General features: G+C 71.1%; 97 protein-coding genes, 1 tRNA gene and 1 pseudogene (1 of these 99 only partly in view). 60 read left to right on the plus strand and 39 right to left on the minus strand.

Translation table 11 applies throughout. From position 1 onward, the window contains the following. Positions 1–78: 78 nt before the first annotated feature. The gene (locus tag ACIP89_RS20760) at positions 79–2,322 is read right to left on the minus strand and encodes a transglycosylase domain-containing protein (protein WP_401924290.1); all 2,244 of its coding nucleotides are present in this window, start codon (positions 2,320–2,322) and stop codon (positions 79–81) included. Between the two features lie 397 nt (positions 2,323–2,719). Here ACIP89_RS20760 and ACIP89_RS20765 point away from each other — a divergent pair, with 397 nt between their 5' ends. Beyond that, positions 2,720–3,070 carry a WhiB family transcriptional regulator gene (locus ACIP89_RS20765; RefSeq protein ID WP_199884323.1) on the plus strand — a complete coding sequence of 117 codons (351 nt, stop codon included), beginning with the start codon at positions 2,720–2,722 and terminating at the stop codon, positions 3,068–3,070. A gap of 177 nt (positions 3,071–3,247) precedes the next feature. Here ACIP89_RS20765 and ACIP89_RS20770 read toward each other — a convergent pair whose 3' ends face one another. Both ACIP89_RS20770 and ACIP89_RS20775 read right to left on the minus strand, forming a co-directional pair. Further along, positions 3,248–4,717 (minus strand): ArsA family ATPase, encoded by a 1,470-nt coding sequence (locus ACIP89_RS20770; protein WP_401924287.1) that lies wholly within the window; start codon positions 4,715–4,717, stop codon positions 3,248–3,250. Further along, positions 4,714–5,703 (minus strand): ArsA family ATPase, encoded by a 990-nt coding sequence (locus tag ACIP89_RS20775; RefSeq protein ID WP_401924285.1) that lies wholly within the window; start codon positions 5,701–5,703, stop codon positions 4,714–4,716. Before ACIP89_RS20775 ends, ACIP89_RS20770 begins: the two co-directional genes overlap by 4 nt. 83 nt (positions 5,704–5,786) lie before the next feature. On the opposite strand from ACIP89_RS20775, the gene ACIP89_RS20780 reads away from it, so the two are divergent. From ACIP89_RS20780 to ACIP89_RS20795, 4 genes are all read left to right on the plus strand, one after another. Further along, positions 5,787–5,945 carry a DUF4177 domain-containing protein gene (locus ACIP89_RS20780; RefSeq protein ID WP_003991873.1) on the plus strand — a complete coding sequence of 53 codons (159 nt, stop codon included), beginning with the start codon at positions 5,787–5,789 and terminating at the stop codon, positions 5,943–5,945. Then, positions 5,945–6,415: a RidA family protein gene (locus ACIP89_RS20785; RefSeq protein ID WP_390087895.1), complete on the plus strand. Its 471-nt coding sequence runs from the start codon at positions 5,945–5,947 to the stop codon at positions 6,413–6,415. Before ACIP89_RS20780 ends, ACIP89_RS20785 begins: the two co-directional genes overlap by 1 nt. Before the next feature lie 368 nt (positions 6,416–6,783). After that, a complete protein-coding gene (locus tag ACIP89_RS20790) occupies positions 6,784–7,707 on the plus strand; it encodes an NUDIX hydrolase (RefSeq protein ID WP_401924282.1) in 924 nt (307 codons plus the stop codon). Next, positions 7,704–8,534 carry an MBL fold metallo-hydrolase gene (locus ACIP89_RS20795; RefSeq protein WP_401924280.1) on the plus strand — a complete coding sequence of 277 codons (831 nt, stop codon included), beginning with the start codon at positions 7,704–7,706 and terminating at the stop codon, positions 8,532–8,534. The genes ACIP89_RS20790 and ACIP89_RS20795 overlap by 4 nt, the downstream gene beginning before the upstream one ends. Before the next feature lie 79 nt (positions 8,535–8,613). On the opposite strand, the gene ACIP89_RS20800 is transcribed toward ACIP89_RS20795, so the two are convergent. Then, on the minus strand, positions 8,614–9,288 hold the full coding sequence (locus ACIP89_RS20800; protein ID WP_024490688.1) for a Crp/Fnr family transcriptional regulator: 675 nt from the start codon (positions 9,286–9,288) through the stop codon (positions 8,614–8,616). 355 nt (positions 9,289–9,643) lie between these two features. On the opposite strand from ACIP89_RS20800, the gene nth reads away from it, so the two are divergent. From nth to ACIP89_RS20815, 3 genes are all read left to right on the plus strand, one after another. Beyond that, positions 9,644–10,672, plus strand: coding sequence for an endonuclease III (gene nth / locus ACIP89_RS20805; RefSeq protein ID WP_402116069.1), 1,029 nt, complete (start codon positions 9,644–9,646; stop codon positions 10,670–10,672). 61 nt (positions 10,673–10,733) lie between these two features. Continuing rightward, positions 10,734–11,492 carry an NUDIX hydrolase gene (locus tag ACIP89_RS20810; RefSeq protein ID WP_401924274.1) on the plus strand — a complete coding sequence of 253 codons (759 nt, stop codon included), beginning with the start codon at positions 10,734–10,736 and terminating at the stop codon, positions 11,490–11,492. A 93-nt stretch (positions 11,493–11,585) separates the two neighbouring features. After that, positions 11,586–12,791 carry a MarP family serine protease gene (locus tag ACIP89_RS20815; protein WP_401924272.1) on the plus strand — a complete coding sequence of 402 codons (1,206 nt, stop codon included), beginning with the start codon at positions 11,586–11,588 and terminating at the stop codon, positions 12,789–12,791. Between the two features lie 230 nt (positions 12,792–13,021). On the opposite strand, the gene ACIP89_RS20820 is transcribed toward ACIP89_RS20815, so the two are convergent. From ACIP89_RS20820 to ACIP89_RS20845, 6 genes are all read right to left on the minus strand, one after another. Beyond that, positions 13,022–13,225 (minus strand): hypothetical protein, encoded by a 204-nt coding sequence (locus tag ACIP89_RS20820; protein ID WP_401924270.1) that lies wholly within the window; start codon positions 13,223–13,225, stop codon positions 13,022–13,024. A 105-nt stretch (positions 13,226–13,330) separates the two neighbouring features. After that, a complete protein-coding gene (locus ACIP89_RS20825; RefSeq protein WP_401926711.1) occupies positions 13,331–14,428 on the minus strand; it encodes an alpha/beta fold hydrolase in 1,098 nt (365 codons plus the stop codon). Continuing rightward, positions 14,425–14,955, minus strand: coding sequence for a phage holin family protein (locus ACIP89_RS20830; RefSeq protein WP_401924264.1), 531 nt, complete (start codon positions 14,953–14,955; stop codon positions 14,425–14,427). The genes ACIP89_RS20825 and ACIP89_RS20830 overlap by 4 nt, the downstream gene beginning before the upstream one ends. 39 nt (positions 14,956–14,994) lie before the next feature. Then, positions 14,995–16,398: a Na+/H+ antiporter NhaA gene (nhaA, locus tag ACIP89_RS20835; RefSeq protein ID WP_402116071.1), complete on the minus strand. Its 1,404-nt coding sequence runs from the start codon at positions 16,396–16,398 to the stop codon at positions 14,995–14,997. Between the two features lie 297 nt (positions 16,399–16,695). Continuing rightward, complete coding sequence (gene acs / locus ACIP89_RS20840; RefSeq protein ID WP_402116073.1) at positions 16,696–18,693, minus strand: acetate--CoA ligase; 1,998 nt, start codon at positions 18,691–18,693, stop codon at positions 16,696–16,698. A gap of 194 nt (positions 18,694–18,887) precedes the next feature. Beyond that, on the minus strand, positions 18,888–21,689 hold the full coding sequence (locus ACIP89_RS20845; RefSeq protein WP_402116075.1) for a SulP family inorganic anion transporter: 2,802 nt from the start codon (positions 21,687–21,689) through the stop codon (positions 18,888–18,890). A gap of 293 nt (positions 21,690–21,982) precedes the next feature. Between ACIP89_RS20845 and ACIP89_RS20850 the strand changes: the two genes are divergently transcribed. Continuing rightward, entirely contained in the window at positions 21,983–23,299 is a 1,317-nt protein-coding gene (locus ACIP89_RS20850) for a hypothetical protein (RefSeq protein WP_402116076.1), read from the plus strand. Between the two features lie 104 nt (positions 23,300–23,403). Here ACIP89_RS20850 and ACIP89_RS20855 read toward each other — a convergent pair whose 3' ends face one another. After that, positions 23,404–24,399: an ATP-binding protein gene (locus tag ACIP89_RS20855; protein WP_401924250.1), complete on the minus strand. Its 996-nt coding sequence runs from the start codon at positions 24,397–24,399 to the stop codon at positions 23,404–23,406. Between the two features lie 102 nt (positions 24,400–24,501). Here ACIP89_RS20855 and ACIP89_RS20860 point away from each other — a divergent pair, with 102 nt between their 5' ends. Then, on the plus strand, positions 24,502–25,326 hold the full coding sequence (locus tag ACIP89_RS20860) for an oxidoreductase (RefSeq protein ID WP_401933303.1): 825 nt from the start codon (positions 24,502–24,504) through the stop codon (positions 25,324–25,326). Positions 25,327–25,762: 436 nt separating this feature from the next. On the opposite strand, the gene ACIP89_RS20865 is transcribed toward ACIP89_RS20860, so the two are convergent. Beyond that, positions 25,763–26,602 (minus strand): HAD family hydrolase, encoded by an 840-nt coding sequence (locus ACIP89_RS20865; protein WP_401924245.1) that lies wholly within the window; start codon positions 26,600–26,602, stop codon positions 25,763–25,765. A 565-nt stretch (positions 26,603–27,167) separates the two neighbouring features. Here ACIP89_RS20865 and ssd point away from each other — a divergent pair. The 7 genes and pseudogenes from ssd to ACIP89_RS20900 form a co-directional block, all read left to right on the plus strand. Continuing rightward, on the plus strand, positions 27,168–28,226 hold the full coding sequence (gene ssd, locus ACIP89_RS20870) for a septum site-determining protein Ssd (RefSeq protein WP_401924243.1): 1,059 nt from the start codon (positions 27,168–27,170) through the stop codon (positions 28,224–28,226). Continuing rightward, a complete protein-coding gene (locus ACIP89_RS20875; protein WP_401933299.1) occupies positions 28,223–29,371 on the plus strand; it encodes a TadA family conjugal transfer-associated ATPase in 1,149 nt (382 codons plus the stop codon). The genes ssd and ACIP89_RS20875 overlap by 4 nt, the downstream gene beginning before the upstream one ends. Before the next feature lie 35 nt (positions 29,372–29,406). Further along, the gene (locus ACIP89_RS20880; RefSeq protein WP_402116163.1) at positions 29,407–30,264 is read left to right on the plus strand and encodes a type II secretion system F family protein; all 858 of its coding nucleotides are present in this window, start codon (positions 29,407–29,409) and stop codon (positions 30,262–30,264) included. After that, positions 30,261–31,100 carry a type II secretion system F family protein gene (locus ACIP89_RS20885; protein ID WP_402116078.1) on the plus strand — a complete coding sequence of 280 codons (840 nt, stop codon included), beginning with the start codon at positions 30,261–30,263 and terminating at the stop codon, positions 31,098–31,100. The genes ACIP89_RS20880 and ACIP89_RS20885 overlap by 4 nt, the downstream gene beginning before the upstream one ends. 67 nt (positions 31,101–31,167) lie before the next feature. Then, positions 31,168–31,368 (plus strand): DUF4244 domain-containing protein, encoded by a 201-nt coding sequence (locus ACIP89_RS20890; protein ID WP_401933293.1) that lies wholly within the window; start codon positions 31,168–31,170, stop codon positions 31,366–31,368. Positions 31,369–31,453: 85 nt separating this feature from the next. Continuing rightward, on the plus strand, positions 31,454–31,783 hold the full coding sequence (locus ACIP89_RS20895; protein WP_401924235.1) for a TadE family type IV pilus minor pilin: 330 nt from the start codon (positions 31,454–31,456) through the stop codon (positions 31,781–31,783). Between the two features lie 95 nt (positions 31,784–31,878). Continuing rightward, positions 31,879–32,121 (plus strand): annotated as a pseudogene (locus ACIP89_RS20900) (Rv3654c family TadE-like protein); the annotation flags it as partial. A 70-nt stretch (positions 32,122–32,191) separates the two neighbouring features. On the opposite strand, the gene ACIP89_RS20905 reads toward ACIP89_RS20900, so the two are convergent. Further along, the gene (locus ACIP89_RS20905) at positions 32,192–34,849 is read right to left on the minus strand and encodes a DEAD/DEAH box helicase (RefSeq protein ID WP_402116079.1); all 2,658 of its coding nucleotides are present in this window, start codon (positions 34,847–34,849) and stop codon (positions 32,192–32,194) included. A gap of 78 nt (positions 34,850–34,927) precedes the next feature. Between ACIP89_RS20905 and ACIP89_RS20910 the strand changes: the two genes are divergently transcribed. The 12 genes from ACIP89_RS20910 (at position 34,928) to ACIP89_RS20965 (ending at position 53,915) form a co-directional block, all read left to right on the plus strand. Continuing rightward, positions 34,928–35,281, plus strand: a complete 354-nt coding sequence (locus tag ACIP89_RS20910; protein WP_024493792.1) for an STAS domain-containing protein — start codon at positions 34,928–34,930, stop codon at positions 35,279–35,281. A 589-nt stretch (positions 35,282–35,870) separates the two neighbouring features. Next, on the plus strand, positions 35,871–36,344 hold the full coding sequence (locus ACIP89_RS20915) for an ATP-binding protein (RefSeq protein WP_401924229.1): 474 nt from the start codon (positions 35,871–35,873) through the stop codon (positions 36,342–36,344). 338 nt (positions 36,345–36,682) lie between these two features. Beyond that, positions 36,683–39,118, plus strand: coding sequence for a sodium-translocating pyrophosphatase (locus ACIP89_RS20920; RefSeq protein WP_402116081.1), 2,436 nt, complete (start codon positions 36,683–36,685; stop codon positions 39,116–39,118). A gap of 297 nt (positions 39,119–39,415) precedes the next feature. Then, positions 39,416–40,120: a small secreted protein gene (locus ACIP89_RS20925; protein WP_401933281.1), complete on the plus strand. Its 705-nt coding sequence runs from the start codon at positions 39,416–39,418 to the stop codon at positions 40,118–40,120. A gap of 135 nt (positions 40,121–40,255) precedes the next feature. Continuing rightward, positions 40,256–41,791: a methyltransferase gene (locus ACIP89_RS20930; protein WP_402116083.1), complete on the plus strand. Its 1,536-nt coding sequence runs from the start codon at positions 40,256–40,258 to the stop codon at positions 41,789–41,791. A 424-nt stretch (positions 41,792–42,215) separates the two neighbouring features. Next, on the plus strand, positions 42,216–42,995 hold the full coding sequence (locus tag ACIP89_RS20935) for an ABC transporter permease (protein WP_402116085.1): 780 nt from the start codon (positions 42,216–42,218) through the stop codon (positions 42,993–42,995). 151 nt (positions 42,996–43,146) lie between these two features. Then, entirely contained in the window at positions 43,147–43,344 is a 198-nt protein-coding gene (locus ACIP89_RS20940) for a hypothetical protein (RefSeq protein ID WP_401924219.1), read from the plus strand. A gap of 404 nt (positions 43,345–43,748) precedes the next feature. Next, entirely contained in the window at positions 43,749–46,670 is a 2,922-nt protein-coding gene (topA, locus tag ACIP89_RS20945; RefSeq protein ID WP_402116087.1) for a type I DNA topoisomerase, read from the plus strand. A 598-nt stretch (positions 46,671–47,268) separates the two neighbouring features. After that, positions 47,269–50,622, plus strand: a complete 3,354-nt coding sequence (gene tmk / locus ACIP89_RS20950; protein ID WP_402116089.1) for a dTMP kinase — start codon at positions 47,269–47,271, stop codon at positions 50,620–50,622. 249 nt (positions 50,623–50,871) lie between these two features. After that, positions 50,872–52,077: a DNA polymerase III subunit delta' gene (locus ACIP89_RS20955; RefSeq protein ID WP_401924213.1), complete on the plus strand. Its 1,206-nt coding sequence runs from the start codon at positions 50,872–50,874 to the stop codon at positions 52,075–52,077. A gap of 100 nt (positions 52,078–52,177) precedes the next feature. Further along, positions 52,178–53,722 carry an alpha/beta hydrolase gene (locus ACIP89_RS20960; RefSeq protein ID WP_402116091.1) on the plus strand — a complete coding sequence of 515 codons (1,545 nt, stop codon included), beginning with the start codon at positions 52,178–52,180 and terminating at the stop codon, positions 53,720–53,722. A gap of 119 nt (positions 53,723–53,841) precedes the next feature. Next, positions 53,842–53,915: transfer RNA gene (locus tag ACIP89_RS20965), tRNA-Thr, on the plus strand. Between the two features lie 130 nt (positions 53,916–54,045). Here the strand turns inward: ACIP89_RS20965 and ACIP89_RS20970 are convergent. The 5 genes from ACIP89_RS20970 to ACIP89_RS20990 form a co-directional block, all read right to left on the minus strand. Then, on the minus strand, positions 54,046–54,303 hold the full coding sequence (locus ACIP89_RS20970) for a hypothetical protein (protein WP_401924063.1): 258 nt from the start codon (positions 54,301–54,303) through the stop codon (positions 54,046–54,048). Positions 54,304–54,305: 2 nt separating this feature from the next. Continuing rightward, on the minus strand, positions 54,306–59,024 hold the full coding sequence (locus ACIP89_RS20975) for a putative T7SS-secreted protein (protein ID WP_402116092.1): 4,719 nt from the start codon (positions 59,022–59,024) through the stop codon (positions 54,306–54,308). A gap of 2 nt (positions 59,025–59,026) precedes the next feature. Beyond that, positions 59,027–59,683, minus strand: coding sequence for a hypothetical protein (locus tag ACIP89_RS20980; RefSeq protein ID WP_401924059.1), 657 nt, complete (start codon positions 59,681–59,683; stop codon positions 59,027–59,029). After that, positions 59,680–60,096, minus strand: coding sequence for an SseB family protein (locus ACIP89_RS20985; RefSeq protein ID WP_402116094.1), 417 nt, complete (start codon positions 60,094–60,096; stop codon positions 59,680–59,682). Before ACIP89_RS20985 ends, ACIP89_RS20980 begins: the two co-directional genes overlap by 4 nt. Positions 60,097–60,384: 288 nt before the next feature. Then, complete coding sequence (locus ACIP89_RS20990) at positions 60,385–61,011, minus strand: TetR/AcrR family transcriptional regulator C-terminal ligand-binding domain-containing protein (RefSeq protein ID WP_402116096.1); 627 nt, start codon at positions 61,009–61,011, stop codon at positions 60,385–60,387. A 145-nt stretch (positions 61,012–61,156) separates the two neighbouring features. Between ACIP89_RS20990 and ACIP89_RS20995 the strand changes: the two genes are divergently transcribed. The 3 genes from ACIP89_RS20995 to ACIP89_RS21005 all read left to right on the plus strand — a co-directional run bounded on the left by ACIP89_RS20995 (position 61,157) and on the right by ACIP89_RS21005 (position 63,211). After that, a complete protein-coding gene (locus ACIP89_RS20995; protein ID WP_402116097.1) occupies positions 61,157–61,906 on the plus strand; it encodes an SDR family oxidoreductase in 750 nt (249 codons plus the stop codon). Positions 61,907–62,229: 323 nt separating this feature from the next. After that, positions 62,230–62,631: a PadR family transcriptional regulator gene (locus ACIP89_RS21000; RefSeq protein ID WP_401924049.1), complete on the plus strand. Its 402-nt coding sequence runs from the start codon at positions 62,230–62,232 to the stop codon at positions 62,629–62,631. Beyond that, positions 62,618–63,211, plus strand: a complete 594-nt coding sequence (locus ACIP89_RS21005; protein ID WP_402116099.1) for an HAAS signaling domain-containing protein — start codon at positions 62,618–62,620, stop codon at positions 63,209–63,211. The genes ACIP89_RS21000 and ACIP89_RS21005 overlap by 14 nt, the downstream gene beginning before the upstream one ends. A gap of 737 nt (positions 63,212–63,948) precedes the next feature. Here the strand turns inward: ACIP89_RS21005 and ACIP89_RS21010 are convergent. Continuing rightward, entirely contained in the window at positions 63,949–64,542 is a 594-nt protein-coding gene (locus ACIP89_RS21010; RefSeq protein ID WP_402116101.1) for a TIGR03086 family metal-binding protein, read from the minus strand. Positions 64,543–64,604: 62 nt separating this feature from the next. Between ACIP89_RS21010 and ACIP89_RS21015 the strand changes: the two genes are divergently transcribed. Next, the gene (locus tag ACIP89_RS21015; RefSeq protein WP_402116103.1) at positions 64,605–65,624 is read left to right on the plus strand and encodes a helix-turn-helix transcriptional regulator; all 1,020 of its coding nucleotides are present in this window, start codon (positions 64,605–64,607) and stop codon (positions 65,622–65,624) included. An 83-nt stretch (positions 65,625–65,707) separates the two neighbouring features. Here ACIP89_RS21015 and ACIP89_RS21020 read toward each other — a convergent pair whose 3' ends face one another. Both ACIP89_RS21020 and ACIP89_RS21025 read right to left on the minus strand, forming a co-directional pair. After that, positions 65,708–66,241 carry an NUDIX hydrolase gene (locus ACIP89_RS21020; protein ID WP_402116105.1) on the minus strand — a complete coding sequence of 178 codons (534 nt, stop codon included), beginning with the start codon at positions 66,239–66,241 and terminating at the stop codon, positions 65,708–65,710. Continuing rightward, positions 66,238–66,681, minus strand: coding sequence for a MarR family winged helix-turn-helix transcriptional regulator (locus ACIP89_RS21025; protein ID WP_402116106.1), 444 nt, complete (start codon positions 66,679–66,681; stop codon positions 66,238–66,240). Before ACIP89_RS21025 ends, ACIP89_RS21020 begins: the two co-directional genes overlap by 4 nt. A 235-nt stretch (positions 66,682–66,916) precedes the next feature. On the opposite strand from ACIP89_RS21025, the gene eno reads away from it, so the two are divergent. Continuing rightward, a complete protein-coding gene (gene eno / locus ACIP89_RS21030; protein WP_402116108.1) occupies positions 66,917–68,266 on the plus strand; it encodes a phosphopyruvate hydratase in 1,350 nt (449 codons plus the stop codon). Here the strand turns inward: eno and ACIP89_RS21035 are convergent. Both ACIP89_RS21035 and ACIP89_RS21040 read right to left on the minus strand, forming a co-directional pair. Continuing rightward, positions 68,263–68,904, minus strand: a complete 642-nt coding sequence (locus ACIP89_RS21035; RefSeq protein WP_401933239.1) for a response regulator — start codon at positions 68,902–68,904, stop codon at positions 68,263–68,265. The two genes, eno and ACIP89_RS21035, sit on opposite strands and share 4 nt — an antisense overlap. Before the next feature lie 2 nt (positions 68,905–68,906). Then, positions 68,907–70,202, minus strand: a complete 1,296-nt coding sequence (locus ACIP89_RS21040; RefSeq protein ID WP_402116110.1) for a sensor histidine kinase — start codon at positions 70,200–70,202, stop codon at positions 68,907–68,909. A gap of 134 nt (positions 70,203–70,336) precedes the next feature. Here ACIP89_RS21040 and ACIP89_RS21045 point away from each other — a divergent pair, with 134 nt between their 5' ends. Continuing rightward, positions 70,337–71,071: an ABC transporter ATP-binding protein gene (locus tag ACIP89_RS21045; RefSeq protein ID WP_402116112.1), complete on the plus strand. Its 735-nt coding sequence runs from the start codon at positions 70,337–70,339 to the stop codon at positions 71,069–71,071. After that, the gene (locus tag ACIP89_RS21050) at positions 71,065–73,605 is read left to right on the plus strand and encodes an FtsX-like permease family protein (protein ID WP_402116113.1); all 2,541 of its coding nucleotides are present in this window, start codon (positions 71,065–71,067) and stop codon (positions 73,603–73,605) included. The genes ACIP89_RS21045 and ACIP89_RS21050 overlap by 7 nt, the downstream gene beginning before the upstream one ends. 71 nt (positions 73,606–73,676) lie before the next feature. Here the strand turns inward: ACIP89_RS21050 and ACIP89_RS21055 are convergent, their stop codons facing one another. Next, positions 73,677–74,357: a phosphotransferase gene (locus ACIP89_RS21055; RefSeq protein WP_401933230.1), complete on the minus strand. Its 681-nt coding sequence runs from the start codon at positions 74,355–74,357 to the stop codon at positions 73,677–73,679. Positions 74,358–74,543: 186 nt separating this feature from the next. Between ACIP89_RS21055 and ACIP89_RS21060 the strand changes: the two genes are divergently transcribed. The 3 genes from ACIP89_RS21060 (at position 74,544) to ACIP89_RS21070 (ending at position 77,111) form a co-directional block, all read left to right on the plus strand. Further along, positions 74,544–75,923, plus strand: coding sequence for an alpha-lytic protease prodomain-containing protein (locus tag ACIP89_RS21060; protein ID WP_402116114.1), 1,380 nt, complete (start codon positions 74,544–74,546; stop codon positions 75,921–75,923). A 75-nt stretch (positions 75,924–75,998) separates the two neighbouring features. After that, entirely contained in the window at positions 75,999–76,826 is an 828-nt protein-coding gene (locus tag ACIP89_RS21065) for a carbohydrate-binding protein (protein ID WP_401924014.1), read from the plus strand. A 126-nt stretch (positions 76,827–76,952) separates the two neighbouring features. After that, a complete protein-coding gene (locus ACIP89_RS21070) occupies positions 76,953–77,111 on the plus strand; it encodes a hypothetical protein (RefSeq protein ID WP_389218905.1) in 159 nt (52 codons plus the stop codon). 9 nt (positions 77,112–77,120) lie between these two features. On the opposite strand, the gene ACIP89_RS21075 is transcribed toward ACIP89_RS21070, so the two are convergent. Further along, the gene (locus ACIP89_RS21075; RefSeq protein ID WP_402116116.1) at positions 77,121–78,821 is read right to left on the minus strand and encodes a bifunctional 3'-5' exonuclease/DNA polymerase; all 1,701 of its coding nucleotides are present in this window, start codon (positions 78,819–78,821) and stop codon (positions 77,121–77,123) included. A 122-nt stretch (positions 78,822–78,943) separates the two neighbouring features. Between ACIP89_RS21075 and ACIP89_RS21080 the strand changes: the two genes are divergently transcribed. The 3 genes from ACIP89_RS21080 to ACIP89_RS21090 all read left to right on the plus strand — a co-directional run bounded on the left by ACIP89_RS21080 (position 78,944) and on the right by ACIP89_RS21090 (position 83,554). Next, positions 78,944–79,855: an NADP-dependent oxidoreductase gene (locus ACIP89_RS21080; RefSeq protein ID WP_401924009.1), complete on the plus strand. Its 912-nt coding sequence runs from the start codon at positions 78,944–78,946 to the stop codon at positions 79,853–79,855. 190 nt (positions 79,856–80,045) lie between these two features. Beyond that, positions 80,046–81,248 (plus strand): DUF2786 domain-containing protein, encoded by a 1,203-nt coding sequence (locus tag ACIP89_RS21085; protein ID WP_402116117.1) that lies wholly within the window; start codon positions 80,046–80,048, stop codon positions 81,246–81,248. 146 nt (positions 81,249–81,394) lie between these two features. Further along, positions 81,395–83,554, plus strand: a complete 2,160-nt coding sequence (locus ACIP89_RS21090) for an FUSC family protein (RefSeq protein ID WP_401924004.1) — start codon at positions 81,395–81,397, stop codon at positions 83,552–83,554. 47 nt (positions 83,555–83,601) lie between these two features. Here ACIP89_RS21090 and ACIP89_RS21095 read toward each other — a convergent pair whose 3' ends face one another. Continuing rightward, the gene (locus ACIP89_RS21095) at positions 83,602–84,099 is read right to left on the minus strand and encodes a hypothetical protein (RefSeq protein WP_402116118.1); all 498 of its coding nucleotides are present in this window, start codon (positions 84,097–84,099) and stop codon (positions 83,602–83,604) included. A 250-nt stretch (positions 84,100–84,349) separates the two neighbouring features. On the opposite strand from ACIP89_RS21095, the gene ACIP89_RS21100 reads away from it, so the two are divergent. Next, positions 84,350–84,592: a DUF397 domain-containing protein gene (locus ACIP89_RS21100; protein ID WP_073733643.1), complete on the plus strand. Its 243-nt coding sequence runs from the start codon at positions 84,350–84,352 to the stop codon at positions 84,590–84,592. 93 nt (positions 84,593–84,685) lie between these two features. Here ACIP89_RS21100 and ACIP89_RS21105 read toward each other — a convergent pair whose 3' ends face one another. Next, positions 84,686–85,210 (minus strand): ATP-binding protein, encoded by a 525-nt coding sequence (locus ACIP89_RS21105; RefSeq protein WP_401923999.1) that lies wholly within the window; start codon positions 85,208–85,210, stop codon positions 84,686–84,688. 310 nt (positions 85,211–85,520) lie between these two features. Here ACIP89_RS21105 and ACIP89_RS21110 point away from each other — a divergent pair, with 310 nt between their 5' ends. The 5 genes from ACIP89_RS21110 (at position 85,521) to ACIP89_RS21130 (ending at position 90,457) form a co-directional block, all read left to right on the plus strand. Then, positions 85,521–86,402, plus strand: coding sequence for a helix-turn-helix domain-containing protein (locus ACIP89_RS21110; protein WP_401923997.1), 882 nt, complete (start codon positions 85,521–85,523; stop codon positions 86,400–86,402). Between the two features lie 54 nt (positions 86,403–86,456). After that, positions 86,457–87,914: an aldehyde dehydrogenase family protein gene (locus ACIP89_RS21115; RefSeq protein ID WP_402116119.1), complete on the plus strand. Its 1,458-nt coding sequence runs from the start codon at positions 86,457–86,459 to the stop codon at positions 87,912–87,914. A gap of 94 nt (positions 87,915–88,008) precedes the next feature. Continuing rightward, positions 88,009–88,650 (plus strand): PadR family transcriptional regulator, encoded by a 642-nt coding sequence (locus ACIP89_RS21120; RefSeq protein ID WP_402116120.1) that lies wholly within the window; start codon positions 88,009–88,011, stop codon positions 88,648–88,650. Positions 88,651–88,727: 77 nt separating this feature from the next. Beyond that, entirely contained in the window at positions 88,728–89,675 is a 948-nt protein-coding gene (locus ACIP89_RS21125) for an ATP-binding cassette domain-containing protein (RefSeq protein WP_402116165.1), read from the plus strand. Then, on the plus strand, positions 89,672–90,457 hold the full coding sequence (locus tag ACIP89_RS21130) for an ABC transporter permease (RefSeq protein WP_401923993.1): 786 nt from the start codon (positions 89,672–89,674) through the stop codon (positions 90,455–90,457). Before ACIP89_RS21125 ends, ACIP89_RS21130 begins: the two co-directional genes overlap by 4 nt. 96 nt (positions 90,458–90,553) lie before the next feature. Here the strand turns inward: ACIP89_RS21130 and ACIP89_RS21135 are convergent, their stop codons facing one another. The 3 genes from ACIP89_RS21135 to ACIP89_RS21145 form a co-directional block, all read right to left on the minus strand. Further along, entirely contained in the window at positions 90,554–91,975 is a 1,422-nt protein-coding gene (locus tag ACIP89_RS21135; protein WP_401923991.1) for a glutamate decarboxylase, read from the minus strand. Positions 91,976–92,073: 98 nt separating this feature from the next. Continuing rightward, positions 92,074–93,348 (minus strand): ion channel protein, encoded by a 1,275-nt coding sequence (locus ACIP89_RS21140; protein WP_402116121.1) that lies wholly within the window; start codon positions 93,346–93,348, stop codon positions 92,074–92,076. Between the two features lie 250 nt (positions 93,349–93,598). Then, positions 93,599–93,964 carry a YbjQ family protein gene (locus tag ACIP89_RS21145; RefSeq protein ID WP_383784439.1) on the minus strand — a complete coding sequence of 122 codons (366 nt, stop codon included), beginning with the start codon at positions 93,962–93,964 and terminating at the stop codon, positions 93,599–93,601. Positions 93,965–94,113: 149 nt separating this feature from the next. On the opposite strand from ACIP89_RS21145, the gene ACIP89_RS21150 reads away from it, so the two are divergent. Then, positions 94,114–94,821 carry a DedA family protein gene (locus tag ACIP89_RS21150; protein WP_401933205.1) on the plus strand — a complete coding sequence of 236 codons (708 nt, stop codon included), beginning with the start codon at positions 94,114–94,116 and terminating at the stop codon, positions 94,819–94,821. Positions 94,822–94,890: 69 nt separating this feature from the next. On the opposite strand, the gene ACIP89_RS21155 is transcribed toward ACIP89_RS21150, so the two are convergent. Together ACIP89_RS21155 and ACIP89_RS21160 are read right to left on the minus strand one after the other, a co-directional pair. Then, positions 94,891–96,609 (minus strand): threonine/serine exporter ThrE family protein, encoded by a 1,719-nt coding sequence (locus ACIP89_RS21155; protein WP_402116123.1) that lies wholly within the window; start codon positions 96,607–96,609, stop codon positions 94,891–94,893. A gap of 201 nt (positions 96,610–96,810) precedes the next feature. Continuing rightward, positions 96,811–97,305, minus strand: coding sequence for an inorganic diphosphatase (locus ACIP89_RS21160; RefSeq protein ID WP_024491916.1), 495 nt, complete (start codon positions 97,303–97,305; stop codon positions 96,811–96,813). 86 nt (positions 97,306–97,391) lie between these two features. Here ACIP89_RS21160 and dacB point away from each other — a divergent pair, with 86 nt between their 5' ends. The 7 genes from dacB (at position 97,392) to ACIP89_RS21195 (ending at position 105,313) form a co-directional block, all read left to right on the plus strand. Beyond that, a complete protein-coding gene (gene dacB / locus ACIP89_RS21165) occupies positions 97,392–98,888 on the plus strand; it encodes a D-alanyl-D-alanine carboxypeptidase/D-alanyl-D-alanine-endopeptidase (protein ID WP_402116124.1) in 1,497 nt (498 codons plus the stop codon). 53 nt (positions 98,889–98,941) lie between these two features. Then, positions 98,942–100,075 (plus strand): zinc-dependent metalloprotease, encoded by a 1,134-nt coding sequence (locus ACIP89_RS21170; RefSeq protein ID WP_401923979.1) that lies wholly within the window; start codon positions 98,942–98,944, stop codon positions 100,073–100,075. 201 nt (positions 100,076–100,276) lie between these two features. After that, on the plus strand, positions 100,277–101,368 hold the full coding sequence (gene tilS, locus ACIP89_RS21175) for a tRNA lysidine(34) synthetase TilS (protein WP_401923976.1): 1,092 nt from the start codon (positions 100,277–100,279) through the stop codon (positions 101,366–101,368). Between the two features lie 97 nt (positions 101,369–101,465). Further along, positions 101,466–102,005, plus strand: a complete 540-nt coding sequence (gene hpt, locus ACIP89_RS21180) for a hypoxanthine phosphoribosyltransferase (RefSeq protein ID WP_037777945.1) — start codon at positions 101,466–101,468, stop codon at positions 102,003–102,005. A gap of 196 nt (positions 102,006–102,201) precedes the next feature. Continuing rightward, positions 102,202–104,229 carry an ATP-dependent zinc metalloprotease FtsH gene (gene ftsH, locus ACIP89_RS21185; protein WP_401923973.1) on the plus strand — a complete coding sequence of 676 codons (2,028 nt, stop codon included), beginning with the start codon at positions 102,202–102,204 and terminating at the stop codon, positions 104,227–104,229. Between the two features lie 148 nt (positions 104,230–104,377). Beyond that, on the plus strand, positions 104,378–104,983 hold the full coding sequence (folE, locus tag ACIP89_RS21190; protein ID WP_401933197.1) for a GTP cyclohydrolase I FolE: 606 nt from the start codon (positions 104,378–104,380) through the stop codon (positions 104,981–104,983). 192 nt (positions 104,984–105,175) lie between these two features. Beyond that, positions 105,176–105,313: a hypothetical protein gene (locus tag ACIP89_RS21195; RefSeq protein WP_401923968.1), complete on the plus strand. Its 138-nt coding sequence runs from the start codon at positions 105,176–105,178 to the stop codon at positions 105,311–105,313. Positions 105,314–105,350: 37 nt separating this feature from the next. On the opposite strand, the gene ACIP89_RS21200 is transcribed toward ACIP89_RS21195, so the two are convergent. The 6 genes from ACIP89_RS21200 to ACIP89_RS21225 form a co-directional block, all read right to left on the minus strand. Then, a complete protein-coding gene (locus tag ACIP89_RS21200; RefSeq protein ID WP_402116126.1) occupies positions 105,351–105,827 on the minus strand; it encodes a DUF3180 domain-containing protein in 477 nt (158 codons plus the stop codon). A 73-nt stretch (positions 105,828–105,900) separates the two neighbouring features. After that, complete coding sequence (folK, locus tag ACIP89_RS21205) at positions 105,901–106,512, minus strand: 2-amino-4-hydroxy-6-hydroxymethyldihydropteridine diphosphokinase (RefSeq protein ID WP_401923964.1); 612 nt, start codon at positions 106,510–106,512, stop codon at positions 105,901–105,903. Next, entirely contained in the window at positions 106,509–106,868 is a 360-nt protein-coding gene (gene folB, locus ACIP89_RS21210; RefSeq protein WP_024493348.1) for a dihydroneopterin aldolase, read from the minus strand. The genes folK and folB overlap by 4 nt, the downstream gene beginning before the upstream one ends. A gap of 211 nt (positions 106,869–107,079) precedes the next feature. Beyond that, positions 107,080–107,562 (minus strand): nuclear transport factor 2 family protein, encoded by a 483-nt coding sequence (locus ACIP89_RS21215; RefSeq protein ID WP_401923961.1) that lies wholly within the window; start codon positions 107,560–107,562, stop codon positions 107,080–107,082. Further along, positions 107,559–108,356: a dihydropteroate synthase gene (folP, locus tag ACIP89_RS21220; protein ID WP_401925146.1), complete on the minus strand. Its 798-nt coding sequence runs from the start codon at positions 108,354–108,356 to the stop codon at positions 107,559–107,561. The genes ACIP89_RS21215 and folP overlap by 4 nt, the downstream gene beginning before the upstream one ends. 158 nt (positions 108,357–108,514) lie before the next feature. Next, positions 108,515–110,356, minus strand: a complete 1,842-nt coding sequence (locus tag ACIP89_RS21225) for a phosphatidylglycerol lysyltransferase domain-containing protein (protein WP_401923958.1) — start codon at positions 110,354–110,356, stop codon at positions 108,515–108,517. Positions 110,357–110,495: 139 nt separating this feature from the next. Between ACIP89_RS21225 and ACIP89_RS21230 the strand changes: the two genes are divergently transcribed. Continuing rightward, positions 110,496–111,617, plus strand: coding sequence for an alpha/beta hydrolase (locus tag ACIP89_RS21230; RefSeq protein WP_402116127.1), 1,122 nt, complete (start codon positions 110,496–110,498; stop codon positions 111,615–111,617). Between the two features lie 15 nt (positions 111,618–111,632). Here ACIP89_RS21230 and ACIP89_RS21235 read toward each other — a convergent pair whose 3' ends face one another. Next, positions 111,633–112,835: a betaine/proline/choline family ABC transporter ATP-binding protein gene (locus ACIP89_RS21235; RefSeq protein ID WP_401923952.1), complete on the minus strand. Its 1,203-nt coding sequence runs from the start codon at positions 112,833–112,835 to the stop codon at positions 111,633–111,635. A 131-nt stretch (positions 112,836–112,966) separates the two neighbouring features. On the opposite strand from ACIP89_RS21235, the gene ACIP89_RS21240 reads away from it, so the two are divergent. From ACIP89_RS21240 to ACIP89_RS21250, 3 genes are all read left to right on the plus strand, one after another. Next, positions 112,967–113,680, plus strand: coding sequence for an ABC transporter permease (locus ACIP89_RS21240; RefSeq protein ID WP_401923950.1), 714 nt, complete (start codon positions 112,967–112,969; stop codon positions 113,678–113,680). 3 nt (positions 113,681–113,683) lie between these two features. Then, positions 113,684–114,358: an ABC transporter permease gene (locus ACIP89_RS21245; RefSeq protein ID WP_401923948.1), complete on the plus strand. Its 675-nt coding sequence runs from the start codon at positions 113,684–113,686 to the stop codon at positions 114,356–114,358. A 91-nt stretch (positions 114,359–114,449) separates the two neighbouring features. Beyond that, positions 114,450–115,343 carry the 5' portion of an ABC transporter substrate-binding protein gene (locus tag ACIP89_RS21250; RefSeq protein WP_401923945.1) on the plus strand. It continues 84 nt past the right edge of the window, so 894 of the gene's 978 nt are visible here — the first part of the coding sequence; it begins with the start codon at positions 114,450–114,452; its stop codon lies off the right edge, out of view.

Below are 115,343 nucleotides of genomic sequence, written 5' to 3' on the forward strand. Positions count from 1 at the left end.
CGTGTCCGGACATGAAGGTGGGGTGCCCCCGGCCGGGGGCACCCCACCTTCATGTCCGGACACGGCGACCGCGGCAGGTCAGGGACCTTGCGTGCCGTTGTTGCCCTGGCCGCGGCCGTGGCCGTTGTTGCCGCCGATCAGGTCCGGCGAAATGCTGATGCCGGGGAAGGGGGTGTCGCCGCCGGGCTTGTTGTCGCCGCCGCCCGGCTTCCCCTTGTCCTTGTCCTTCTTGCCCTTGTCCTCCTTCGGCTTCGACCGCGGTACGTCGACCGCGTTGAAGGCCGGGGTCTCGGAGGCGTTCAGTGAGCCGGTCATCGCGGTCTTCCAGATCGGACCGGGCAGACAGCCACCGCAGACGTCGTCGTAGTACTGACCGCCGATGGTGATGTTGCTCATCGGGATCTGCTGGGCACCGTCACTGCCGACCCACACCGCCGTGGACAGGTTCGGCGTGTAGCCGACGAACCAGGCGTTCTTGCGCTCGTCGGTGGTACCGGTCTTGCCCGCGTTGTCACGGTCGTCGAGTCCGGCCTGCTGACCGGTGCCGTCCGCCACGACGCCCTTGAGCATCTGGTTGATGGTGTCCGCGGTGTGCTCGCTCATGGCCTGCGTGCACTTCGACTTCGGTACGGCGAGCTGCTTTCCGTCCGGCTTGGTCACCGAGAGGATCGCGATCGGGGAGCAGTACTTGCCCCGGTTGGCGAAGGTGGCGTACACCGAGGCCATCGCCAGCGGCGTCGACTCCTGGCCGCCGAGGGTGGTGGAGGCGACCGGCTGCAGCGGCTTGTTGTTGCCGCGGATGTAGCCGACCTTTTCCGCCATCGAGAGGGTCTCGCAGAGGCCGGCCTTCTGCTCCAGCTTCGCGAAGTAGGTGTTGATCGACTTGCCCAGCGCGCTGGTCATGTCGAAGGTGCCCTTCTCCGTCTCCAGCTCGTTCGACACCTCCCAGGGGCGGTTGTCGGCAGGCCGGTTGTCGCAGGTGCGGAAGCTCTCGCCGGGCAGCGAGATCTGGTGGTCGGAGGTGAAGTCCTGTGCCGGACTGATCCCCTTCTCCAGGGCCGCCGCCGCGGTGATCGGCTTGAAGGTCGAACCCACCTGGAAGCCGGCGTAGCTGCCGCCCATCTTGTGGTCGACGTTGAGGTTCAGCACGGTCTGGTGCTTGGACTGGTCCAGTCCGTACGGGCGGGACTGGGCCATCGCGGTGATCTGGCCCGTGCCCGGCTTCACCTGCACGACCGCGTCGGCGATCTTGTCGTCCTTGTTGACCCGGGAGGTGGCGGCCTCGTTGGAGGCGGCCTGCGAGCGCGGGTCGAGCGTCGTCTTGATGGTGAGACCGCCGGTCGACCAGAGCTTGGCGCGGTCCTTCGCGGTCTTCCCGAAGGCGGGGTCGCCGGTGACGATCTGCCGTACGTAGTCGCAGAAGAAACCGGAGCCGCTGACCGCGGTGATGCACCCGTTCCGCGGCCGCTTGACCTTCAGCTTGATCGGCGTCGCCTGGGCCTTGGCGGCCTCGGCCTTCGAGATGTCCCCGACATCCGCCATCCGCTGGAGCACGGTGTTGCGACGCTTGGTCGCCTCCTCCGTGTCGTTCACGGGGTCGTAGCGGCTGGGCGACTGCACGATGCCGGCCAGCAGCGCCGCCTCCTCCATCTTCAGGTCCTTCGCCGACTTCGAGAAGTAGCGCTGCGAGGCCGCCTCGACCCCGTACGCCTGCTGCCCGAAGAAGGTGATGTTGAGGTAGTTCTCCAGGATCTTCTTCTTGCCGAGCTCTTCCTCGACCTGGATCGCGTACTTCAGCTCCTGGACCTTGCGGCCGAGCGTCTGCTGGGTGGCCTCTGCGACCTTGGCCGGGTCGTCGCCCGCCTCCTCGACGAAGACGTTCTTCACGTACTGCTGGGTGAGGGTCGACGCGCCCTGCGCGGTCCCGCCCGACTGAACGTTGCGGTTCATCGCGCGCAGGATGCCCTTGAGGTCGACCGCGCCGTGTTCGTAGAAGCGGGCGTCCTCGATCGCGATGATCGCCTTCTGCATGTACGGCGAGATGTCCTTCAGCGGCACCACCGTGCGGTCGCGCGAGTAGACCGTGGCGATCTGGCCGCCCTTGTTGTCCAGGATCGTGGTTCGCTGGCTCAGCGGCGGAGTCTTCAGATTGGCCGGGATCTCGTCGAACCCGTCGACCGTTCCCTTGGCGGCGAGACCCAGTGCTCCGGCGGCCGGCAGCGCGATGCCCGCCAGGACCACTCCGGAGAGTGCGGCGACACCGAGGAACTTGGCGGCCTGCTGGGTCGTGGTGAGACCCCCGCCCGAGCGCTTCTTTGGCATGGGGGCAGCCTACGTTCTCATTCGCCGGACACACGTATATGCCTTGGCCTAAGCTGCTCTCAACTGTCACAGCAGTCCGGTTTCGTATCAACCCCCCTGCATGACCCCGTGCGTGACCCGACCACGATTCAGGCGCTCCCGAAAACGCCTTGTGTGTCATCGAACGTCCGTTGTGTCGCAGATGGTCTGTCCCGATTCTCTCGGGATAGTCGTGGATGTCCTCACCTCACTCCCCTGGGTGATCTGCCGCATACGCATAGTCCGTTCGGGCCATTCAAGATTGGGCCCGAAGGGGGTGTTGTGCTGTCGCCACCTTCCGTAACGTCCTCAACTGGCAGCGGTGAATATGCCGCTGTCGCCGTGGGGGAGCCTCGATTCGGGAGAGGACGGCGCCGGGATGGGCTGGGTAACCGACTGGAGTGCGCAGGCAGCCTGCCGCACTACCGATCCGGATGAACTGTTCGTACAAGGGGCAGCGCAGAACAGGGCCAAGGCGGTGTGCACCGGATGTCCGGTGCGGACCGAGTGCCTGGCCGATGCGCTGGACAATCGCGTCGAGTTCGGCGTGTGGGGCGGAATGACCGAGCGGGAGCGCCGCGCACTGCTGCGCAGGCGCCCGACCGTCACGTCCTGGCGCCGGCTGCTGGAGACCGCACGCAGCGAGTACGAGCGGTCCACGGGCATCCTGCCCGTGGCGATCGGGCTGGAGGAAGACGAGCTGCACGAGACGCTCGCCGCCGTGGGGTAACCCGGACGGTGGGTGAGCGGTCCGGCCCCGTGGTGCGGACCACGTGGTGCGGGCGGGGTCCTGACGTGGACCTCGGATGACGTCTGCCGCGGATGACGTGCGCGTGCACTACGGATGACGTCTGCCGCGGACGGCGTGTGCTTCGGACGCCGACGCTCACGACGGATTACGCGGTGGCTAGGCAGCTCCGGCCGGAGCGGAACCGGTCGCGAGCCGGTCCCCGATGGCTCGCAGCCCTGCGAGGTCATGGACATCTCCGGGCAGCGCGGCCACCGCTGTCACGGCCACCTCGGGATGCCGCGCGGTGAAACGGTCGCGTGTGTGTTGTTCGCGTGCGACCACCTGCATCCTCTCGGCGTGCAGATGCAGCAGGCCGACGGTCAGCTGCTCGACGGAGACAGCCGGGGCGGCGGAGGTGTCCGCGTCCGTGTCTGCGCCATCTGTGTCTGTGCCATCTGTGTCTGCGCCGGCCTCTGGTGTGGCCTCTGGTACGTCTACGTCGGTGGGCTCGTGCTCAGGTCCGTGGTCGTGCCCCGAGGCATGCTCGGACAGGTCGGGGGTGGCGGCTCCAGCGGTGTCCGTGGTCTGGGCGGCCCGGGCCGAGGGGGAGTCGGCGGGCTCACGAAGTCCAGCCTTCCCGGCCCCCTGATCCACAATGCCGGCCGCATCAAGATTTTCTGCGGCGGCCAGCGCCTGCCCGGCCGAGAGCCGGGCGGCCTCACTGTCGTGCACCCGGTTGAGGACCAGCCCCGCCAGCGGCATGTCCTCCGCGGCCAGCCGTTCCACGAAGTACGCCGCCTCGCGGAGCGCGTCCCGCTCCGGCGTCGCGACGACGAGGAACGCCGTGCCGGGTGCCTGGAGCAGCTTGAACGTGGCATCGGCGCGGGTGCGGAACCCGCCGAACATGGTGTCCATCGCGGCGACGAACGTCTGTACGTCCCTCAGGAACTGGCCGCCGAGCAGCTTCCCGAGCGTCCCGGTCATCATCGACATGCCCACATTGAGGAACTTCATCCCGGCCCGGCCGCCCATTTTCGCCGGGGCCATCAGCAGCTTGATGAACTTCCCGTCCAGGAACGAGCCGAGCCGCTTCGGCGCGTCCAGGAAATCGAGCGCGGATCGCGACGGCGGGGTGTCGACGACGATCAGGTCCCACTCCTCGCGCGCCCGGAGCTGACCGAGCTTCTCCATCGCCATGTACTCCTGCGTGCCCGCGAATCCGGCCGACAGGGACTGGTAGAAGGGGTTCTCCAGAATCGCGCGGGCCCGCTCGCCGTCCGCGTGCGCCTCGACGATCTCGTCGAAGGTCCGCTTCATGTCGAGCATCATGGCGTGCAGTTCCCCGGAGCCCCGTGTCTCGATGCCCTTCACCCGGCGGGGGACGTTGTCCAGCGAGTCGATGCCCATCGACTGGGCGAGCCTGCGGGCCGGGTCGATGGTGAGGACGACGACCTTGCGGCCGCGCTCGGCCGCGCGTACGCCGAGCGCGGCGGCGGTCGTGGTCTTGCCGACTCCGCCCGAGCCGCAGCACACGATGATCCGGATGTCCGGGTCGTCGAGGAGGGCGTCCGTGTCCAGCGCGGGGGCGGTCGCCGCCGCGGCCCCGTCGCGGTCGCTGCTCACGTCGTGGTTCCTGTCCGATGTCATGAACCCACCTCCTGTCCCGCCGCCCCTTCGCCCACGCCTTGCTTACGGAGCTCCGTCGCCAGCTCGTACAGTCCGGCCGGGTCCACCCCCTCGCCGATCAGCGGGAGTTCGTAACCCGGAAGTCCGAGGTCTGCCAGTACGGCGCGCTGTTCACGCTCCAGCTCGACCCGCTGGGCGTGCTCGGCGGCCTGGGCGAGCAGCGGGCGCACGAGGGCCGCGGAGCCGGTCACGCCCGCCCGGGTGAGCGTCTTGGCGATCTCCTTGCGGCGGCCGCCCGCGGCGGTGCGCAGCGCGTCCTCGTCCAGCAGATGCGGGCGCACCATGTTCACGATGACCCGGCCCACCGGCAGTTCGGCCGCCCGGAGCTCGGCGATGCCGTCGGCGGTCTCCTGGACCGGCATCTCCTCCAGGAGGGTCACCAGATGGACCGCGGTCTCGGGGGACTTCAGTACCCTCATCACGGCCTGGGCCTGATTGTGTATCGGGCCTATCCGGGCCAGCCCCGCCACCTCGTCGTTCACGTTGAGGAAGCGGGTGATGCGGCCGGTGGGCGGGGCGTCCATGATCACGTAGTCGTAGACGAACCGGTTCTGCTTGTCCTTGCGGCGCACCGCCTCGCAGGCCTTGCCGGTCAGCAGGACGTCCCGGACGCCGGGCGCGATCGTGGTGGCGAAGTCGATCGCGCCGAGTTTCTTGAGCGCCCGGCCCGCGCTGCCGAGTTTGTAGAACATCTGGAGGTAGTCGAGGAGGGCGCGCTCGGCGTCGATCGCGAGGGCGTACACCTCCCCGCCGCCCGGTGCGACGGCGATCTTGCGCTCCTCGTAGGGGAGGGAGTCCGCCTCGAAGAGCTGGGCGATGCCCTGTCTGCCCTCGACCTCGACGAGGAGGGTGCGCCTGCCCTCGGTCGCGAGGGCGAGCGCGAGGGCGGCGGCGACCGTGGTCTTACCGGTACCGCCCTTGCCGCTGACGACCTGGAACCTGCTCACGTATTCGAGCCTAACCAGTCGTACCGCAGGCTACGCATGAGGCTGCGCGTCCCGTGGATTGCGCAGGCATTACAGTCGGGCCCATGACCAAGTGGGAATACGCGACCGTGCCCCTTCTCGTGCACGCGACCAAGCAGATTCTGGACACCTGGGGCGAGGACGGCTGGGAGCTGGTCCAGGTCGTTCCCGGCCCGAACAACCCCGAGCAGCTCGTGGCCTACCTGAAGCGGGAGAAGCAGTAGTGGCGGGCGTCGTCGAGGCGAAGCTCGCCGAGCTCGGACTGCCCCTGCCGGCCGTCGTGCCGCCGCTGGCCTCGTACCAGCCGGCCGTGCAGTCCGGGGTGTACGTGTACACCTCGGGCCAGCTGCCGATGGTGGACGGCAAGCTCGCCGTCACCGGCAAGGTCGGCGCGGAGGTCACGCCCGACGAGGCCAAGGAGCTGGCGAAGACCTGCGCCCTCAACGCGCTCGCCGCGGTGAAGTCGGTCGCGGGTGACCTGGACCGGATCGCGCGTGTCGTGAAGGTCGTCGGCTTCGTCGCCTCGGCCACCGACTTCACCGGCCAGCCCGCCGTGATCAACGGCGCGAGCGAGCTGCTCGGTGCCGTCCTCGGAGACAAGGGCGTGCACGCGCGCAGCGCCGTGGGCGTCGCGGTGCTGCCGCTGGACGCACCGGTCGAGGTGGAGATCCAGGTCGAACTGACCGGGGTCTGAGCCGGCCTCCCACCACCGGCTCCGCCGGTTCGGCCGGTTTCGCCGACTTCCTCCGATCCCGCCCGGTCACGACGACCGGGCGGGATCTTCTGTCTGCGGGAGCCGATCGTCTGTGTGCTGGGGTGGCCCGGCTGGGTGTGGGGGCGGTTCTGTCGCGCGCCGGGGTGGCCCGGCTGGGAGCGAGGGTGGTTCTGTCGCACGCCGGGGCGGACCGGCTGGGCGTGGGGACGGTTCTGTCGCACGCCGGGGCGGATCTTCTGTCTGCGGGAGCCGTTCGTCTGTGCGCCGGTGGCGATCATCTGTGTACGGGGGATGTACGGATCTCGGCCCCCCTCGAACATCCTCGCGGTTCCGGATAGCCTCCGGCCATGTCCAATGGTCAGTGGTACCCACCGGAATGGCCCGACCGGATCCGGGCCCTCGCCACCGGCGAACTGACGGCCGCCACCCCTCGGCGGGCCGCCACCGTGATGCTGCTCCGGGACGCCGTCGCCGGTTCCGGGGGCGGGCCCACTGTCCACATGCTGCGCCGGCGCACGTCGATGGCCTTTGCCGGAGGTGCGTACGCCTATCCGGGTGGCGGGGTCGACCCGCGCGACGACGACCGGCTCGTCGGCTGGGCCGGGCCCGCGCCGGAGAGCTGGGCGCGGCGGCTCGGGGTCGGCACGCCCGCCGAGGCGCAGGCGATCCTCTGCGCGGCGGTCCGCGAGACGTACGAGGAGGCGGGCGTCCTGCTCGCGGGCCCGACCGCGGACACCGTCGTCACGGACACCACCGGCGCGGACTGGGAGGCCGATCGCGAGGCCCTGGTCGCACGTGAGCTGTCGTTCGCGGAGTTCCTGGAGCGCCGCGGACTGGTCCTGCGCACGGATCTGCTCGGCGCGTGGGCGCGCTGGATCACTCCGGAGTTCGAACCGCGCCGCTACGACACCTGGTTCTTCGTCGCCGCGCTCCCGGCCGGCCAGCGCACCCGCAACGCCTCCACGGAGGCCGACCGCACGGTGTGGATCGGTCCGGGGGAGGCGTGCGACGGCTACGACCGCGGCGAGCTGCTGATGATGCCGCCGACGGTCTCGACACTGCGCGGGCTCAGGGCCCATGCCACCGCCGCACAGGCGCTGGAGGCGTCATCGGCCCAGGACCTCGCCCCCGTACTCGCACAGGCGCGCCTGGAGGGCGACGAGCTGGTGCTGAGCTGGCCGGGGCACGCGGAGTTCACCAAACACATCCCGGCGGCCGGCAGGGGCGGCAGCACGAGCGGGGCTGACGTCACGGGCGGTGGGGCGGCATGAGCGACGCGGCAGCACTGCCCGGACAGCCGCGCGGCGGAGTGCTCTCCGGCCCCGCCACCACTCGTGCGGTCAACGTCCTCGCGCCCAACGCGTCACCGATGACGCTGGACGGCACCAACACCTGGATCGTCGCCGAGCCCGACTCGGACCTCGCGGTGGTCATCGATCCGGGACCGCTGGACGACGTCCACCTGCGGGCCGTCATCGACACCGCCGAGCGCGCGGGCCGCCGGATCGGGCTCACGCTCCTCACCCACGGCCACCCCGACCACGCGGAGGGCGCGGCGCGGTTCGCGGAGCTGACCCGTACGAAGGTGCGCGCGCTGGACCCCGGGCTGCGGCTGGGGGACGAGGGCCTGGGCACGGGGGACGTGATCACGACCGGCGGGCTGGAGATGTATGTGGTGCCGACCCCGGGCCACACCGCGGACTCGCTCTCGTTCCACCTGCCCGCCGACCGCGCGGTGCTGACGGGGGACACGATCCTCGGCCGCGGGACGACGCTGGTGGCGCACCCCGACGGGCGTCTCGGGGACTACCTCGACTCGCTGCGGCGGCTGCGTTCGCTGACGGTGGACGACGGAGTGCACACCGTGCTGCCGGGACACGGGCCGGTGCTGGACGACGCGCAGGGCGCCGTCGAGTTCTACCTGGCGCACCGCGCGAACCGGCTGGCCCAGGTGGAGACGGCGGTGGAGGCCGGGTACCGGACATCGCCGGAGGTGGTGGCGCACGTGTACGCGGACGTGGACCCGTCGCTGTGGCCTGCGGCGGAGCTCTCGGTGCGGGCGCAGCTGGAGTACCTGCGGGAGCACGGACTGATCTGACGGGCCCTGCCCCCGTGACGTACGCGAGGGGCCCCGCCGGTGTCGGCGGGGCCCCTCGGGCGTTGCGTACGACGACGGGTCAGCGCGACCGCTTGGCCAGCCGCTCCACGTCGAGCAGGATCACCGCGCGGGCCTCCAGCCGCAGCCAGCCGCGGCCGGCGAAGTCGGCCAGGGCTTTGTTGACCGTCTCGCGGGAGGCGCCGACCAGCTGGGCCAGCTCCTCCTGCGTCAGGTCGTGCACGACGTGGATGCCCTCCTCGGACTGGACGCCGAAGCGGCGCGACAGGTCGAGGAGCGCACGGGCGACACGGCCCGGCACGTCGGAGAAGACCAGGTCGGACATCTGGTCGTTGGTCTTGCGCAGTCGCCGTGCGACAGCGCGCAGCAGGGCCGTGGCCACCTCGGGGCGCACGTTCAGCCAGGGCTGGAGGTCGCCGTGGCCGAGGCCGAGGAGCTTCACCTCGGTCAGCGCGGTCGCGGTGGCGGTGCGCGGGCCCGGGTCGAAGAGCGACAGCTCACCGATCAGCTCGCCGGGGCCGAGGACAGCCAGCATGTTCTCGCGGCCGTCGGGGGAGGTGCGGTGGAGCTTCACCTTGCCGTCGGTGACCACATAGAGGCGGTCGCCCGGGTCACCCTCGTGGAACAGCGCGTCGCCGCGCGCGAGGGTCACCTCACTCATCGAGGCGCGGAGCTCCGCGGCCTGCTCGTCATCGAGCGCCGCGAAAAGCGGGGCGCGCCGCAGAACGTCGTCCACGAGTTCTCTCCTTGTCGGCCTGTTCAGGGAACCGTGGTCCCCATCATGCCGGACGGTAAAACAGTGCGATCGATCACAAACCAGTTTGACGCACGTACGTGCCGAGACGTGCGGCAGGGGGCCGATTGGGGGTGGATCATCGGTGACCGGGGCGGATGTCAGTACCTGGCTCTAGGCTGGCCGGGTGTCCGGAACGCCGGTGGGAGCGCAGGCCAAGGGGGCTGATGGGGTGTCGGAAGGCCGCGATTCCGCTGTGGGCGAACAGGCCGCGAGTGGAGCGAAAAATGCGACAAAAAGCCCGGCTGGACGGATGAAACGGCAGGGAACGGCGGAACCGGTGAGGACGGCGAAACGGGTGGCATCAAAGAGCGGCACTGGCTCGACGACGGGGGCTGAGCTGGAGCCGGAGGCGAAGCTGAAACCGAAGTCGAAGGCCACCCCGGCGCCCGAGCCCAAGGGGAAGTCGAAGTCGAAGGCCACCCCGGCGCCCGAGCCCAAGTCGAAACCGAAGTCGAAGGCCACCCCGACATCCGAGCCCAAGGGGAAGCCGAAGCCGAAGGCCGCCACGACGGCCAAGCCCGAGCCCGAGCCGAAGGCCAAGCCGAAGTCGACGGCCAAGCCGGAATCGCACCTGGCCATGGTGCGCAGGGCCCGCCGGATCAACCGTGAGCTGGCCGAGCTCTATCCCTACGCCCACCCGGAGCTGGACTTCCGGAACGCCTTCGAGCTCCTCGTCGCCACGGTCCTCTCCGCGCAGACGACCGATCTGAGGGTCAACCAGACCACCCCCGCGCTCTTCGCCGCCTACCCCACTCCGGAGGACATGGCCGCGGCGGTCCCGGAGGAGATGGAAGAGATCATTCGGCCCACCGGCTTCTTCCGCGCCAAGACCAAGTCGCTGATGGGCCTCTCCGCCGCTCTCCGGGACAACTTCGACGGTGAGGTGCCCGGACGTCTGGAGGACCTCGTGACGTTGCCGGGAGTCGGCCGCAAGACCGCCAACGTCGTACTGGGGAACGCGTTCGGCGTACCGGGGATCACTGTCGACACCCACTTCGGACGGCTGGTGCGCCGCTGGAAGTGGACCGACCAGGAGGATCCGGTGAAGGTCGAGGCCGATGTCGCGGCGATCTTCCCCAAGAGCGAGTGGACGATGCTCTCGCACCGCGTCGTCTTCCACGGACGCCGCATCTGCCACGCCCGCAAGCCCGCCTGCGGCGCCTGCCCGATCGCCCCGCTCTGCCCTTCGTACGGAGAGGGCGAGACGGATCCCGAGAAGGCCCGGAAGCTCCTGAAGTACGAGATGGGGGGCCGCCCCGGGCAGCGGCTGAGCCCGCCGCCGGACTACCCGGGCGCACCCGCCCCCGCCCTGGGCGCCGGATGACCCGAGGCGCCGCTGCGGAACGAAATGCGTGACGACAGGCGTTGTGAGACGAGGGGTGCCCATGAGGACGCATGAACACAGCACGGACGCGTCGGCCGACGTGGCGGCGGCCGCCACGTCGGCCGCGCCCGCGCCCGGGGCCGGCCGAGAGGCCTCGATCACCGTCACCACCGAGGGCCTGCCCCGCTGGCTGGAGCCGGTCGCCAGCGCCGCGCGCACCGTCGAGCCGAGGCAGCTCAGCCGTTTCCTGCCGCCCGAGAGCGGTGCGGGTCGGCAGTCGGCCGTTCTCGTCCTGTTCGGTGAGGGCGCGCGGGGGCCCGAACTGCTCCTGATGGAGCGCGCGGGAAGCCTGCGCTCGCACCCGGGGCAGCCCTCCTTCCCCGGTGGCTCCCTGGACCCGGAGGACGGCGACCAGACGACGACGGGGCCGCTCAGGGCCGCGCTGCGGGAGGCCCAGGAGGAGACGGGCCTCGATCCGCACGGAGTGCAGCTGTTCGGCGTGCTGCCCCGGCTCTACATTCCGGTGAGCAGCTTCGTCGTGACGCCGGTCCTCGGCTGGTGGCGTGCGCCCAGCCCGGTGGGGGTCGTCGATCCGGGGGAGACCGCGCGGGTCTTCACCGTCCCCGTGGCAGATCTCACGGACCCGGCCAACCGGGCCACGGCCGTCCACCCGAGCGGTCACCAAGGCCCGGCGTTTCTGGTCGAATCCGCACTCGTATGGGGGTTCACGGCCGGCGTGATCGACCGGATTCTGCACTTCGCGGGCTGGGAACGCCCCTGGGACAGAGCCAAGCAGGTGCCGCTCGACTGGCGCGCATGACAGGCTGGCTCCCCGTGCTCCACTGCTCCGGGCCGCCCGCCCGGACCCGGAGAGACGTACGGGCCCGGTGACGAATCTGTGAGGCTATAGACGGTGAACGTGCTGGACATCCTGCTGCTGGCCGGCGCCGTGTGGTTCGCGGTCATCGGATACCGCCAGGGGTTCGTCGTCGGCATCCTGTCGGTGATCGGGTTCCTGGGCGGCGGTCTCGTCGCCGTCTATCTGCTGCCGGTCCTGTGGGACCAACTGACAGACGGCTCCGAGGTCTCGTCGACGGCCGCCGTGGTCGCGGTCGTCATCGTGATCGTGTGTGCTTCGGTGGGCCAGGCCTTCACCACCCACCTGGGAAACAAGCTCCGCCGGTACATCACGTGGTCGCCCGCGCGTGCCGTCGACGCGACGGGCGGCGCACTGGTCAACGTCGTGGCGATGCTCCTGGTGTCGTGGCTGATCGGCTCCGCGCTGGCCGGCACCTCGCTGCCGACCCTGGGCAAGGAGGTGCGCAGTTCCTCCGTGCTGCTCGGCATCTCCCGGGTGATGCCGCCGCAGGCCTCCACCTGGTTCACGGACTTCTCCTCGGTCCTCGCGCAGAACGGCTTCCCGCAGGTCTTCAGCCCGTTCGCCAATGAACCGATCACCGAGGTCAGGGCCCCCGACCCGGCGCTTGCGGGCAGCCCGGTCGCCGCCCGCGCCAAGAAGTCCATCGTCAAGGTCGTCGGTACCGCCCCGAGCTGCGGCAAGGTCCTCGAAGGCACCGGTTTCGTCTTCTCCGACCGCCGGGTGATGACCAACGCCCACGTCGTCGGCGGCGTCGAGGAGCCGACCGTCCAGATCGGCGGCCAGGGACGGCTGTACGACGCGAAGGTCGTCCTCTACGACTGGCGGCGCGACATCGCCGTACTCGACGTCCCGGACCTGGACGCGAAGCCGCTCGGCTTCACCGACACCGACCACGACGCCTCGACCGGCAACAGCGCGATCGTCGCGGGCTTCCCGGAGAACGGCGCGTACGACGTACGGTCCGCACGCGTCCGCGCCCGGATCGACGCCAACGGCCCGGACATCTACCACCGGGGCACTGTCCGCCGCGATGTGTACTCGCTCTTCACGACGGTCCGCCAGGGGAACTCCGGCGGACCGCTGCTGACCCCGGAAGGCAAGGTGTACGGAGTCGTCTTCGCGAAGTCGCTCGACGACCCGAACACCGGTTACGCGCTGACGGCCGACGAGATCCGCGATGACATCGAGCAGGGGCGAACCGCCAACCAGCAGGTCGACAGCCAGGCGTGCGCGCTCTAGGGCCTGTCCGGCCATGATCCGCCGGACAGGCCCAGTGCCCTTCCCGGCAAGCCTTGCCGGGAAGGGCACTGGGCCGTGTCCGCCGGAGGGGAAGGTTCGCGGGAGCCGGGTACGGGAAGCCCCGTCAGGCCCCGGCGTCGGGCGATGCGCTCAGAGCCCGCCGGTGGGGGACCGGCAGGTCGTCCGCGGCGGCCGCGAGGCCGGCCGGGGAGGACGGGGAGAGCGGGAAGTCATCCGCGCGGGTGGCGCAGCCGCGCCGAGACCCAGCGGGCCCTGCGGCGGAGGATGCGCGGAATGCCGAGCCGGGGATCATGCAGAACATGCATAGCGTGTACCCGGCCCTGGCGGCCGCCCCCCTCATGAGTGCCCGGACCCGCCGTGGCGGTCGAGCGGCGATTGCGTGCTGTGTCACTGAAGTCGTGCGTCCAGCCCATACCCGGACGTCTGCCCGTGGCCCATGGTCGGTAATCGCCTATCCGTCAGCCAATTGGCGTATGCGTCAGGCAAGTGGCTGTTCGGCGGACGGGTGTGCCCGTGGGTTAGCGGTCGGGCTCGGAATCCTTGAGCCAGCTGATGAGTTCGGCCGAGAATCCGGCCGGATCCTCCTCGTGGGGGAAGTGCCCCAGACCGTCGAAAAGTCGCCAACGGTACGGTGCCTCGACGTACTCGCCGGACCCCGCCGAACTCCGGGTGCGCACCGCCGGATCGAGTGAACCGTGCAGGTGCAGCGTGGGCACCCGCACCGGCCGTTTCATGCGCCGGTTGAACTGAATGCCGTCGGGACGGGCCAGCGAGCGCACCATCCAGCGGTACGGCTCGACCGAGCAGTGAGCCGTAGACGGGATGGACATGGCGCGCCGGTACACGTCCACCGTCGCGTCGTCGGGGAAGTCCGAGGTCCGCGGCCCCGCCCAGTCGTGGATCAGCCGCCCCACCAACGCGGCGTCGTCCGCCACGAGCTGACGCTCAGGCACCCAGGGCCGCTGGAAGCCCCAGATGTACGAGCCCGCGCGGGACTGCGCGAAGTCGGAGAGCATCGAGGAGCGCCACCGCCGCGGATGCGGCATCGAGGAGACCACCAGCCGGCGCACCAGCTTCGGCCGCATCACCGCCGCCGTCCAGGCGAGGTAGCCGCCCATGTCGTGGCCGACCAGCGCCGCATCGGGTTCGCCGAGCGAGCGGATCACGCCGGTGATGTCCAGCGCCAGGTTGGCCGGGTCGTAACCCCGCGGCGTACGGTCGCTGCCGCCCACTCCGCGCAGGTCCATCGCCACCGCCCGGAACCCCGCCTCCGCGAGTGCGGGCAACTGGTGGCGCCAGGTCCACCAGAACTGCGGGAAACCGTGCAGGAGCAGGACCAGCGGCCCTTCACCCATCTCGGCGATGTGGAAGCGGGCGCCGTTCGCCGCGACATCCCGGTGCGTCCAGGGGCCGTCCAGGCGGACGGGGCCACCGGACCCGGCCGCAGGGCCCAGCGGGCCGGTGAACGGCACCGATGCCCGGGGTGGCGGTGTGGCGGAAGGGTCTGCCGGGGGGCCGCCCGGCCCTGCGTGGCCCGTCAGGTCGTCCGGGCCTACTGGGCCGAATGCGTCGTCCGGGCCCAATGGGCCGAATGCGCTGGAATCGGGGACCGTCATGTAGATGAGCGTGCCACAGCCGGTGCCTTGTCCTGGACCGGACGGTTCTCGATGGCCTTGTCCGCAAGTGTGCTGCCGCCCGCCGGAAGGATCGCGTCCGCTGCGATGCCCGGACGGGGGTGCGGCTTGACGCTCTGGAGGACGGCGGCGGTCTGCTTGGCCGACGCGATGGACTTCTCCGGCGGCTTGACCTTCTTGAACTTGGCGTAGCCGAAGAGCGCGAGCAGGATCCCGAGCAGGATGAACGCGCCACCCACGATCAGGAACGACCAGGCGAGCCCTAGCCCCAGGTTGTGGATTCCGTACGCTGCCGCGAAGCTCAGCACCGGGATCGCGAAAAGAATCAGCACACCCGTGACGATGAACGCCACGCTGCCGATGACGCCACGCTTGACGTCCTGTCGCACCTCGGCCTTGGCCAGGGCAATCTCGTCGTGTACCAGCGCCGACAGTTCGGCCGTCGCCGAGGCGACCAGCTGGCCGAGACTGCGGTCGGCGCTGCCCGCGTAATTGCCGGGGTCGCTCATGCCTGACTCCCTCTCCTGTTCAACACATCCGATGTCAGATCATGCCGGACTGTCCGGCTTGTTGCTCGCTGCCCCCGCCAGTTGGGCAAGGCGGCGGTGCTCCGCAGCCTTCTTCTCGTGGATCGCGGCCATCCGCAGGTGGTACTCCGGATCATCCTGTTCATAGACGTCCGGTACCCCGGATTCGTCTTCGTCCAGCTCCTCCGCGTCCGTGAGTGCCCGGTATCTGCGTACCCGGAGTTTCAGCAGTACACCGGAGAGTACGGCGGCGATCAGGGAGCCGAGCAGAACCGACGCCTTGATCTCGTTGATCATGTCGTCGTCGGTGAAGGCCAGCTCGCCGATCAGCAGCGAGACGGTGAAGCCGATTCCGGCGAGCGAGGCGACCGCGAAGACATCGGCCCAGGCCAGCTCCTTGTTCAGCTCCGCCCTGGTGAACCGGGTGGCGAGCCACGTACCGCCGAAGATCCCGACCGTCTTGCCGACGACGAGCCCCAGCACGACACCGAGCGTCTCGGGCCGGGTGAACACGCCGGCCACCGCGCCGCCCGAGAGCGAGACCCCGGCGGAGAAGAGCGCGAACAGCGGTACGGCGAAGCCTGCCGACAGCGGGCGGATCAGATGCTCGATGCGCTCACCGGGGGAACGCTCCTCGCCTTCGCGCCTGGTGCAGCGCAGCATCAGGCCCATCGCGACACCGGCGATGGTGGCGTGGATTCCGCTGTTGTACATCAGCCCCCAGATGACCAGGGCGAGCGGCACGTAGACGTACCAGCCGCGGACGTTCAGACGCAGCAGCAGGTAGAAGACGGCCAGACCGACGAAGGCGCCGATGAGCGCGACGAAGTTGATGTCCGCGGTGAAGAACACCGCGATGATCAGGATCGCGAACAGGTCGTCGACGACGGCGAGCGTCAGCAGGAACGCACGGAGCGCGGACGGCAGCGAGGTGCCGATGACCGCGAGGACGGCGAGCGCGAAGGCGATGTCGGTGGCGGTGGGGACGGCCCAGCCGCTGGTGGAACCGGAGCCGAGCACCGTAACCAGTGTGTAGACGACCGCGGGCACGGCCATGCCGCAGAGCGCGGCGACGACCGGGAGGGCGGCGGCCTTCGGGTCACGCAGTTCACCCGCGACGAGTTCGCGTTTGAGCTCGACCCCCGCGACGAAGAAGAAGATCGCGAGCAGTCCGTCGGCCGCCCAGTGCGCCACGGACAGATGCAGACCGAGCACGCCCGGCCCGAAGTGGAAGTGGCTGACGGTCGTGTAGCTCGATCCGAAGGTGTTCGCCCAGATCAGCGCCGCCACCGCGGCGACCAGCAGGATGACCCCGCCGACGGTCTCGGTACGCAGCGCGTCGGTGAGGTAGTTCCGCTCCGGGAGCGACTGGCGTCCCAGGAAGGTGCGGCGGGGGGAGGGTGGTGCGGGAGTGGGCGCGGCCACGAGAGAGGACCTCCGGGTCGGTACGGCAGCGACGGCATGGCTGATGCACTTGCCGACCAGACTTCCCGGCACACCCTTTGGAGATTGTTCCTGTCATTTTGTTTGACCAGCTGCCACTGTACCCGGGGCGGGGTGTGCGGGGCCGTGAGCGGTGACTCTCACGGGGTGGTGATCTTCACCCTAAATGCCCGAAGGGCATCCGGCGCGCTGCTGGATGCCCTTCGGTGAGCTCGGTTCAGCTCAGCCCCTGGAGGAGACTTCAGCTCCTGGAGGAGGCTTCAGTCCTCGGAGGAGGCTTCAGTCCTCGGAGGAGGACGAGGGGAGCTGGGTCTGGATGAGGTCCATGACCGAGGAGTCGGTCAGGGTGGTGACGTCTCCCAGTTCCCTGTTCTCGGCGACGTCGCGGAGGAGGCGTCGCATGATCTTGCCGGAGCGGGTCTTGGGCAGTTCTGCGACCGGCAGGACGCGCTTGGGCTTGGCGATGGGCCCGAGGGTGGCGCCGACGTGGTTGCGCAGTTCCGCCACCAGTTCTTCGGAGGCGGTTGCGGTGCCGCGCAGGATGACGAACGCGACGATGGACTGGCCGGTCGTCTCGTCGGCGGCGCCGACCACGGCGGCCTCGGCGACGGCCGGGTGCGACACGAGGGCGGATTCGACCTCGGTGGTGGAGATGTTGTGCCCGGACACCAGCATGACGTCGTCGACGCGGCCGAGGAGCCAGATGTCGCCGTCCTCGTCCTTCTTGGCACCGTCGCCCGCGAAGTACCTGCCCTCGAAGCGTGACCAGTAGGTGTCGAGGAACCGCTGGTCGTCGCCCCAGATGGTGCGGAGCATGGAGGGCCACGGCTCGGTGAGGACGAGGTAGCCGCCCCCGCCGTCCGGCACCTCGCGGGCCTCGTCGTCCACGACGGTCGCGGCGATGCCCGGCAGCGCGCGCTGGGCGCTGCCCGGCTTGGTCGCGGTGACCCCGGGAAGCGGCGAGATCATCATCGCGCCGGTCTCGGTCTGCCACCAGGTGTCCACGATCGGGCAGGTGTCCGCACCGATGTGCTTGCGGTACCACATCCATGCCTCGGGGTTGATCGGCTCACCGACCGAACCCAGCACCCGCAGCGACGACAGGTCGAACTTGGCGGGGATGTCGTCACCCCACTTCATGAACGTCCGGATCGCGGTCGGCGCCGTGTAGAGGATGCTCACGCCGTACTTCTGGACGATCTCCCAGAAGCGCCCCTGGTGCGGGGTGTCGGGCGTGCCCTCGTACATGACCTGCGTCGCACCGTTGGCCAGCGGGCCGTAGACGATGTAGGAGTGTCCGGTGACCCAGCCGATGTCGGCGGTGCACCAGTAGACGTCGGTCTCCGGCTTGAGGTCGAAGACCGCGTGGTGGGTGTACGCCGCCTGCGTGAGGTACCCGCCGGAGGTGTGCAGGATGCCCTTCGGCTTCCCCGTGGTGCCCGAGGTGTAGAGGATGAACAGCGGCTGCTCGGCCTCGAAGGCTTCGGGGGTGTGCTCTGCGGACTGGCGGGCGGTGATCTCGTGCCACCAGACGTCGCGGCCCTCGTTCCAGGCGGTGTCCTGGCCGGTGCGGCGGACGACGAGGACGTGCTCGACGCTCTCGATCCGGGAGACGGCGTCGTCGACCGCGGGCTTGAGCGCGGAGGGCTTGCCACGCCGGAAGCCGCCGTCGGAGGTGATGACCACCTTCGCGTCCGCGTCCTGGATACGTGCCGCGATCGCGTCGGCGGAGAAGCCGCCGAAGACCACCGAGTGGGCGGCGCCGATGCGGGCGCACGCCAGCATCGCGATGGCGGCCTCGGGGATCATCGGCAGGTAGACGGCGACCCGGTCGCCCTTGCCGACGCCGAGCTCGGTCAGCGCGTTGGCGGCGCGGGAGACCTCGTCCTTCAGTTCCGCGTAGGTGATGGCGCGGCTGTCGCCGGGCTCGCCCTCGAAGTGGATGGCGACGCGGTCGCCGTTGCCCGCCTCGACGTGGCGGTCCACGCAGTTGTACGCGACGTTGAGCTTGCCGTCCGCGAACCACTTCGCGAAGGGCGGGTTGCTCCAGTCGAGCGTCTCGGTCGGCTCCGTGGCCCAGGTCAGGCGGCGGGCCTGCTCGGCCCAGAAGCCCAGCCGGTCCGCATCGGCCTGCTCGTACGCCTCGGCTGTGACGTTGGCGTTCGCGGCCAGATCGGCAGGCGGTGCGAACCGCCGCTCCTCTTTGAGCAGGTTGGCCAGGCTTTCGTTGCTCACGACATCTCCCATTCCCAGGGTGTCCGTTGTGTCCCGGGGCATAGCTCATCAGGCCAAAGGCCAGGTGACAAGTGTCTGCCGGGAATTGGTTTAGACCTGTGTTTCGTGTATGGAGGCACGATCCCGCCCCCGCGGCGGGGTGGAGCAGAATGCCGGGGTGCCGTGCGGTGGAGCAGGGTGCACAGCGCTGCGGAGGCGGGACCCACACGGTCTCACGGACCCGAGGTGTACCCGGTTCAGGCGCCGGTACGCGCCAACTCGGCCGGTTCATAGGGATCGTACGGGGCGGAGGGGCCGACCCGGTCGAATACCTCGTCGATCCCATGCCCCGCGCCGATTCCCTCGGTCAGCAGATACGACTGGGCCTCGGCGACGTGGAAGTACATGCCGTGCAGCTGGAGTGTGCCTTCCGCCAAGCGTCGGGCCACCGATCCATGGGCCCGCAGATGGTCCAGTTGCTGGACGACATTGGTGAGGCAGAGCTGTTCCACCTCATCGGCGGGCAGCCGGCCGGAGATCCGGGCCCAGGCGTGTCTTTTGGATGCCATCCGCTTCAGGCTGGGCACGCCGTGCCGCAGCCAGCGCCACAGGGGGGTGTTCGGGGTGTCGGGGCCCGCACCGAGCAGCGCGTTCATCGCACCGCAGCCGGAGTGCCCGCAGACGGTGATGGAATCCACCCCCAGCACATCCACCGCGTACTCGATCGCCGCGCCCACCGAGTCGTCACCTCTCTCGGAATGCGGCGGCGGCACCAGATTTCCGATGTTCCGTACGGTGAACAGGTCACCCGGACCACTTGCCGTGATCATGCTCGTCACCAGGCGGGAGTCCGCGCAGGTGATGAACAGCTGCGAGGGGCGCTGGCCCTCCCTGGCCAGCCTTGCCAGCTCCTCACGAACCAGGGGGGCGGTATCGCGCTGGAACGCGCTGAGGCCGCTGACCAGCCGCTGCCCACCGGTCCGGCGTGCTGGGGCGGCGTCGTGATCGGGTGTGTAGTCGGTCGAACCGCCGGTCGAGCCGCCGGTCGAAAGGGCGGGCGGCTGGGTGGGCGGCTGGGTGGCTGCGTGCTGGGTGCCTGTGTGCTCGGTGCCTGTGTGAGGCTGCCCGCTGGGGGCGGCACCGGTGATGGTCGTGCAGCCGGTGCTGTCCGTGGCGTCTGTCCTGTCTGTACCGCCGGTGCCGCTGGTGCCGCCGGTGCTGTCCGTGCCGTCCGACGTGGGCGGGGTGGGAATGGGGCCCGAGTGGAGCGGTGCCGGGCTGTCCGTCGCACCTGGGGCGGGGGTGAGGGCCGGGTCGGTGATCGTGCCGGCGGGTTCAGTCGGTCCGGCGGACGCGGAGAGTCCGGCGGGATCGGACCGGTCGTGGCAGTGGTGGTTGCGCCACGGTGTCCAGGGGCGGCAGCAGGAGTGCGCTGCGGAGGGGGGCTCGGCGATCCGGCCGCCGGACCTGCCGGCGAAGACGACCCGGCCACCGTGGGCGGCGTGGGCATTGCTCCAGTCCTGGATCATCTCGTACGCGGCGTGATCGATGAAGAAGCCGTCCAGCTCGACGAGCACGTCCGCGTCCTGGGGCAGTTGCCCCAGGGTCCGGTTGAGCCGCGGCACCGCGAGGAACGTCAACTGTCCCCGTACGACGACCAGATGCTGGCCGCCCTGTTCGGTCACGGTGATCCTGGTCCGCGCCAGCCGGTGCAGGGCGACCGCCACCGCCGCCGCGATCCCGATGGCCACGCCCTTGAGGACGCCGAAGAGCAGTACCCCGCTGATCGTCGCCCCGTACACCAGGAATTCGCGGTGCCTGTGGACGTTACGGATGTGCGCGAAGTTCACCATCTGGATGCCGACCACCATCACGAGCGCGCCGAGGGCGGCCAGCGGGATCCACTCCAGCGCGGTCACCAGCAGACCGGTGGCGAGCAGCACCCAGACACCGTGCAGCACGGTGGAGGCGCGACTGGTTGCCCCGGCCCGTACATTCGCCGAACTGCGCACCGCGCCGCCGGAGACCGCCAGGCCGCCCAGCAGCCCCGACACAGCGTTGGCGATACCTTGTGCGCGTAGTTCCCGGTCGAAATCGGAGCGCTTCACGGGGGGTGAGGCCGGTGGGCCCGATCCGGGCCCGGGAAGATCGGCCGACCGCTCGCTGTTTCGGTCCGCGGCCAGTTTGTCCACGGCGATGGCGGCGAGAAGAGATTCCAGGCTCGCCACCAGCATCATCGTGAACACGGCTGTGGCCAGACCGAGTACAGGCCCCTGTGGCATTTCGGGAAGGGCATGCGAGCGCCAGGACGGCAGATCGACCCGTGCGATCGACGGTGCCGCGAAGGCCGCCACAGCGGTGGCGACGGCCACGGACACCAGAGCCGCCGGAACCCGGCGCATGATGCGGCCTGGCCGCCCCGGAATCCGGGGCCACAGCACCAGAATCACCACGGTCAGACCACCGATGAGCGGTGCGGCCGGGACCACTTGTTCCAATCGTGCCGGCAGTGTGAGTGCGTTGGAGACGGCCGAGCTCTCCGGTGAACCGCCCAGCACGATGTGCAGCTGAGCGAGCGCGATGGCCACGCCGATACCGGCGAGTGTGCCGTGCACGATGGCCGGGCTGACGGCGAGCGCACTGCGGGCGGCACGCAGCGAACCCAGCAGGATCTGCAGCAGACCCGCGCCGATGGTGATCGCGCAGGTGGTGCGCCAGCCGTAGACCTGGATCAACTCGGCGGTCACCACGGTCAGTCCGGCGGACGGCCCGGAGACCTGGAGCGGGGTGCCCCCGAGCAGACCGGCGACGATTCCGCCGACCGCGGCGGAGATGAGGCCGGCTTCCAGCGGGGCATCCATGGCGACGGCCAGGCCGAGCGACATGGGGATGGCGAGAAGGAAGACAGTGATCGATGCGGACACGTCGGTGCCCGCGATGCGGAATCGTCCGCCGCGATGCGGCGGTGGCGGGCTGTGAGGTCGCTTGATCCCCGATGACCGGGGAGATCGCGAGCTGCGGGATGAGTGGTCATGACGAGTGGGGACGCAGGCAGGCATGTTTCCCGTCTCCTCCGGGGCAGCGCGGTCGCGGAACGTGGGACGCGGCCGTGGGTCACGGCGTGCAGCGGCGGGATATCTCAACTCTCGGTAAACAGATCGTAATGGAGAGTAAAGATCTGTGTCCATGCTTGAAGGTAAATGGTCTATCTAATCACCCATTCCAGTGAATAGGCAGCTTTTCATTCGGCCTGTCGCACGGATTTATGTGCGAATCGTGCGAGTTTGACCGCGCCATGTCGGCACTTCAGCGCAATCAAACCTGCACGGAAGAGAAGGAAGAGGGTGGGCGGATGATGGCCGCCACGAAGAGGATCGCTCTGGGCGCCATGGCCGTTGCGCTGGTCGCGGCAGTGGCCGGCTGCTCCGGGGCTACCCACGGTTCGGGCGCGTCCGGGCCCGGTGCGGAAAAAAGCCCCGCCGGTGGTGGTTCGAACGGTGTGGCCGGGACGGAGAAGAAGGCAGCGCCTAAGGCCCCCAAGAGCGTGTTCCGGCTCATCGGCGACGGTTCCACCTCCTTCACCGGCGCCCAGCCGAAGCAGCCCGCCGTACAGCGGCTGGCCCCCGGTCAGAAGCCCCCGCAGTTCGTGGTGTTCTCGTGGGACGGCGCCGGGGAGGACAGCCAGCAGCTCTTCTCGCACTTCCGGGATGTGGGCAAGAAGTACGACGCGACCATGTCGTACTTCCTCAGCGGTGTGTACCTGCTGCCGGAGGCGAAGCGGAAGCTCTACGACCCGCCCAAGCACAACGCCGGCAGCTCCGACATCGGCTTCAACGACACCAAGGGAATCCGGGACACCCTCACTCAGGTCCGCGGTGCCTGGCTGGACGGCAACGAGATCGGCACCCACTTCAACGGTCACTTCTGCGGCAAGGACGGTGGCGTCGGCACCTGGTCCGTTGCCGAGTGGAAGAGTGAGATCAACCAGGCGAAGTCCTTCGTGAAGGGCTGGAAGTCGAACGATCCTGAGCTCAAGGGCATGAAGCCGCTGCCCTTCGACTACGACAAGGAGCTCATCGGCGGTCGCACTCCCTGTCTGGAGGGACAGAAGAACATGGTGGCGGCCGCCCGCTCGATGGGCTTCCGCTACGACTCCAGCGGTGTCAACGACCAGGTCTGGCCGAAGAAGAAGAGCGGCATCTGGGATCTCTCGATGCAGCTCGTTCCGGTGCCGGGGCGCGAGTTCGAGACCCTGTCGATGGACTACAACTTCATGTTCAACCAGTCCGGTACGACGCAGGGCGACCCGGACCAGCACGAGTACTGGGGAAACCAGATGCGGGACGGTCTGCTCCAGGCCTTCGACCGCTCGTACGACGGAAACCGTGCCCCGCTGATCATCGGCAACCACTTCGAATCCTGGAACGGTGGCACGTACATGCGAGCCGTCGAGGAGACGATCGAGACCGTCTGCACCAAGGAAGGCGTGCGCTGCGTCTCCTTCAAGCAGCTGGCGGACTGGCTGGACGCACAGGATCCGGCGACGCTCGCGAAGCTCGGAACGCTGAAGGTCGGCGAGGCGCCCGCGAAGAGCTGGACGTCCTTCCTCGGCGGGGTCGCGAGCCCGGTCAAGGGCAAGGCCGCCGCGAAGGCGCCCGCGGGGCACTGACGAACAGGGCCTGCCAGGGCCGGACGGACCGGAATCCGCCCGTCCGGCACCGGCAGGCCATTTCTGGGGGTGCCCGTACCGGTATCGGTCAGGGCGCCGTCCGATCAGGCAGGCTGGGCCGACCCGGCCCGGACATGGTGTTCGGCGAGCACGAATGAGGGGTCCACCTGGGCGGCCAGGTCAGCCCCCGTCTTCTCGTTGCCCCAGCTCTCCGCGTTCTTCAGATGGAAGTGCACCATCTGCCGTGTGTAGCGCTCCCAGTCGCGTTGTCCGTACGAGTCCTCCGCGGCGTTCTGCAGGGCCTGCAGGGCCATCCGGTTGTCCGCCTCCAGCAGCTCGAACCGGGCGGGGCGGCCCTTCTCCATGGAGCGCACCCAGTCGGAGTGGCCGACAGTGACCAGCAGATCGTCGCCGACCTCGGCTCGCAGGAACTCCAGATCGTCCTCGCCCTGCACCTTGTTGCCGACGACCTTCAGCGCGACCCCGAAATCACGCGCGTACTCCTTGTACTGCCGGTAGACCGAGACTCCCTTGCGCGTCGGCTCCGCGACCAGGAACGTCATGTCGAAGCGGGTGAACATCCCCGAGGCGAAGGAGTCCGAGCCGGCGGTCATGTCGACGACGACGTACTCCTCCGGTCCGTCGACGAGATGGTTGAGGCAGAGCTCGACCGCGCCGACCTTGGAGTGGTAACAGGCCACACCCAGATCCGATTCGGTGAATGGCCCGGTGGCCATCAGCCGGATGTCCCCGTCGTCGAGCCCGACCGTGCGGGCGCACGCGTCATAGACCGGGTTGTCCTCGTTCACCCGGAGCAGCCGCGAGCCCTCGCCGGGCGGCGTGGTCTTGATCATCGTCTCCACGGAAGCGATGCGGGGATTGCTGCCGCGCAGATACTCCTTGATCAGAGGCAGCTGCGCTCCCATGGCGGGCAGCGCTGCGGCCTCCTCCTCGTCGAGGCCGAGCGCGGCCCCGAGATGCTGGTTGATGTCGGCGTCCACCGCGACGACGTGGGCCTCATTGGCGGCAAGGTGGCGGATGAAGAGCGAGGACAGCGTGGTCTTGCCGCTGCCGCCCTTCCCTACGAAAGCGATCTTCATGTTCACCTAGGGTAGTGGTTCGATTGCTATCTGTTTTCACACTTCGTGAAGAAGGCCACTCCGGGGCGGCAGGTGTGCAGGGGGCGCGTAGCCTCGCTACTTATGAGTACGACTTCCTCGGACCCGCTCGCCACCTTGGGCACGCTGCCGGGCGTGACGGACGCGGTGGACTCCGTACGCAGGGCTGTCGACCGCGTTTACGGTCACCGCGTCATGCGGCGCCGCAGCAACGAGGTCACCTCGGAGGCGGCCCTGCGGGGCGCCCGCGGGTCGGCTGCGCTCTCCGGCGCCGACTGGAACCTGGAAGAGGTGCGACGGCGTACCGACTTCACCGGAGACAGCGAAGCGCGTGTGGTCGGAGCGGCTCTGCGGTTGACCGCCGAGGCGGGGCAGCTGCTCTCCATCTGGCGGCAGTCGCCGTTGCGTGTGCTGGCGAGGCTGCATCTGGTGGCGGCGGGCGGCGCGGCACCTGAGGACGCTGTCGGGCGGCCCCGGCTGGCGGGCGAGCCGGTGGACGAGCCGCTGATCGAAGCGCCGCTGCCCGATGCGGACGAGGTGGCGGGCCGGCTGGAAGGGCTCAGCGGGCTCATTCTTTCGGGGAGTGAGGCGCCCGCGCTCGTGACGGCCGCGGTCGTGCACGGTGAGCTGCTGGCGCTGCGCCCCTTCGGTTCGTACAACGGCCTGGTCGCGCGGACCGCCGAGCGGATCGTGCTGATCGGGAGCGGGCTCGACCCCAAGTCGATCTGTCCGGCAGAGGTCGGCCATGCCGAGCAGGGGCGGGCGGCCTACGTAGCGGCTTTCGAGGGGTACCTGTCCGGAACGCCGGAAGGAATGGCGGCCTGGATCGCGCACTGCGGGCGCGCGGCGGAACTCGGGGTCAGGGAGTCGACGGCGGTCTGCGAGGCGCTCCAGCGCGGCGCCGCGTAAGGAGTCGCGTGGGTGCGTGAGTGGCGGGGCGCTGGAGGCTCTCGACGGCTCCGACGCCTGGCAGCGCCCGGTGAAATGGGTTGCGGCGGTACCGTCCTCGGTACCGCCGCTGGCATGTCCACCCAGTTACCAAGCGTCCTCGATGTATGCCCATCAGGTCGGGTGCTTTGCCCGTCCCTGGTGCGGCTGGCCCGTAATCGACGGGTCGACGTCGCGTGGGTGCCCGGCTTTCATGCGCGGTCCGTGGGGCCTTGTCTGCGTTACGGGTCATCCTCACGGATGTCCTTGGTCTCGCGGGCCGTTGAGTCCTTTGTACTCCTGGGGCCGGGCGGGCGGTAGTGGTGGCGGTACTTCTTTACTTTTGGCTTCAATTACGGACGAGTTGGTTCAATTGGGCGTGCGGCTTCGGGGGCGAGCTGTTCGGGGGCGAGCTGTGTCACGCGGACGCCGCAGCGGTGCGCCGGCGGGCGGTGTACCAGACGACTCCGGCGGTGAGCGCGGCCGCGCCCACCGCGGCCGCCGCCAGGAGCGCGGGGCGCGGTGGCAGTGAGAAAGCGGGCAGTCGCTGCTTGAGCCGGACGGGGCGGTCGAAGACGAGAACCGGCCACTCGCGGAGGGTCGCCTCGCGGCGCAGGGCACGGTCGGGGTTCACCGCGTGCGGATGGCCGACCGACTCCAGCATCGGCACATCGGTCGCGGAGTCGCTGTAGGCGTAGCAGCGCGCTAGATCGTAGCCCTCGGACAGGGCGAGGGCCTTGATGGCCTCCGCCTTCGTCGGCCCGTACGCGTAGTACTCCACCTCGCCCGTGAAGCACCCGTCGTCACCGACGACCATGCGCGTGGCGACGACGCGGTCGGCGCCGAGCAGCTCACCGATCGGTTCGACGACTTCGGCGCCGGAGGTCGAGACGATCACCACGTCGCGCCCTGCGGTGTGGTGTTCCTCGATGAGCGTCGCCGCTTCGTCGTAGATGATCGGGTCGATCAGATCGTGCAGGGTCTCGGCGACAATTTCCTTCACCTGCTGGACGTTCCAGCCTTTGCAGAGCGCTGACAGATACTCGCGCATCCGCTCCATCTGGTCGTGATCTGCGCCCCCGGCAAGGAACACGAACTGTGCGTACGCAGTGCGCAGTACGGCACGGCGGTTGATCAGTCCGCCTTGGTAGAAGGACTTGCTGAAGGTCAGTGTCGAAGACTTCGCAATGACCGTCTTGTCCAGGTCAAAGAAGGCTGCTGTGCGCGGCAAGAAGCAGTTTTCCACAAGGCAGAGCATAGGGGGCCGCCATTCGGCGTAAACTCCGGCGCGTGGGTTTGCCTGAGAAGGTGCTCGGGTACACCATGGAAGTCACGGATCGTTCGCGACCGTGCTAACCCGGTCCGGCTCCTCCCCCCCCCGAGTCGGCCGTGGGGACGACCCCCGCTCTCCCCCCCGGCGGGGGTCGTCGCATGTCCGGACGCATTTCAGTCGCTCGGAATCTCGCATTTCTCCTCCTTCTCGGCCGTTGTGGCCGGCCATCGCGCTGAACTCACATCAGCATGCATGGTCACGGTGCGTGATGGAAGGGCTGCTCTCGGAAGTCGCCGGTTCGAGGGACGGGGATATTCACAACGGCAGAGTTGTCCACAGTTTTTGAGCAAGATCCACACGATTTCCTGAAGCGCTGCACCGTGATTCCACCCGCGAAGTCCACGGGTTCCGGAATCACCGTTCTCGGAACATGCCGAGATCGCCGCCAACCGCGGTGAAGGTGAGTGAAGAGAGGGGCGAGAGCGTGGCTGAATCCAGCGCACGGGATCGTTTGAAGACCGTCGGTCAGAGGCGCGGCGGACCGCTGATCGTGACCGAGGATGTGGATCTGCTCGACGATCTGCTGAGGCTGTGCGCGGCCGCCGGCGCGGAGCCCGAGGTCCACCACACCTTGCCGGAGCAGCGAGGGGGCTGGGAGCGGGCCCCCATGGTTCTCGTCGGTGACGACGCGGCGCAGCGCTGCCTCGGAGCGGCTCGCAGGCGGGGCGTGATGCTGGTCGGCCGCGACCGGGACGCGCCCGACGTCTGGCGCCGAGCCGTGGAGCTCGGGGCCGAGTACGTGCTGCGGCTGCCCGATTCGGAGAACTGGCTGGTCGACCAGATCGCCAACGCGACCGAAGGCGTCGGCAGGCCGGCGCTCACCGTCGGGGTGATCGGCGGCCGGGGCGGCGCCGGTGCGTCCACGCTGGCCTGCGCACTGGCGGTGGCCGCGGCCAGGAGCGGGCGGCGGACCATGCTGATCGACGCCGATCCGCTGGGCGGCGGCATCGACGTGCTGCTCGGCGGTGAACGGGCAGAAGGTATGAGGTGGCCTGATTTCGCCCATTCCAAGGGGCGGGTCGGCGGTGGGGCCCTGGAGGAGTCGCTGCCCGCGCTGCACGGGCTGCGGGTGCTCAGCTGGGGCCGCGACGACTGGGTGGTCATCCCGCCGCAGGCGATGCAGGCGGTCCTGGCCGCCGCACGGAGGCTCGGCGGAGTGGTGGTCATCGACCTGCCGCGCCGTGTCGATGAGGCGGTGGCCGAGGCTCTTGCGCAACTGGACCTCGGGCTCGTGGTGGTGCCCGGGGAGCTGCGTGCGGTCGCGGCGGCGAAGCGCGTGGCGTCGATGGCGGGGATGGTGCTCGACGACCTCCGGGTGGTGGCGCGCGGTCCGTACGCGTCCGGTCTCGACGAACAGTGGGTGGCGCACGCCATGAGGTTGCCGCTTGCCGGTGAACTCCCGCTGGAGAAAGGGCTGCTGGCTGAACAGGACGCGGGGGAGCCACCCGGCGGGAACGCCCGCGGACCACTTGCCAGGTTCTGTTCGGCCTTCTGGGACCGGGCGTTCGCCGGTGAGAGTGTCATGGGCCCTGCTGGAGGTGCCTCATGACCGAGGCCCTGCTCGACGCCGTACGGCAGCGGCTGGCGCGGAGCGGAGCGGCGCCGACCCCGGCCGGGGTCGCGGCCGCGTTGCGGGCGCAGGGGCGACTGCTCGGCGACGCCGAAGTGCTTCGTGCGGCGGATGAGTTGCGGGGTGAGCTGGTCGGGACCGGCGTCCTGGAGCCGCTCCTCGCGGATCCTGCGGTCACCGACGTCCTGGTGTCCGCGCCCGACCGGGTGTGGGTGGACCGGGGCCGCGGGCTCGAACTGACCGGGGTGACCTTCAGCGACGCGGCGGCGGTGCGGAGGCTCGCGCAGCGGCTCGCCGCCGTGGCCGGGCGGCGGCTGGACGATGCCCGGCCCTGGGTGGACGCGCGGCTTCCGGACGGGACCCGGATGCACGCCGTGCTGCCGCCGGTGTCGGTCGGGTCGACCTGTCTGTCGTTGCGGGTGGTCCGGCCCAAGGCCTTCTCGCTGAGCGAGCTGGTCGCGGCGGGGACGGTTCCCCCGGGCGGCGACCGGGTGTTGCGGGGGCTGGTGGAGGCCCGGGTCTCCTACCTCATCAGCGGGGGAACGGGGGCCGGAAAGACGACGCTCCTCGCGAGCCTGCTGGGCGTGGTGGGTGAGCGGGAGCGGATTGTGCTCGCCGAGGACTCCGCCGAGTTGCGTCCGGACCATCCGCACGTCGTTCGGCTGGAATCGCGTCCTGCCAACCAGGAGGGCGCCGGGCGGGTGACGCTCCGGGACCTGGTGCGACAGGCCCTGCGCATGCGGCCCGACCGGCTGGTGGTCGGGGAGGTGCGGGGTGCGGAAGTCACGGAGTTGCTGGCTGCGCTGAATACCGGCCATGAGGGCGGCTCAGGGACGCTTCACGCGAACGCGGCCGAGCATGTCCCGGCCCGGCTGGAGGCGCTGGGGACGGCGGCGGGGCTGGACCGGACAGCGCTCCACAGCCAGTTGGCGGCGGCGCTGTCCGTGGTGGTTCACCTCGTACGGGACCGGGCCGGGCGGCGGCGGATCGCCGAGATCCACGTGCTGGAGCGCGACGCGGCGGGGCTGGTGGTGACCGTTCCCGCACTGCGATGGGGCGCTGTCGGGTTCGAACGGGAGCGGGGCTGGGAGCGGCTGCGGTCCTTGATCGGGGGTGTGCGGTGACCAGTGGCACGGAGTTGGGGGTTCCGGAGGTGGGGATGTCGGAGGCGGTGCACGCGACGGCGCTCTGCGTGGGAGCGGCGGCCTGGCTGATGGTGGCAGACCGGGGCCAGGGGAGCCGGAGGGCAAGGGCGTTGCTGGCCGTTGGGGCTGTCGATTCGCCCCTTGCGGAGCGCTGGGGGAGCGGCTGGAGGCGGCTCCAGATGTGGCTGGGCGGGCGGCGCGAGTTGCTGTGCCTGCCGGTGGCTCTGGTTCTGGGGATCCTCGGTGAGTCGGTGCTGCCGCTGGCCGCTGGGGCGGTCGCGGTGCCGCTGGTGCGCCGATGGCTGCGGAGGAGGGAGTCACGCAAGGACCGGGAGCGCCGGGCCGACGGGGTGGTGACGCTGTGCGGTGCGGTGGTGGGGGAGCTGAGGGCCGGCCGTGAACCGGGGCAGGCGCTACTTGTCGCGGTCCGCGGAACGGGCGTGATGGGCGAGGCCGAGGCGGGGGTTTCGGCCGCGGCGCGGTTCGGAGGCGATGTCCCGGGAGCGCTGGGGCAGGCGGCGTGCGAACCGGGCCTGGACGGGCTCGTCGGAGTGGCCGCCTGCTGGCGGGTGGCGGTGGACGGCGGGGCCGGACTCGCGGCCGGTCTGGACCGGCTGGAGGGCTCGTTGCGGGCCGAGCGGCGTCGCAGGGAGGAACTGCGGGCGCAACTGGCCGGAGCCTGGTCGACGGTCGCGGTGCTGGCTGTGCTGCCCCTGCTGGGCATGGGGCTCGGAGCCGCGCTCGGCGCGGACCCGTTGAAGGTGCTGCTGCACAGTACGGCCGGGCTGGTGTGCCTGGTGCTGGGCGGTCTGCTGGAGGCGGCCGGTCTGCTCTGGTCCGGCCGGATCGTCAGGGCGGGAGAAGCGCTGTGAGCGCCGGGTTCGGTGGCGTCGTCCACCGGGTGTGGGTCGTCGCGGTGGCGGCCTGGTTGTGCACCCAGTTGGTGCTGGCCCTGATCCGTCGGCGGACCGGGCGGCGGGTACGGCGCAGGGGAGCGCTGATTCTGGCGGTGGATGAGCGGTGGCCGGTGCGCCCTCGCGTCGGGATCGGTGCTGTCGGCCGGATGCCTCGGTGGCTCGGCCGACGGGTGGCGGGTGCCACGGCCGGGCAGTGGGCGGTGGCGTTGGGGGTCGTGCCGGCGGGCTGGATTCTGGTGGGCGGCCTGTTGGGCTGGGCCGTCGGCCTGGCGGCGGGGTACGGCGCCTGGCGGTGGCAGCGGGCTCGGGCGGAAAAGGCGCTGTGTGCCCAGGAGACGGTGAGTGCCGCGGAGGTCGTGCGCGGCCTTCCCCTGGCCGCTGACCTGTTGGCGGCCTGCATCTCCGTCGGGGCCGGTCCGCGAGAGGCGGCAGAGGCGGTGGGCGAGTCGCTGGGCGGGCCGGTCGGTGAGCAACTTGCGCGTACGGCGGCGGAGATCCGGCTCGGTGGGGACCCCGCCGTCGCGTGGGGGAGGTTCGGGGAGATACCGGGTGCCGCCGCGCTGGCCCGCTGTCTGGAACGGGCGGCTGAGACCGGCGCACCGGCGGCGGAGCCGGTCTCCAGGCTGGCTGAAGCGATGCGGGCCGAGCGGTCGAGCGCGGCGGTGGCGCGTGCCCAGAGGGCCGGCGTCCTGATCACCGCGCCCGTCGGGCTCTGCTTCCTTCCCGCTTTTCTCCTGGTGGGGGTGGCGCCGGTGGTGATCGGTCTGGCGACAGGGCTACTGAATCACTGAAGCGCCAAAAGAGGCTAATGAGATCAATAGGGAAATTCAGGTAGAAAGCTATCTCGTGGGGGTTGAAATGAAGCAGAAGCTGATGGTTTGGGTGCGGAATCTGATGCGCGCGACCCGGACTGACAGGGGTATGACGACGTCCGAATACGCGGTGGGGACGATCGCCGCCTGTGCGTTCGCTGCGGTGCTCTACAAGGTGGTCACCAGCGCGCCGGTCATGGCGCAGTTGCAGTCACTGCTGAAGGACGCCCTTGATGCGAAGTTCTGAGAGCGGCGCGGCGGTGTTGGCGGGACCTCGGGAGCGGTCCGGGGAGCAATTCGGGCCGGTGGAGCCGTGGAGTGACAGGGGAGCGGTGACGGCGGAGGCCGCCATGGCGATTCCGGTGCTGGTGGTCTTCACCCTCGCTCTGGTGTGGGCCCTGATGGCGGCATCGGCTCAGATCCGGTGCGTGGACGCGGCAAGGGCCGGCGCGCGGGCGGCGGCCCGCTCAGAGCCGGAGGCGAGGGTACGGGAGGCCGCCCTCTCGGCGGCGCCGGACCGGGCGGGGGTCGAGGTGCGGCGGGACGGGGAGCTGTGGCGGGTCAGGGTGACCGCGCCGACCCCGGGCCCCGGGCGGCTGGCCGTCACGCTGGGGGCGGAGGCTGTGGCGTCGGCCGAGGACATGGTGGGGGTGGCGCCGTGAGGCGGGCGGGGCGCCGGTGGGTGCCGGGCGAGTGGCTGCGGGGGCTGTGCGAGCGCTACAGGCGCTGCGGGCGGCGGGACCGGGGGCTGGCCACAGTGTGGGCGGCGGTGGCCACGGTGACGCTGTGCACGGTGTTCGCCGTGGTGCTGGCGCTCGGTCAGGTGGTGGCGGCCCGGCACCGGGCCGGAGGCGCGGCCGACCTGGCGGCCCTGGCAGCCGCGGACCGGGCCCTGGACGGAGCGGCCGAGGCCTGCCGCGCCGCTCGGCAGGTTGCCGGAGCACAGGGGGCGGAAGTGGTGCGGTGCGCCGTGCGGGGGGAGATCGCGGATGTGGCGGCCCGGGTGCGTGTCGGGCCCTACGCACCGGAGGTCAGGTCCCGGGCAGGGCCGGCGACGGCGCCACCTGTGGCTACAGGCCCGTCGGCGGCTCCGGCGGCTCCACCGAGTCCGGCGGCTCCGGCAAATTCCGGGAGACCGGGGAGCCCGGTGGTTTCGGGGAGCTCTGGGGGTCCGACGAGGCCAGTGGTTCCGACAAGTCCGACAAGTCTGGCGGGGCCGACGAGTCCGGCGAGTCCGACGGTTCCGGGGAGGCCGGAGGGGCATGAGGCTCGGGCTGCTCGGTAGGTGCGGATCGGAGGAGCTCGGTGAGCAGGCGCACGGCGCCGCGCTTGTGCAGCGGTTCGTTGCCGTTGCCGCACTTCGGGGACTGGATGCAGGACGGGCAGCCCGCGTCGCACTCGCAGGAGGCGATGGCCTGCCGCGTGGCCGTCAGCCAGTCGTGCGCGGTGTGGAAGGCCCGTTCGGAGAACCCGGCGCCTCCTGGGTGGCCGTCGTAGACGAAGACCGTCGGCAGCAGGGTGTCCGGATGCAGCGGCACGGACACGCCGCCGATGTCCCAGCGGTCGCAGGTGGCGAAGAGCGGCAGCATCCCGATCGACGCGTGCTCGGCGGCGTGCAGCGCGCCGCCGAGGATCTCCGGGTTGATCCGGGCGGCGTCGAGCTGGTCCTGGGTGACCGTCCACCACACGGCGCGAGTACGCAGGGTGCGGGGCGGAAGGTCCAGTTTGGTCTCGCCCAGCACCTCTCCGCTGATCAGTCTGCGGCGCAGGAAGGAGACGACCTGGTTGGTGACCTCCACGGAGCCGTAGCAGAGGCGCCCGTCGCCCCACGGGATCTCGGTGTCGGTCTCCAGGACGGCGATGGCGGTGGTGTCGCGTGCGGTCGTCGAGTACGGCGGGTTCGCCTCCTCGACCAGTGCCGCCGAGTCGTCGAGGTCCAGCTTCCGGACCAGGTAGGTGCGGCCCTGGTGGAGGTGGACGGCGCCCTCGTGGACGGCGGCGTGGGCGGCGGACTCGTCGACGGTGCCCAGCAGTCGTCCGGTGCCCTCCTCGACGATCTGGACGGGGCGGCCGCCCTCGCCCCGGATGTCGGTGAGGTCCGCGGCCCGTTCGCGCCGGGTCCAGTGCCAGCCCGAGGACCGTTTGCGGAGCAGCTTCGCGGCTTCCAGCTGCGGCAGCAGGCCGGTGGCGGCGGGGCCGAAGAGTGCCAGATCGGCCTCGGTGAGGGGTAGCTCCGCGGCGGCGGCGCACAGGTGGGGGGCCAGGACGTACGGGTTGTCCGGATCGAGGACGGTCGACTCCACGGGCTGCTGGAACAGCGCTTCCGGGTGGTGGACGAGGAAGGTGTCCAGCGGATCGTCACGGGCCACCAGAATGGCGAGGGCGCCCTGGCCCGCCCGGCCCGCGCGGCCGGCCTGCTGCCACAGCGAAGCCCGCGTACCCGGGTAGCCCGCTATGACGACGGCGTCCAGGCCGGAGACGTCGATACCGAGTTCGAGGGCCGTCGTGGCGGCCAGGCCGAGCAGCTGACCGGAGTGCAGAGCACGTTCCAGGGCGCGGCGTTCCTCGGGGAGATATCCCCCGCGGTAGGCGGCGACGCGGGCGGGAAGGGAGCGGTCGACCTCCGCGAGGCGTTCCTTGGCGATGACGGAGATGAGCTCGGCGCCACGCCGGGAGCGTACGAAGGCGACCGAGCGCACACCCTGCACGGTCAGGTCGGTGAGCAGGTCCGCGGTCTCCGCCGTGGCGGTCCGGCGCACGGGAGCGCCCTTCTCGCCGTGCAGCTCGGTCAGGGGCGGCTCCCACAGGGCGAAGACCAGTTCGCCGCGCGGGGAGGCGTCATCGGCGACCTCGACGACCCGGAGGCCGGTGAGGCGCCCCGCTGAGGCCGAGGGCTCCGCCGCGGTGGCGGAGGCCAGCAGGAACACGGGATCGGCGCCGTAGCGGGCGCACAGGCGGCGTAGCCGGCGCACCACCTGGGCGACGTGCGAGCCGAAGACACCCCGGTAGGTGTGGCACTCGTCGATGACGACATAGCGCAGGGCGCGGAGGAAGGAGGACCAGCGGGGATGGGACGGGAGTATCCCGCGGTGCAGCATGTCCGGGTTGGTGAGGACGTAGTTGGCGTACTGGCGTACCCATTCGCGTTCCTCGACGGGGGTGTCGCCGTCGTAGACCGCGGGACGGATCCCGTTGCCCAGCGGAGCCGCGAGTTCCTTCACGGAGCGCCTCTGATCGGCGGCCAGAGCCTTGGTGGGGGCGAGGTAGAGAGCGGTCGCACCGCGGCCGTTGGGAGCCTCTGAGCCGTCCAGGAGGGCGCTGAGGACCGGGGCGAGGTAGGCCAGCGACTTGCCGGAGGCGGTACCGGTGGCGATGACGACCGACTCGCCGTCCAGCGCGTGCTCCGCCGCGGCCGCCTGATGGGCCCAGGGACGATCGATTCCGGCCCGCTGGATGGCGGAGATCACTTCTGGACGGATGCGATCGGGCCAGATGGCATGGGTTCCCGTACGCGGGGGCAGGTGCTCCGTATGAGTGATGCGCGCGGCCCGGCCCGCCCCTGCGGCGAGCCGGTCGAGGACCACGTCCGGAGAGGGGCGGAAGCCCTCGCTCTCGGGCGGTCGACTGGGGCGGTGATTCTTGGCCATCGGCACCGAGTGTGTCACTGGCGAGGCGGACAATGGCCCCAAGGCGTCGTGCATGGCAGCTGGTAAGTGATTGAATGCCATCGCGGCTGGCGATCCGTCCCCTGGCTCCGCCGGGGAGACCGAGGGGCGACCGCTCGATAGCAAGGTGCTGGAGGATCCGTGGACCTGTCCTTGTCGACTCGCAATGTGTCCGGCCCTGGTGGCGACCGTACGGTCGTCGAGGTCGGTGGCGAGATTGATGTGTATACCGCGCCCAAGCTGCGCGAGCAGTTGGTCGAGTTGGTGAATGACGGCAGCTACCACTTGGTTGTCGACATGGAAGGCGTCGACTTTCTCGACTCCACCGGCCTCGGCGTGCTCGTGGGCGGCTTGAAGCGCGTGCGGGCCCATGAGGGCTCGTTGCGCCTGGTCTGTAACCAGGAGCGCATTCTCAAGATTTTCAGGATCACCGGTCTCACCAAGGTGTTCCCGATTCACAACACGGTCGACGAGGCCGTCGAGGCGACCGACTGACGGTCGGCTCGCGGCCGGACCGGCTCCAGGGCCGGTCCGGGGTTGGCGGGCGCAGCCGTGGCGGGTGCCGCCGGAAGCTCCGGAGGAAGACCGCCGGGGCGATGGCGGCCGTCTGGGTGCCCTGTCGGCAGCCGATGATTCGGCTGTCCGGCATCGGTACCGACCACGTTCCGGCATCGGTACGAGGTCGGACCGTCACCCGTTCGGCGGTCGTCGGCTGATCTGTTTTGCCGGTCTGTCTGCCGGTCCGGTTGCTGATCGGTCGCTCACGCGATCGGACCAGCCGCCGGTCGGTGGATCAGTGCCGGTTGCCGGATCTGTCGTCGGCTGTCGGATCAGCCGTCAGCCGTCAGCCGTGAGCTGTTCGGGTCGGCCGGCAGTCGTTAGCCGTCAGCAGCCGTCAGCCGTTCGGATCGGCTGTCAGCTGTCAGGCCAGTGGCTGAACTCTGGCCGTCGAGATCTGTCGGGCGGTAGCCCGGTGGATGCCGGCAGCTGCGCCGGTCGGCGGTGAGCCGGAGAGAAGAAGCCAGGAGTGCCGGGCCATCCACCCGGTCCCTGGGTGGACACACGTACGTTCGAGGGGGATCGCATGGCCACCGTTGAACTCCGCTTCAGCGCCCAGCCCGAACACGTCAGAACGGCCCGCCTCGTGGCGGCTGCCGTGGCGCGCCGGGCCGGGGTCGACGAGGCCGTGCTCGACGAGGTCAGGCTCGCCGTGGGAGAGGCCTGCAGCCGCGCTGTCGGGCTGCACCGCAGCCACGGCATCACCGCTCCGGTCACGGTCGTCCTGATCGAGGAGGAGAAGTCCTTCTCCATCGAGGTCGGCGACGAAGTGCCGGGCCCGGGTAGCGACGGTTCCGTGTCCGGCATGTCCGGACGGGGCGGCGCCGTGTCCGGCGTGGGGCCGGATGAGCCGGAGCCCGATCCTGAGGGTGACGGCGAGGACGAGATGGGCCTCGCGGTCATCAGCGGCCTGGTCGACGACGTGGAAGTCAGATCCGGTGCGGACGGCGGAGTCATCCGGATGAGCTGGCCGAAGACCCCGGCGACCGTACTTCCGTGAGACTTCCCTGAAACTTCGCTGAGACTGGCGACCGTGAGGCCCTGAGTGGGGCGCGTCCTGGGGCGGTCCGGCCGGCCCGGTGGCGCGCGAGTTCGCCGTTGATCGCTTTTTCGAGGCCCTGCTGAGCAGGGCCTTTTTCTTTTCCCTTGACCGGTCCTGCTTGATCAGTGATCTACGAACAATGCGCCTGCCCCATTACTGCATTCGGTCCAGTCTGCGAAGGTGATCAATTGTCGTTCGGTGGATAAGGTCAATTACATTTACCGCGCACTGTTTTGATCGTGTTCCGCTACCTACAATCCGTCCACGTCTTGAGCGCTGAGCGTCAAGGAGGACGTATGGCGGGGTTCGGCACCACACCACTGGCAGAACTGACGCAGTTTTCCGCACTTTCCGACCCACCCACCACTCTCGCGGCGGCGGTGCTCACCGATGACAACCGTGTCATCGTGATCGTCGTCGCGGTCGTCGCCATCGCGGCACTGCTGGTCGCCCGGCTGCTGGCCCGCCAGGTGCTGGCGGCCGGTGAGGGCACCGACCGTATGAAGGAGATCGCGGCGGCAGTCCAGGAAGGCGCGAATGCCTATCTGGCCCGGCAGTTGCGAACCGTAGGCATCTTTGCCGTCGTCGTCTTCTTCCTGCTTCTTCTGCTTCCGGCCGACAACTGGTCGCAGCGCGCGGGGCGTTCGGTGTTCTTCCTGGTCGGTTCGCTTTTCTCGGCGGCCACCGGATACATCGGGATGCGGCTCGCCGTACGGAGCAATGTGCGGGTGGCCGCCGCCGCGCGTGAGGCGACTCCCGCGGAAGGCGAACCGGAAAAGGATCTCACCGCTGCTTCGCACAAAGCAATGAAGATCGCATTCCGTACCGGGGGTGTGGTCGGCATGATCACTGTGGGCCTCGGGCTCCTGGGCGCCTCCTGTGTGGTGCTCGGCTACGCCGCGGACGCGCCCAAGGTGCTGGAGGGCTTCGGGCTCGGAGCGGCGCTGATCGCGATGTTCATGAGGGTCGGCGGCGGCATCTTCACCAAGGCGGCCGACGTCGGCGCGGACCTGGTCGGCAAGGTGGAACAGGGCATTCCGGAGGACGATCCGCGCAACGCCGCCACCATCGCGGACAACGTGGGCGACAACGTCGGGGACTGCGCGGGTATGGCGGCCGACCTCTTCGAGTCGTACGCCGTAACACTGGTCGCCGCGCTCATCCTCGGCAAGGCGGCGTTCGGCGACGCGGGGCTGGCCTTCCCGCTCATCGTGCCGGCGATCGGCGTGATCACCGCGATGATTGGCGTCTTCGCGGTCGCGCCGCGCCGCAGCGACCGCAGCGGGATGACCGCCATCAACCGCGGGTTCTTCATCTCGGCGGTGATCTCGCTGGTCCTGGTGGCCGTGGCGGTCTTCGTCTATCTGCCGTCCACGTACGCGGAGCTGGACGGTGTCACCGATGAGTCCATCACCTCGCACGGCGGGGATCCGCGGGTGTTCGCGCTGGTCGCCGTTGCCATCGGCATCGTGCTGGCAGCGCTGATCCAGCAGCTCACGGGCTATTTCACCGAGACCAACCGGCGTCCGGTCAGGGACATCGGCAAATCCTCGCTGACCGGACCGGCCACCGTCGTACTCGCCGGTATCTCCATCGGTCTGGAGTCCGCCGTCTACACCGCGCTGCTGATCGGGCTCGGCGTCTACGGGGCGTTCCTGCTCGGCGGTACGTCGATCATGCTGGCGCTCTTCGCGGTGGCACTGGCCGGTACCGGCCTGCTCACCACCGTCGGGGTCATCGTCGCCATGGACACGTTCGGCCCGGTCTCCGACAACGCCCAGGGCATCGCGGAGATGTCCGGTGATGTCACCGGTGCCGGTGCCCAGGTCCTCACCGACCTGGACGCCGTCGGCAACACCACCAAGGCCATCACCAAGGGCATCGCCATCGCGACCGCCGTTCTGGCGGCGGCCGCGCTCTTCGGCTCCTACCGCGACGCGATCGCCACCGCGGTCGACGACGTCGGAGCCTCGGCCGGGGAGATGGGCCTGAGCCTGGACATCTCGCAGCCCAACAACCTGGTGGGCCTGATCCTGGGCGCCGCGGTCGTCTTCCTCTTCTCCGGCCTGGCCATCAACGCGGTGTCCCGGTCCGCCGGGGCCGTCGTCTACGAGGTGCGGCGGCAGTTCCGCGAACACCCCGGGATCATGGACTACACCGAGAAGCCGGAGTACGGGCGAGTCGTCGACATCTGCACCAAGGACGCGCTGCGCGAGCTGGCCACGCCCGGTCTGCTGGCGGTGCTGGCGCCGATCGCGGTCGGTTTCAGCTTGGGGGTCGGGGCGCTCGGCTCGTATCTCGCCGGGGCGATCGGCACCGGGACGCTGATGGCCGTCTTCCTCGCCAACTCCGGCGGTGCGTGGGACAACGCCAAGAAGCTCGTCGAGGACGGTCACCACGGTGGCAAGGGGAGCGACGCCCATGCCGCGACGGTCATCGGTGACACGGTCGGTGACCCGTTCAAGGACACGGCCGGCCCTGCGATCAACCCCTTGCTCAAGGTGATGAACCTGGTGGCGCTGCTCATCGCGCCCGCGGTGGTGAAGTTCAGCTACGGCGAGGACGCGAACGCCGGGGTGCGCGCGGTGGTCGCGGTGCTCGCCATCGTCGTCATCATCGGTGCGGTCTACGTCTCCAAGCGGCGCGGGATCGCCGTGGGGGACGACGGCGACTCCGGTGGCGAGGGCGGCGGCAGCTCGGCCCGGCCGACCGATCCGGCGGCCGTTCAGTGAGCCGGCCGCCGGAGGGCGGCCGCGTCAACGGTGCTGCGGGCGGTCGGAGCAGGTAGCCGACGCACGGTCAGGAAGCGGACGGGCGGGGCATACTGATGCTCCGCCCGTCCGCGGTTGACAGGGTGCTTGTTCGATCAGACGTTCCCGTGCGTCGGGGCCGAGTGGGTGAGTTGTATCTCCCTCATTCCGCTTGGTGCAAATGGCTGCAAAAGCTCACCCATCGGACTCCGGGCGCCCAAATGCCGGGCGTTCGACGTGTAAGTTCCGGGGCCGAGAGCCTTGGAAGGGACCAATCCGGTGAACAAGAAGCTTGCGGCCGCGCTGTCCGGCGGTGCGGTACTGGTACTTACGCTGTCGGGCTGCAGCGACGACAGCGACAACAAGGTGAACGACTGGGCCAAGAAGGTCTGTGACCAGGTCCAGCCCCAGCTGCAGAAGATCGCGAACGCCAACGCCTCCATCCAGCAGCAGACCGCCGACAACAGCAAGCCCGCCGATGTCCAGAAGACCGACTCGGCCGCCTTCCAGCAGATCTCCCAGGCTTACAAGGCGCTGGGCTCGGCGGTCGACTCGGCGGGACCGCCGCCGGTCGACGACGGCGAGACCACGCAGAAGGAAGCCGTGAAGGAGCTCAACGCCTCCTCCGTGGCCTACGCGGATCTGCAGAAGAAGGTCGATGACCTCAACACGAAGGATCAGGCGAAGTTCGCCGACGGCCTCAAGGGCATCGCTGACGAGCTGAACAAGATCAGCACCAACGGTGACCAGGCGCTGAAGAAGCTGCAGTCCGGCGAGGTCGGCAGCGCGATGGCCAAGCAGAAGGGCTGCCAGAAGCCGACGGCCCCCGCATCGCCGTCGGCCGGCACCTCGAAGTCGGCTTCGCCCTCGAAGGACTCGAAGAACTCCGAGGACGCGAAGGACGTGAAGGACTCGAAGGACGCGCAGGACTCGAAGGACGCTAAGGACGCGTCTTCTTCCGCCTCGTCCAGCGACAAGTCGTAACCGGACGGGCTCCCGGCACGGCCGCCCGCACCACCCGGACGAGCAGCTGTACGACCCCCGGCCGGGGGTCGTACGAGCGGCCCGTTGGCCCGATGGGCCAACGGGCCGCTGCCGTTGTCAGTGGGAGCCGTCACAATGGGTCACGTGAGTAAGACCAGCCTTCCCGCACCCGACCATGCGACCCGGCTTCGCGAAGCCCTGCTCGCCGCCGCCTTCACCGCCGACGGGCTCCTCGACCTGCTCGGCGCACCCGCCTACGCCGCGCTCGCGCGCAGCGAGACCGTCCCGGCGCTGCGTGCCACCCGGGGGGACGCGCCGCTCGACACGCTCGTGCGGCTCTTCCTCCTCCAGCGCCCGGTCCCCGCCGGGCGGGCGGCCGCCGTGCTGCCGCTGCCGGAATGCGTGGCGGACGGCTGGCTGACCGAGTCGGACGGCGAGGTGCGCGCGTCCGTCGACGTACGCCCCTACGGCGGACCGGACGGTCAGGACTGGTTCATCGTCTCCGACCTGGGCTGCGCCGTCGGCGGCGCGGGCGGCATCGGCTCGCACGAGGAGGGCGTCGTCCTCGGCATCGGCGGCGCCTCCACCACTCTCGCCGGCATCACCGTCCGCAGGCCCGTCGCCACCGCCCTCGACATCGGCACGGGCTCCGGCATCCAGGCACTGCACGCCTCGCAGCACGCCACCCGGGTCACCGCCACCGACCTCAATCCGCGCGCCCTCGGCTTCACCCGGCTCACCCTCGCCCTGTCCGGCGCGGCCCCGGCCGATCTGCGCGAGGGCTCCCTCTACGAACCGGTCGCCGGGGAGACGTACGACCTGATCGTCTCCAACCCGCCCTTCGTCATCTCGCCCGGCGCCCGGCTCACTTACCGCGACGGCGGCATGGCGGGTGACGACCTGTGCCGGACCCTGGTGCAGCAGACCGCTGAGCGGCTGAACGAGGGCGGGTACGCCCATTTCCTGGCCAACTGGCAGCACACGGAGGACGAGGAGTGGCAGGACCGGCTGCGCTCCTGGGTGCCGCACGGCTGTGACGCCTGGGTCGTTCAGCGCGAGGTCCAGGACGTCACGCAGTACGCGGAGCTGTGGCTGCGTGACAGCGGTGACCACCGCACGGAGCCGGCGGAGTACGCGGCACGCTACGACGCCTGGCTGGACGAGTTCGAGGCCAGTGGGACCAAGGGTGTCGGGTTCGGCTGGATCACGCTGCGGAAGTCCGCCGCGGCGGACGCCGGAGACGCGTCGATCGTGATCGAGGAGTGGCCGCACGCGGTGGAGCAGCCGCTCGGTCCGGCCATCGAGGCGCACTTCGCCCGTCAAGACTATCTGCGGAAGCAGGACGACGCGGCGCTGCTGACCGGCCACTTCACCCTGGCGGCCGAGGTGGTGCAGGAGCAGGTCGGGCTGCCGGGCGCGGAGGACCCCGAGCACGTGGTGCTCCGTCAGAACCGCGGTATGCGGCGAGCGACGAAGGTCGACGCGGTGGGAGCGGGGTTCGCCGGTGTGTGCGACGGATCGCTGCCGGCGGGCCGGATCCTTGACGCCATCGCCCAGCTGATGAACGAGGACCCGGTGCTGCTGCGCGACCGCACCCCGCAGGCCATCCGGCTGCTGGTCGAGGAGGGCTTCCTGGAGCCGGTGCCCTCGGCGGGGCGGACGGCCGGATGATCCGGATCGAGCTGGGCGAGCCCTCGCACGACGCGACGCGGATCGCGATCAGTCCGCTGTGGGACGCCTTCCGCGGCCTCCGTCTCGTGATGCCGCACCGCGCCTCTCCCGGCCGTACCGGAAATGGGCGGTGCGCGCCCGGGAGGCGCTGAGGGAGGCGCTGAGGGAGGGAGGACGGACCGGACGCACGCGCTGCTGCTGCCCATCTCCGGCTGCCCATCTCTGACACGGCCCGGGTGCTGGGGCACGACGCGGCGCGGCGTCAGGCCCCGTCGCCGTACGGCGCGGGGTCGGATACGTCTTCGACGGCGACCGGTGGCGGCGAGGGGCCAGCGCCGCACCATCGCTGATCTGCGGTCCGGCGGCACGACCGTACTGCCGACGACGCGCTACATGGCCGATCCCGATCCCGATCCCGATCTCGATGAATCGTGGAACGCGGAGCGGAGCCGCGCGCTCAGGTGCGCGCGGCGCTTCACGGAGCCTCGGTCGGACGGGGCGTCACGGTGCCCGGGTCGGACGGGGCGTCACACGTGAACCCACTCCGGGGCGTCGTCTCACACGGGATGACGGGCCTGCTGCTCACGGCCACGTTCGTGCTGCCGGGCGCTCTGCGCTGGACGACGCCCCTGACGTTCATCGGCACCTGCTGCTCGGTCCGCTGCCGCACATCTGCTGTTCTTCGTCTTCCTGGAGCGTCAGAGCCAGGCCGGAACCGGCTCCGCTCTGGTTCGGCCGCACGCTGTCCGTCGTCCTGAACAGCCTTCTCATCAGCGCCTCCACGCTCACCGCCGCCTGCCTGCTGCTCGGTCTGCGGATTCCGGTTGGCGCTATTGCCGGGCCGGCCGCCGGTCTGCTCGCCGCCGCGGTGGAGCACCGCGCCTTCGGTCTCGGGCTCGGGGCGCTGGGGCTGCGCTTCCGCGATGTCTTCCTGATCTCGAACGTGGCGACTTCCGCGCTCCTGCCGCTGACCGGTGTGAACGTCCCGAGGAAGGGTCTTCCGGAGTGGATGCGTGCCGTCGGAGCCGTACTACCGCTGACCAGCGCGGCAGGAGCGGCACGTCAGTTGTCCGCAGGCGCCGGTCCCGATGTGCGGGCTCTCGCTGCCGGGCTCGGGGCGCGGGTGCCGGATACGGGCTGCTCGCCGTCGCGCCGCCGGCGGTGTTCGAACGTGGGGGCAGGCGGCGGGCGACCCTCGATGTGAGCTGAGTACAGCCCGGTTCCGCTGTTCACCCGGGGTTCGCGTCGTCGACGCTCCGTGGTGCGAGCCTCGCCCGAAACGGCGCGGTACGACTGCGGGCACCTCCGCCCCCGGTCCGCCCCGGTCCGCGCCGGGGACAGAGAGGCGTACGGGTATGGAGAGCGGACCTGCGGTCTTCGCCGGAACGGCGTTCGCGCTGTTCGGTGCCGCGCTGCTGCTGTGGACGGGGGCGCGCGTACTGCATCGCGCGCCGGTGGCGTACCGGGTGAGCCCCCTTGCCTCGACCGTACTCGCCACTGTGTTCGGCGTAGTTTTCCTCGTCCTCGGGGTGTGGTGCTTCACACGCGTCTGAATGCGGACCCGCACGTGCGTCTGGACGCACTCTCGTGCGTTTCCCGACGTGTGTCCGAACCCGCCGCGAAACACTCACCGGGCGGAGCGGCCCCGGAGCCGCCCCGTCGTCGGCCCCTCGCCGGCCCGGAACACGCCCGGACCGCGCGCACCCCGCCGCCGGTACGCGCGGTGCGGCCACAGCGCCGCCGAAACCCGCAGGCAGCAGCCCCGCGCACGGCGGACTGAGCGGGCCGGGCGGCAGGAAAGGCGGAAGTCGGGTTACCGTTCGAGTGGCCGTTGCGGGCTTTTGCCGTTTGACACGGGGGCGGGTTGTACCGTCACACTCCGCAGCGACAGCACTGTCGGCAGCGCGATCGCGCTGCCCTGTTGCCCACCGAGCGTCGACCGGAGAGAAGAGCGAAGTTGTCCCCGACCAGCGAGACCGCACAGGGCGGCCGCCGACTCGTCATCGTCGAGTCGCCTGCCAAGGCGAAGACGATCAAGGGCTATCTCGGCCCCGGATACGTCGTCGAGGCGAGCGTCGGGCACATCCGCGACCTCCCGAACGGCGCGGCGGAGGTGCCGGACGAGTACACCGGCGAGGTGCGTCGGCTCGGCGTGGACGTCGAGAACGACTTCCAGCCCATCTACGTCGTCAATGCCGATAAGAAGGCCCAGGTCAGGAAGCTCAAGCAGCTGCTGGCCGAATCGGACGAACTCTTCCTCGCCACCGATGAGGACCGCGAGGGCGAAGCCATCGCGTGGCACCTGCAGGAAGTCCTCAAGCCCAAGGTCCCGGTCCACCGGATGGTCTTCCACGAGATCACCAAGGACGCGATCCGGGCCGCCGTCGCCAACCCGCGCGAGCTGAACCAGCGCATGGTCGACGCCCAGGAGACCCGCCGCATCCTCGACCGCCTCTACGGCTACGAGGTCTCGCCGGTCCTGTGGAAGAAGGTCATGCCGCGCCTGTCGGCGGGCCGTGTCCAGTCCGTCGCCACCCGCCTCGTCGTCGAGCGGGAGCGTGAGCGCATCGCCTTCCGCTCCGCCGAGTACTGGGATCTGACCGGTACGTTCGCCACCGGCCGCAGCGGTGACGCCACCGACCCCTCGACGCTCACCGCCCGCCTCAGCGCGGTCGACGGGCGTCGCATCGCCCAGGGCCGTGACTTCGGTCCGGACGGTCAGCTGAAGTCCGCCTCCGGCCAGACGCTGCACCTGGACGAGACGAACGCCCGCGCCCTGGCCGCCGCGCTCGCCGACTCCTCGTTCGCCGTCCGGTCCGTCGAGTCGAAGCCGTACCGCCGCTCCCCGTACGCCCCCTTCCGCACGACGACCCTCCAGCAGGAGGCGAGCCGGAAGCTGGGCTTCGGGGCCAAGGCCACCATGCAGGTCGCGCAGAAGCTGTACGAGAACGGCTTCATCACCTATATGCGTACCGACTCCACGACCCTCTCGGATACCGCGATCTCCGCGGCCCGTGCCCAGGTCACGCAGTTGTACGGCGCCAATTACCTGCCGGACAAGCCGCGCACGTACGCCGGCAAGGTCAAGAACGCGCAGGAGGCGCACGAGGCGATCCGCCCCTCCGGCGACCGCTTCCGCACCCCTGCCGAGACCGGCCTCACCGGCGACCAGTTCCGGCTCTACGAGCTGATCTGGAAGCGGACCGTCGCCTCCCAGATGAAGGACGCGGTCGGTAACTCCGTCACCGTCAAGATCGGCGGCCGGGCGAGCGACGGCCGCGACGCCGAGTTCTCCGCGTCCGGCAAGACGATCACCTTCCACGGATTCATGAAGGCGTATGTCGAAGGCGCCGACGACCCGAACGCCGAGCTGGACGACCGCGAGCGCCGGCTGCCGCAGGTCGCCGAGGGCGACGCGCTGTCCGCCGACGAGCTCTCGGTCGACGGCCACGCGACGAAGCCGCCGGCCCGGTACACCGAGGCCTCGCTGGTCAAGGAGCTGGAAGAGCGCGAGATCGGCCGCCCCTCGACGTACGCGTCGATCATCGGCACGATCCTCGACCGCGGGTACGTGTTCAAGAAGGGCACGGCGCTCGTCCCGTCGTTCCTCTCGTTCGCCGTGGTCAACCTGCTGGAGAAGCACTTCGGCCGGCTCGTCGACTACGACTTCACCGCCCGCATGGAGGACGACCTCGACCGCATCGCCCGCGGTGAGGCCCAGTCCGTGCCGTGGCTGAAGCGCTTCTACTTCGGTGCGCAGCCCGGTGACGACACGGCCGGTGCCGGAAAGGCGTCCGACGCGGGCAACGGCGACGGCGACCACCTCGGCGGGCTCAAGGAGCTCGTCACCGACCTCGGCGCGATCGACGCCCGGGAGATCTCCTCGTTCCCCGTCGGCAACGACATCAAGCTCCGGGTCGGCCGCTACGGCCCGTACATCGAGCGCGGCGAGAAGGACTCCGAGGGCCACCAGCGCGCGGACGTCCCCGAGGACCTGGCGCCCGACGAGCTGTCCGTCGAGTACGCGGAGGAGCTGCTGGCCAAGCCGAGCGGCGACTTCGAGCTCGGTGCGGACCCGGTCAGCGGGAACCAGATCATCGCCAAGGACGGGCGCTACGGGCCGTACGTCACCGAGGTGCTGCCCGAGGGCACACCGAAGACCGGCAAGAACGCGGTGAAGCCGCGGACGGCTTCGTTGTTCAAGTCGATGTCGCTGGACACGGTGACGCTGGCCGACGCGCTGAAGCTGATGTCGCTGCCGCGCGTCGTCGGTGAGGACGCGGAGGGCGTCGAGATCACCGCGCAGAACGGCCGCTACGGCCCGTACCTCAAGAAGGGCACGGACTCGCGGTCGCTGACCTCCGAGGACCAGCTCTTCGACATCACCCTCGAAGAGGCCCTGGCGATCTACGCCCAGCCCAAGCAGCGCGGCCGGGCCGCGGCCAAGCCGCCGCTGAAGGAACTGGGCACGGACCCGGTGAGCGGTGCTCCGGTCGTGGTGAAGGACGGGCGCTTCGGCGCGTACGTCACCGATGGTGAGACGAACGCGACGCTGCGGTCCGACGACAGCGTCGAGGAGATCACGCCGGAGCGCGGCTACGAGCTGCTCGCGGAGAAGCGGGCCAAGGGGCCGGCCAAGAAGAAGACGGCGAAGAAGGCACCGGCCAAGAAGTCGGCCGCGAAGAAGGCGCCGGCGAAGAAGGCGACTTCGACTGCGGCGAAGAAGACCGCGGCCAAGAAGACGACTTCGACTGCGGCGAAGAAGACCGCGGCCAAGAAGACGACTTCGACTGCGGCGAAGAAGACGACTGCGAAGAAGACGACTGCGGCGGCGAAGAAGTCCGCGTCTGCGTCTGCGTCGTCGTCGACGGACGAGTGACCTCGCGGAGTTTCTGAACGCCGGGCGGGCTGGAGATGTTTCTCCAGCCCGCCCGGCGTTGTTCTGCGGGTGAGGTGCAGGCCGCGGGGTGGTGTGCCTGCGGCGGGCCTTGTCCCCTCCCCGCCCCTTCCCGTAACCGGGGCTCCGCCCCGGACCCCGCTCCTCAAACGCCGGAGGGGCTGGAAGTGGGGCTGGGGCTGGGGCTGGGGCCGGGGCCGGGCAGGGGTGGAGAGCGGGGCGGAGGCGGTGGTGTGGCGGTGAGGGGGGCGGGGGTCTGGCGGTGAGGGGAGCGGGGGTCTGGCGGTGGGGGAAGTGGTGGGTGGGAAGTCGGGGCCGGTAGTGAGGGCCGGGCGGGAAGGCTGGAAGTCGGAGCGGGAAGTGAGGGCCGGGAGGGAAGGCTGGACGTCGGAGCGGGAAGTGAGGGCCGGGGGGGAAGGCTGGACGTCGGGGGTGAGGGCTGGAAGCCGGGGGAAGCGGGGGCTGGAAAGTGGGGGGAAGTTGTGGGGAAGGGCGGTGGAACGGGCTGGGGTGGGTGTCCGGTGGTCGTATGTTCGGACGCGGCCCCCGGTCACCGGTTCGCTCCCGATAGGCTGGGCGGATGACGCGAGCCGAGCAGCCAACGGTCGTGAGCCCCACCTCCGACACACTTGCCGCAGACTCACGCGAGCGCGCCGTACGAGCCCTGTTGCGCATCCCCCCGCTCAAGCGGTTGTGGAGCGCCCAGCTCGTCGGTGGTACCGGCGATGCACTCGCCCTTCTCGTGCTGGTGTTGCTGTCGCTGCAAGCGGCGGTCCTTGAGGGCTCATTCGGATCCGGATACCGCGGGGCGGCCTTTGCCGTCGCCGCCGTGTTCGGTGCCCGGATTATTTCCACCTTGCTCTTCGGAGCCGTACTCCTGGGGCCGTTGACGACCCTGACGGCGCCGGGCGGGCCGATCGACCGGCGGTGGCTGATGATCGGGGCGGACGGGCTGCGGCTCGCGCTGCTGGTCGTCGCGCCGCTGTGGATCGACTGGACGCCCGACCGGGCGCTCATGATGATCCTGATCACCGTCTTCGTCACCGGCATCGGCGAACGCCTGTGGCGCATCGCCAAGGAGAGCGCCGCTCCCGCCCTGCTGCCCGCCCCACCCATCGAGGGCGCCGCCGTGCGCCCGCTGCCGGACCACCTCGAACCGCTGCGCCGGCTCTTCCTGCGCACCGACTTCGCCGCCGTCCCCGCCGCCGCGGCCGTGCTGCTGGTGGCCACGCTGATCGGGAACCTGCTGGGCTCTGGCCTGGACTGGTTCTCCTTCCATCAGGCGGCCCTCGGCTCGTACGTCGCGGCCGGGCTGTTCTCCGCCTCCATCTCCATCGTGTACTTCCTGGAACTGCCCGGTACCCCCACGCCCCGGCCGCGCTCCCCGCTCGAAGGGCTGCGCCGGCCGTCCACCGGCCAGGGGCCGGACAAGGGCCGCACCGGCGCGATGCCGCTGATCGTCGGGACCTGCGCCGCCGTCGCCGGAGCCATCGCGGCCGCGGGCGCTGTCGCCGTACTGCACGCCACCGACCTGGGCGGCGGCCCCGTCACCCTCGCGCTGCTGGTCCTCGCCCTCACCGGCGGTACGGGCGCCGGTATCCGCACGGCCGGCAAGGTGCTGCCGGCGCTGTCGCGGCGACGGCTGCTCTCCCTGGCCACCGCCGTCACCGGCGTCGCGCTGCTGGCCATGGGCCTGGTCCCGGACACGGCGACCGTCGTCCTGATCGCCGTGCTCGCCGGATACGCGGCGGGCGTCGCCGCGAACACCGGCCATATCCTCGTCGACCAGGAGACCGAGGACTCCCGCCGGGTCCGGACCACCGAACACCTCCAGGCCGTCGTCCGGGTGCTGATCGCGCTCGGCGCGGTCGGCGGCCCGCTGGTCGCCGCCGCCATAGACACGCACCGGCTGACAGCCGGGGACTTCGTCTTCGCGCACGGTGGCGCGGCGTTCACCCTGATGCTGATCGGCGCCCTGCTGCTGCCGGTCGCCGCGATCGTCCTCGCGAAGACGGACGACCGGTCCGGAGTGCCGCTGCGCCGTGATCTGCGCGAGGCGCTGCGCGGCGGCGATCCGGCCGTCGCACCCGCCGCGACCGGCTTCTTCCTCGCCCTGGAGGGCGGCGACGGAGCCGGCAAGTCCACTCAGGTCGAGGCGCTCGCCGAGTGGATCCGGGCCAAGGGCCACGAGGTCGTCGTCACCCGGGAGCCCGGCGCCACCCCCGTCGGCAAGCGGCTGCGGTCGATCCTGCTGGACGTGTCCTCCGCCGGGCTCTCCAACCGCGCGGAGGCCCTGCTCTACGCCGCCGACCGCGCCGAGCACGTCGACTCCGTCGTGCGCCCGGCCCTCGATCGCGGCGCGATCGTCATCTCCGACCGCTACATCGACTCGTCGGTCGCCTACCAGGGCGCGGGCCGCGATCTCGCGCCGACCGAGATCGCCAGGATCTCGCGCTGGGCGACGAGCGGGCTCGTACCGCATCTGACGGTGCTCCTGGACGTCGATCCGGAGACCGCGCGTGAACGGTTCACCGAGGCGCCCGACCGGCTGGAGTCCGAGCCGCCCGAGTTCCACGCTCGGGTGCGGTCCGGCTTCCTGACGCTGGCCGCGGCCGACCCGACGCGCTACCTGGTGGTGGACGCCGGCCAGCAGCCGGAGTCGATCACCTCCGTCGTACGGCACCGGCTCGACCAGCTCCTTCCGCTCTCCGAGGCCGAGATCAAGGCCCTGGAGGAGGCGCGCAAGGCTGCCGAGGAGGAGGCCAGGCGCCTCGCCGAGGAAGAGGCCGCGCGCAAGGCGGAGGAGGAGCGCCTGGAGCGTGAGCGGCAGGAGCAGCTCGCCCGGCTCCGTGCCGAGGAGGAGGAGCGCAAGCGCCAGGAGCTGGAGGAAGCGCGCCGCCGCGAGGCTGAGCGCCAGGCCGAGGAGGCCCGGCAGCGCGCCGAGGAGGCCCGCCGGATCGCGGAGGAGGAGCGGGCCCGGCTGGAGGCCGAGGAAGCGGCCCGCGAGGCCGAGCAGGCGCGACTGCGCAAGCAGGCCGAGGAGGAGGCGCGGCTGCGCAAGGAGGCGGAGGCGCTGCGCCTTGAGAAGCAGCGCAAGGCCGAGGAGTCGCTGCTGAGGGCAGAGGCGGCACGCCGCCAGGCCGAGGCCGAGTCGGCCGCCGCGGCCGAGACCGCGCGTGCGGAGGCCGCCGCGGCGGAGGCGGAAGCCGCGGAGGCGGCTGCGCGGGCTTCCCGGGAGCGTCAGGAGTCCCAGGAGCGTCGGGAGTCCCAGGAACATCGGGAGTCCCAGGAACATCGGGAGTCCCGCTCGTCCCAGGGGTCCGGGTCGTCCCGGGCGTCCGGGTCGTCCGTGCCGGACAACGAGCTGACGGTGCCGACTCCGATCGTCAACCCGAACGAGGTCACCCAGCCGGTTCCCTCCCCGGTGGATCCGTCGTCCGGTTCCACCCGTTCCGGTTCCGGTTCCCGGTCGCGGTCCTCGTCCGACACCTGGCCCTCCGACGAGGCCGAGACGACGATGATCCCGAAGTTCACGGACCGGGACGAGTCCTCCGGTGGCCGGGACGCGGCGGGCTCGATGGACGAGACGACGGTGCTCCCGCCGGTACGGGACACGGGCCGCGGGTCCGCGCGGGACGCCGATCCGGCCGACCGGGTACCGAGGGGCTTTTTCCGGGACGAGCACCCGGAGGGCTCCGTACCGGAGCGCGAGAACGAGCGCACCCGCGAGCTCCCGCAGATCACCGACCCGAACGCGCCCCAGCAGCCGGCCCCGGACCAGCAGGAGCGCTCCGGCCGGGCGTCCCGGCCCCGCCCGGACTGGGCGGAGGAGACCCCGCTGGACGATCTGCCGACGCTGGCGGACGAACTGCTCGGCGACCACGACGACGAGGGCCCCGCCCCCCGGGGCCGTGGCCGGCGCCCGCGCCGCTGATCCGGTATGCGATCGGGTACCTGACCCGCCGGTACGTGACCCGCCGGTACGTGATCCGGTACTGATCCGGTCGTACGGGAGCCCCGGATGTCCGGGGCTCCCGTGCTTCCGGGGCTCCTCCGTCCCGGGCGTGTGGCGGGGTTGTCAGACCCGTCCCTCACAATGGGAAGCCGGATCGACGCCTGACGCGCACCGCGTCCGGCCGCCGACCAGCGAGAGCCACGACCACCACCGGAAGGGCGGTGCCCCATGTCCGTATGGGACGACCTGGTCGGCCAGGACCGGGTGCAGGAGCAGCTCGGCGCCGCCGCCAGGGACGCCGACGTACTGGTCACCGCCATCTCGGCGGGAGAGCCGGTGCCGCCCGGCTCGAAGATGACCCACGCGTGGCTGTTCACCGGCCCGCCCGGCTCCGGACGGTCCACCGCCGCCAGGGCCTTCGCGGCGGCTCTGCAATGCACCAGCCCGGACCGCGCACTGGGCGGGGCGCCGGGCTGCGGCTTCTGCGACGGCTGCCACACCAGCCTCATCGGTACGCACGCCGATGTCGACGTGATCCGCACCGACCTGCTCTCCATCGGCGTGAAGGAGACCCGGGAGCTGGTCCGCCGCGCCCAGCTCTCGCCGGCCGTCGGGCGCTGGCAGGTCATCGTCATGGAGGACGCCGACCGCCTCACAGAAGGCGCGGGCAACGTCCTGCTGAAGGCGATCGAGGAGCCCGCACCGCGCACCGTGTGGCTGCTCTGCGCGCCCTCGCTCGAAGACGTGCTGCCCACGATCCGGTCCCGCTGCCGCCACCTCACGCTGCGCACCCCCTCGGTCGACGCGGTCGCCGATGTCCTGATCCGGCGGGACGGCATCGACCCGGAGCGGGCCGCGTCCGCCGCCCGTGCCACACAGGGCCACATCGGCAGGGCCCGCCGCCTCGCCACGGACGAGCGGGCCCGGTCCCGCCGCGCGGCGGTCCTGAGGCTGCCGCTGCGCGTCGAGGACGTCGGCGGCTGCCTCAAGGCCGCGCAGGAGCTGATCGACACCGCCACCGACGACGCGAAGCAGGTCGCGGAGGACGTGGACGTCAAGGAGACGGAGGACATGAAGGCCGCGCTGGGCGCGTCCGCCGGAGGCCGGATGCCGCGCGGCACCGCCGGGGTGATGAAGGACCTGGAGGACAAGCAGAAGCGCCGCAGGACCCGTACCCAGCGCGACAGCCTCGATCTGGCGCTCACCGAGCTGACCGGCTTCTACCGCGATGTGCTCGCCCTCCAGCTGGGCTCGCGGATCGCCATCGCCAATGCCGACGCGCAGGACTCCCTCGACCGCGTCGTCCGCTCGTCCACGCCCGAGCGGACCCTGCGCCGGATCGAGGCGGTGACCGCCTGCCGCCGGGCGCTGGACCGCAACGTGGCCCCGCTGCTCGCGGTGGAGGCCATGACGATGGCGCTGCGGGCGGGCTGACCACTGCGGCCCAGCGGCTGACCTGGCAGCCGAGGCACGCCGAATCACCCGTATGAGGTGAGAATCGGGCGAGTCGTCACCCGGCGGCTACGCTCCGGACATGGACACCAGGCGCCCGCTCCGCACCCTCGCCATCGCACTCGGCACTGCCGGCCTCCTCATCTCCGGCTGCAGCAGCGGAAGTTCGACGACGGGCGCCTCGTCATCCGGACCTGCGGCCACCGCCTCTCCGGTCCCGGCTGCGCTGAAGGCGTACTACGCACAGCACCTGAGCTGGCGGGACTGCGGCGTCACCGGATTCCAGTGCACGACGATGAAGGCGCCGCTCGACTACGCGAAGCCGGACGCCGGTGAGATCAAGCTGGCGGTCTCCAGAAAGAAGGCCACCGGGCCCGGCAAGCGGATCGGCTCGCTACTGGTGAATCCGGGCGGGCCCGGCGGATCGGCCATCGAGTATCTCCAGGGCTACGCCGCGGTCGGCTACCCCGCCCAGGTGCGGGCCCGGTACGACATGGTGGCCATCGACCCACGCGGGGTGGCGCGCAGCGAACCCGTCACCTGCCTCACCGGTCCGCAGATGGACGCCTACACGCAGGTCGACCAGACGCCGGACGACGCCGGGGAGGTCACCGCGCTGAGCGGTGCGTTCAAGAAGTTCGCCACGGGCTGCGAGCAGCGCTCCGCGAAGGTCCTGCCACACGTCTCCACGGTGGAGACGGCGCGTGACATGGACGTCCTGCGGGCGCTGCTCGGCGACGACCGGCTGAACTACGTCGGGGCCTCGTACGGCACCTTCCTGGGTGCGACGTACGCCGAGCTCTTCCCGGCGCGGGCGGGCAGGCTCGTCCTCGACGGCGCGATGGACCCGTCGCTCCCCTCGGTCGAGATGAACCGCGACCAGACCGCGGGGTTCGAGACGGCGTTCCAGTCCTTCGCCGGTGACTGCGTGAAGAAGTCGGGCTGCCCGCTCGGCACCACGTCCGCCACCGACGCCGCGGACAGGCTGAAGCGGCTCTTCGCCGGTCTCGACGCCAAGCCGATCGCCACGGGTGACTCCCGCAGGCTCGGGGAGTCCCTGGCCACCACGGGGGTCATCGCCGCCATGTACGACGAGACGGCCTGGCCCCAGCTCCGTGACGCGCTCACGGCCGCCGGGAAGGGCGACGGCTCCGGCCTGCTCTCGCTGGCGGACAGCTACTACGAGCGCGAGCCCAACGGCACGTACGCGAACCTGATGTACGCCAACGCGGCCGTGAACTGCGTCGACCTCCCGCCCGCCTTCACCACCTCCAAGGCGGTCACCGAGTCGCTACCCACCTTCGAGAAGGCCTCCCCGGTCTTCGGCAAGGGCTTCGCCTGGGCCTCCCTGAACTGCGCCTACTGGCCGGTCCGCGCCACCGGCACCCCGCACCGCATCAAGGCGGAGGGCGCGGCCCCGATCGTGGTGGTCGGCACCACCCGGGACCCGGCGACCCCGTACAAGTGGGCGAAGTCGCTGGCCGGCCAGCTCAGCTCCGGGACCCTCCTCACCTACGAGGGCGACGGCCACACGGCGTACGGCCGCGGCAGCGACTGCATCGACACGGCGATCAACACCTACCTCCTGGAGGGCACCCCGCCGAGCGACGGCAAGACCTGCTCCTGACCCCGGCCACCACCCCGCTGACCTGCGCCTACGCCCCGGCATCAGGGCGGTACGGAGCACCCTCGGAAACTGTGTAGACTTGGGCCCGCTGCTGATCGCACCATGGTGTGGCAGCGCGTGCCGCCTTAGCTCAGTTGGCCAGAGCAACGCACTCGTAATGCGTAGGTCTCGGGTTCGAATCCCGAAGGCGGCTCGGATCAGCCCCAGGACTCACTCGCCGTGACCTGGGGCTTTTTCATGCGCACCGCACGCGCGAAGGGGCACTGTCGAGCTGTCCATCGAGCTGTCCGTGGGCCGGGTCCCGGTGCGGGGCTGCGGCGGGCTCACGCGCCGGTGCCCCGCAGGCGGCGGGCGATGTCGATGTCCCGTTGCAGTGCGCTGAACCGGGGCTGCTCCCGGCTCGCGTCGAGCACGACGACGTGCAGCCGGTCCCCGGGCTTGGGGGGCGCGCAGTTCTCGTCCCACCAGGAGGGGTGCTTCAGCTGGTCGATGAATCCGGTCTCGCCGTCGACCTCTACCCGCGAGCCGACCGGAGCGACCGCGGTCACGGTCACATCGAGTTCCTGATGATCCTGGAACATGATCAGGGTCCTCCGAATATCGAAATCCAACTACGTCTCTGTGTGAGCTCGGTGAACCGGTCCAGCTTCTCCACGGGAATCTCGAACTCCAGGCGCACCGCCCCGTTGGGGCCGTTCCGGTCGATGACCTTCGCGTGCTCGCCGAACTCTTCCAGGAACGACGGGTGCATCTCGTACTTCACCATTCCCTTGGCGAAGTTGACGCCCGTCGGCCCAGCGTACTCGGCCGCAACGGAGCGTTCGCCGAAGTAGATCTTCCCGTCCGAGATGATGCCTCCGCCGATGTCCACGCCCGGTTGGTGGTTGGCCGGATTCGGGCCGTGGTCGAGTTCGTACTGCGCGTGCGCGCCCTTGGGCGTCCGGTAGATCGGGATGTAGTCCGGGGCCAGTCCCAGGCGGTCCGTCCAGCGGAGCGGGTTGTCCACATAGGCGACGGGGTTGGGGGCCGGGGCGAGGCCGAGGGGGTCGGGGGAGGCGTAGCGGCCGGTTTCGGGGTCGTAGTGGCGGAAGAGGTTGTAGTGGAGGCCGCTCTCGGGGTCGTAGTACTGGCCGGGGAAGCGGAGGGGGGTGTAGGTGCCGCTGTTGCGGGACCAGGCGGTGGTGCCCCAGAGGGTGGAGCGGGAGCGCCAGGCGATGTCGCCGGACTCGTCGATGAGCTCGGTGGGGGTGCCGATGAGGTCGGTGGCGATGGCGAAGAAGCGGCGGTCGATCTCGGTCTGCCGGTCGTCGGCGCTGAGGATGCGTTCGGTCTGGACCAGGGGCACGGCGTCCTGGTGGTCCCAGGTGAGGGCGACCGCGTGCGGGGTGTCCGGGTGGTGGGTGGTCTGTTCGCAGAGGTTCAGGCCGTCCCAGGTGAACCGGGTCTCCTCGGCGACGCTCTCGCCGTCGGCCGAGAGGCGCTGTTTCGCGGTGCGGCGGCCGAGCGGGTCGTAGCGGTAGCGCCAGCGGGTCCCGTCGGGGGTGGTGACGGAGGTGAGGCGGTTCTCCGTGTTCCAGGTGTAGCGCCAGATGTCGGGTTTGCGGGAGAGGCGGGTCTTGCGCCGCTGGGTGATCCTGCCGAGGGCGTCGTGTTCGAAGCGGACGTCTCCGGCGCGGGTGATGGAGGTTCCGGCGTAGGCGCGGGAGCCGGTGGCCTCGCTGCTGGGGTGGCGGGAGGGCCAGGACGCCGAGGTCTGGTTGCCGGCGTCGTCGTAGGCGTAGCGCTCCGTCCAGTTCCTGGCGTGGACGGCGGTGACGCGGCCCGCCGGGTCGAGGTCGAAGGTGCGGGTGCCCGACTTCCGGTCGGCGACGGAGGTCAGGTGGCCGTCGGCGCGGTAGGAGTAGGTGCGGCTGTTGACGGAGCGGGCTCCGGCGGTGATGTGCTGCTCGGAGAGCCTTCCGGCCTCGTCCCAGGCCGACGTCATGGTGACCGTGTCGCCGAAGACGCGGGACAGTTCCCGGCCTGCGGCGTCGTGGGTGAAGTCGATCCGGTGCTCGCCGCTGCTCAGGTGCTGGGGGCGGCCACCGGCGCCGTAGGTGTACGAGGTGACGTGACCGGTGGGTGTGGTGCGGCGCGTGCGGCGGCCCAGGAGGTCGTAGGCGTAGTTCATGGCGCGGCCGTCGACCAGTTCGGTCCTGGTGAGTCCGCGCCGGTCGTACTGGTACCGGAGTTCGGTGTCCGGACCGGTCGCTTCCAGGAGGCGTCCGGCCCGGTCGTAGGTGTAGGTCGTCACCTGGCCGTCGACATCCTTGCCGATCACCTGGCCGAGCTGGTCGCGCTCGAAGGAGATGGTCCCGCCGAGGGCGTCGGTGCGGGTGGCGACCTGGCCGGCGGCGTCCAGCCGGTAGGTGAGGGTGCGGCCGTCGAAGTCGGTCTCGGAGACGACGTCGCCGGCGGCGTCGTACTCGTAGGCCCAGGAGAGGCCTTGGGGGCTGGTGACGCGGTTGAGGCGCAGTTCGTTGTCGTGCTCGAACTCGTAGCGGGCGCCGTCCGGTCCGGTGCGGGCGACCAGCAGGTCGAAGTGGGTGTACTCGGAGCGGGAGACGCCGCCGGACGCGTCCGTGTGGGTCAGCGGGTTGCCCTCGCCGTCGTACGTCCAAGACTCCGTGGCGCCGTCCGGACCGGTGCGCCGGGCGAGCTGCCCGTCGGCGTGCCACTCCAGGCGGGTGATGCCGCCCGCCGGATCGGTGGTGCGGACCGGTCTGCCGAGGGCGTCCCGCTCCGTGAGCATGACGGCGCCGGCCCGGTCGGTCACCTTCACCGGCAGGCCCGCGGCGTCGCACACCACATGGGCCGTGGCGCCGAGTGCGTCGGTGACCGAGGTGAGCCGGCCCTCGCGGTCGTAGGTGTAGCGGGTCGTGGCGCCGGCCGGGTCGGTGGCCGCCATGCGGTTGCCGCGTTCGTCGAACTCACTGACCGTGCGAGTGCCGTCCGCCCCGACAGCCTCCACCGGCAGACCGAACCGGCCGCGCACGGTGCTCAGTTCGCTCCCGTCGGGGCGGATCACGGAGATGAGCCGGCTGTCCTCGTCGTAGGCGAAGGCGGTGGTGCGGCCCAGGGGGTCGGTGCGGGTGAGGAGGTTGCCGCGTGGGTCGTAGGTGAAGCGGGTGGTGTGGCCGAGCGGGTCGGTGACGGCCAGGGGGCGGCAGCCGGAGCCGAAGACGTGGCGGGTGGTGTGGCCGTCGGCGGTGGTGAGTGCGGTGGTGCGGTGGCCCGTCTCCGGATCCGGATCGGTGTAGGCCAGGGTGATGCGGACGTGGCCGGCCTCGCCGCCCTCTGCGATGACGCGGTCCTGGTCGTCGTAGACGTAGTCGTAGCGGCTGTTGTTGGAGTCGATCCACGCGGTGACGCGGTGGCGGTCGTCGTGGAGGAAGGTGGTGGTGGCGCCGGACGGTTTACGGACGGTGGTGAGGTTGCCGTCCTGGTAGCCGTAGCTCATCAGCGGCAGGTCCGCGCCGTCCTCGCCCGCACCGGCCAGGGACAGGGCGGTGACCAGGCCGTTGGCGGTGGACAGGTTGACCTGGTGGCCCGCTGAGTGGGCCAGGGCCAGCGGCAGGCCGTCCTCGTCACGGTCGATGGTGACCCTGTGACCGTTGCGCTCGGTGATGTCCGACAGCCACGCCACACCGTCGCCGCCGGGTTCGCTGCCCGGCGGGGCGTCGAAGTCGAGGACGAGGCCGCTGTCCGGGTCGGTGATGGTGTAGTCACCGTTGCCGTCGCGGGCCAGCAGGGTGCGGGACGCGCCGGACTCCGGTGTGGTGGGCGCGCCGGGCACCGGGTGCGGGTAGTGGATCAGGAGGCCGTCGGCGGTGACGTGGAGGACGCCGATGGCGTCGACTTGCAGGCGTTCGTCGACGGTGGACGTCCAGGACGGGCCCAGGAAACGGCCGACGGCCAGACCGGACTCGGTGCGGCGGGTGAACACCAGCGGCAGGATGCCGGGGATCGTGACATCGGTCTGGGGGAGATACATCCGGCCCGTCGCCAGGTCGACCGGGTCGGTGCCCTCGCTGACGCGCTCCCCGTCCGGGCGGCGGTGGGTGCCTTCCGGTACGTCGTCCACGAGCCGGCGCAGCCGGGCGGCCTCTGCGGCCTCCTCGGCGACGCGGGCGCCCTTGACCGCGGCGCCGCCGCCTCCGGTGGCCACGGTCAGCGCGATGTCGGGGATCAGCCGGCCCAGGCCCTCGGCCGGGTCCTTCATGAAGTCCTTGGCCAGCTGGATGCCGGTGCCGGTCGGGTCGTTCGCGGCGACCACCAGACCCGCGGCCAGGCTGTTCAGGGACGTGACGTACTCGGCCGGATGCGTCAGGTTGTACGGGTCCATCGGGTTCAGGCCGCGAACGAAGTTGAGGGTGCCCGCGGTGGCCTTGATGATGCCGCCGTCCAGATGCATCCCCATGATCTGCGCCTCTTCGAACCCGTCACCGAACTGCTCGGAGTACGAAGGCTTCTTCGGCGCCATGTCACGGGCCGCGCCGATCGCCGTGCGGGCGGTCTGAGCAGCCGAGTTCCGCTGCTCACGCGCCTCGGCCAGGATGTCCTGCGCATCCTTCATCAGCTTCTTGCCCGGGTCCTCGAACGTCGAGGCGGGCCGGGGCGGCAGCTCGGCCGGATCACGCTTGTCCGACGGCTTGGCGTTGTAGCGGTCGACCGCCTTGTTGTAGTCGTCGACCTTCTTACGATGCGCGTCCGCAGCCGTCTCCGAGGCCTTGACGCCCTCTTTCCACTTGTCGATCGCGATCTGCGCCTGTCCCTGCGCCCAGGTGACCGTGGACGCGAACGAATCCAGAGCCCCGAGGGCTTTGCTGGTGGCGTCGGCCGCGGCGTACCACTTGGCGGGCTGGGTACCCACCGCCGTGCGCAGCGCGTCGGCCGTCTCGCCCTTGAGCTGACCGGAGTCGAGCCCCTTCAACCCGTCGCCGGTGCTGTCGAAGGCCGCCTGGAACGCCCGGAGCTTGGAGACGGTGGAGTCGAGCTTGCCCGTGCTGCCGTAGATCAGCTTGGTCTTGTCCTCGGTCTGCCCGAGGTCCATCTCGTCGACCTCGGCGCCCATCCGGTTGGCGACCGAACGCGACTGCTCGCGCACCCAGTCCGCCCCGGACTCCCAGCCGACGTCGTCCAGCCGGTCGGCCGTCCAGTTCCCGACGTCCTCGACCCGGTCACCGGCCCACTCGACGCCGTCCTCGATCGCGTCCTCGACCGAATCGGGCGTGATGTCACTGATGAAGTCGCCTATACCCACAGTCAGTTGTCCCCCGACTCGCCCTGCTGCTGCGCCTGCTGGGCGCGTTCCTCCGGCGACGGACCGAACGTGTCGTCCAGGCTCTGGTCGAACTGCTCGTCGGAGACGCCGAGCGCGTTGTTGAACAGGTCGGACTGCCGTCCGCCGTAGCCCTCGGTCAGGACGGTGCGGCCGGTGTCCTTCCAGGTCTGGCCCATGTCCTGGCCGGCCTTCTCGAACGACTCCGGGCTGAAGTCCGGGTCCAGGTAATCCGGCGTGAAGATGTCACCCCAGTCCTGCTTGGCGATCTCCTCCTCACTCGCGTGCGGATTCCCGCCGAACACGGCATTGGCACCCACCTTGAGGGTGCCCGCGATGTACTGATCGTTCTCCCACTGCGTACCCGCCGCCAGACCGAGCCGGTCCGCGAGCCCGCTGGCATCCCGCACCAGGGCACGCACCCCCCACTCCCAGCGCTCACAGAAGTCCTCGAAGTCGACCGACACCCCGTGATGCCCGGCCTCCATCCCCGTGATCGCCAACGACGAGAAACCCTTGCCCATCACCGAACCCGTCGCACCACCCAGATCACCCAGCTCGTCGATCGTCGCGTTCAGCCCCTTGGTGAACTTGGTGACCGACTCCTTGTCGAGATGCAGATCCGCCCCGTCGCCACTCACCGGCCCGCCCCCTCGACGCCCTCACCAGCATCCACGGCGACCGCCTCCGGAACGATCCCGACAACCGGCGGGAAGAACATCGACCCGTCCTCGGTCGCGATATCGACGGCGAGGCCCGCGGGCTCGCCAAGCGCGGGCACGATCTCATCGACGATGCGGGCACCCAGCAGCGCCGCGTAATCCATCGACTGGTCCCCCGGACCGTGGTGCAGGGCGAACCGGGCCAACGCGGTCTCATCGGTGAACCCGCAGATCCACCGCACCCCACCCATCCGCACCGACCACAGGCGTTCATCAGCCACCGGCACCAGAAGGAGCGAACGCCGCATCTCACCCACCAACGCCCGCGGGTCACCAACACCGCTTCTGCGCTCGGCGATGCGCTCGGCCAGCGCTTCCCTTGTGTGCTCCACGGGCCCTCCCCCTCGTAGGCGACTTGATGGCGCCGTAGCTCACGACGCGCGGCATGGCGGCGCCGGTTCTCACGACGCGCTGCTCGATGCCGATTGGCCTCGAAAATACTATCGGCGGAGAAACGTGCTGGCGGGATGGCTTGTTGCGGCCCTGCGGTGGCGACCGCCGGCCCCGATCGCCCGTCAGGTCGCCGGGTCCGATCGTCAGATTGCCGGGTCCGCTCGGCGGGTCGTTGGCTCCGATCGTCAGGTTGCCGATTCCGCTCGGCGGATCGTCGGCTCCGACGGTCAGGTCGCCGGGTCCGCCGGGTGCGGGGCGACGCCTTGGAGGAGGTTGGCGATCAGCCGGTCCGCGAAGTCTCTGCTCAGCGGTTGTGCGGGCATCAGCAGCCGGTGGTAGACGGCGCCCCAGAGCTGGTCGACGATCGTCTCCAGGTCGGCCTCCGCGCGGATCTGGCCCAACTGCTGTGCACGGGCGAGTCGTTCGACGGCGAGTGCGCGGCGCTGGATGACGTAGTGGGTCGAGAGCGCCTCCGCCAGGCCGGGATCGCCCTGGGCGGCTCCGATGATCCCGGCGATGACGGGACCGTTGCGGTCCAGGAGGTCGACGAAGCTGTGCAGTTGTGTGGTGAGGTCCCGTCCGATGTCGCCGGTGTCGGGGAAGGCGAGGGTCTCCTTGAAGGTGTCGAAGTAGGCGTCGAAGGCCAGGGCGCCGGGGGAGGGCCACCACTTGTAGAGGGTCATCTTGCTGACGCCCGCGCGGGCGGCGACCTTCGAGAAGGTCAGGGCGTGGACTCCCTCGGCGAGCAGTAGCTCGGCTGCCGCGGTCAGCGTCGCGCGGCGGACGTCCTCCGCCCGGCGGCGTCCGCGCCCCGGCTTGAGCGGATCGGTCCGCTCGGCCTCTGATCGCTCCACGTGTCTGCTCCTAGTCCGGCGTGGCCGACCCGGTGGGAGCGGCCCTGGGACGGATTATATGGACTCACTGGCCATATCTATATGGACGATGTGTCCATATGTGGTTAGTGTACTCACTGTCCACAAAGACGAGAGGGAGGTGGCTATGGCCACCGTTGAGGAGTCCGCCACCCGTGTGGCGATCGTGACCGGGGGATCCGGCGGTATCGGCGGCGCCGTCGCGGCCGCGCTGGCCGCGCGGGGCATGGCGGTCGTCGTGCACTACTCCGGAGGTCCGGAGCGTGCCGGAAGGGTGGTGGCTTCGATCCAGGAGGCCGGCGGCCGGGCCGTTGCCGCCTCCGGCGACATCGCGGACGAGGCGGAGATGGCGGCCCTGTTCGACACCGCGGAGGAGCGCTTCGGCGGGGTGGATGTGGTGGTCAACACCGCCGGGATCATGCTGCTCGCGCCGGTGGCCGAGATGGACCTCGATGCCTTCGACCGGATGCACCGGGTCAACGTGCGCGGCACGTTCGTCGTCTCGCAGTTCGCCGCCCGGCGGCTGCGCCCCGGCGGAGCGCTGATCAATTTCTCGACTTCGGTCACCAGGCTCCAGCAGCCCACGTACGCCGCCTACGCGGCGAGCAAGGGGGCGGTCGAGGCGATGACCCTGATCCTCGCCCGCGAACTGCGCGGCCGGGACGTCACCGTCAACGCCGTGGCCCCCGGGCCGACCGCGACCCCGCTCTTCCTGGAGGGCAAGAGCCCCGAGCTGGTCGAGCGGATCGCGGCCGCCTCCCCGCTGGACCGGCTCGGCACGGGCGAGGACATCGCGGGCACCGTCGCCTTCCTGGCCGGCCCCGACGGGCGGTGGGTCAACGGCCAGGTGCTGTTCGCCAACGGCGGTATCGCCTGACGGTCGGCCGGTGACGGTTAGCCGTTGGCCGCTGGTCCGGGCCCGGGGTCGGGGTCGGGGTCGCTGGTCACCGGGTTCCTGGCTCCCGGCTTCGGGCTCCAGGGCTCCCGGCCCACGCGCGAATCCGTTGTCTCCCAGCCGGGCTCCCCTCCTACCGGCTCTTCGCCCGACCTCCGCGGGCTGACCCGGCCGCTCATCCGGGCAGGAAGCCGCGCGACCCTCCTCGGCGGGTTCCACGGGGGTCCGGAAGGCGTGAAGGGCCGAAGGGGAGGGGTGGCCCGCAGGCTCCTCGGTGAGGTGCTTCGCCTGGTACATTGCCATGCATGGAACCAGGTGAGGCAAGGCGCCGGATCTCGGGCAAGGCCGAAAGCCAGCTGCTCAAGGGAGTGCTGGAGTACTGCGTTCTCGCCCTGATGCGGGACGAGCCGAAGTACGGCGTCGAACTGCTCCGGGAGCTTCAGGCGACCGGAGCCCTGGCGACCGGCCAGGGCACCGTGTATCCGCTGCTGTCGCGGTTGCGGCGGGACGAGCTGGTCATCACCACCTGGCGAGAGTCGACGTCCGGTCCGCCGCGACGCTATTACGAACTGTCCGGGTCCGGACGGGCCGCGCTCGCGGAGTTCACCGCGATCTGGCCCGGCTTCCGCGGCGCGGTCGACCGACTCCTCACGCCGGGCAAGGAGCTCGGCGCGCACCTGGAAGGGCACACTCTTGAAGACCGATGAAACGCTCGTGCGGGACTACCTCGCGGCGGTCGAACGCGAGACGTCGACTCTGCCGCCGACCGCCCGCCAGGAACTCATAGCCGACCTCGGCGAGCACATCGAGGTCGCGCTCGCCGAACGTCCCGGCAGTACCCGCGAGATCCTGGACGAGATGGGTGACCCCCGCGCGATCGCCGCGACGGCGTTCCAGGAGCTGGGCGAAGGTGCTGGCGCGGGCGCGAAGCCCCGGAAGCCGGGGAGGCGCCGTTCTCCGGTGTGGCTGCCCCTGGTTCTCATGCTGGTCGGCACCGTCCTGCCCTACCTGGCCCCGGGCATCGTCCTGGTCGACATGGCCTTCGCGGGCCTGGTCGTCGGCGTCGTGATCATCTTCCGTGCCCGTTACTGGACCCGGGGCGAGAAGTGGACCGCGGTGACGCTGACCTTCATCCTCCCCATCGTCATCAAGCTCTGGTGGCACTACTTGGTCCTTCCCACCGACGGAAGCGCCGCGGACCCGGCGCAGCGCGCGTTGGCCATCGCCCTGTCGTTCGTCCTGGTGCTGGCCGGAATCGGATACCTGTGGCGGACCAAGCGTCCGTGACCTAGCTGAATGCCGGTTGTCCGGAGGCCTGTTGCTCGAAGGCCCCGATGTTCCGGCCCGCCCACTCGGTGAGGGAGGGTGCGGGTCGGACGGCCGAGGAGCTGTTCGGCCGCGGGGCTGATCCGTTGCTCGGCGGGGGTGGGCTCGCCGAGGATCGCGAGCGTCGTCGCGGCCACCGTCTCGGGCATGAGCCGCAGCATCTCCGTACTGGCTTGGTCGCGGCTCTGCTCGACGAACGCGACCGGCTCACCGAGTACTCCCGAGTACCTCCCGAGTACCTCCCGAGTACCTCCGCGAGGTCCCGCGCCCGTTGCCGGGGTGTGGTGAGAGCCGGTCCGGTCAGCTCGTACGTGTTCCCCGCACGGCCGTCCTCGTGGAGTGCCGCGGCGGCGGTCTCGGCGATGCCGGCCGGGTCGGTGACCGGCAGTTCCACATCCCCGAACGGCGCCGCGACGGTCCGGTGGTCGCGTACCGAGTCCGCCCGGTCATGGGCGAACCGCCGGGGCGCAGGCTGCCGGGGCGGGCGACCGCGCTGTCGTGCCGTACCGCCGGGGCGGCCCCGGCGGACCGGTCTGCCGGGGCCGTCCCGTCGGTACCGCCGTCACGGCCGGGCCGACTGCGGCGAGTGCCTGGACGAGCGGGCGTCCTGCGTTTCCGGTGCTCCGGTCACGGCGATCGTGCGGTCGGGTCCTCCGGTTGACGGGCGGTTGGCGCTGGTTCCGCGCCGGGGACCGCGTTCACGGCTTCCGGCCGTACCAGGAGACGAGCCGGTCGATGTCCTCGGCATGCGCGCCCGTCTCCACCACGGCCCCGAACGGAACCCGGCCGCCGCGCGGTTCGGCCGGCAGGGCGCGACGCATCGCGGCCAGTGAAACCGCCAGCACCGCCGGGTCCCAGGCGGGGCGCAGGCCCACCGCCTTCGCCAGGTCCCAGGTGTGCAGGGTGAACTCGGTCGTGAACACGGTGGCGGCCGCCGCCCCGGGCAGGGTGCCGAACGGCAGGCGCAGGGGGCGGCTCAGGATCGCGGGGTCCGACCACGCGTCCTCGGCCTCGCGGACGGCGCTCTCCCACGCCGTCGCCCGGTCCGCGTCGGTGACGTCGTCCGCGATCACCGGGAAGTCCAGCGGGTCGCCGCCGCGCCCGATCAGGGCGACCTTGCGCAGCCCGGCGAGCAGGTGGCCGGAGAGCTGCCGCACGGTGTAGTCGGGGCAGGGCGTCGGGCCGTCCAGCTGCTCCGGGGGGAGGGCGGCAAGGGTTGTTCCGGCCAGGCCGACGGCCTTCCAGAGAGCGGTGCGGGTGTCGGTGGGGTGCGTGGTGGCGTTGTTGGTCATGACCTCATCCTGGAAGCCAAAGCGGCCATCTTCTGGCCACTTAGAACAGGAGAATGACGGGCATGAGAGCTGACCGTCTGGTGGCCCTGCTGCTGTTCCTCCAGTCGCGCGGCCGGGTGACCGTCGCTGAGGTCGCGGCTGAACTCGGCGTGGCCGAACGCACGGCCCGCCGCGATCTGGAGGCGCTGGCCACCGCCGGGATTCCCGTCTACTCCCAGCGCGGCCGGGGCGGCGGCTGGTCGCTCGTCGGCGGAGCCCGTACCGACCTCACCGGGCTGACCGCCGACGAGAGCCGCGCCCTGTTCCTGCTCGCCGGGCCCTCCGCCGCGACGCCCGAACTGCGTACCGCTCTGCGCAAGTTGGTACGGGCCCTGCCGGCGACCCTGCGTCCGGGCGCGGAGGCGGCGGTACGTGCCGGGGTCGTCGACGCCACCGACTGGTCGCGGACCGAGGTCACCGCCGACGCGCCCAGGCTCGACGCGCTCCAGCGGGCGGTGATCGACGGGGTGCAGGTCAGGCTCGGTTACGCGGGTCCCGGCAGGCCCGGGGGCGAGCGGACGGTGCATCCGCTCGGGATCGCGTCCAAGGCGGGCGTCGGGTATCTCGTCGCGGACACCGAGCGCGGCCTGCGGACCTTCCGGCTCAGCCGCGTCACGTCCGTCGAGCCGACCGGGGAACCCGTCGTGCGGCCGGACGGGTTCGACCTCGCCACGGCCTGGCGTTCCCTCGCCGGGCCGGTGGAGGACCGCATGCACGCGGTGACGGCGCGGGCCCTCGCGGACCCCGGGACCGAGACGGTCCTGCGGCGGCTGTTCGGCGGCCGGCTGCGGATCGCTGCGGTGGGCGCGGACGGGCGGCTCCAGATCGAGGTGAACGGCCCGACGCCGGAGGTGCTGGCCGCCCAACTTGCGGGCCTGGGCGCCGGGGTGGAGGTCCTTGGCCCGCCGGGCACACGGGCCAGGCTCGCGGAACTGGCTGCGGAATTGGCCTCCGTGTACGGGGCCCCGGATGCGGACTCGGCCCCGGATGTGGATGTGGATGTGGATGTGGATGTGGACGTGGACGCGGACGTGGAGCGGTAGCCGACAGCGGCCACGGATGCGGATGTGGACGCGGCCCCGGATGTGGATGCGGATATGGACGCGGCCCCGGACGCGGAGGCCGCTCAGAATCCGGCCGGGTGATCCCGCAGGGCCTTCGCGATCAGGTCGTGGATGAAGTGTTCGCCGGGGGCGCGGTTCTCCGTCAGGCGGGGGAGGTCGTCCGGGCCGAACCAGTCGTAGGCGGTGTGCTTGGCCCACTCCAGGGCGGGGTGGCGCAGATCGCCGTCGACCTCGACGAGGTAGTCGGCCTCGTGCCGCGTACCGGCCCCGTCGTCGCCGGTCCAGGTGGTGATCCCGAAGAGGCGGCGGACGCGGCGCAGGCGCCAGCCGGTCTCCTCCTCGACCTCGCGGGCGAGGGCGGCCAGCAGTGATTCGCCGGGCTCCACGTGGCCGCCGACGATGTCCCAGCAGTCGGGGAACAGCCGCCGGTGGGGGCCGCGCCGCTGGGCGAAGGCCCTGCCGTCCCGGTCGAGGACGACCGCGCCGACCGCCCAGACCTCGCCCTCCGCCGGGACCGGGAACTCGACGCCGTCGTCCACGGCCACGCCGGCACCGGGGCCGGGGCCGTCCCCGCCGCCGTGACCGGGCGCGCTCATGACGGTCCGGGCAGGCCCTGGCGGGCGGCCAGCCGTTCCATCAGGGCCGCGCTGCGCGCGAGCAACCTGCGTTCTTCGTCCGAGAGTTCGGCCTCGATGGCCAGGGCCAGCCAGCCCGCCCTGCGGCCGCGTTCCGCTTCCAGCGCGACCCGGCCGGCGTCCGACAGTTCGACCAGGGTCTTGCGTCCGTCCGTCGGGTGGGACCTGCGGGTGACCAGGCCCTGATCGAGGAGGAGGCCGACCGCGCGGGCCATCGACTGCGGGCGTACGCGCTGGTCGGACGCGAGATCGCTGGTGGTCATGGCGCCGTCGCGGTCCAGCACGCCGAGCACGGCGATCTGCCCGACCGGGATCAGGTCCTCGCGCTTCACGCGCCGGCTGAGCTTGCCCATCGCGGTACGCAGTTCGGTGGCGACGGTGGCGGCTTCCGGGGTCGGCATAGGGCACTTTAACCCGGAAACGCCGTCGCGCAGCATAACTGAACAGTCGAGCTGAGCAGCCGAGCTGAACAGCTGTGCTGCACAGACATGCTGAGCAGCATTGCTGTGCAGAGAGGCTGAGCAGCATCGCTGTACAGCATGACTGAACAGCAATGCTGTACAGTTTTCATGTGTCGGGCCGAGCGCCAGCGTCGTCGCAGCCAGGGTCCGGCAGGCGACAAGGGAAGGAAATCCCATGCCCGTGAACACAGTTGAGACCACCACCGTTCGTGACGTCACCGCCCGTGCAGTCCTCGACAGCCGAGGCAACCCCACCGTCGAGGTCGATGTCGTCCTCGCCGACGGATCCCTGGGCCGCGCCGCCGTCCCCTCCGGCGCCTCCACCGGAGCCCGCGAAGCGGTGGAACTGCGGGACGGTGACCCCGGGCGCTGGCACGGCAAGGGCGTCGACCGGGCCGTGGCTCACGTGAAGGGCGAGATCGCGGACGCCGTCACCGGGCGCGATGCCGATGACCAGGCCGGCCTCGACGCCGCGCTCGTCGCGCTCGACGGCACGCCCGCCAAGGCGCGGCTCGGCGCGAACGCCCTGCTCGGGGTCTCCCTCGCCGCCGCGAAGGCCGCCGCCGTCTCGCACCGGCTTCCGCTGTACCGCTACCTCGGCGGGGCCGGGGCCGCTGTGCTGCCGGTGCCGATGATGAACATCGTCAACGGGGGTGCCCACGCCGACAACCCGCTGGACTTCCAGGAGTTCATGATCGCGCCGGTGGGCGCGGGTTCGTTCGCGGAGGCCGTCCGGATGGGTTCCGAGGTCTTCCACACGCTCCGCCGCGATCTGCTGGCGGCAGGTCACTCCACGGGCGTCGGCGACGAGGGCGGCTTCGCGCCCGCCCTGCGCACGGCCGAGGAGGCGCTCGACTTCGTCATGGCGGCGGTCGAGCGGGCCGGGTACCGGCCCGGCGCGGACATCGGCCTCGTCATGGACCCGGCCTCGTCGGAGTTCTACCGGGACGGTGCCTACGTGTACACGGGCGAGGGTGTTCGGCGGACGTCCGCCGAACAGGTTGACTACCTCGCCGAGTTGATCGACGCGTACCCGATCGTCTCGGTGGAGGACCCGATGGCGGAGGACGATCTCGACGGGTGGCGCGAGCTGACGGCGCGGGTCGGGGCCAGGTGCCAGCTGACCGGGGACGACGTGTTCTGCACCAACGAGGCGCTGGTGCGGGAGGGCATTCGTACCGGGGTGGGGAACGCGGTCCTGGTCAAGGTCAACCAGATCGGAACGCTGAGCGAGGCGCTCGGGACGGTGGACGCCGCGCGGCGGGCCGGGTGGGCGGCGGTCATCTCCCACCGCTCCGGCGAGACGGAGGACACGACCATCGCGGATCTGGCCGTCGCCACGGGGTGCGGGCAGATCAAGACCGGGTCCCTGTCCCGCTCCGACCGCACGGCCAAGTACAACCAGCTCATCCGGATCGAGGAGGAGCTGGGCGATTCGGCGGTCTACGGATACGCGACCCCGTCCGCCGGGCCGGACCCGTCCGCTCCGTCCGTCCCGTCCGCCACTCCGCAGGGCAGCCGCTAACCGCGCAGGTACGCCAGTACCGCCAGCACCCGGCGGTTCGTCGTGTCGTCCAGCGACAGGTCGAGCTTGCCGAGGATGCTGCCGAAGTGCTTGCTGACCGTGCCCTCGCTGACCGTCATCGCCGCGGCGATCGAGGCGTTCGACCTGCCCTCCGCCATCAGGGCCAGCACCTCCTGCTCGCGGGCGGTCAGCCGCGACAGCGGGTCCCGGCGGTGCCGGATCAGCTGGCGGACCACCTCGGGGTCCACCACCGTGTCCCCGGCCGCGACCCGGTGCAGGGCGTCGATGAACTCCTCGACGTGGCCGATCCGTTCCTTGAGCAGATACCCGACGCCCCGGCCGTCCGCCGAGTCGAGCAGGTCCTCCGCGTAGGCGCGCTGGACGTACTGGCTGAGTACGAGAACGGGCAGGTCCGGCTGGAGGGTGCGCAGTTCGACCGCGGCGCGCAGCCCCTCGTCGGAGAAGCCCGGAGGCATCCGGACATCGGTCACGACGATGTCCGGGCGGTGCTCGGTGACGGCCGCGATCAGCTCGTCGGCCGTTCCGGCTCCCGCCACCACCCGGTGCCCGAACCGCTCCAGCAGGCCGACCAGTCCCTCCCGCAGGAGCACGCTGTCCTCGGCCAGTACGATCCGCACGGTCAGGTCCTCCCGGACGACGGCGTGGACGGGGCGGGGACCTCCAGCCGGAACACCGTGGGCCCGCCGGGGGGACTGGACAGTAGCAGGTGGCCGCCGAGCACCGAGAGGCGGTCGGCCACCCCCTCAAGTCCCGTTCCGCCGCTGGTCACCGCGCCGCCCGCGCCGTCGTCCGAGACCTCCACCACCAGCCGGCCCCGCTCGGTGCGGCCGGTCACCCGGGCCCGCTCCGCCCCGCTGTGCTTGGCGGCATTGGCCAGCGCCTCGCAGACCGCGAAGTAGACCCCGGTCTCGACCGCTTCGGGCAGCCGCTCCGGCAGGTCGAGATCCACGTCCACCGGCACCACGGAGCGGTCCGCGACGTCCTCCACGGCGGCCCGCAGCCCCCGGTCGGTCAGGACCCGCGGGTGGATGCCCTGGATCAGCTCCCTGATCTCCACCAGGGCGGCACCGGCCTCCTCGTGGGCCTTGGCCAGCAGCCCGGCCAGCGGCTGCGCGGGGCTCTCCAGCCGGGCCAGGCCGAGCGTCATGGACAGGGCGACGAGCCGTTGCTGGGCGCCGTCGTGCAGATCGCGTTCGATCCGGCGCCGTTCCGCCTCGAAGGCGTCCACCAGACGCATCCGGGACCGGCCCAACTCCCGCAGCCTGGAATCGAGTCCGGCCTCCGGCGGGGCGAGCAGCTGCCGGGTCAGCATCGCCCGGCCGGCCGCCAGCAGCCCCAGCGGATACGCGAACACCGGCAGCAGGACCACCCCGGCGAGCAGCGCCGCGAAGGCGGGCGGATAGGAGTGGGCGAGCCAGATCTTGAGCACCCGGACCTCCTCGCCGCCGCTCGCCGCCAGCATCACGGGCGCCGCGATCAGCCCGCCGCAGACCGTGAGGGCCGTCCCCACGGCCAGCGCCTCCAGCGGCCACAGCACCAGGGCGAAGAGCAGGGCGTAACCCAACTCGCGCCAGGTGGAACGCTCCTGGAGCCGGGTGCGCAGCCAGGACGACAGCCCGGTGCCGTCCGGTTCGCGGTGTGCCGGGGGCAGCGGCCGGGGGTCGAGCAGCCGCAGCCTGCGCCGTTCCAGCGCGGCCAGCGGAATGCCCGCGAGCACCAGGGTCAGCAGCAGCGGTATCCCGATCAGGACCACCGAGAGCGCACCGCCCGCGACCGTCAGCAGGAGCAGCGCGGAGAGCGTCGCGATGCCGAGGGGCACGCTGGTCAGCAGGTAGAGCGCGGCCCGCCAGGGCCACCCGCCGAGTACGTAGCGGCGCTGTCGCAGTGCCTGCGGGAGGCCGGGAGAGGAGGGCATGGGGGGAACGGTAGGACGCGTCCGGGAGCCCGGACCACCCAGCCCTCTCGACTCCCGTGGTGGAGCTACCTCCACCACGAGGACTCCCCCTCGCTGCGATGTGCCGGAAGGGCGGTGCCGGTTGGCTCTTACCCATGAATCAAGCAGCTGTCCGACTCCGTTCGGTCACCCGGTCCTACGGCAGGAAGTCCGGCGCGGTGACCGCGCTGGACGGAGTGAGCCTGGACATCCCGCGCGGCACCTTCACCGCCGTCATGGGCCCGTCCGGCTCCGGCAAGTCGACCTTGCTCCAGTGCACCGCCGGGCTCGACCGGCCGACCGGCGGCCAGGTGTTCCTCGGTGACACCGAGCTGACCGGGCTCAGCGAGCGGAGGCTGACGCTGCTGCGCCGCAGTCGCATCGGCTTCGTCTTCCAGGCGTTCAACCTGCTGCCCTCCCTCACCGCCGAGCAGAACGTGGCGCTCCCGCTGCGGCTGGCCGGCCGCGGCCCGGGGCGGGCCGACGTCCTCGACGTGCTGGAGCGGGTGGGGCTGCGCGAGCGGGCGGGCCACCGGCCCGGCGAGCTGTCCGGCGGCCAGCAGCAACGGGTCGCGCTGGCCCGCGCGCTGGTCACCCGGCCCGAGGTGCTCTTCGGTGACGAGCCCACCGGTGCGCTCGACTCCACCACCGGGCAGGAGGTGCTCTCGATGATGCGCTCCATGGTCGACGACGGCCAGACCGTGATCATGGTGACGCACGACCCGGTCGCGGCGGCCTGCGCGGACCGGGTGCTGTTCCTCGCCGACGGCCAGGTGCGCGACGAGCTGTACGCGCCGGTGGTCGAGCAGGTCGCCGCGCGCATGACCAGGATGGCGGCGGTCCCGTGCTGACTCTCGTGCTCCGGGGCGTCCGGACCCGCTGGGTCACCTTCGCCGGCTCCTTCCTCGCGCTGGTCCTCGGCGTGGGGATCGTCGCCACCACCGGCCTGGCGCTCGCGGCGACGTTCGACGCCCCGCGCCAGGGCCCGGAGCGGTTCGCCGCGGCCCCCGTCCTGGTCAGGGGCGAGGACCGGCTGCGGGTGGACACCCCGATCGGCGTCCGTACGCGGCCGCTCACCGATCCCCGCCCGGTCCCGGCGGGGCTCGCCGCCGAACTCGCCGGTCTCGGCCGTACGGAGCTGGACCGCACGTTCCCCGTGACCGTCGGGACCGCCGCCCGCCCGGCCGGTGACGGCGGGCAGGCCGTCGGCCACCCCTGGCCGGTCGCGGCCGCCGCCCCCTACCGGCTCGTCTCCGGACGGGCCCCGGCCGCGCCCGGCGAGGTCGTCGTGACGGCGGGAGACGGCTCGGGGACGGGAACGGGGACGGGGACGGGGGACAGGATCACCGTGACGACCCCGGCGGGCAGCGGCACCAGGACCGTGGTCGGGACGGTGCGCCCCGCCCGTGACCGCACCGGTTTCGAGACCGCCGTGTTCTTCACCGAGGCCGAGGCCGCCAGGATCTCCCCGGACATCGACGCCGTGGTGGTGCACGCGGCTCCGGCGGCGGTACGCGCGACCGTGCGGAAGGAAGCCGGCCGGGGCTCCGGTGCGGGCCCCGGCATGGCGGTCCTCATCGGCGACGAACGCCGCCGGGCCGACCCCGATCCGGACCGCGACGCCGAGGCCCTGGTCTCGGTCAACGCCCTGCTCGGCACGGCGGCGGGCATCACCGCCTTCGTCAGCGTCTTCGTGATCGCCTCGACCTTCTCCTACGGAGTGGCCCAGCGCCGCCGAGAGTTCGGCCTGCTGCGCACGGCGGGCGCGACCCCCGGACAGGTGCGCCGTCTGGTGTACGCGGAAGCCGTCCTCGTCGGCGTACTCGCGTCGGCCGCCGGCTGCCGGCTCGGCCTGTCCGGTGCGCCCCGGCTCGCCTCCTGGATGGCCGGTGAGGGGATCGCGCCCCGCTGGTTCGCGATCGGCGACCAGGCCTGGCCGCTGCACACCGCGTTCTGGACCGGGCTCGCCGTGGCCCTGGCCGGTGCGGTCACCGCCGCCCACCGGGCCGGCCGGACCGGACCGGTCGAGGCGCTGCGCGAATCCGCCGTCGACAGCGGCTCGATGCCGCTGAGCCGGATTCTGCTGGGCGCGGCCGTACTGCTGACCGGGGCGGTGCTGGTGGCCGTCGCGCTCGTCCAGGACCCCGGCGGGCTCCTCAAGCGCAAGACCTACCTCACCCAGCCGATGCCGCTGATCGTCGGGTTCGCGCTCTTCGCACCCGTGCTGGTCCGCCCCGCCATCCGGTCGCTCACCTGGCTGCCGGCCCGGCTGCCCGGCGCCACCGGCCTACTGACCAGGGAGAACGCCTCCGCAGCGCTGCGCAGGACGGCCGCCGTCGCCGCTCCCGTGATCGTCACCGTCGCCCTGGCCGCGTCGCTCATGGGTACGACGGCCACCATCGACGGGGCCAAGGGCGCCGAGGCGCGTACCCAGGCGACCGGGGACTTCACGGCCACGGCGGACGGCGGGGCGGTCCCCGCGCGGTTCGTCGAGCGGGCCCGGCGCATCCCCGGCGCGGTGGTCAGCGCCTCGCGCGCCACCTCCGTGACCGTGCTGGAGGAGGGTGTGGCGCTCGTCGGCTCGGAGGCCAGGGCGGTGGACCCGGCGGACGCGGCTGCCGTGTCCGCGTTGCCGGTGGTGGCGGGCCGGTTCGCGGACCTCGACGACGGCGGCATCGTCGTCAACGAGGAGTGGCTGACCACGACGGTCGGCGAGCGCGTCGGCGTCTGGCTGGGCGACGGCCGCAAGGTCACCCTGCGGGTGGTGGCCGTGCTCGCCACCGGCACGGGCGGCAACGGCGTCTACGTCACCCCGCGCAACGCCGCCGGTGCCGGGATCGACCGGGTCGACGTCGGGGTCCGGCCCGGTGCGGACCGGCCGGCCGTCGCGGAGCGGTTGTACGCGGCCGGCCGGGCGACCGGTACCGATGTGCTGACCACGGCGCAGTGGGTGGAAGCCACCCACCCGGCGACCGGCGGCAACACCCGGACCGGGCTGCTGATGATTCTCGCGATCGCCCTGCTCTACACGGGGATCGCGCTGGCCAACACGCAGGTGATGGCCACCTCGGACCGGGTGCGGGAGCTGGCGGTGCTCCGTCTCGCCGGGGCCACGAAGGCGCAGGTGCTGCGGCTGGTCGGTGTGGAGGCGCTCGCCGTGGTCGCGGTGGGCGCGGTGCTCGGCGCACTGGTCGCCGCGCTGAACCTGCTCGGCGTGCGCACCGCTCTCGGGCTGCTCGGCGTCGGATCGGGCGTCGTCGTCCCGTGGGGCGCCATCGGTCTCGTGGCAGGGGTGAGCGCGGCGCTGGCCGTGGCCTTCGCCGTGCTGCCCGCCTCGCTCGCGCTGCGCACCCGGCCGGTCGAACTGGCCGGCACGCGCGAGTGACCGGGCCCGCGCGGTACGGGCGGGCCCGGCACCGGCAGTGAGGTGAACGGGCGGGAGCCGGGGGCCGGGGCCTACACCGACAGCGAGGCGACCAGGTCCGACGCCGGGCCGATGAGGGCCAGTTCGGCCGGGCTCATCGTCGGGTTGGCGGCTCTGCGGGCCGCCGCGCCGGCGAGGTGGCGGGCCGGGATGCCGTCGTCGGCGGCCAGCAGCGGCACCAGGATGTCCACCAGCGCGCGGGCGCCCGGCGCCGCCGGTTCGTGGGGATCGACCGCGACCTGGGCCAGGATCAGCGCGGTCATGGCCCGGTCCAGGGCGGGCGGGCCCTCCTCCGTGTTGCTCCAGTCGATCACCACGGGACCGTCGGCCGTCAGCATCACGTTGCCCGGGTGCAGGTCGAGGTGGAGGATCCGGTCCTCCGGATCCGCCGAGAGCCGGGCCGGGACGGTGTGCAGGTCCGCGAGCAGGCCGACCAGCATGGCGGAGCCCTCTTTGCCGCCGAGCCCGCCGGACATCAGGGACTCCAGCATCGTCGGACCGCTCAGGCGCTCCATCACCAGGTCGCCGGGGCCGGCGGAGACGGGCAGCGGGCCGAGCCGGGGGACCGGATAACCGGAGGCCGACAGGTAGGACATGACGGGCATCTCGCGCCTGGCGTCCAGCCCGTCGCGGTAGCGCCGCAGGACCCACTGCTCGTCCAGCTCGTATACGTCGGCGGAGCGTCCGGCGCCCAGCAGTTGGCCTATTCGCATGAGGGGAACCTACTCGTCCCGGGCGTGAACGGGGAGGCCGGAGCCCGGGTTTCACCGTATCGCCGCCGGTCACGTGCGCCCCATAACGCGATGCGATGGGGCGGACGGGATCTCCTGGAGCCGGGTGCGCGCGGCTACGTTGTCGGCAATTCCCCCGCAATGAAGGAGAGTTCCATGGAGAGTTCCGTGGAGAGATCCATCCTCCGAAGACGCGTACTGGCCGCAGGCACCGCAGCCGTGGCCGTCGGCGCGCTGGCCCTGGCCGGACTGACCGGCACCGCGTCCGCGGACCCTTCCCCCGCCTCCTCCGCCGCTCCCGTCGCCGGGGCGGACCGGCTCTCTCCCGGACTGATCGAGGCGATGCGGCGCGATCTCGGGCTCACCGCCGACGGTGCGCGGGCCAGGATCGGCGCGGAGTCCCGTGCGGCAGCCGCGGCCGCCGGACTGCGGCGCTCCCTCGGTGCCGGTTTCGGTGGTGCCCGGGTGAGCGGTGACGCGGCGGAGCTGACCGTCGCCACCACCCGCGCGGCGGACACCGCCAGGATCACCGAGGCCGGTGCGCGGGCCGTCGTCGTCGCCCACAGCCTGGCCGACCTCACCTCGGCCAAGGCGGCCCTCGACCGGGTGGCGCGGCAGAGGCCGCCGAAGGACGTACCCGCCTGGTACGTCGATGTGCGCACCAACCGCGTCGTCGTCGAGGCCGGCCGGAGCGCCGCCGCCGAGAGCTTCCTCGCCGCGGCCGGGGTGTCGCACAAGGTGGTCACGGTCAGTCAATCCACGGCGCGGCCGCGCACGTTCACCGATCTCCGGGGCGGTGACGCGTACTACATGAACGGCACGGGCCGCTGTTCCATCGGCTTCCCCGTCAAGCGCGGCACCCAGGGCGGCTTCGTCAGCGCCGGGCACTGCGGCACCCCGGGTGTCAGCACCAGCGGCTACAACCAGCAGGCCCAGGGCTCCTTCCAGGGCTCCACCTTCCCCGGCCGCGACTACTCCTGGGTCGCCGCGAACACCGGCTGGACGCCGCGGCCGCTGGTGAACGGCTACGGCAACGGCGATGTGACGGTCACCGGTTCCACCGAGGCGCTGGAGGGCTCGTCGGTCTGCCGCTCGGGCTCGACGACCGGCTGGCACTGCGGCACCGTCCAGCAGCGCAACAGCAGCGTCACCTACCAGGAGGGCACCGTCTCCGGGGTGACCCGCACCAACGTGTGCGCCGAACCCGGCGACTCCGGCGGCTCGTTCATCTCCGGAAGCCAGGCCCAGGGCGTCACGTCCGGCGGCACCGGCAACTGCTCCCAGGGCGGTACGACGTACTTCCAGCCGGTCAACCCGGCACTCCAGGCGTACGGGCTGACCCTGGTCACCAGCGGCACCCCGACCGATCCGCCCACCGATCCGACCGACCCGCCGACCGATCCCGGCGGCAGCTGGGCGGCCGGCACGGTGTACGCCGCGGGCGACGTGGTGACCTACGGCTCCGGCAGCTACCGCTGCCTCCAGGGGCACCGCGCCCAGCCCGGCTGGACGCCCCCGAACGTCCCGGCCCTGTGGCAGGCGCTGTAGATCCCGATCCCGGCAGCGCGGCCCCACCACCCCGGCAGCCCCCGCAACCTCGTACCCCATCCCGAGGAGTCCGCCATGACGCCCGACCCCGTCGACCGTTTCTCCGAGGACCGGCCGATCAGCCGCAAGACCCTGCTCAAGGCGGCCCTGGTGGCCACCGCTGTCCCGCTGTTCGCCGGGACCGGGGTGGCGCTGGCGCGCGACGCCGGTTCCAGTGGCCGGCCGCTCGCCCCGACACCGGACTGCGACGACGGTGACGGCCCGACCCACGACCAGATCGAGGGCCCGTACTTCAAGCCCGACTCCCCGCTCCGCACCAGCCTGGTGAGCGCGGGCACGCCCGGTGTCCGGCTGACCGTCAGCGGCTACGTCTTCGGGCGGGCCTGCGAGCCGCTGTCCGGAGTGCTGCTCGACTTCTGGCAGGCCGACACCAACGGCGCGTACGACATGAGCGGATTCGCCTTCCGCGGCCACCAGTTCACCGACGCGACGGGGGCCTTCACCCTCTCCACCGTCGTACCGGGGCTGTATCCCGGCCGCACCCGGCACATCCACGTGAAGGCCCAGGCACCCGGCTCCGGGGTCCTCACCACACAGCTCTACTTCCCGAACGAGCCGCGCAACAGCACCGACACCCTTTTCGACCCGGCACTCCTGATGAACGTCCGGTCCGTCGGCCCGGCCAAGGAGGGGACCTTCGACTTCGTCCTCGACGTCGCGCAGGACCCGACCGATCCCACCGATCCGCCGACCGGGCCGGGCGGCGGCTGGGCGGCCGGGACGCTCTACCGCGCGGGAGACCGCGTCACGTACGGCGGGGCCGCGTACCGCTGCCTGCAGGCGCACACCGCCCTGACCGGCTGGGAGCCGCCGAACGTCCCCGCGTTGTGGGAACGCGGGTAGACGGGCGGACCGGCGGGCACCACCGCCAGGCGTGTGCCCCGGGCTCCTCCCCGGGGCACACGCCCTATCCGCCTTTCCGCAGTAGCCTGGAGTGACGGCGGGGGAGGCCCGAGGAGGCCAGAACGCATGGAGACCCTGATCACCGTGTTGGTCGTCATCGGCATGATCGCCGTCGTGGCGCTCGCGATCCACCTGCTCAACGGCCGCCACCGGCACCGGCACCTGGCCGGGGCCACCGCCCCCCGCGACCACGGGCTCACCGTGTTCCGCACCCGTCGCCGCTGACCCGCCCCGTCACTTGGCGTCCGAGTACCGCCGCACCACCGCCGCGGTGAACGGGAAGCGCACCGGTGTCTCACCGAAGGCCGTCCGGCCGGCCAGCGCACCGGCGGCCCGGATCGCCTCCACCACGGTCTCCGCCTCCTCCAGGGGGCAGTGCACGATCACCTCGTCGTGCTGGAAGAAGACCAGTTCGGCCCGGAGCCCGGCGGTGCTGAGCGAGCGGCGCAGCGCCGCCAGGAGCAGCAGGGCCCAGTCGGCGGCGCTGCCCTGCACGACGAAGTTGCGGGTGAAGCGGCCGCGGGCACGGGCGTTGGACGAGGCGTAGCCGGGCGTGAAGCCGACGTCCGCCGGGGGTCCGGGGAGGTCGTCGCCGCCCTCCTGCGGTATGCCGGCCTCCCCGTCGTCCCCGCTGCCGGCCGCGGGCGGGCTGGTCCGGCCGAGCCAGGTCCGTACGAGACGGCCCTCCTCGCCGGCCTTCGCGGCGTCGTCCACATAGGCGACGGCGTGCGGGAACCTCCGGCGCAGGGCGGCCAGATTCTTCAGGCCGTCCCCCGAGGTCTGGCCGTAGACGGCACCGAGCAGGGCGATCTTGGCGTGGTCGCGGTCGCCGTGGAAGGCGCGGTCGGACAGCGCGGTGTAGAGGTCGCCGTCGTGCCCGGCCACCTCCATCAGGCCCCGGTCGCGGGAGATCGCGGCGAGCACCCTCGGCTCCATCTGGTCGGCGTCCGCGACGACCAGCCGCCAGCCCTCGTCCGCGACGACCGCCCGCCGGATCACCTTGGGGATCTGCAGTGCTCCGCCGCCGTTGGTCGTCCAGCGGCCGCTGACCGTGCCGCCCGGCTGGTACTCGGGGCGGAAGCGGCCGTCGCGGACCCAGTCCTGGAGCCAGCTCCAGCCGTGTGCCGTCCAGATCCGGTACAGCTTCTTGTACTGGATGAGCGGCCGCACCGCCGGATGGTCCAGCCCCTCCAGCTCCCAGCGGCGGGTCGACCGCACCTTGATGCCGGCCCGGCCGAACGCCCGCACCACGTCGGCGGGGAGATCCGGGCGGACCCGGTGGCCGAAGGCGGCGGACACCTCCTCCGCCAGCTCGGCCAGCCTGCGGGGCTCGCCGCCCGCGTACCGCTCGCCCAGCAGCTCCTGGAGGACGTCGCGGTGGACGTCGGCCCGCCAGGGCAGCCCCGCGCGGTTCATCTCGCCGGCGACCAGCATGCCCGCCGACTCGGTCGCCGTCAGCAGGCGCATCCGGTCCGGCCGGTCCGTGGCGTCGTGCCGGGTGAGCTGGTCCGCGTACACCTGGAGCAGGGCGTCGAAGGGCAGCTCGGTGCCGGAGCGGGGTTCGAACAGGGCGGACTGGGAGCCGGGCACCGCGTGGCGCGGCGCCGGATCGGGCGGCACCGGGGCGCGCAGCAGCCGGGCGTGGGCGGCGGCCGCGGAACGGGGTTCACCGAATCGGCCCTCGTGCCCCAGCAGAAGGGACTCGGCGGCCTCGATGTCGTAGCAGCGGTCCACGGGCACTCCGGCGGCGAGCAGCCGGGGGTAGATCTCGGTGGTCGAACGCCACACCCAGCGGGTCACTCCGGGGCGGCTGCGGACGGCCTCTGCCAGGTCGGGTTCGGTCACGGCCGGGGCGGTGGGCAGGCCCGCGGCGTCCAGCGGGACGAGGCGGGCGCCACCGTTCTCCGTGGCGGCTACCGCCCAGCGTTCGGTCATATGACCGAGTCTGGCACCCGAGACTGACAGCGCGGGGCGACGTGCACCGGCGGGTCGCAGCCGGGAAGATCGGCATGGGCCTGCTCCGGGGCCCCGGAACACTCACCGAGGGGACAGACGCGATGGAAGCGATCGTTTTCGAGGAGTTCGGCGGACCCGAGGTACTGCACCCCGCCCGGGTCGAGGACCCGCATCCCGGTCCCGGGCAGGTGCGGGTGAAGGTCATGGCCGCCGGGGTGAATCCGATGGACTACAAGATCCGGCGCGGCTGGATGCGGGAGATGTTCCCGACCTCGCTCCCGGCGATCCCGGGCGTCGAGTTCGCCGGAGTGGTCGACCGGACCGGGGAAGGGGTCACCGGTGTCGAGGTGGGCGACGAGGTGCTGGGCCGCAGCGTCACCGGTTCCTACGCCGAGTACGTGCTGGCCGACGCCACCCGCGTCGCGCCCAAGCCGGCCGGGCTGAGCTGGCAGGACGCGGCCGCGCTGACCATCGCCGCGGACACCGCCCAGCGCGTCCTGGACGAGCTCGCGGTGGCCGAGGGCGACACGCTGCTGCTGCACGGGGCGGCCGGAGCCGTCGGATCGGCCGCGGTGCAGCTGGCGGTGGCCAGGGGCGCGACGGTGATCGGCACGGCGTCCGCCGCCAACCACGACTACCTGCGGGTGATCGGCGCGACCCCGGTGGAGTACGGGGACGGGCTGGTCGCCCGGGTCCGCGAAGCCGCTCCCCAGGGTGTGGACGCGGTCTTCGACGTGGCGGGGCGCGGTGCGCTGCCGGACTCCATCGAGCTGCGCGGCGGCACCACGGACCGGATCGTCACCATCGCGGACCCGGCGGCGGCCGAGCACGGCGTCCCCTTCTCCGCGGGTTCACCCGGATCCGCGGAGCAGCTGGCCGAGCACGCCCGGCTGGCGGCGGACGGCGAGCTGCGGGTGCCGGTCGAGCGGGCCCTCCCGCTGGTCGACGCGGCCGACGCGCAGCGGCTGAGCGAGGCGGGGCACGTACGGGGGAAGCTCGTCCTCCTGCCGTGACCGGCTGCGGGCGGGCCCCGGCTCGCGAGCGGCGGAGTTCGTCCACAGCCTGTGGACGAACTCCGCTGCTCGCGGCCGACCCGGTTCGCGGCCGACCGGCTGTCTCGGCCGGACCCGGCGTCTCGGCCGGACCCGCCGTCTGCGCCGAACCCGCCACCTCCGCCGAACCTGCCCCGCCTACCCTGACCTCATGGAACCGGTGATCGACCAGGCATTCGCGGCCGCCCTCTACTCGGACGGTGACGCCGGTCTCGACACCGGGGCCTCGCTCCTCGCCGCGGACCCGGCGAGCGATGGCGAGCTGCTGCGGCGCGGCGAGGAGTTCGTCCGGCGGGCCTGGGAGCGCGGCTGGCTGCCCGCCGATCTCGTACGGGTGGTCCGCCGCGAACTCGACGAGCACGGGGCCGCGCTGGCCGCCGGGCTGATCGTCTCCGAGGTGCGGCGGTACGAGCGGCTGCCGCCCCGCTGGCAGTCCCAGCTGGACGAGCTGCCGACGGCGCCGCGGCCGGGCCGGCCCGACCGGTTCTCGTACGCCTCCGCGTTCCTCGGGCTCTGCCGGCTGCTGCTGCGGCTGCCCGCCATCGAACCCGTCGGGCCCCCGCCCGGGGCGCCGCGCGACGGGCTGAGCCTGCCGCCCGCGCACGACGAACCCCGCATGCTGACCCGTATCAGGGCGCTGCTGGCCAAGGCGGAGGCGACCGGGTTCCCCGAGGAGGCGGAGGCGCTCACCACCAAGGCGCAGGAGCTGATGGCCCGGCACAGCATCGACGAGGCACTGCTCGCCGCCCGTACCCACAGCGACCGCGCGCCGGGTGCCTGCCGGATCGGGGTGGACGCCCCGTACGAGACGGCGAAGGCGATCCTGCTCGACGCGGTCGCCTCCGCGAACCGCTGCCGGGCCGTGTGGAACAGCGACCTCGGCTTCTCGACGGTCGTCGGCTTCGAACCGGACCTGGAGGCCGTGGAGCTCCTGCACACCTCGCTGCTGGTGCAGGGCACCGTGGCGATGACGAGGGCGGAGGCGGGCCAGCGGGCCGGCGGGCGCAGACGGACCAAGACCTTCCGGCAGTCCTTCCTGATGGCGTACGCCCAGCGGCTGGGCCGCCGGCTGGCGGAGGGCACCGCCCGCGCGACCGCGGAGGCCGACGCCGAGGACGCCGCGGCCGGACCGTCCACCGCGACCGGCCCCGGCCTGCTGCCCGTGCTGGCCGCCCGCGACATGGCGGTCACGGACACCGCGGAACGGATGTTCCCGCGGACCACGGCCACCCGGGTGCGGGGCGCCGTCGACCCGGACGGCTGGACCCACGGAACGGCCGCCGCCGACCGGGCCAGGATGGGCTCGGACGCCCCGGAGATCCCCGGCCGGGGCCGCCGGACCCCAGGCGGGTAAGAGCGGAGCCCGGCGGATCGGCACGCGCCGTCCCAGTGACTCCAGGAGGCCGGCGACTCCAGTGGCCCGAGCAACTCCAGTGGCCCCAGCAACTCCAGCAACCCCGACAGCTCGGGCATAACGCCAATTCCGGTTAGGCTCTCGGCATGAGCTGGCTCCGGGCGCTGAGGGAGACCGCCCGCTCGGGGCTGACGATCGAGCGGCGGCGCCTCGAACCGCTGATCGCGATCCGGGGCGCGGCCGGTCTCGCCCTGGTGATCGGGGTGAGCCTGGCCCTGTTCGGCCCGGTGGTCGCGGCCGGCGCCGCCTTCGGCGCGTTCCAGGCGGCCATCGCCACCTTCCAGCGCAGCTGGCGGCCCCGGCCGGTGCTCGCCCTCGTCTCCGGCGCGAGCCTCGCCGTCTCCACGTTCCTCGGCTACGTCACCGGCTCGCATCTGCCGCTCTTCATGCTCCTGCTGGTGCTCTGGACCTTCGTCGCAGGGCTCGCCTGGGCGGCGGGTCCGACCGGCGGCATCATCGCCGCGTCCAACGTCGCGATCATGCTGGTGACGATCACCCTGCCGACCTCCGTCGCCCAGGCGGCCCTGCACGGGGCGATGATCGCGTTCGGCGGGGTGGTCCAGGCGGCGCTGATCGTGCTGTTCCCGGTCCGGAGATGGGGCGCCCAGCGCGACGCGCTGGCCGACGCGCTGGCCGCGGAGGCGGACTACGCCCGCAGGCTGCGCCACGACCCGGTCGCGCACTTCGATCCGCTGCCGCTGATGGAGGCCCGCAGCGCGGCCGCCGTCACCCCGCGCCAGGCCCGCCGCCGGCCGGCCGAACTGCACGGCTCACGCGGGGTCGCGGAGCGGATCAGGCCGGTGCTCGCCTCCCTCGCCGACCCGGCCATGGGCGTACCGGCCGAGGGCCCGGAGCGCGACCGGGTCCGCGAGCTGCTCGCCGCGGCCGGATCGCTGCTCGACGCGGCGGCCAGGGCGATCCGGCACGGCGACCCGGTGCGGCTGCCCGCGTCCGCCGTCGCCGCGCTGAGGACCCCCGACACCGGGGCGCTCCTCACCGGCCCGCCGCTGCGCGCCGCCGACCGGCTCGCCGACCTGCTCTCCGACGTGATCGAGGCGGCCGAGGGCGACGGCACCAAGGAGGAGCGGGCCCAGGCGGAGGAGTCCGCCGACGCCGTCTCGGCGAGCCGGGGCCGGCGGCAGCCGGACCACCAGCGGCGCCCCACCCTGCTGCGGCTGGTCCCGGTCGTGATCGCTTCGATGCGCCGGGAGCTGCACCCCGGCTCCCCGATCCTGCGGCACGCCATCCGGGTCTCCGCCGTCACCGCCGGCGGCTACCTGCTGGGCACCGTGCTGCCCTACGGCCACGGCTACTGGGCGCCGATGACGGCCGTGATGGTGATGCGGCCGGAGTTCTCCCGGACGTACGAGCGCTCCGTGGCCCGGTTCGGCGGCACCGTCGTCGGGGTCTTCGTCGCCACCGTGATCGTGCAGTCCGCCCACCCGGGGGCGGAGCTCTCCGCCGTGCTCGCCGTGGTCTGCGCCCTGCTGATGTACCTGCTGATGCGCACCGGTTACTCGGTCGCACAGGCCTGTGTCGCCGCGTACGTCGTCTTCCTGCTGGGCATGGCGGGCGACGACTGGTCGCAGACCGTGCTGGAACGGCTCGTCCTCACCTTCGGCGGCGGCCTCCTCGCGATGATCTCGTACGCCGTCTACCCGGCGTGGGAGACCCCTCGGCTGCGCAACCGGCTCGGTGACTGGCTCAAGGAGGACGGCCGGTACGCCGCCTCGGTCGTGGACCAGTACGCCGAACCGGCGGAGCGGGGCCACCACGACGTGCGCGAGGCGCTGCTGCGCACCCGGGCGGCCCGGGTCGCCTGGCAGGAGGCGGTGGCCACCGCCCAGCACGAACCGGTGCGCCACCGCGGCCTGTCGCACGCCGCGGCCGGTGACACCCAGCGCGCCCTGTCCCAGCTCGGCCGGGTCGCGATGCTGATGGAGGCGCACCTCCCGGAGGGCGGCGCCACCCCCGTACCGGAGGCCGGTCCGCTGGCCGAGGCGTTGCGCCGGGCCACGGACCAGGGCGCCAGAGCGGTGCGGGAGCGGCGGGTGCCGGACTGGGGGCAGGTGCGGGACGCGCTGGAGGAGTGGGACGAGCGGGAGCGGCTGCGCGACGGAGTGGCGGACCCGGTCGTGCGCAACGGGGCCGGTCTCCTGCTCGAAGCGCTGGAGGAATTCTCCCGGGGCCTGGACGACGGCCCGCGGCCCGGGGCGTCCGGCGCCCCCGCCGGGCCGGGGGACTGAGGGCGCGGCCCGGGAAGCCGCGGACGGGGGTGCCGCCGGGCCGGGTGTTACGGGGTCGGCAGGCCGGGCAGCCCTTCGAGCGAGCCGGCGTCGGTCTTGCCGAGGGAGTCCTTGGTGCCGCCGTCCCACGCGAGGACGACGGTCTTGCCGTCGTTGGACTCGACGGTTCCGGCGGTCCGGTCGGTGTCGCCGTCGGCGCACCTGAGCGCCAGCGTCACCTTGTCCGTGCCCTTCGCGCTGCCCGAGCAGACATGGGAGTCGGCGACGACGACGGCCTTGCCGTGCGCGACGGACAGCACCACGGCCTTGCCGTCGGTCTGCCCGGCCCAGGCGCCCTCCAGCGCCTTGAGCCCGTCGGCGGACGTGGCGCCGCCGTCCCCGCCGCCCGTCGAGGAGCCGTCGCTGTGGTCCGGCGCCGGCGCCGGGGCGGAACCGGATTCCTGGTCCGCGCCGGGCTTGTCGTTGTCACTGCCGCAGCCGGTGAGCGCGAGCGCGGTCAGCAGGCCGGTGGCGACAACCGCACTGGTACGTACGAGTTTGCGCATCTGGAATTCCCCCTGGATGACGAAAGGCCATCCAAGCTACCAGTGGGTCGCAACGGGCTTCGGGCGGTCGGCTCGGTGAATCGGGAGCGGAACAGGCCCGTCGTCCGTCTGTCTCTCAGGAGAAGCTGTAATCAAGGGAACACCGCCCGTGCACGTGCATCTGCGCATGCATCCGCTCATGCATAGGAATTTGAACACAGCTATGATCCGAGACAGTTGACACTTGCACCTTGCAACTCGGGAGCGTCCTGTGCACCACGTGTACAACGGCATGGCGGCGACAGAGCTTCGCGGAGTCGCCTGGCAGAAGAGCAGACACAGCAACTCCCAGGGATCCTGCGTGGAGTTCGCGAAACTGCCCGACGGAGATGTGGCGATGCGCAATTCGCGCCACCCCGACGGGCCGGCGCTGGTCTACACGCCGGCCGAGATAGAGGCGCTGCTTCTCGGCGTCAAGGACGGGGAGTTCGACCACCTCATAGCGGAGGGCTGAGCTCCGCCCGGTCGCGCCCTTCCGCGTCCCGCCGTCGCGTCCGACGGCGTCCGGTCAAGGCCGGCCGGTTGTCTCACCCGGGCCGGCGGCGGGTCACGCCGGGTCTGACAGCCGGAAGAGCGCCCAGACGACCTTTCCGTGCCGGGCCGCGCCGGAGGCGCTGTCCGCACCCAGCGCGGGCGAGGGGTGCCAGCCCCAGGAGTCGCTGAAGGACTCCACCAGGAACAGCCCGCGGCCCGATTCCGCCGAGTCGGCGGCTTCCGACGCCACCGGGCTCGCCTGGCTCGGGTCCCGTACCGCGCACACCAGCCGTGAGGTCCACCGCATCAGGTGCAGCCGCACGGGCGGGTCCTGCGATTCGCGCGGGACGTCGGAGGGCAGCGCGTGCCGCAGGGCGTTGGTGACCAACTCGGAGACCACGAGGGCGACATCGTCGAACCGCTCGCTGAGCCCCCAGCCGGTCAGGGTCGACCTGGTGAACTGCCTGGCCCCGCCCACGGCCTCGTAACGGGCGGGCAGGGTGCAGGTCGCTGATCCGGAGACGGCGGAGGGATCGATGGGGGGAAGGCCCTGCCGTAACGGCTCGAAATCGAGCATCGTCGATCCATTCGTCCCCATGCGAGGCACTCCCGGGATTCGCGGCTGTCTCGGTACTGCGGTACTCGGGTACAGCGGCACAACACGAACGAGCACGCAGGTGCGCGACGCCCATGGTTCCGAATGCGCAGGGCAGATGCAAGGGCAGATGCACGTGCACGCGCCTGACCTGTCCGACCCCGTGCCGGTTCTGGCTCATTTCTTCCCGGGGGCAGTTTTGGAGTCTTGGGCAAGTCTTCCCATTTCCGTAATCGAATGAGTACGGGCTGAAGCGTTTTGATGGCAGAATCCGCCCCTGGGGTTCAGGGGGAGCCCCGATGCCAGGGAAGCGATGGGGAGGGCTGGACCAGTGGCGGCAGGCGAGTCGAGTGGATCCGTGGTGCGGCGCATCCTGCTGGGCTCACAGCTCAGACGGCTGCGTGACTCGCGCGGTATCACCCGTGAGGCGGCCGGCTACTCCATCCGGGCTTCCGAATCGAAGATCAGCCGCATGGAGTTGGGACGGGTGAGCTTCAAGGCCAGGGACGTCGAGGACCTGCTCACGCTCTACGGCGTCACGGACGAGGTGGAGCGCGACTCCCTGCTCGGCCTGGCCCGTGAGGCCAACGTGGCGGGCTGGTGGCACAGTTTCGGCGATGTGCTGCCTGGCTGGTTCCAGACGTATATCGGTCTGGAGGGTGCGGCCTCGCTCATCCGGATCTACGAAGTCCAGTTCGTCCACGGCCTGTTGCAGACCGAGGGCTACGCCCACGCGGTCGTCTCCCGGGGCATGCGCGGCGCCCCCGCCGCCGAGATCGACCGCCGGGTCGCGCTGCGGCTGGAGCGCCAGAAGGCGCTCGTCGCGGAGCGGGCTCCGCGATTCCACGCGGTGCTGGACGAGGCGGCGTTGCGCCGTCCGTACGGCGGACGCGAGGTGATGCGCGAGCAATTGCGGCATCTGATCGAAATGTCGGAACAGCCGAACGTGACTCTCCAGGTGATGCCCTTCAGTTTTGGCGGGCACGCGGGCGAGAGCGGTTCCTTTACGATGCTGCGATTCCCGGAATCCGATCTGTCGGACATTGTCTATTTGGAGCAGCTGACAAGTGCGCTCTATTTGGACAAGGCCGAAGAAGTCGCCCAGTACGAAAAGGCGATGGTGCGGCTCCACGCGGACAGTCCGGGTCCAGAGGAGAGCCGGGATCTGCTCCGTGGTCTACTCCAACTCGCCTGATATTTCAGTACCATGACATCCCCACAGGAGTCTGCACCTGCAGTAAGGGATCGCATGTCCTTCTTCCACGAGACGGCCGACCAGTACATCGACGGTGAATGGCGCACCGGGACCGGCTCGTGGGACATCATCGATTTCAATCCCTACAACGGGGAAAAGCTCGCGGCGATCACCATCGCCACCGCGGCGGAGGTCGATCTCGCCTACCGCGCCGCCGAGCGGGCCCAGCGGACCTGGGCCGCCAGGAGCCCGTACGAGCGAGCCCGGGTGATGGAACGGGCCCTGCGCGTCACCGAGGAACTGGCCGACGAAATAGTCGACGTCGTCATCGACGAACTGGGCGGCACCCGGGCCAAGGCGCTCTACGAACTGCACGCGGCCCAGGAGTTCCTGCGCGAGGCCGCCCACCAGGCGCTGGTCCCCGGCGGCCGGATCCTGCCCTCCCCGGTGGACGGCAAGGAGAACCGGCTCGTCCGGCAGCCCGTCGGGGTCGTCGGTGTCATCAGCCCCTTCAACTTCCCCTTCCTGGTGACGATGAAGTCGGTCGCGCCGGCCCTGGCGCTCGGCAACGCGGTCGTCGTCAAGCCCAACCAGAACGCCCCGGTGGCCGGCGGCGGACTGGTCGCCAGGATCTTCCACGACGCGGGGCTCCCGGCCGGACTGCTCAACGTCCTTGTCACCGATGTGGCCGAGATAGGCGACGCGTTCATAGAGCACCCCGTCCCCAAGGTGATCTCCTTCGCCGGATCGGACCGGGTCGGCCGCCATATCGGCGCGACGGCGGGCGCCCTCTTCAAGCGCACCATCCTCGAACTCAGCGGCAACAGCGCCCTGGTGGTGCTCGACGACGCGGACATCGACTACGCGGTCGACGCCGCCGTCTTCAGCCGCTTCGTCTACCAGGGTCAGGTCTGCATGGCCGCCAACCGCATTCTGGTGGACCGGGCCGTCGCCCCGGAGTTCACCGAGAAGTTCACCGCCCGGGTGGCGGCGCTGCGGACCGGCGACCCGCGCGACCCGGAGACCCAGATCGGCCCGGTCATCAACACCTTCCAGGCCGACGCCCTGACCGTGCTGGTCGGCCAGGCGGTCGCCGAGGGCGCCACGGCGCTGGTCCGGGGCCGCACCCGGGGCAACCTCGTGGAGCCCACCGTGCTCGCCGGACTCGCGGAGGACTCCCCGCTGCTCTCCCAGGAGATCTTCGGCCCGATCGCGCTGCTGGTCACCTTCGACGGCGAGGCGGAGGCCGTACGGATCACCAACGACAGCCCGTACGGGCTCAGCGGCGCCGTGCACACCGCGGACGTGGAGCGCGGGGTGCGGTTCGCCCGGCGGATCCGCAGCGGGATGTTCCACGTCAACGACGCCACCGTCCAGGACGACCCGCTGGTCGCCTTCGGCGGCGAGAAGGACTCCGGGACGGGCCGGCTGAACGGCGACGCGACGGTGGACGCCTTCACCACCCAGAAGTGGATATCGATCCAGCACGGCCGGAGCGTCTTCCCGTTCTGAACCGGAGCCCCCTCCCGCTCCGGCCCGGAGCGTTTTCCCGGTCCGGATCACGCACCGCTACTCTCATCAAAGTTGAGTAGAGAGGTGTGTGGGTATGTCCGCGATCCGGCTGCTGGTCCTGTGTGCCGTACGGCAGCACGGCCGGGCGCACGGCTATCAGATCCGCAACGACCTTGAGTACTGGGGCGCCCACGAGTGGTCGAGCGCCAAGCCGGGCTCGATCTACCACGCACTGAAGCAGATGGCGAAGCAGGGCGTCCTGATCGCCCACGAGGTCGCCCCGAGCACGGCAGGCGGCCCGCCGCGCACCGAGTACGAGATCACCGAACAGGGCGACGCGGAGTACTTCACGCTGCTGCGCGCGGCGCTCACCTCGTACGACCAGAAGCTGGACGTGCTCTCGGCGGGACTGGGCGGCATCGTCGACTTGGAGCGGTCGGAGGCGGTGTCCCTGCTGAAGGAGCGGGTGGCGGGCCTGGCCAGGTGGCGGACGTCGGTCACCGAGTTCTACACGCCGGAGGCGGGCCCCGAGTCGATCGGCCACATCGGCGAGATCATGAACATGTGGGTGCACTCGGCGGACGCGGGCGCCGAGTGGACGCGCGGGCTGATCGCCCGGATCGAGCGCGGCGCCTACACCTTCGCTGGTGAGGGCGAGCCCTTCGTCGGCGTACTGGCCGAGGGCGAGGAGAACCCGTACGCGACCGGTGTGGCCGATCCCGGGGACGCTCACTAATCAAGTTTGACGAATGCGGTGCGAGCGGTTACCTTTCCCTCGCTAGTCAAGTTTGACTACGAGAGGGTGTGGCGATTTTGACCGACGCGATCGTCGTCGAAGGAGTGCACAAGCGGTACGGCGCGAAGCGGGCCCTGGACGGCCTCGATCTCGCGGTCGCCCGCTCCACGGTGCACGCGGTGCTCGGCCCCAACGGCGCGGGAAAGACCACCGCGGTCCGCATCCTGTCCACGCTGCTGCGGCCCGACGGGGGCCGGGCGCGGGTGGCGGGGTACGACGTACGGCGGGAGGCGGGCAAGGTCCGGCGCCGGATCGGGCTGCTCGGGCAGCACGCGGCGGTCGACGAGCGGCTCGGCGGCCGGCAGAACCTGGAGTTGTTCGGACGGCTGTACCACCTGGGCGCACGCCGGGCGGGTGTCCGGGCGGACGAGCTGCTGGAGCGGTTCGGCCTCGCGGACACCGGCCGCAAGGCGGTCGCGGCGTACAGCGGGGGTATGCGGCGCCGGCTCGACCTGGCCGCCTCGCTGATCACGGACCCGGAGGTGCTCTTCCTGGACGAGCCGACGACCGGGCTCGACCCGCGCGGCCGGGCCGAGGTGTGGGCGGCCGTCCGCTCCCTGGTCGGCGGCGGCACGACCGTACTGCTGACCACCCAGTATCTGGAGGAGGCCGATCAGCTCGCGGACCGTATCTCGCTGATCGACGGCGGACGGGTGGCCGCGGAGGGCACGGCCGACGAGCTCAAGGCGAGGGTGGGCGGCGACCGGATCGACGTCGTCGTCCGCGACGCGGCGGATCTCGACCGGGCGGCCGGACTGCTGCCCGGCGGCGCGGTGCTGGACCGGGACCGCAGACTGGCCGGCGCACCGGCCGGCGACCGGATGGCGACGCTCACCCGGACCGTACGGGTGCTGGCGGAGGCGGGCATCGAGGCGGAGGACATCGCGCTGCGCCGCCCGACGCTGGACGAGGTGTTCCTCTCCCTGACCGGACACGGGCCCGACGGCGTGGAGGCCGCGGCATGAGCGCGGCGGGCTGGGCGGTGGCCGACTCCTGGACCATGACCCGGCGCGAACTGGCGCACTGGGCGCGGCAGCCGGTGCAGGCCGTCGTGGGGCTGGTCTTCCCCGTGATGCTCCTGCTGATGTTCAACTACCTGGTCGGCGGCGGCCGGGGCGTCGAGGGCGACCCGGCCGAGTACCTGGTGCCCGGCATGCTCGCGCTCACCATGGCCTTCGGCCTGGAGTCGACGATGCTCGCGGTCGCCCAGGACCTGGACAAGGGGGTCGTGGACCGGTTCCGCTCGATGCCGATGGCCTCCGGCGCGGTACTGGTCGGCCGGTCCGTCGCGGACATGCTCCAGTCGGTGGCCGCGCTCGCGGTGATGGGAGCGGTGGGGTACGCGATGGGCTGGCGGTGGCACGACGGGGCGGCCGCGGCGCTGGGGGCGGTGGGGCTGCTCCTGCTGCTGCGGTTCGCGATGCTGTGGCTCGGCATCCTGCTGGCGCTGGTGGCCGGGCGGCCGGAGATGGTGCAGGCGGTGCAGATCCTGGTCTGGCCGGTCGGCTTCCTCTCCAACGTGTTCGCGGCGCCGGAGTCGATGCCGGGGTGGCTGGGCGCGGTCGTCGAGTGGAACCCGATGTCGGCGACGGCCACGGCGGTACGCGGCCTGTTCGGCAACCCGGGCGGCGGCGGGGACTCCTGGGCCGCCGCCCATGCCGGACTCCTCGCGGTGCTCTGGCCGTTGGCGCTGCTGGCGGTGTTCTTCCCGCTGGCGGTACGGCGGTTCGCGCGGCTCAGCCACTGAGCTGCCGGGCGGATCCGGTCCGGCCGGTCTTCGAGGCCGGCACCGGCGGCCGGCCGGGACCGGTGCCGTCGCGTATGGGTGGCGACCGGCGCCGGCTCAGTGGTGGAACGACGTCGCCGCCCCGTGGTCCCGGCTCAACGGATGGTCCTGCGCCCGCAGTTCGGGCAGCAGCAGCCGCAGGTCCTCCAGCAGCAGCTCCGCGAGGTCGGAGGAGAAGCCGTTGCGGCACACGATCCGCAGCACCGACAGATCCTCGCGGTTGGCCGGGAAGGTGTACGCGGGAACCAGCCAGCCCCGCTCGCGCAGCCGCCGGGACACGTCGAAGACGTCGTACGCCGTCACCTCAGGCGCGGTCGTCAGCGCGAACACGGGCAGCTGGTCCCCCCGGGTGAGGAGGCGGAAGTCGCCCAGGGCCTCGATGCGTTCGGCAAGGCCGCGGGCCACGTCCCGGGACGCCTGCTGCACGGCCCGGTAGCCCTCCCGGCCCAGCCGCAGGAAGGTGTAGTACTGCGCCACCACCTGTGCGCCGGGCCGGGAGAAGTTCAGTGCGAACGTCGGCATGTCGCCGCCCAGGTAGTTGACCCGGAAGACCAGCTCCTCCGGCAGCTCGGCGGGCGAGCGCCACAGCGCCCAGCCGACACCCGGGTAGACCAGCCCGTACTTGTGCCCCGAGGTGTTGATCGAGGAGACCCGGGGGAGCCGGAAGTCCCAGACCAGGTCCTCGTCCAGGAACGGCGCCACCATCGCTCCGGACGCGCCGTCCACATGGACGGGGATGTCCAGGCCGGTGCGCTCCTGGAGGGCGTCGAGGGCGGCGCAGAGTTCCTCGATGGGCTCGTAGGAGCCGTCGAAGGTGGAGCCGAGGATGCCGACGACGCCGATGGTGTTCTCGTCGCAGAGGTCGGCGGCGGCCTGCGGGTCGAGGTGGAAGCGGTCGCCCTCCATCGGGACCAGGCGCGGTTCCACCTCCCAGAACGTGCAGAACTTGTCCCAGCAGACCTGCACGTTCACGCCCATGACCAGATTGGGCCGGGCGGTCGCCGGATAGCGGTCGGCGTTCCGGATGGCCCAGCGGCGCTTCAGCGCGAGGGCGGCCAGCATGCAGGCCTCGCTGGAGCCGGTCGTCGAACAGCCCACCGCCGTCGCGGGGTCGGGGGCGTTCCACAGGTCCGCGAGCATCGCCACGCAGCGCCGTTCCAGCTCGGCGGTGCGCGGGTACTCGTCCTTGTCGATCATGTTCTTGTCGCGGCACTCGCCCATCAGCACCCCGGCCTGGGGTTCCATCCAGGTGGTGACGAAGGTGGCGAGGTTGAGCCGCGAGTTCCCGTCGAGCATCAGCTCGTCGTGGACCAGCCGGTACGCGGTGGCGGGCGGCAGCGCGCCGTCCGGCAGCTTGTGCCGGGGTGGCGCCGACTCCATCCCGGCTGTCGGATCGGCCTCCCCGAAGAACGGGTTGAGGGCCAGCCTGCGCTGCTCCGCGGACGGTTCGCTGCGGGATGAGCCCTGGTGGAGCGGCATCGCCGGCCTGCCCTTCGTCGGTTCCTGGCCGCGAGGCCGTACGAATCCGACCATACGGATATTCCGGTCGTCCGGCGCGCCGGGCGGGTCCGCCCGGGTCAGCGCAGCGGTGTGCCGTCCTCCTTCAGCTGCATCTGCGGACGCCCCGTCACCAGCAGCCAGGCGGGCAGCGTGGCGACGCAGAGCAGCGGGAGCAGGTTCATGTCGGAGGCCAGCACCGCGGCCGTGAACAGGCTGAGCCAGCCCTGCCGGGTGACGGCCAGCAGCACCCCGAGCACCCCGCACGTCACCGCGACGGCCACCGGCACCCCGCCGACCAGGGCATGGGCGCACAGGCCCAGCGCGACGCCGGAGAACACGGCCGGGAAGATCCGCCCGCCCCGGAAACCGCAGGTCGCCGCGATCAGCAGGGCGGCGGTCTTCACCACGGCCATGAGCGCGAACCGCCCCGCCGACCAGCCGTCCGGGTCCGCGGCCAGCTCCTTCACCTCGTCCAGCCCCTTGAACAGGGTGAGATGCCCGCCCAGGGCGCCGAGCAGTCCGAGCAGCAGCCCGCCCAGGGTCAGCGCGAGGACCGGATGGGGCAGGGCGCGGAACGCGCGGTGCGCGTACGGGAAGGCGTACACCGCCGCCAGTCCCAGCACCGCCCCCGCGGCGGCGATCACGACGGCGGCGAGCAGGTCGCCCCAGTGCGTGTGGGTGTAGTCGGGCAGCGAGAGGTCGAAGCTGGGGTGGGCGGCCAGCGTCATGGTGAGGGACCCGGCCGCACCGGCCGCGAGCGGCCCGAACAGCCGGTCCCAGAGCGCGCCCGGCCCCGGCTTCGAGGCCAGCGACTCGGTGAGGATCAGCGCGGCGGCGATCGGTGTGCCGAACAGCGCGCCGATGGTGCCCGCCGCGGCGAGCGACACCCACAGCTCGGCCGGGGCGCCCGGCGCGAACCGGCGGCCGGCCCAGAAGGCCAGCGCGATGTTCGCCGCCGTGATCGGGTTCTCCGGGCCCAGGCTGACCCCGCCCGCCAGCGCCACCACCGTGACCAGCAGCAGCCCCGGCACGACACCGGGCGGCAGCGGCGGATCGACCAGGCCCATGGTCGCCGGATCGGGACCGGCCCGGCCGGGCACCGCCCGGATGACCAGCCCGGCCACCAGCCCGATCGCCGTGAGCATCACGATCATCCACAGCGAGGAGTACCGGCCGATCGACAGCGCGTCGGGCAGCGTCTCCCAGAGCACGTCCTGCAACCGGTCCGCGAGCAGGCTGACCCCGAGCAGTACGAGGGCCGAGGCCACTCCGACGGTGAGCGCGGGGACGAGGAGCGGCAGCAGCCTGCGGGCGGGGGTCGGTTCGGCGGAGACAACGGAATCGGTGGACATCGGCTCACCATAGCGAGGCAAAAGCCCTATAACCTGCCAAAAGGGCGCGGTGTGGCTCCCTTTCGGACTCGCACCTGACATCACGCCGGGGCCCGCCGCGCCTCACGCCACGTCGCGGGCGCACCTCACGCCGGGGCCGCCGCGCCTCACGCCATGTCCGGTTTGCACCTCACGCCGCGTCAGGACGCAGGCGCGGTCACCGATCCCGTTACGGAGACGGGGTGCGGGACGGCCCGTCCCCGTAAGGCGTTCAGAGCCTGCTGATCACCGCGGCCGTGCCGTACGCGCAGACCTCGGTGCCCACGTCGGCGGCCTCCGACACGTCGAAGCGCATCATCAGCACCGCGTTGGCGCCCCGCGCCCTCGCCTGCTCCACCAGTCGTTCCATGGCCTGGTTGCGGGTCTCGACGAGCGTCTTGGTCAGCCCCTTCAGCTCGCCGCCGATCATGGACTTCAGCCCGGCGCCGATCTGGCTGCCGAGGTGCCTGGACCGCACGGTCAGGCCGAACACCTCACCGATGACCTGGGTCACCTGGTGGCCCGGCACGTCGTTCGTGGTGACGATCAGCACATCGGCCTGTGCCGTCTGGCCGCCGCCGTAATCCTCAATGCCCATGGGTGTGGCACCTCCTGGGACCGAGTTTTGCCCCGGTTCGCCCGGTGTGCATCTCCACGGGGGCCAGTGGAACCCGGAGGCGCTCCGTTGCGTTGATAGCTTTGGGCGGCCACGCAGCCGTCATCCACCACATCCTGGAGCCCGGACCCTTGAATACGCTTGCGCTCGGACCGAGCTGGCTGGACCCGGACTATCTCATCGGTGAGTTCGGACTGATCGGTGTGCTGGTCATCGTCTTCGCCGAGTCCGGGCTGCTGATCGGGTTCTTCCTGCCCGGAGACGCCCTGCTGTTCACCACGGGCCTGCTGGTGACGACGGACAAGCTGCACAATCCGCTGTGGCTGGTCTGCGTCCTGGTCGCCCTGGCGGCGATCATCGGCGACCAGGTGGGCTATCTCTTCGGCCGCAAGGTCGGCCCCTCGCTCTTCAACCGGCCCGACTCCCGCCTCTTCAAGCAGGAGAACGTCGAGAAGGCCCACGAGTTCTTCGAGAAGTACGGGCCGAAGTCGCTGATCCTGGCCCGCTTCGTGCCCATCGTGCGCACGTTCACCCCGATCATCGCCGGTGTGAGCCGGATGAACTACCGCTCGTTCATCACGTTCAACATCATCGGCGGCATCATCTGGGGCGTCGGGGTGACGGTCCTGGGCGCGGTCCTGGGCAAGATCGAATTCGTGCACAAGAACATCGAAGCGATGCTCATCCTGATCGTGCTGATCTCGGTGGTGCCGATCGGCATCGAGTTCCTGCGCGCCCGCGGCAAGTCGAAGAAGGAAGCGGCCACGCGGGACGACGAGGGCCAGGACCCGGCCGCCGGGGGCGGCACCGGGCGCCGCGGCCGCCACGCCAAGCGCTGACGGGGTCCGGCGGAGCCCCTGACGGGCGGCTCCCCGCGCCGGGCTCGTCCCCGGGAGCCCATCCGCGCCTCAGAAGCCGCGCGTCCGCTTGGCCGCGCGGCGGTTCGCGCCGCCGATCGCGCCCGGCACCCGCATGAACAGCCGGGAGATCTCGCTTCCCAGGTTCACCCCGATGGCGATGGCCCCGGCCGTCGCCACCGCGGTCGACAGTGAGGCGAGGCCCCGGTCCAGCTCGTTCTGCGCGATGCCCAGCAGACCGAAGTACGTCGCGGAACCGGGCAGCAGCGGGCCGATCGCGGCCGTGATGAACGGCAGCGAGGACGTGTAGCGGTACCGCGAGAACAGCTGACCGAACAGCCCCACCAGGCCGGCCGCCACCGCGGTGGCCGCCACCGGCGAGATCTCGCCCGTCCGGGCCATCGCCCCGAAGATCACCCAGGCCACACCGCCGTTCAGGGTCACCGCCAGCACCGTGGACCGGTCCTGCTGGAGCAGGATCGCGAAGGCCAGACTCAGCAGCATCGAGGCCAGGATCTGGAGCCACGGCCGGTCGTGCGAGATCAGCCGCTCCTCCGGGTTCAGCTGGGCGCCCAGCTGAAGGCCCCCGTAGAGCACCAGCAGCACACCCGCGACGATCCCGATGAAGAAGTACATGACCTCCAGCAGCCGCGCGGCCGCGGTGATGTAGTAGCCGGTCAGACCGTCCTGCACCCCCGCCACCAGGGCCCGCCCCGGAAGCAGCGCGAACAGCCCACCGGTGATGACCGCGGACGGCCGTACGTCCGACCAGTGGGTCAGGGTCAGTGCCACCCCCAGCGCGGCGGGCGGCATCGCCGCCACCACGAACTGGTAGAACTCGGGCAGCCCGCGCCCGGCACACAGCCAGGCCAGCCGGTCCCCGAGCATCGCGCCGAGCGCCGCGATCAGGAAGACCACGGGGCCACCGCCGACCAGCACCGATGCCGCGCCCGCCAGCCCGCCGGCGGCCAGCGTGAGCACCCAGCCGGGGTACGGATGCCGGTTCCTGCGGATCTCCGCCAGGCGCCGGTAGGCCTCCTCCAGCGAGACCTCGCCCTCCTCCGTGGTGATGTCGTCGATGAGCCGGAAGACCGCGGCCAGCCGGGTGTAGTCGGTGCCGCGACGGCGCACGGTACGGCTCGCCGTCACCGGGTCGTCGACCAGCGAGGGCTGGTGCGAGATCGACAGCAGCGTGAAGGTGACGGTCGGCTCGCAGCGGTCCAGCCCGTAGCTGCGGGTCACGGCGAACATCGCCGCCTCGACGTCCTCCGCGCCCTCGCCGCCGGCCAGCAGCAGCTCCCCGATACGCAGCGTCAGGTCGAGCACGCGCGGCACCGCGGGGCCCGCGTCGTCGTGCTTCTGGACCGGCTCGGGCGCCGGGCGCTCGGCCACCGGCATCCGCAGCATCGTGCGCATCCGGTCCTGCCAGGGCGCTTCCTTGGTCAGCCGGATCATCGGGATGCCGTGCGCGGGCGTGAAGGCGGGGGAGTCCCGGGCGCTGTAGGTGCGCGGCGGCGCGAAGGCGGAGCCGATCGTGTCCGAGCCCGGGCCCGAGGCCGTTCCGGAACCTGAAGCGGAACCCGTGCCCGAGGAGCCGCCGGAACCCTGCGGCTCAGGCGTCAGACCGGCCGGAAGGGCGAATTCCGACGTCGGGTGGTCCTCCTCGGACGGCGAAGCCGACCTCCCCACCCCGGCGGGCTGGGAGAACGCGCTGCGTGCCTCGTCGGACTGGGGCTTCTGGTCCTCGGGACCGCCCGGTTCCGCCACCACTGACCTCTCTCTTCATCGGGCTGCGCATCTTCTGTAGCGCTCCTGCCCAGTATGGCCGCGGAGATGGACGGCCACGCGAAACGGGCGGCACACCGGTGAAGGTGTGCCGCCCGTCGCTGGAGCAGATGCACAAGCGGAACCGCGAACGGAACCGCGAACAGAGCGCGAACGGAACCGTGAGCCGGAACCGCGAACGGAACGTCAGTGCGCGCCGCCCTGCGCCTCAAGGCGCTTGTACGAGTTCTCGATCTCGGCCTCGGCCTCGGTGCGGCCGACCCAGTCGGCGCCCTCGACGGACTTGCCGGGCTCCAGGTCCTTGTAGACCTCGAAGAAGTGCTGGATCTCCAGGCGGTCGAACTCCGACACGTGGTGGATGTCGCGCAGGTGCTCCACCCGGGGGTCGGAGGCCGGCACGCACAGCAGCTTGTCGTCGCCGCCGGCCTCGTCCGTCATCCGGAACATGCCGATGGCGCGGCACTTGATGAGGCAGCCGGGGAAGGTCGGCTCCTCCAGGATGACCAGCGCGTCCAGCGGGTCGCCGTCCTCGCCGAGGGTGTTCTCGACGAAACCGTAGTCCGCCGGGTAACTGGTCGAGGTGAAGAGCCGACGGTCCAGACGGATCCGGCCGGTCTCGTGGTCCACCTCGTACTTGTTCCGCGAACCCTTCGGAATCTCGATAACGACGTCGAACTCCACGGGTGGCTCCTCCATGATCAACACATACGACTGATGGTTAAGTGTCCCTCACGGAGATGTGTGCTCGCGAAAGGGGCTGGTCAACGGTGGGCGATCCGGTGAAAAGACCGTCGGTCAATCCGTTCGGCAAGCTGAACGGGGTGGCCCTGAAGAACCACCTCGGCCTGCGGAACGGGCTGAGCAACTGGCAGTTCACGGCCGTCTCCGCCGCCCTCGGCCTGGCGCTCGCAGCCGGCGTCGTCCTTGCCGCCGGTCCCTGGGACTCGGGTCAGCGTAAGGCCGAGCAGGACTGGGCCGCCGCCCGGGACGGCACGGGTGGCGCACATCACGACCCCGAGGCGCCCGCCGGACCGGCCCCCGCACCCAGCGCCCCCGCCGTGCTCGCCGCGCTCGGCACCGCCGCGCAGCGGCCCGCCCCGGACACCCAGGACGGCGCGGCGGCCGGACTCGCCCCCGTACTGGACCCCCTGCTGAAGGACTCCGCGCTCGGCACCCGGCGCAGCGCCGTCGTCATCGACACCGCCACCGGCAGGCGGCTGTACGGCAAGGGGGCCGACGCCCCCATGACCCCGGCCTCCACGGTCAAGATCGCCACCACCGTCGCGGCCCTGACCGCGCTCGGCCCCGACCACCGCATCCCCACCACCGTGCGGACCTCCGCGGACTCCCGCACCGTCACCCTGGTCGGCGGCGGCGATCCCACCCTCGACCGGCCGGCGCTGCGCACCCTGGCCGCGGACACCGCCCGCGCCGTCAAGGCCGCCGGCGTCCACGAGGTCCGGCTCCGGTACGACACCTCCGGCTACTCCGGGCCGGCACTCCACCCGATCGGCCCCAACGAGAACATCGCCCCGCTGAGCGCCCTGATGGTCAACGAGGGCCGCCTCGACGACACCGTGAGCGGACCCGCCCAGCGCAGTACGGACCCCGCCCGGGACGCCGCCGACGCCTTCGGCGAACTGCTGGACAAGGCCGGTGTCGGCACCCGGTCCGGGCCGGAGGCGGGCCGGGCGGCCGCGAAGTCCCGTCCCGTCGCCAAGCACCTCTCCGCCCCGCTGTCCGGGCTCATCGAGCGGGCGCTGACCAACAGCGACAACGACATCGCGGAGGCGCTCGCCCGGCAGACCGCGCTGGCCGCGGGCGAACCGGCGGACTTCGCCGGCGGCCGACGGGCGGTCACCGCCCAGCTGAAGAAGCTGGAACTGCCGCTCAAGGGAGTGGTCCTCGCCGACGGCAGCGGACTCGACCGCCACGACAAGGTCACCGCCGCGCTGCTCGCCGGACTGCTCGCCCGTACGGCCGATCCCGACCACCCCGAACTGCGCTCCGTCCTCTCCGGACTCCCGGTGGCCGGCTTCAGCGGCACGCTGAGCGGCCGCTACACGACGAAGTCCGGCGGCACCGGCCTGATCCGCGCCAAGACGGGCACCCTCACCGGCGTCAACACCCTCGCCGGCACCGTCGTGGACCCGCGCGGCAGGCTGCTCGCGTTCGCCTTCCTGGCATCGGGCACCACGGACCCGTCCGCGGCCCAGTCCGCCCTCGACTCGCTCGCCACCGCCCTGGCCGCCGGCAAGCACTGACGGCACCCCCCATTCGCCGTTCGGTCCGGGGACCGAGCACGTACGGTTGACGCATGACGAGCATCGGTGGTGCGGGGATGGTCGACTGGAAGCTCGCGGTTGCGACCGCGACCCGATTTGTCCGGCCGGGGCCGGAGATCAGCCGCGAGGAGGCCCGCGAGGTCGTCGCGGAGCTGCGCAGGCATGCCAAGGCCGCGGAGGAACACGTCCGCGCCTTCACCCGGATGATCCCGGAAGGGACCGAACCGGAGGACACCCCCGTCCTGGTCGTCGACCGGGCCGGCTGGATCAAGGCGAACGTCGCGGGCTTCCGCGAACTGCTGCGTCCTCTCCTGGACAAGATGGAGGAACGCCGCGGCGGCGGTGCGGGCGGCGCGGTGCTCGGCGCGGTCGGCTCCAAGGTGACCGGGGTCGAGGTGGGGATGCTGCTGTCGTTCCTGGCCTCCCGGGTCCTCGGCCAGTACGAGACGTTCGCCCCCGCCACCCGCGACCTCCCGGCCTCGGCCGACGGCGGCGGCAGGCTCCTGCTCGTCGCCCCGAACATCGTCCACGTCGAACGGGAACTGGAGGTCGACCCGCACGACTTCCGCCTCTGGGTGGCCCTCCACGAGGAGACCCACCGCACCCAGTTCACCGCGGTGCCCTGGCTCCGCGACCATCTGCAGGGCGAGATCCAGTCATTCCTGGACGAGACCGACGTCGACCCCATGACCCTGCTGGAACGGCTCCGCGAGGCAGCCCAGTCGCTGGCCGGCGGCCGGCCGGAGGGCGAGGAGGGCGAGGACGGCGGACGCAGCCTCGTCGAGGTCGTGCAGACACCCGCCCAGCGCGAGATCCTCGGCCGGCTCACCGCGGTGATGTCCCTGCTGGAGGGGCACGCGGACTACGTGATGGACGGCGTCGGCCCCGAAGTCGTCTCCTCCGTAGGGGAGATCCGGGAGAAGTTCCAGCAGCGCAGGGCACGCGGCGCGAGCCGGCTCGACCAGGCGCTGCGCAAGCTCCTGGGCCTCGACGCGAAGCTGCGCCAGTACCGGGACGGCGAGCGGTTCGTGCGCGCCGTGGTCGACGAGGTCGGCATGGACGGCTTCAACCGGGTCTGGACCTCGCCCAACACCCTGCCGACCAAGGCGGAGATCGCGAAGCCGGCGGACTGGATCGCGAGGGTGCACCGTAAGGCAGAGTCATGATCACGGCGCGAACAGGGGCTCGCGGCCACGGTCGAACGCGCCGGTAATCACCCATCCGAGGGACCGTAGGGGCATGGGAAGGCGTGCAATGCTCGTTGAACGGCATTGCTCTGTCACCATCGACGCACTCTGAGTGACGGCACTCTTTCCTGTCCCGGCACTCCGAGGCTCCCCTCCGAAACTTCACGAAGGGCACCGGACATGGGTCCCCATCCTGCGGTCGCGGCGATACGCCTGGCGGTCCGCCGCGTACTCCACGACGTCATCACCGACTTCGCCGAACAGACCGAACGAGCTCCGCACGCCGGACGCGCCCCGCACCCCGAGCTCGCCGAAGCCGGCGCCGGCCGGCGGCGCGCCGCACTTCCCGAACGACCCGATACCCCTCTGGTGCTGGTGGCATGCTCCGGTGGCGCCGATTCCATGGCGCTCGCCTCCGCCCTCGCCTTCGAGGCCCGCAAACTCCCCGTCAGGGCCGGCGGCATCACCGTCGACCACGGCCTCCAGGACGGCTCCGACACCCGGGCCACCGAGGTCGTCGGCCGCCTCACCGCCATGGAGCTCGACCCGGTCGAGGCCGTCGCGGTGCGGGTCGGCCACGACGGCGGACCCGAGGCCGCCGCCCGAGACGCCCGCTACGCCGCACTGGACGCGGCGGCCGAACGCCACGGCGCGGCCGCCGTCCTGCTCGGCCACACCCGCGACGACCAGGCGGAGACGGTGCTGCTGGGGCTCGCCCGCGGCTCCGGCATCCGCTCCCTCTCCGGCATGGCCGCCGCGTCCGGCCCGGCGGGCCGCTACCGCCGCCCCTTCCTCCAGCTCGACCGGCAGACCGCCCGCAAGGCCTGCCTGGTCCAGTCCCTGACGGTCTGGGACGACCCGCACAACATCGACCCCGCCTACACCCGCTCCCGGCTGCGTCACGAGGGACTGCCCGCCCTGGAGAAGGCGCTGGGCAAAGGAGTCGTCGAGGCCCTCGCCCGTACCGCACAGCTCTCCCGCGACGACGCCGACGCCCTGGACACCTGGGCTGCGGAGGCCGACCGTGACGTACGCGACGAAGCGGGCCGCCTGGAGTGCGCCAAGCTCTGCGTCCTGCCGCCCGCCGTCCGCCGCCGGGTCCTGCGCCGGGCGGCCATAGAGGCGGGCTCCCCGGCCGGTTCGCTCTTCGCCCGCCACATCGAGGAAGTCGACCGCCTCATCACCGGCTGGCGCGGCCAGCAGGCCATCAACCTGCCCGGCCGCGTCGAAGCCCTGCGCCAGGGTGGCAGACTGGTGATTCGGCAGAGCTGACGCACAAGCGGCTGACATGCAGGCGAGCGGCCGCGCAGGTCCGGGACACCACCCGGGCCGGCAGGCAAAGAAAGAGACGCGGGTGAACGAGAAGGACATGGGTACCGACCTTCAGTCGGTGCTCCTCACCAAGGAAGAGATCGACGCGAAGCTCGTCGAGCTGGCCGCGAAGATCGACGCGGAGTACGCGGGCAAGGACCTGCTCCTCGTCGGTGTCCTCAAGGGCGCGGTGATGGTCATGGCGGACCTGGCGCGCGCCCTGTCCACCCCCGTCACCATGGACTGGATGGCCGTCTCCTCGTACGGGGCGGGCACCCAGTCCTCCGGTGTCGTCCGGATCCTCAAGGACCTCGACACCGACATCAAGGGCAAGCACGTCCTGATCGTCGAGGACATCATCGACTCCGGTCTGACCCTGTCCTGGCTGATGTCGAACCTGGGCTCGCGCGAGCCCGCCTCGCTGGAGATCTGCACCCTGCTGCGCAAGCCCGACGCGGCGAAGGTCGCGCTCGACTGCAAGTGGGTCGGGTTCGACATCCCCAACGAGTTCGTCGTCGGCTACGGGCTCGACTACGCGGAGAAGTACCGCAACCTCCCCTTCGTCGGCACGCTCGCCCCGCACGTCTACGGCGGCTGACCAGGACCCGCGCAACCCGCACCGACTCCGGGGAACCCTCACGGATTTCCCGCCGTTGAGCCTTCGAAGGCGGGTTTGACAGACGTCCCCGGCGGTCGTCGGTGACAATGCTGGGGTACCGTCCGAAGAACAGTCTTTACTCACACGCAGCATTTACCTACGGGCAGGAGGGACGGGGCGACTTCGCTCCGTATGGATGGACGTGAAGCGATACTTCCGTGGGCCGGTCATGTGGATCGTGCTGGCCGTCCTCGCCGTGGTCGTGTTGATGCAGGTCGTCGGCTCGTCCGGCGGCTACAAGACGGTGGACACCGGCAAGGTGATCCAGGCGATCAGTAAGAACCAGGTGGAGCAGGCCAAGCTCACCACCGGTGACGATCAAATCCTCAAGATCGAGATGAAGGACGGCCAGAAGCTCTCTGGCGAGTCCGGCAGCAAGTTCCAGGCGAGCTACATCGGCAACCAAGGCGTCGAGCTGGCCGACACGCTGCAGAAGAAGTTCGAGAGCGGTGACATCGAGAAGGGTTACACCGTCTCGCCGTCGAAGCAGTCCCCGTTCGTCTCGATCCTCTTCTCGCTGCTGCCCTTCGTCCTCATCGTGGTCGTCTTCCTGTTTCTGATGAACCAGATGCAGGGTGGCGGCTCCAAGGTCATGCAGTTCGGCAAGTCCAAGGCCAAGCTGATCACCAAGGACACCCCCAAGACGACGTTCGCCGATGTGGCGGGCTCGGACGAGGCGGTCGAGGAGCTCTACGAGATCAAGGAGTTCCTCCAGGAGCCGGCGAAGTTCCAGGCCGTCGGTGCCAAGATCCCCAAGGGTGTCCTGCTGTACGGGCCTCCCGGTACGGGCAAGACGCTGCTCGCACGCGCCGTCGCCGGCGAGGCGGGCGTCCCGTTCTACTCGATCTCCGGTTCCGACTTCGTCGAGATGTTCGTCGGTGTCGGTGCCTCCCGGGTGCGCGACCTCTTCGAGCAGGCCAAGGCGAACGCCCCGGCGATCGTCTTCGTCGACGAGATCGACGCGGTCGGCCGGCACCGCGGTGCCGGTATGGGCGGCGGTCACGACGAGCGCGAGCAGACGCTGAACCAGCTGCTCGTCGAGATGGACGGCTTCGACGTGAAGGGCGGCGTGATCCTGATCGCCGCCACGAACCGGCCGGACATCCTCGACCCGGCGCTGCTGCGTCCGGGCCGCTTCGACCGGCAGATCGCGGTCGACCGGCCGGACATGATCGGCCGGCTGGAGATCCTCAAGGTCCACCAGAAGGGCAAGCCGGTCGCACCGGACGTCGATCTCGGCGCCGTTGCCCGTCGTACGCCCGGCTTCACCGGTGCCGACCTGTCGAACGTGCTGAACGAAGCGGCGCTCCTCACGGCGCGCGGCAACCTGAAGCTGATCGACAACAACATGCTCGACGAGGCCATCGACCGCGTCGTGGCGGGTCCGCAGAAGCGGACCCGGATCATGTCCGAGAAGGAGAAGAAGATCACCGCGTACCACGAGGGCGGACACGCCCTGGTCGCGGCGGCCTCACCTCAGTCGGACCCGGTCCACAAGATCACGATCCTCTCCCGCGGCCGCGCCCTCGGTTACACGATGGTGCTCCCGGAGGAGGACAAGTACTCCACGACGCGCAACGAGATGCTCGACCAGCTGGCTTACATGCTGGGCGGGCGCGCGGCCGAGGAGCTGGTCTTCCACGATCCGACCACCGGCGCTGCGAACGACATCGAGAAGGCCACCGCAACGGCCCGCGCGATGGTCACGCAGTACGGCATGACGGAGCGGCTCGGCGCGATCAAGTTCGGCGGCGACAACACCGAACCCTTCGTGGGCCGCGAGATGGGCCACCAGCGCGACTACTCGGAAGAGGTCGCCGCGCTGGTCGACGAAGAGGTCAAGAAGCTCATCGAGAGCGCGCACAACGACGCGTGGGAGATCCTGGTCGAGAACCGAGACGTTCTGGACGCACTGGTTCTCCAGCTCCTTGAGAAGGAGACCCTCGGCAAGGCGGAGATCGCGGAGATCTTCGCTCCGATCGTCAAGCGTCCGGCCCGTCCGGCGTGGACCGGGTCCGCCCGGCGCACGCCGTCCACCCGGCCGCCGGTGCTCTCCCCGAAGGAGCTCGCCCTCACCAACGGCGCCACCACGGCGAACGGCTCCCCGGTCGCGGACATCGTCCCGGCCACCGAGTCGATCCCCGAGGATCGTCCCGAGAGCTAGGTACCGGACCCGTGCGACCCCCGTCACAGGGGTTCGGACGGGCCCGGAATGGAAGCCGCGTCCTCCAGGTTTTAGCCTGTGGGGGCGCGGCTTTCGTATATCTGCGCGAATGTCCACGCAGCTGACAGTTCAGAGGAACGAGGCACAGATGACCGACCCGGTGACGCTCGACGGCCAGAATCCGATCGGTGAGTTCGACGAGAAGCGGGCGGCGGCGGCCGTACGCGAGCTCCTCATCGCCGTGGGGGAGGACCCGGACCGAGAAGGGCTGCGGGAGACCCCGGGGCGGGTGGCACGGGCGTACCAGGAGATCCTGGCCGGTCTGTGGCAGGAGCCGGAGGACGTCCTCACGACCACATTCGACCTGGGCCACGACGAGATGGTCCTGGTGAAGGACATCGAGATCGTCAGCCTCTGTGAGCATCATCTGCTCCCCTTCCACGGAGTCGCGCACGTCGGGTACATCCCGGCGGAGAGCGGCAAGATCACCGGGCTGTCCAAGCTCGCGCGCCTTGTCGATGTCTTCGCACGCCGTCCGCAGGTTCAGGAGCGGCTGACCACACAGGTCGCGGACTCGCTGATGCGCATCCTGGAGGCGCGTGGCGCGATCGTGGTCATCGAGGCCGAGCACATGTGCATGTCTGTCCGGGGTATCCGCAAGCCCGGTGCGAAGACGACGACGTCGGCGGTGCGCGGTCAGTTGCGCGACGCTTCCACCCGCGCCGAGGCGATGAGTCTGATTCTGGCGAGGTAGCCGGACTGTCAGTGCCGGGTCGTCCTCCTGAATGGCGCATGGCTGTGGGATTCAGGAGGAGTGCCGTGGGGGCACCCAGCAGGCAGACGGTCAATTCGGTCGGCGGGCGCGAGCGATCGCATCGCACCTGTCGTCATCGACGACTGGGCCGCTCGTGGAACCTTCCGGTCCGAGCAGCATGCTGTGCAACCGATGGAACCGTCATGGGCCGAGGTCGGCGAAGTGCGCGAGCGAACGGCGGCCGCCAAGCCGTTCACGTTCTCCAGCTACCGGCTCGACCCGTACCCGGCCTTGCTGATCAATGGACACCTCGTCCGCCAGATGTGGTGAGACGGGCGGCTGAGACAGGCCGAGTGCCGGGGGTCGGCTACGCCGCGTTCTTGTTGTCGTCCTCGTCGTCCGGGAGCTTGCAGACGCGTTCCAGGAAGAGGGCGGCCGCTATCACCGCGAGGCCGGCCAGGACCGCGAAGCCGGCGTAGATCGCCTGGTCGCGGCGGGCCGGCATGTCGAGGGAGCCGAGCAGGAAGACGCCGACGCCGCCGTACATCCCGGCGACCAGGGCGACGACCAGGGCGCTGGCCTGGCCGAAGACCACGGCGCGTGCCGCCATCAGGGGCTCGACGCCCTTCGCGCCCGGCCGGCGCTCACGCTGGGCGCGCAGCCGGGAGCGGATGGAGAGCGCCGTCGCCAGCAGGACGACGGCGATCACAGCGAGCACGATGGGGGCGGCCAGCGGCACGCTCGGCAGGGTGCCGAAAGAGTCCCAGAGGCGGGCGCCGCCCCAGGACAGCACCCCGGCGGCGGCGAAGAGGCCCGCCAGTACTCCGAGCCGTAGTTGCTTCACCGGGTGAGCCGCCCTTCGCCGCCTGTGATCCGTGCCGCCGTGATCATTCCTGCTGTTCCCCAGAGCCTAACGACTACTCGGGCAGCCGGAGTTCCAGGTCGGCCCGGGGCAGTACGCTGCCGCGGCCGACACCGGCCAGCAGATCGGCGACCGGGCCGACGCCGGGCAGTTGGGCCGCCGGATCCACGTCGTGCCACGGGGCGAGGACGAAGGCGCGCTCGCGGGCCCGCGGGTGCGGGAGGGTCAGCACCGGATCGTCGGAGACCACATCGGCGTACGCCACGATGTCGACGTCGATCGTGCGCGGGCCCCAGCGCTCCTCGCGGACCCGGTCGAAGGCCTCCTCGATGGCCTGGCCGCGCTCCAGGAGGGAGGACGGGGGCAGCGTGGTCTTCACGACGACGACCGCGTTGAAGTACGAGGGCTGCGAGCCGGGGTCGACGCCCCAGGGCTCCGTCTCGTACACCGGGGAGACCGCCTTGACCCGGAGGCCGGGGGTGTCCTCCAGGGCGTCGATGGCGCCCTGGAGGGTCTCCAGGCGGTTGCCGAGGTTGGAGCCCAGGGAGATCACGGCGCGTTTGGGGTTGGAGAGGGTGATGTCCGCGGCGTCCACCTGTTCGACCACGGAGGTGGGAACCGGCTGTACGGTCGGGTCGCTCTGCCCCTCGGTGGAAAATGCAGTCATGCTCGGCTCCGGGTGATGGTGATGGTGACGTCGTCGAAGGGGACGGTGATGGGCGCATCCGGCTTGTGCACCACAACTTCCACCTCCTCGACGCCTTCGTGCTTGAGGCACTGCTGGGCGATGCGCTCCGCGAGCGTCTCGATCAGATCGACCGGCTCGCCCTTGACGACATCGACGACCTCCTCCGCGACCACGCCGTAGTGCACGGTCTTCGTCAGGTCGTCGGCGGCTGCCGCGGGGCGGGTGTCGAGGCCCAGCACCAGGTCCACGATGAACGTCTGCCCCTCTTCCCGTTCCCGGGGAAAGACGCCATGGTGCCCACGGGCCTTGAGGCCGCGCAGCGCGACACGATCCACGCGAATCACTCCTGCTGTTGTTGGTCGTAGGGGCACGGGCCGCGTGCGGGCGACGTCCTGCCCTCGTGGGAATCTACCTGCGGGCACCGACAGCACTCGCCTGTGGGGCCCGCGGCGGACCGCACGGGGCCGGGTAGCCGCAGATACCCCGATGTGCCCGATTCCAATCCCGGGGAGTCGCTGTTCGGTCCTCCACCGGGGTTCTACCCATTCAGGAGGAGGACTCTTCGTCCTCCTCCTCATCGGTTTCGGCCAGTACGGGCGAGCCGTGGTGGGACCAGAGCTTCCAGCCGTCGGGAGTGCGCCGGAACACATTGGTGGCGACCACCAGCTGGCCCACCAGCGGCCCCAGCGAGCTGCCCTCCTCCGCGGGGCCGCCGCTGAGGATGTTCTCCGTGCAGGTGACCAGGGCGGTGTCGCCCGTCATGGAGACCCCCACGTCGGTCAGGAAGAACTGGATGTACTCGGTGTTCGCCATGATCAGCGCGTAGCTGCGCAGCACCTCGCCGCGGCCGGTGAGCACCGGCCAGCCCGGGTGGACGCAGGAGACGGTGAGGTCGTCGCCGGGCAGCCAGAGCCCGGTGAGCTCGTCGAGGTCCCCGCGCTCCATCGCCTCGTAGAAGGCGGTGTTGGCCAGCTCGACCGCCTCGATGTCGGCGGCCGCGTCCGCGTGCTCGTCCCGCGACTCGTTCACGCGGCTCCCTCGACGGCGCGGGCGACGCGTACGGCGTCGGCGGTGGCCCGTACCTCGTGGACCCGGACGGCCCAGGCGCCGGAGCGGGCGGCGAGCGCGGAGACCGCGGCGGTGGCCGCGTCGCGTTCGCGGGCGGGCGGCGGGGCGGCGCCCGGCCCGGCCAGTACGTGGCCCAGGAACCGCTTCCTGGAGGCGGCGACGAGCAGCGGACGGCCCAGGGCGTGCAGGGCGTCCAGCCCGGCGATGAGCGAGAGGTCGTGGCCGGCGTCCTTGGCGAAGCCGAGGCCGGGGTCGATCACGATGCGTTCGGGGGCGACACCGCCGGAGACCACGGCGTCCAGCCGGGCCCGCAGCTCCTCGACGACCTCGGCGACGACGTCCCCGTACACCGCCCGGCTGTTCATGGTGTCGCTGAAGCCGCGCCAGTGCATGACGACGAAGGGCGCCCCGGCGGCGGCGGCGACCGGGACCATGTCCGGGTCGGCGAGCCCGCCGCTCACGTCGTTTATGAGGACCGCGCCCGCCTCGACGGCCTGCTCCGCGACCCGGGCCCGCATGGTGTCCACGGAGACCGTGACCCCTTCGGAGACGAGTCCGCGGACCACCGGGACGACCCGGCGCAGCTCCTCGGACTCGTCCACCCGGCTGGCTCCGGGACGGGTCGACTCACCGCCGACGTCGACCAGGTCGGCCCCCTCGCCCACCAGGTCGAGACCGCGCTTGACGGCCGTCGTGGTGTCGAACCAGCGGCCCCCGTCGGAGAAGGAGTCGGGGGTCACATTGACGACCCCCATGACCGCGCAGCGGTCCCACTCCGGCAGGCCCTGGACCGTGCCTCGTCCACGCAACGTACTCATACGACCAGCCTAGGGCCTGTCGTCGGACTGCCGTCGTCGCCCGGAGCGCGGCGGACGGCGGTCCGACGACGGGCCCTGGGCCCGTGACGGGCCCCTCACGCCGGGTGGACGCCCTGCTCCGGTACGGAGGGGCGGGTGTGCTCACAGGGCCGCCGCCCGCCCGACGGCAGTCGGCGGGCCAGCGGGCGGGGCAGCGCGAAGCTGACGAAGCCCTCGGCCTGCATCGCGGCCAGCGAGATCCGGGGCAGGTCGCGGGCGGTGCGGTAGACCACGAACCGGGGCTCCCAGCGGGGCCGGAACTTGGCGTTGAACTTGTACAGCGACTCGATCTGGAACCAGCGCGACAGGAAGATCAGCAGGCCGCGCCAGACGCGCAGCACCGGTCCGGCGCCGAGCTTCTCGCCGCGGGCCAGCGCGGAGCGGAACATCGCGAAGTTCAGCGAGACGCGGGTGATGCCGAGCCGGGGCGCGGCCTGGAGGGAGGCGACGATCAGCAGTTCGTTCATCCCGGGGTCGGCGGCGCGGTCGCGGCGCATGAGGTCCAGGGACATGCCGTCGGTGCCCCAGGGGACGAAGTGGAGCACGGCCTTCAGGTCGCCGTACGGGGATTCGGAGGTCTGTTCGTCGGTCTTGTGGGCGGTGGCGATGAAGCAGTCCCCGTCGGCGGCGTCACCGATCCGGCCCAGCGCCATGGAGAAGCCGCGCTCGTTGTCGGTGCCGCGCCAGTCGGCTGCGGCCCGCCGGATGCGGGCGAGCTCGGTCTCACCGATGTCAGCCACGCGCCGGACGCGGGTCTCGTAGCCGCCGCGCTCGATGCGCTTCACCATCTGGCGTACGTTGCGCATCGCCCGTCCGGCGAGGGAGAAATCCGCGACGTCCACCACCGCCTCGTCCCCGAGTTCGAGGGCGTCGAGTCCGGTCTCGCGGGTCCAGACCTCGCCGCCGGTCTCGCCGCAGCCCATCACGGCCGGCGTCCAGGAGTGGGCCCTGGCCTCGTCCATGAACCGTTCGATGGCGCCCGGCCAGGCCTCCACGTCGCCGATCGGGTCGCCGCTGGCCAGCATCACCCCGGAGACCACGCGGTAGCAGACGGCGGCCTTGCCGCTGGGGGAGAACACCACGGCCTTGTCGCGGCGGAGCGCGAAGTGGCCGAGCGAGTCGCGGCGGCCGTGCCGCTCCAGCAGCGCGCGCAGCCGGACCTCGTCGTCCTCGGTGAGGCGGGCGGCGGGATGTTCGGGGCGGAACGCGAAGTAGATGGTGGTGACGGCGGTCAGCAGGCCGAGCGCGCCGAGCGAGTAGGCCACGGTCCAGGAGGTGACACCGGCGTACTCGACCGGGCCCTCGAAGCCGAACAGGCCGTACAGCACGTGCTGGAGCCGGTCGGCGATGCTGGGGTTCCCGACCAGCCGGCCGGGGTGGACGCTGACGATGACCAGGCCGAGGCCGATCGAACCCGCGCCGAGCAGGACGAAGTTGGCCAGGGCCCGCCAGCGGCTGCGCGGGTCGGGGAGCGCCGCGAACTCACTCCGGTGGCGTACCAGCAGATAGCAGAGCGTCAGGGAGACGACCGCGCCCAGCACCGAGTGCCGGTAGAGGAACTGCGACAGGGCACCGGCCGGGAGCAGTACGACGGCCGCCCGCCAGGCCCGTCGCTTGTGCCGCTTGAGGCCGTGGGCCAGGAGCAGCAGCAGGACGCCGGCGCTCAGCGAGAGCGCGGCGGCGAAGGGGCCGAGGGCGCCGGGCAGGACCTCGGCGAGGGTGTGCATCCGGCTGTGGCGGAAGCGGGGGAAGACCCCGGAGGCGACGTCGATCAGGCCGACTACGGTGCAGGCGGTGCCGACGAGCACCGGTACGGTCTCTGGTCGCGGTCCGCGCACGAACTTGCGTGCGCTATTCGGAACCGATACCGATTTATCCCCATCTAGCGTGACAGACATCGCTTCCCGTGGTTCCGCGTGAGATGTGTGGAGTACGTCGGCCGGAGCCCGGCGGACGCTGTGCGACCTCTAGGACGAGCCTTCCGGGCGGAGGGTTCACCCGTATCCGGGAAATTTCCAGACAGAAAGTTCAATCGTCATGGGCCTTACCGGCAAGGCAGTGCTGATCCTGGCGATCACGCTGGCCGTCGTGCTGTTCGCCGTCACGATCTGGCTCTGGCCGAGGTTCGCCCGGCGGAGCGTCCCCATGGTGTTCGGCAGGGTCGGCCTGCTCCTGGCGACCCAGGTGGCGGTCTTCGCCTCGGTCGGCCTGATGGCCAACAACACGTTCCTCTTCTACGGCTCCTGGGCGGACCTGTTCGGCCAGAAGCAGGATCTGGGTGTGGTCACCGACAACGCCGCCGGGACCCTGGCCGCGAAGAACATCGTCCGGGTGGGTACGCAGCGGCCCGACGTGCCGGGCGGTTCGCTGGCCACCAGGGGAGGCCGGATCGACAAGGTGGTGATCGCGGGGCGGCACTCCGGGATCGAGAGCTCGGCGTACGTGTACCTGCCGCCGGAGTACTTCCAGCCGGCGTACGCCCGGCGGAAGTTCCCCGCGGTGGTGGTGCTCACGGGCTACCCGGGCACTTCGGAGAACCTCCTCAAGGGGCTGCGCTACCCGCGTACGGCACTCGATCAGGTGAAGGCCGGGCGGTCGCAGCCGATGATCCTGGTGATGCTGCGGCCGACCCTGGCACCGCCCCGGGACACCGAGTGCGTGGACATAAAGGACGGACCGCAGACCGAGACGTTCTTCGCGCGGGATCTGCCGCACGCGGTCTCGGCCGCCTACCGGGTGGGTGGCCGCGCCCGCAACTGGGGCATCATCGGCAACTCGACCGGCGGCTACTGCGCACTGAAGATCGGGCTGCACCACCCGGACCGGTTCACGGCGAGCGCGGGACTCTCCGCGTACTACAAGGCGGCGGAGGACCCGACGACCGGCGACCTCTTCCACGGCGACCAGGAGGCCCGGGACCACGCGGACCTGCTGTGGACCCTGGACCACCGGCCGATGCCCGACTCGTCCTTCCTGGTGACGACCTCCCGCCACGGCGAGGAGAACTACGCCGACACGAAGAAGTTCCTGGCCAAGGTGAAATCGCCGGCGCAGGCCTCGTCGATCGTGCTCGGCAGCGGCGGGCACAACTTCAACACCTGGCGCCGGGAGATCCCCGCCGCCCTGGTGTGGCTGAGCAGCCGGCTCAGCGAGAACTGAACCGGCTCCGGCGCCTCACCTGCCCGCGGCCCCGGTCCCGGTTCCGCCCGAAACGCTCGCGACGCTCTCCACCGCCACCTCCGCGCGTGGCACGGCCCGGTCGTCCGCGTCGATCGAGCGGCGCAGCGCCTCGTGCAGGCGGGCCGGGGTGAGCACGCCGAGGAACCGGCCCGCGCTGTCCTCGTCGATGACCGCGATCCAGCCGGCGTCGTGCTGGAGCATGGTGGCGAAGGCCTGCTTGAGCGGGGCGCCGACGGGCAGCCAGGCCTCCATCCGGCGGGCGTGCTCGCGGATCGTGCCCTTGGTGGCGGTGAGCGCGTCGCCGGCCGGGATCCAGCCGTGCAGATGGTCGTCGCCGTCCAGTACGACGGCCCAGCGCGCGCCCTCCGCCCGCAGCCGTTCGGTCGCCGTGGCCAGCGGGTCGTCGAGGTGGACGACCGGCGGCTGGTCGAGGTCGCTCTCCTCGATGGGGGTGACGGAGAGCCGCTTGAGCCCTCGGTCGGCGCCGACGAAGTCCGCGACATATCCGGTGGCGGGGGCGCCGAGCACGGTGGCCGGTGAGTCGAACTGCTCGATCGAGCCCTGTCCGTAGACGGCGATGCGGTCCCCGAGGCGGACCGCCTCCTCGATGTCGTGCGTGACGAACAGCACTGTTTTGCGGACCTGCGCCTGAAGCTTGAGGAATTCGTTCTGCAGCCGTTCCCTGACGACCGGGTCCACCGCGCCGAAAGGCTCATCCATCAGCAGTACCGGCGGGTCGGCCGCCAGCGCCCGTGCCACGCCCACGCGTTGGCGCTGACCTCCGGACAGCTGTTCCGGATATCGGTCGCCATAAACGGAAGGATCGAGTCCGACCAGGTCGAGGAGTTCCGCGGCGCGTTCACGGCCCTTTCCGCGTTTCCAGCCCAGGAGATGGGGCACAGTAGCGGTGTTTTCGAGGACCGTCCGGTGCGGGAACAGCCCGACCTGCTGGATCACGTAGCCGATGCGGCGCCTCAGCTGGACGGGGTCGATGGCCGATATGTCGTCCCCGTCGAGGAATATCCGGCCCTCGGTCGGTTCGATCAGCCGGTTCACCATCTTCATGGTGGTCGTCTTGCCGCACCCCGATGGCCCGACGAGCGTGACGAGTTCACCCTCGGCGACCTCGAAGGAAAGGTCGTCGACGGCGGTGGTGCCGTCCGCATACCGCTTGGTGACGTGCTCGAAACGGATCATGGTTCCCCATTGTGGCGCGTGTTTTGTGAAGGACATGTTGCTGGAATACAACGGCTTCCGTGATTGTCAGTGGTCGAGGATAGGCTCGCCGGACATCAGTACGAGTGGGCGATCGGGAGGTGGGGGACAAGATGGCCGCACAGAACTGCCTGGTGACGAACGACTGGATCTGCGGGGAGTATCTCCGTTCCCGCAGCCAGGAGTTGACCGACGCCACGGTCCAGCACATCTGGATCACCGCGGTCTCGGTGGCGATCGGGGTCGCCGTGGCATTCCCGCTGGCCCTGCTCGCCCGCCGCAGCCGGCGCTTCGCCGGACCGGTGCTCGGGCTGACCACGGTGCTCTACACCGTGCCGTCGCTCGCGATGTTCTCGCTGCTGCTGCCGCTCTTCGGGCTCTCCGCGGCGCTGGTCGTCACCGGGCTGGTGCTGTATTCGCTGACCATTCTCGTGCGGAACATCCTGGCGGGCCTGGAAGCGGTCCCCGAGGAGGCGAAGGAGGCCGCTCGCGGCATGGGTTACGGGCCCGCCCGGCTGCTGTGGGAGGTGGAGCTGCCGCTCGCGATGCCCGCGCTGATGGCCGGAATACGCATTGCCACGGTCTCCACGATCGCGCTGACGACCATCGGTTCGATCGTCGGCCGGGGCGGTCTCGGCAACCTCATCGACGACGCCCTGCCGAGCTTCTTCAAGGCCCAGGTGCTGGCCGCCTCGGTGCTCTGCGTACTGCTCGCGGTCGTCGCGGACCTGCTGCTGCTCTGCGTGCAGCGGCTGCTGACCCCGTGGACGCGCATATCAAGGACCCGCGGAGCCGTGGAAGCGGCCGGTACGGCGAAGGCGGTCTGACCCATGGGAGTTCTCGGCGAGGCCTGGACCTGGCTCACCACCGGCACCAACTGGTCGGGGGAGAGCGGGGTGAGCCACCGGCTCGGTGAGCACCTGTACGTCAGCGGCGTGGCGCTCGCCCTGGCCTGCGCCATAGCGCTGCCCATCGCGCTGTACCTCGGACACATCGGGAAGGGCGGCGCGCTGGCCGTCAACATCTCCAACGTGGGCCGGGCGGTCCCGGTCTTCGCGGTGCTGGCGCTCTTCATGGTCTCGCCGCTCCGCAACAGCGGATACGTGCCCACCGTCATCGCCCTGGTGCTGTTCGCCGTGCCGCCGCTGCTGACCAACGCCTACGTCGGGATGACCGGGGTGGACCGTTCGGTGGCGGAGGCCGCACGCGGGATGGGCATGTCGGGCGGCCAGCTCTTCCTGCGCGTCGAGCTCCCGCTGGCCTACCCGATGATCATGACCGGGCTGCGGTCGGCCGCCGTCCAGGTGGTGGCCACGGCGACGATCGCCGCGATGGTCGGTCAGGGCGGCCTCGGCCGGATCATCACCGCCGGCTTCAACACGTACAACACCCCGCAGGTGGTCGCGGGGGCCCTGCTGGTCGCCGTGCTCGCCCTGCTGGTGGAGTCGGTGCTGGTGGCCCTCGACCGGCTGCTGTCACCGCTGCGCCGCCGCCGGACGGTGTGAGCCCGGCCCGCTTCCGTAACCCCCCGCATATCGCACCCTCGCAGATCGCACACCTCGCATATGGCCTTGTTGCCGTGGACGGAGAACCAACATGAGCAAGACCTCGCGCATAGCCGGCGCGGTCATCGGCATGGTCGCGCTGGCGGGCTCGCTCGCCGCCTGCGGCGGTGACACCCTGGAGAAGGACAAGGGCGCCCCGGCCGGCGGCGACAGCTCCGGGAAGAAGGGCTCGCTCGTGGTCGGCGCCGCCGCCTTCACCGAGTCCAAGGTGCTCGCGGAGCTGTACGCGCAGATCCTGGCCGACGCCGGATACAGCACCTCGGTCACCACGGTGAAGAACCGCGAACTCTACGAACCCTCCCTGGAGAAGGGCGAGATCGACGTCGTACCCGAATACGCGGCGACGATCACCGAATTCCTCAACGCCAAGGTGAACGGGGCGAAGGCGGCCGAGGCGAAGCCGCTCGCCTCCGGCGACACCGAGGCCACCGTCGCCGCCCTGGAGAAGCTCGCGACCCCGCGCGGACTCAAGGTCCTGCCGCCCGGCAAGGCGATCGACCAGAACGCCTTCGCGGTCACCAAGGAATTCGCCGCGAAGAACAAGCTGAAGACGCTTTCGGATCTCGGCGCGTCCAAGGTCAAGGTGAAGATCGCGGCGGGTGACGAGTGCGAGGTGCGGGCGTTCTGCGCACCCGGTCTGAAGAAGACGTACGGCATCGATGTGACCGGCATCGATCCCAAGGGAGTGGGCACCCCGCAGTCCAAGCAGGCGGTCAAGGACGGCAAGGACCAGCTGGTCCTGTCCACCACCACGGACGCGGTGCTGGACAGCTACGGCCTGGTTTTCCTGGAGGACGACAAGAAGCTGCAGAACGCGGACAACGTACTGCCGGTCGTCAATGCCAAGGACGCGGGCGGTGAGGACATCGCCGGTGCGCTCGGCAAGCTCACCGGCACACTCACCACCGAGGACCTGGCGGAACTG

This window comes from Streptomyces sp. NPDC088730 (assembly GCF_044751215.1).
Taxonomy (GTDB): domain Bacteria; phylum Actinomycetota; class Actinomycetes; order Streptomycetales; family Streptomycetaceae; genus Streptomyces.

Bases quoted from the DNA above. Each gene is read 5' to 3' on its own strand.
- ACIP89_RS20760 (WP_401924290.1), bottom strand. From the start codon at position 2,322: ATGCCAAAGAAGCGCTCGGGCGGGGGTCTCACCACGACCCAGCAGGCC.
- ACIP89_RS20765 (WP_199884323.1), top strand. From the start codon at position 2,720: ATGGGCTGGGTAACCGACTGGAGTGCGCAGGCAGCCTGCCGCACTACC.
- ACIP89_RS20770 (WP_401924287.1), bottom strand. From the start codon at position 4,717: ATGACATCGGACAGGAACCACGACGTGAGCAGCGACCGCGACGGGGCC.
- ACIP89_RS20780 (WP_003991873.1), top strand. From the start codon at position 5,787: ATGACCAAGTGGGAATACGCGACCGTGCCCCTTCTCGTGCACGCGACC.
- ACIP89_RS20790 (WP_401924282.1), top strand. From the start codon at position 6,784: ATGTCCAATGGTCAGTGGTACCCACCGGAATGGCCCGACCGGATCCGG.
- ACIP89_RS20795 (WP_401924280.1), top strand. From the start codon at position 7,704: ATGAGCGACGCGGCAGCACTGCCCGGACAGCCGCGCGGCGGAGTGCTC.
- ACIP89_RS20810 (WP_401924274.1), top strand. From the start codon at position 10,734: ATGAGGACGCATGAACACAGCACGGACGCGTCGGCCGACGTGGCGGCG.
- ACIP89_RS20820 (WP_401924270.1), bottom strand. From the start codon at position 13,225: ATGGGCTGGACGCACGACTTCAGTGACACAGCACGCAATCGCCGCTCG.
- ACIP89_RS20825 (WP_401926711.1), bottom strand. From the start codon at position 14,428: ATGACGGTCCCCGATTCCAGCGCATTCGGCCCATTGGGCCCGGACGAC.
- ACIP89_RS20830 (WP_401924264.1), bottom strand. From the start codon at position 14,955: ATGAGCGACCCCGGCAATTACGCGGGCAGCGCCGACCGCAGTCTCGGC.
- acs (WP_402116073.1), bottom strand. From the start codon at position 18,693: ATGCCCCGGGACACAACGGACACCCTGGGAATGGGAGATGTCGTGAGC.
- ACIP89_RS20845 (WP_402116075.1), bottom strand. From the start codon at position 21,689: ATGCCTGCCTGCGTCCCCACTCGTCATGACCACTCATCCCGCAGCTCG.
- ACIP89_RS20850 (WP_402116076.1), top strand. From the start codon at position 21,983: ATGATGGCCGCCACGAAGAGGATCGCTCTGGGCGCCATGGCCGTTGCG.
- ACIP89_RS20855 (WP_401924250.1), bottom strand. From the start codon at position 24,399: ATGAAGATCGCTTTCGTAGGGAAGGGCGGCAGCGGCAAGACCACGCTG.
- ACIP89_RS20860 (WP_401933303.1), top strand. From the start codon at position 24,502: ATGAGTACGACTTCCTCGGACCCGCTCGCCACCTTGGGCACGCTGCCG.
- ACIP89_RS20865 (WP_401924245.1), bottom strand. From the start codon at position 26,602: ATGCTCTGCCTTGTGGAAAACTGCTTCTTGCCGCGCACAGCAGCCTTC.
- ACIP89_RS20875 (WP_401933299.1), top strand. From the start codon at position 28,223: ATGACCGAGGCCCTGCTCGACGCCGTACGGCAGCGGCTGGCGCGGAGC.
- ACIP89_RS20880 (WP_402116163.1), top strand. From the start codon at position 29,407: ATGTCGGAGGCGGTGCACGCGACGGCGCTCTGCGTGGGAGCGGCGGCC.
- ACIP89_RS20890 (WP_401933293.1), top strand. From the start codon at position 31,168: ATGAAGCAGAAGCTGATGGTTTGGGTGCGGAATCTGATGCGCGCGACC.
- ACIP89_RS20905 (WP_402116079.1), bottom strand. From the start codon at position 34,849: ATGGCATTCAATCACTTACCAGCTGCCATGCACGACGCCTTGGGGCCA.
- ACIP89_RS20915 (WP_401924229.1), top strand. From the start codon at position 35,871: ATGGCCACCGTTGAACTCCGCTTCAGCGCCCAGCCCGAACACGTCAGA.
- ACIP89_RS20920 (WP_402116081.1), top strand. From the start codon at position 36,683: ATGGCGGGGTTCGGCACCACACCACTGGCAGAACTGACGCAGTTTTCC.
- ACIP89_RS20930 (WP_402116083.1), top strand. From the start codon at position 40,256: ATGGGTCACGTGAGTAAGACCAGCCTTCCCGCACCCGACCATGCGACC.
- ACIP89_RS20935 (WP_402116085.1), top strand. From the start codon at position 42,216: ATGAATCGTGGAACGCGGAGCGGAGCCGCGCGCTCAGGTGCGCGCGGC.
- ACIP89_RS20940 (WP_401924219.1), top strand. From the start codon at position 43,147: ATGGAGAGCGGACCTGCGGTCTTCGCCGGAACGGCGTTCGCGCTGTTC.
- tmk (WP_402116089.1), top strand. From the start codon at position 47,269: ATGACGCGAGCCGAGCAGCCAACGGTCGTGAGCCCCACCTCCGACACA.
- ACIP89_RS20955 (WP_401924213.1), top strand. From the start codon at position 50,872: ATGTCCGTATGGGACGACCTGGTCGGCCAGGACCGGGTGCAGGAGCAG.
- ACIP89_RS20960 (WP_402116091.1), top strand. From the start codon at position 52,178: ATGGACACCAGGCGCCCGCTCCGCACCCTCGCCATCGCACTCGGCACT.
- ACIP89_RS20970 (WP_401924063.1), bottom strand. From the start codon at position 54,303: ATGTTCCAGGATCATCAGGAACTCGATGTGACCGTGACCGCGGTCGCT.
- ACIP89_RS20995 (WP_402116097.1), top strand. From the start codon at position 61,157: ATGGCCACCGTTGAGGAGTCCGCCACCCGTGTGGCGATCGTGACCGGG.
- ACIP89_RS21000 (WP_401924049.1), top strand. From the start codon at position 62,230: ATGGAACCAGGTGAGGCAAGGCGCCGGATCTCGGGCAAGGCCGAAAGC.
- ACIP89_RS21010 (WP_402116101.1), bottom strand. From the start codon at position 64,542: ATGACCAACAACGCCACCACGCACCCCACCGACACCCGCACCGCTCTC.
- ACIP89_RS21015 (WP_402116103.1), top strand. From the start codon at position 64,605: ATGAGAGCTGACCGTCTGGTGGCCCTGCTGCTGTTCCTCCAGTCGCGC.
- ACIP89_RS21020 (WP_402116105.1), bottom strand. From the start codon at position 66,241: ATGAGCGCGCCCGGTCACGGCGGCGGGGACGGCCCCGGCCCCGGTGCC.
- ACIP89_RS21025 (WP_402116106.1), bottom strand. From the start codon at position 66,681: ATGCCGACCCCGGAAGCCGCCACCGTCGCCACCGAACTGCGTACCGCG.
- eno (WP_402116108.1), top strand. From the start codon at position 66,917: ATGCCCGTGAACACAGTTGAGACCACCACCGTTCGTGACGTCACCGCC.
- ACIP89_RS21040 (WP_402116110.1), bottom strand. From the start codon at position 70,202: ATGCCCTCCTCTCCCGGCCTCCCGCAGGCACTGCGACAGCGCCGCTAC.
- ACIP89_RS21045 (WP_402116112.1), top strand. From the start codon at position 70,337: ATGAATCAAGCAGCTGTCCGACTCCGTTCGGTCACCCGGTCCTACGGC.
- ACIP89_RS21055 (WP_401933230.1), bottom strand. From the start codon at position 74,357: ATGCGAATAGGCCAACTGCTGGGCGCCGGACGCTCCGCCGACGTATAC.
- ACIP89_RS21065 (WP_401924014.1), top strand. From the start codon at position 75,999: ATGACGCCCGACCCCGTCGACCGTTTCTCCGAGGACCGGCCGATCAGC.
- ACIP89_RS21070 (WP_389218905.1), top strand. From the start codon at position 76,953: ATGGAGACCCTGATCACCGTGTTGGTCGTCATCGGCATGATCGCCGTC.
- ACIP89_RS21075 (WP_402116116.1), bottom strand. From the start codon at position 78,821: ATGACCGAACGCTGGGCGGTAGCCGCCACGGAGAACGGTGGCGCCCGC.
- ACIP89_RS21080 (WP_401924009.1), top strand. From the start codon at position 78,944: ATGGAAGCGATCGTTTTCGAGGAGTTCGGCGGACCCGAGGTACTGCAC.
- ACIP89_RS21085 (WP_402116117.1), top strand. From the start codon at position 80,046: ATGGAACCGGTGATCGACCAGGCATTCGCGGCCGCCCTCTACTCGGAC.
- ACIP89_RS21090 (WP_401924004.1), top strand. From the start codon at position 81,395: ATGAGCTGGCTCCGGGCGCTGAGGGAGACCGCCCGCTCGGGGCTGACG.
- ACIP89_RS21095 (WP_402116118.1), bottom strand. From the start codon at position 84,099: ATGCGCAAACTCGTACGTACCAGTGCGGTTGTCGCCACCGGCCTGCTG.
- ACIP89_RS21105 (WP_401923999.1), bottom strand. From the start codon at position 85,210: ATGGGGACGAATGGATCGACGATGCTCGATTTCGAGCCGTTACGGCAG.
- ACIP89_RS21110 (WP_401923997.1), top strand. From the start codon at position 85,521: ATGGGGAGGGCTGGACCAGTGGCGGCAGGCGAGTCGAGTGGATCCGTG.
- ACIP89_RS21115 (WP_402116119.1), top strand. From the start codon at position 86,457: ATGTCCTTCTTCCACGAGACGGCCGACCAGTACATCGACGGTGAATGG.
- ACIP89_RS21120 (WP_402116120.1), top strand. From the start codon at position 88,009: ATGTCCGCGATCCGGCTGCTGGTCCTGTGTGCCGTACGGCAGCACGGC.
- ACIP89_RS21130 (WP_401923993.1), top strand. From the start codon at position 89,672: ATGAGCGCGGCGGGCTGGGCGGTGGCCGACTCCTGGACCATGACCCGG.
- ACIP89_RS21135 (WP_401923991.1), bottom strand. From the start codon at position 91,975: ATGCCGCTCCACCAGGGCTCATCCCGCAGCGAACCGTCCGCGGAGCAG.
- ACIP89_RS21140 (WP_402116121.1), bottom strand. From the start codon at position 93,348: ATGTCCACCGATTCCGTTGTCTCCGCCGAACCGACCCCCGCCCGCAGG.
- ACIP89_RS21145 (WP_383784439.1), bottom strand. From the start codon at position 93,964: ATGGGCATTGAGGATTACGGCGGCGGCCAGACGGCACAGGCCGATGTG.
- ACIP89_RS21170 (WP_401923979.1), top strand. From the start codon at position 98,942: ATGACGAGCATCGGTGGTGCGGGGATGGTCGACTGGAAGCTCGCGGTT.
- tilS (WP_401923976.1), top strand. From the start codon at position 100,277: ATGGGTCCCCATCCTGCGGTCGCGGCGATACGCCTGGCGGTCCGCCGC.
- hpt (WP_037777945.1), top strand. From the start codon at position 101,466: ATGGGTACCGACCTTCAGTCGGTGCTCCTCACCAAGGAAGAGATCGAC.
- ftsH (WP_401923973.1), top strand. From the start codon at position 102,202: ATGGACGTGAAGCGATACTTCCGTGGGCCGGTCATGTGGATCGTGCTG.
- folE (WP_401933197.1), top strand. From the start codon at position 104,378: ATGACCGACCCGGTGACGCTCGACGGCCAGAATCCGATCGGTGAGTTC.
- ACIP89_RS21195 (WP_401923968.1), top strand. From the start codon at position 105,176: ATGGAACCGTCATGGGCCGAGGTCGGCGAAGTGCGCGAGCGAACGGCG.
- folK (WP_401923964.1), bottom strand. From the start codon at position 106,512: ATGACTGCATTTTCCACCGAGGGGCAGAGCGACCCGACCGTACAGCCG.
- folP (WP_401925146.1), bottom strand. From the start codon at position 108,356: ATGGGGGTCGTCAATGTGACCCCCGACTCCTTCTCCGACGGGGGCCGC.
- ACIP89_RS21225 (WP_401923958.1), bottom strand. From the start codon at position 110,356: ATGTCTGTCACGCTAGATGGGGATAAATCGGTATCGGTTCCGAATAGC.
- ACIP89_RS21230 (WP_402116127.1), top strand. From the start codon at position 110,496: ATGGGCCTTACCGGCAAGGCAGTGCTGATCCTGGCGATCACGCTGGCC.
- ACIP89_RS21235 (WP_401923952.1), bottom strand. From the start codon at position 112,835: ATGATCCGTTTCGAGCACGTCACCAAGCGGTATGCGGACGGCACCACC.
- ACIP89_RS21240 (WP_401923950.1), top strand. From the start codon at position 112,967: ATGGCCGCACAGAACTGCCTGGTGACGAACGACTGGATCTGCGGGGAG.
- ACIP89_RS21245 (WP_401923948.1), top strand. From the start codon at position 113,684: ATGGGAGTTCTCGGCGAGGCCTGGACCTGGCTCACCACCGGCACCAAC.